The organism is Streptomyces sp. NBC_01294 (assembly GCF_035917235.1).
Taxonomy (GTDB): domain Bacteria; phylum Actinomycetota; class Actinomycetes; order Streptomycetales; family Streptomycetaceae; genus Streptomyces; species Streptomyces caledonius.
The window spans coordinates 4,307,501-4,420,211 of record NZ_CP108423.1 but is presented as its reverse complement, the minus strand read 5'-3'; the positions used below and the strand labels follow the sequence as shown (position 1 = coordinate 4,420,211).

At 71.7% G+C, this 112,711-nt stretch carries 111 protein-coding genes, 1 tRNA gene and 2 rRNA genes (2 of these 114 cut by a window edge); 52 read left to right on the top strand and 62 right to left on the bottom strand.

Translation table 11 applies throughout. The features are described from left to right. Positions 1-612, bottom strand: partial view of an extracellular solute-binding protein gene (locus tag OG534_RS20065; RefSeq protein WP_326589489.1) — the start only. The gene continues 693 nt to the left of window position 1, outside the view; only the first 612 of its 1,305 coding nucleotides appear in the window; its start codon is at positions 610-612; its stop codon lies off the left edge, out of view. Positions 613-788: 176 nt separating this feature from the next. Between OG534_RS20065 and OG534_RS20060 the strand changes: the two genes are divergently transcribed. From OG534_RS20060 to OG534_RS20045, 4 genes are all read left to right on the top strand, one after another. Further along, positions 789-1,721 carry an ROK family protein gene (locus tag OG534_RS20060; protein ID WP_326593717.1) on the top strand — a complete coding sequence of 311 codons (933 nt, stop codon included), beginning with the start codon at positions 789-791 and terminating at the stop codon, positions 1,719-1,721. Next, on the top strand, positions 1,721-2,872 hold the full coding sequence (nagA, locus tag OG534_RS20055; RefSeq protein WP_326589487.1) for an N-acetylglucosamine-6-phosphate deacetylase: 1,152 nt from the start codon (positions 1,721-1,723) through the stop codon (positions 2,870-2,872). The genes OG534_RS20060 and nagA overlap by 1 nt, the downstream gene beginning before the upstream one ends. A 111-nt stretch (positions 2,873-2,983) precedes the next feature. Further along, positions 2,984-3,904: a 1-phosphofructokinase family hexose kinase gene (locus OG534_RS20050; protein ID WP_326589485.1), complete on the top strand. Its 921-nt coding sequence runs from the start codon at positions 2,984-2,986 to the stop codon at positions 3,902-3,904. A 98-nt stretch (positions 3,905-4,002) separates the two neighbouring features. Beyond that, complete coding sequence (locus OG534_RS20045) at positions 4,003-4,497, top strand: hypothetical protein (protein ID WP_326589483.1); 495 nt, start codon at positions 4,003-4,005, stop codon at positions 4,495-4,497. 68 nt (positions 4,498-4,565) lie between these two features. Here OG534_RS20045 and OG534_RS20040 read toward each other — a convergent pair whose 3' ends face one another. Then, positions 4,566-5,594 carry a CBM35 domain-containing protein gene (locus OG534_RS20040; RefSeq protein WP_326589482.1) on the bottom strand — a complete coding sequence of 343 codons (1,029 nt, stop codon included), beginning with the start codon at positions 5,592-5,594 and terminating at the stop codon, positions 4,566-4,568. A gap of 68 nt (positions 5,595-5,662) precedes the next feature. Further along, positions 5,663-7,417 (bottom strand): diguanylate cyclase CdgB, encoded by a 1,755-nt coding sequence (cdgB, locus tag OG534_RS20035; protein WP_326589481.1) that lies wholly within the window; start codon positions 7,415-7,417, stop codon positions 5,663-5,665. Between the two features lie 304 nt (positions 7,418-7,721). Between cdgB and OG534_RS20030 the strand changes: the two genes are divergently transcribed. Continuing rightward, positions 7,722-8,315, top strand: coding sequence for a flavin reductase family protein (locus tag OG534_RS20030; protein ID WP_442807232.1), 594 nt, complete (start codon positions 7,722-7,724; stop codon positions 8,313-8,315). A 221-nt stretch (positions 8,316-8,536) separates the two neighbouring features. Here the strand turns inward: OG534_RS20030 and arfB are convergent, their stop codons facing one another. After that, entirely contained in the window at positions 8,537-8,962 is a 426-nt protein-coding gene (gene arfB, locus OG534_RS20025) for an alternative ribosome rescue aminoacyl-tRNA hydrolase ArfB (protein WP_326589479.1), read from the bottom strand. 156 nt (positions 8,963-9,118) lie between these two features. Here arfB and OG534_RS20020 point away from each other — a divergent pair, with 156 nt between their 5' ends. Together OG534_RS20020 and OG534_RS20015 are read left to right on the top strand one after the other, a co-directional pair. Then, positions 9,119-9,694: a TerD family protein gene (locus OG534_RS20020; RefSeq protein ID WP_326589478.1), complete on the top strand. Its 576-nt coding sequence runs from the start codon at positions 9,119-9,121 to the stop codon at positions 9,692-9,694. 152 nt (positions 9,695-9,846) lie between these two features. Then, positions 9,847-10,395, top strand: a complete 549-nt coding sequence (locus OG534_RS20015; RefSeq protein WP_326589476.1) for a GNAT family N-acetyltransferase — start codon at positions 9,847-9,849, stop codon at positions 10,393-10,395. 34 nt (positions 10,396-10,429) lie between these two features. Here OG534_RS20015 and OG534_RS20010 read toward each other — a convergent pair whose 3' ends face one another. Both OG534_RS20010 and OG534_RS20005 read right to left on the bottom strand, forming a co-directional pair. Continuing rightward, positions 10,430-11,842 carry a M1 family metallopeptidase gene (locus tag OG534_RS20010; RefSeq protein WP_326589474.1) on the bottom strand — a complete coding sequence of 471 codons (1,413 nt, stop codon included), beginning with the start codon at positions 11,840-11,842 and terminating at the stop codon, positions 10,430-10,432. 32 nt (positions 11,843-11,874) lie between these two features. Then, positions 11,875-12,432: a GlcG/HbpS family heme-binding protein gene (locus OG534_RS20005; RefSeq protein WP_326589473.1), complete on the bottom strand. Its 558-nt coding sequence runs from the start codon at positions 12,430-12,432 to the stop codon at positions 11,875-11,877. 391 nt (positions 12,433-12,823) lie between these two features. On the opposite strand from OG534_RS20005, the gene OG534_RS20000 reads away from it, so the two are divergent. The 3 genes from OG534_RS20000 to OG534_RS19990 all read left to right on the top strand — a co-directional run bounded on the left by OG534_RS20000 (position 12,824) and on the right by OG534_RS19990 (position 15,207). Next, a complete protein-coding gene (locus tag OG534_RS20000; RefSeq protein WP_326589471.1) occupies positions 12,824-14,011 on the top strand; it encodes a sensor histidine kinase in 1,188 nt (395 codons plus the stop codon). Further along, positions 14,008-14,640 carry a response regulator transcription factor gene (locus tag OG534_RS19995; protein WP_326589470.1) on the top strand — a complete coding sequence of 211 codons (633 nt, stop codon included), beginning with the start codon at positions 14,008-14,010 and terminating at the stop codon, positions 14,638-14,640. Before OG534_RS20000 ends, OG534_RS19995 begins: the two co-directional genes overlap by 4 nt. Positions 14,641-14,703: 63 nt before the next feature. Next, positions 14,704-15,207, top strand: a complete 504-nt coding sequence (locus OG534_RS19990) for a hypothetical protein (protein WP_326589468.1) — start codon at positions 14,704-14,706, stop codon at positions 15,205-15,207. Between the two features lie 107 nt (positions 15,208-15,314). Here OG534_RS19990 and OG534_RS19985 read toward each other — a convergent pair whose 3' ends face one another. Further along, a complete protein-coding gene (locus OG534_RS19985; protein ID WP_326589467.1) occupies positions 15,315-15,992 on the bottom strand; it encodes a pentapeptide repeat-containing protein in 678 nt (225 codons plus the stop codon). A gap of 105 nt (positions 15,993-16,097) precedes the next feature. Between OG534_RS19985 and OG534_RS19980 the strand changes: the two genes are divergently transcribed. Then, on the top strand, positions 16,098-17,090 hold the full coding sequence (locus tag OG534_RS19980; protein WP_326593716.1) for a zinc-binding dehydrogenase: 993 nt from the start codon (positions 16,098-16,100) through the stop codon (positions 17,088-17,090). 16 nt (positions 17,091-17,106) lie between these two features. On the opposite strand, the gene OG534_RS19975 is transcribed toward OG534_RS19980, so the two are convergent. Together OG534_RS19975 and OG534_RS19970 are read right to left on the bottom strand one after the other, a co-directional pair. Further along, on the bottom strand, positions 17,107-17,580 hold the full coding sequence (locus OG534_RS19975; RefSeq protein WP_326589465.1) for a GNAT family N-acetyltransferase: 474 nt from the start codon (positions 17,578-17,580) through the stop codon (positions 17,107-17,109). A 46-nt stretch (positions 17,581-17,626) separates the two neighbouring features. Beyond that, positions 17,627-18,526 (bottom strand): aminoglycoside phosphotransferase family protein, encoded by a 900-nt coding sequence (locus tag OG534_RS19970; RefSeq protein WP_326589463.1) that lies wholly within the window; start codon positions 18,524-18,526, stop codon positions 17,627-17,629. 874 nt (positions 18,527-19,400) lie between these two features. Between OG534_RS19970 and OG534_RS19965 the strand changes: the two genes are divergently transcribed. Continuing rightward, on the top strand, positions 19,401-20,783 hold the full coding sequence (locus OG534_RS19965; protein ID WP_326589461.1) for an NAD(P)/FAD-dependent oxidoreductase: 1,383 nt from the start codon (positions 19,401-19,403) through the stop codon (positions 20,781-20,783). Between the two features lie 74 nt (positions 20,784-20,857). Here the strand turns inward: OG534_RS19965 and OG534_RS19960 are convergent. From OG534_RS19960 to OG534_RS19950, 3 genes are all read right to left on the bottom strand, one after another. After that, positions 20,858-20,932, bottom strand: a tRNA-Thr gene (locus tag OG534_RS19960). A 147-nt stretch (positions 20,933-21,079) separates the two neighbouring features. Further along, positions 21,080-23,392 carry a S9 family peptidase gene (locus OG534_RS19955; protein WP_326589460.1) on the bottom strand — a complete coding sequence of 771 codons (2,313 nt, stop codon included), beginning with the start codon at positions 23,390-23,392 and terminating at the stop codon, positions 21,080-21,082. 36 nt (positions 23,393-23,428) lie between these two features. Further along, entirely contained in the window at positions 23,429-24,100 is a 672-nt protein-coding gene (locus tag OG534_RS19950; protein ID WP_326589458.1) for a DUF4097 family beta strand repeat-containing protein, read from the bottom strand. 250 nt (positions 24,101-24,350) lie between these two features. Between OG534_RS19950 and OG534_RS19945 the strand changes: the two genes are divergently transcribed. The 4 genes from OG534_RS19945 (at position 24,351) to OG534_RS19930 (ending at position 27,856) form a co-directional block, all read left to right on the top strand. Next, complete coding sequence (locus OG534_RS19945; protein WP_326589457.1) at positions 24,351-25,070, top strand: helix-turn-helix domain-containing protein; 720 nt, start codon at positions 24,351-24,353, stop codon at positions 25,068-25,070. A 180-nt stretch (positions 25,071-25,250) separates the two neighbouring features. Beyond that, the gene (locus tag OG534_RS19940) at positions 25,251-26,339 is read left to right on the top strand and encodes an ABC transporter ATP-binding protein (RefSeq protein WP_326589455.1); all 1,089 of its coding nucleotides are present in this window, start codon (positions 25,251-25,253) and stop codon (positions 26,337-26,339) included. Between the two features lie 277 nt (positions 26,340-26,616). After that, on the top strand, positions 26,617-27,033 hold the full coding sequence (locus OG534_RS19935) for a hypothetical protein (protein ID WP_326589454.1): 417 nt from the start codon (positions 26,617-26,619) through the stop codon (positions 27,031-27,033). Positions 27,034-27,061: 28 nt separating this feature from the next. After that, a complete protein-coding gene (locus OG534_RS19930) occupies positions 27,062-27,856 on the top strand; it encodes a nucleotidyltransferase family protein (RefSeq protein ID WP_326589452.1) in 795 nt (264 codons plus the stop codon). Positions 27,857-28,089: 233 nt separating this feature from the next. Here OG534_RS19930 and OG534_RS19925 read toward each other — a convergent pair whose 3' ends face one another. The 6 genes from OG534_RS19925 to OG534_RS19900 all read right to left on the bottom strand — a co-directional run bounded on the left by OG534_RS19925 (position 28,090) and on the right by OG534_RS19900 (position 34,357). Continuing rightward, the gene (locus OG534_RS19925; RefSeq protein WP_326589451.1) at positions 28,090-29,607 is read right to left on the bottom strand and encodes a DoxX family protein; all 1,518 of its coding nucleotides are present in this window, start codon (positions 29,605-29,607) and stop codon (positions 28,090-28,092) included. 165 nt (positions 29,608-29,772) lie between these two features. Further along, positions 29,773-30,744, bottom strand: a complete 972-nt coding sequence (gene rlmB / locus OG534_RS19920; protein ID WP_326589450.1) for a 23S rRNA (guanosine(2251)-2'-O)-methyltransferase RlmB — start codon at positions 30,742-30,744, stop codon at positions 29,773-29,775. Between the two features lie 95 nt (positions 30,745-30,839). After that, a complete protein-coding gene (cysS, locus tag OG534_RS19915) occupies positions 30,840-32,240 on the bottom strand; it encodes a cysteine--tRNA ligase (protein ID WP_326589448.1) in 1,401 nt (466 codons plus the stop codon). Between the two features lie 94 nt (positions 32,241-32,334). Next, positions 32,335-32,856 carry a 2-C-methyl-D-erythritol 2,4-cyclodiphosphate synthase gene (gene ispF, locus OG534_RS19910; protein WP_326589446.1) on the bottom strand — a complete coding sequence of 174 codons (522 nt, stop codon included), beginning with the start codon at positions 32,854-32,856 and terminating at the stop codon, positions 32,335-32,337. Beyond that, positions 32,846-33,592 carry a 2-C-methyl-D-erythritol 4-phosphate cytidylyltransferase gene (ispD, locus tag OG534_RS19905; RefSeq protein ID WP_326589445.1) on the bottom strand — a complete coding sequence of 249 codons (747 nt, stop codon included), beginning with the start codon at positions 33,590-33,592 and terminating at the stop codon, positions 32,846-32,848. Before ispD ends, ispF begins: the two co-directional genes overlap by 11 nt. 282 nt (positions 33,593-33,874) lie before the next feature. Next, positions 33,875-34,357, bottom strand: coding sequence for a CarD family transcriptional regulator (locus OG534_RS19900; protein WP_003953493.1), 483 nt, complete (start codon positions 34,355-34,357; stop codon positions 33,875-33,877). A gap of 615 nt (positions 34,358-34,972) precedes the next feature. Here OG534_RS19900 and OG534_RS19895 point away from each other — a divergent pair. Next, complete coding sequence (locus OG534_RS19895) at positions 34,973-35,662, top strand: DUF461 domain-containing protein (protein ID WP_326589444.1); 690 nt, start codon at positions 34,973-34,975, stop codon at positions 35,660-35,662. Between the two features lie 287 nt (positions 35,663-35,949). On the opposite strand, the gene OG534_RS19885 is transcribed toward OG534_RS19895, so the two are convergent. Together OG534_RS19885 and OG534_RS19880 are read right to left on the bottom strand one after the other, a co-directional pair. Next, complete coding sequence (locus OG534_RS19885; protein ID WP_030387286.1) at positions 35,950-36,630, bottom strand: response regulator transcription factor; 681 nt, start codon at positions 36,628-36,630, stop codon at positions 35,950-35,952. 41 nt (positions 36,631-36,671) lie between these two features. Continuing rightward, positions 36,672-37,871, bottom strand: coding sequence for a sensor histidine kinase (locus tag OG534_RS19880; RefSeq protein ID WP_326589442.1), 1,200 nt, complete (start codon positions 37,869-37,871; stop codon positions 36,672-36,674). A 217-nt stretch (positions 37,872-38,088) separates the two neighbouring features. On the opposite strand from OG534_RS19880, the gene phoU reads away from it, so the two are divergent. After that, a complete protein-coding gene (gene phoU / locus OG534_RS19875) occupies positions 38,089-38,766 on the top strand; it encodes a phosphate signaling complex protein PhoU (protein ID WP_326589441.1) in 678 nt (225 codons plus the stop codon). Positions 38,767-38,882: 116 nt separating this feature from the next. Further along, complete coding sequence (locus OG534_RS19870; RefSeq protein ID WP_199920847.1) at positions 38,883-39,032, top strand: hypothetical protein; 150 nt, start codon at positions 38,883-38,885, stop codon at positions 39,030-39,032. Positions 39,033-39,471: 439 nt separating this feature from the next. Here OG534_RS19870 and OG534_RS19865 read toward each other — a convergent pair whose 3' ends face one another. Both OG534_RS19865 and OG534_RS19860 read right to left on the bottom strand, forming a co-directional pair. Next, positions 39,472-40,050 carry a hypothetical protein gene (locus tag OG534_RS19865; protein ID WP_326589438.1) on the bottom strand — a complete coding sequence of 193 codons (579 nt, stop codon included), beginning with the start codon at positions 40,048-40,050 and terminating at the stop codon, positions 39,472-39,474. 121 nt (positions 40,051-40,171) lie between these two features. Next, the gene (locus tag OG534_RS19860) at positions 40,172-40,801 is read right to left on the bottom strand and encodes a class I SAM-dependent methyltransferase (RefSeq protein WP_326589436.1); all 630 of its coding nucleotides are present in this window, start codon (positions 40,799-40,801) and stop codon (positions 40,172-40,174) included. Positions 40,802-40,913: 112 nt separating this feature from the next. On the opposite strand from OG534_RS19860, the gene OG534_RS19855 reads away from it, so the two are divergent. Beyond that, entirely contained in the window at positions 40,914-41,309 is a 396-nt protein-coding gene (locus OG534_RS19855; RefSeq protein ID WP_326589434.1) for a hypothetical protein, read from the top strand. A gap of 147 nt (positions 41,310-41,456) precedes the next feature. Next, positions 41,457-42,059 carry a barstar family protein gene (locus OG534_RS19850; protein WP_326589432.1) on the top strand — a complete coding sequence of 201 codons (603 nt, stop codon included), beginning with the start codon at positions 41,457-41,459 and terminating at the stop codon, positions 42,057-42,059. A gap of 104 nt (positions 42,060-42,163) precedes the next feature. On the opposite strand, the gene OG534_RS19845 is transcribed toward OG534_RS19850, so the two are convergent. After that, positions 42,164-42,925, bottom strand: coding sequence for a phosphoglyceromutase (locus OG534_RS19845; protein ID WP_109780007.1), 762 nt, complete (start codon positions 42,923-42,925; stop codon positions 42,164-42,166). Positions 42,926-43,078: 153 nt separating this feature from the next. On the opposite strand from OG534_RS19845, the gene OG534_RS19840 reads away from it, so the two are divergent. After that, positions 43,079-44,425 (top strand): MDR family MFS transporter, encoded by a 1,347-nt coding sequence (locus OG534_RS19840; RefSeq protein WP_326589430.1) that lies wholly within the window; start codon positions 43,079-43,081, stop codon positions 44,423-44,425. Between the two features lie 88 nt (positions 44,426-44,513). Here the strand turns inward: OG534_RS19840 and OG534_RS19835 are convergent, their stop codons facing one another. After that, positions 44,514-44,999, bottom strand: a complete 486-nt coding sequence (locus OG534_RS19835; RefSeq protein ID WP_326589429.1) for a YbjN domain-containing protein — start codon at positions 44,997-44,999, stop codon at positions 44,514-44,516. After that, positions 44,992-46,374, bottom strand: coding sequence for a D-inositol-3-phosphate glycosyltransferase (gene mshA / locus OG534_RS19830; RefSeq protein WP_326589427.1), 1,383 nt, complete (start codon positions 46,372-46,374; stop codon positions 44,992-44,994). Before mshA ends, OG534_RS19835 begins: the two co-directional genes overlap by 8 nt. A 265-nt stretch (positions 46,375-46,639) precedes the next feature. Here mshA and OG534_RS19825 point away from each other — a divergent pair, with 265 nt between their 5' ends. From OG534_RS19825 to OG534_RS19815, 3 genes are all read left to right on the top strand, one after another. Next, positions 46,640-47,461: a class I SAM-dependent methyltransferase gene (locus OG534_RS19825; protein ID WP_326589426.1), complete on the top strand. Its 822-nt coding sequence runs from the start codon at positions 46,640-46,642 to the stop codon at positions 47,459-47,461. 209 nt (positions 47,462-47,670) lie between these two features. Continuing rightward, positions 47,671-48,783: a C40 family peptidase gene (locus OG534_RS19820; RefSeq protein ID WP_326589424.1), complete on the top strand. Its 1,113-nt coding sequence runs from the start codon at positions 47,671-47,673 to the stop codon at positions 48,781-48,783. 387 nt (positions 48,784-49,170) lie between these two features. Beyond that, positions 49,171-50,547 carry a PP2C family protein-serine/threonine phosphatase gene (locus tag OG534_RS19815; RefSeq protein WP_326589423.1) on the top strand — a complete coding sequence of 459 codons (1,377 nt, stop codon included), beginning with the start codon at positions 49,171-49,173 and terminating at the stop codon, positions 50,545-50,547. A 167-nt stretch (positions 50,548-50,714) separates the two neighbouring features. On the opposite strand, the gene OG534_RS19810 is transcribed toward OG534_RS19815, so the two are convergent. The 3 genes from OG534_RS19810 to OG534_RS19800 form a co-directional block, all read right to left on the bottom strand. Then, complete coding sequence (locus OG534_RS19810; protein WP_326589422.1) at positions 50,715-51,059, bottom strand: DUF2516 family protein; 345 nt, start codon at positions 51,057-51,059, stop codon at positions 50,715-50,717. Between the two features lie 141 nt (positions 51,060-51,200). Continuing rightward, the gene (locus OG534_RS19805; protein WP_326589421.1) at positions 51,201-51,731 is read right to left on the bottom strand and encodes a hypothetical protein; all 531 of its coding nucleotides are present in this window, start codon (positions 51,729-51,731) and stop codon (positions 51,201-51,203) included. 23 nt (positions 51,732-51,754) lie between these two features. Beyond that, positions 51,755-52,138, bottom strand: a complete 384-nt coding sequence (locus OG534_RS19800; protein ID WP_326589420.1) for a helix-turn-helix domain-containing protein — start codon at positions 52,136-52,138, stop codon at positions 51,755-51,757. A gap of 227 nt (positions 52,139-52,365) precedes the next feature. Here OG534_RS19800 and OG534_RS19795 point away from each other — a divergent pair, with 227 nt between their 5' ends. Further along, complete coding sequence (locus tag OG534_RS19795; RefSeq protein WP_442807111.1) at positions 52,366-52,875, top strand: NUDIX domain-containing protein; 510 nt, start codon at positions 52,366-52,368, stop codon at positions 52,873-52,875. 157 nt (positions 52,876-53,032) lie between these two features. Here OG534_RS19795 and OG534_RS19790 read toward each other — a convergent pair whose 3' ends face one another. Then, a complete protein-coding gene (locus OG534_RS19790; protein WP_326589419.1) occupies positions 53,033-53,380 on the bottom strand; it encodes a DoxX family protein in 348 nt (115 codons plus the stop codon). 238 nt (positions 53,381-53,618) lie between these two features. Between OG534_RS19790 and OG534_RS19785 the strand changes: the two genes are divergently transcribed. Further along, positions 53,619-53,939 carry a deoxyxylulose-5-phosphate synthase gene (locus OG534_RS19785; protein ID WP_326589418.1) on the top strand — a complete coding sequence of 107 codons (321 nt, stop codon included), beginning with the start codon at positions 53,619-53,621 and terminating at the stop codon, positions 53,937-53,939. A gap of 41 nt (positions 53,940-53,980) precedes the next feature. Here the strand turns inward: OG534_RS19785 and OG534_RS19780 are convergent, their stop codons facing one another. From OG534_RS19780 to OG534_RS19765, 4 genes are all read right to left on the bottom strand, one after another. Continuing rightward, positions 53,981-54,751, bottom strand: coding sequence for a putative protein N(5)-glutamine methyltransferase (locus OG534_RS19780; RefSeq protein WP_326593712.1), 771 nt, complete (start codon positions 54,749-54,751; stop codon positions 53,981-53,983). A 3-nt stretch (positions 54,752-54,754) separates the two neighbouring features. After that, positions 54,755-55,672 (bottom strand): sigma factor-like helix-turn-helix DNA-binding protein, encoded by a 918-nt coding sequence (locus OG534_RS19775; protein WP_326589417.1) that lies wholly within the window; start codon positions 55,670-55,672, stop codon positions 54,755-54,757. 143 nt (positions 55,673-55,815) lie between these two features. Then, positions 55,816-57,060: a GNAT family N-acetyltransferase gene (locus OG534_RS19770; protein ID WP_326589415.1), complete on the bottom strand. Its 1,245-nt coding sequence runs from the start codon at positions 57,058-57,060 to the stop codon at positions 55,816-55,818. 47 nt (positions 57,061-57,107) lie between these two features. After that, complete coding sequence (locus OG534_RS19765; RefSeq protein ID WP_326589414.1) at positions 57,108-57,683, bottom strand: RsiG family protein; 576 nt, start codon at positions 57,681-57,683, stop codon at positions 57,108-57,110. A 136-nt stretch (positions 57,684-57,819) separates the two neighbouring features. On the opposite strand from OG534_RS19765, the gene dtd reads away from it, so the two are divergent. After that, complete coding sequence (dtd, locus tag OG534_RS19760; RefSeq protein WP_326589412.1) at positions 57,820-58,245, top strand: D-aminoacyl-tRNA deacylase; 426 nt, start codon at positions 57,820-57,822, stop codon at positions 58,243-58,245. A gap of 1,613 nt (positions 58,246-59,858) precedes the next feature. On the opposite strand, the gene ygfZ is transcribed toward dtd, so the two are convergent. The 13 genes from ygfZ to OG534_RS19700 form a co-directional block, all read right to left on the bottom strand. Next, complete coding sequence (gene ygfZ, locus OG534_RS19755; protein ID WP_326589411.1) at positions 59,859-60,827, bottom strand: CAF17-like 4Fe-4S cluster assembly/insertion protein YgfZ; 969 nt, start codon at positions 60,825-60,827, stop codon at positions 59,859-59,861. A 21-nt stretch (positions 60,828-60,848) separates the two neighbouring features. Further along, positions 60,849-61,301 carry a Fur family transcriptional regulator gene (locus OG534_RS19750; RefSeq protein ID WP_326589410.1) on the bottom strand — a complete coding sequence of 151 codons (453 nt, stop codon included), beginning with the start codon at positions 61,299-61,301 and terminating at the stop codon, positions 60,849-60,851. 80 nt (positions 61,302-61,381) lie between these two features. After that, positions 61,382-61,954, bottom strand: coding sequence for an FABP family protein (locus OG534_RS19745; protein ID WP_030659031.1), 573 nt, complete (start codon positions 61,952-61,954; stop codon positions 61,382-61,384). A gap of 317 nt (positions 61,955-62,271) precedes the next feature. Continuing rightward, a complete protein-coding gene (locus OG534_RS19740; RefSeq protein ID WP_326589408.1) occupies positions 62,272-63,177 on the bottom strand; it encodes a hypothetical protein in 906 nt (301 codons plus the stop codon). Then, entirely contained in the window at positions 63,174-64,184 is a 1,011-nt protein-coding gene (locus OG534_RS19735; RefSeq protein ID WP_326589407.1) for a hypothetical protein, read from the bottom strand. The genes OG534_RS19740 and OG534_RS19735 overlap by 4 nt, the downstream gene beginning before the upstream one ends. Continuing rightward, the gene (locus OG534_RS19730; RefSeq protein ID WP_326589406.1) at positions 64,181-64,852 is read right to left on the bottom strand and encodes a hypothetical protein; all 672 of its coding nucleotides are present in this window, start codon (positions 64,850-64,852) and stop codon (positions 64,181-64,183) included. The genes OG534_RS19735 and OG534_RS19730 overlap by 4 nt, the downstream gene beginning before the upstream one ends. A gap of 285 nt (positions 64,853-65,137) precedes the next feature. Beyond that, positions 65,138-65,401 carry a DUF3099 domain-containing protein gene (locus OG534_RS19725; protein WP_326589405.1) on the bottom strand — a complete coding sequence of 88 codons (264 nt, stop codon included), beginning with the start codon at positions 65,399-65,401 and terminating at the stop codon, positions 65,138-65,140. Positions 65,402-65,533: 132 nt separating this feature from the next. Next, positions 65,534-65,824, bottom strand: a complete 291-nt coding sequence (locus OG534_RS19720) for a DUF1416 domain-containing protein (RefSeq protein WP_007265476.1) — start codon at positions 65,822-65,824, stop codon at positions 65,534-65,536. A gap of 53 nt (positions 65,825-65,877) precedes the next feature. Next, positions 65,878-66,723: a sulfurtransferase gene (locus OG534_RS19715; protein ID WP_326589404.1), complete on the bottom strand. Its 846-nt coding sequence runs from the start codon at positions 66,721-66,723 to the stop codon at positions 65,878-65,880. A 178-nt stretch (positions 66,724-66,901) separates the two neighbouring features. Then, complete coding sequence (locus OG534_RS38705) at positions 66,902-66,985, bottom strand: putative leader peptide (RefSeq protein ID WP_350206375.1); 84 nt, start codon at positions 66,983-66,985, stop codon at positions 66,902-66,904. 161 nt (positions 66,986-67,146) lie between these two features. Then, positions 67,147-67,863 carry an LmeA family phospholipid-binding protein gene (locus OG534_RS19710; protein WP_326589402.1) on the bottom strand — a complete coding sequence of 239 codons (717 nt, stop codon included), beginning with the start codon at positions 67,861-67,863 and terminating at the stop codon, positions 67,147-67,149. A 137-nt stretch (positions 67,864-68,000) separates the two neighbouring features. After that, positions 68,001-69,239, bottom strand: coding sequence for a hypothetical protein (locus tag OG534_RS19705; RefSeq protein ID WP_326593711.1), 1,239 nt, complete (start codon positions 69,237-69,239; stop codon positions 68,001-68,003). Between the two features lie 502 nt (positions 69,240-69,741). After that, complete coding sequence (locus OG534_RS19700; RefSeq protein ID WP_326589401.1) at positions 69,742-69,996, bottom strand: MoaD/ThiS family protein; 255 nt, start codon at positions 69,994-69,996, stop codon at positions 69,742-69,744. A gap of 460 nt (positions 69,997-70,456) precedes the next feature. Between OG534_RS19700 and OG534_RS19695 the strand changes: the two genes are divergently transcribed. From OG534_RS19695 to OG534_RS19675, 5 genes are all read left to right on the top strand, one after another. Beyond that, positions 70,457-71,296: a response regulator transcription factor gene (locus OG534_RS19695; protein ID WP_326589399.1), complete on the top strand. Its 840-nt coding sequence runs from the start codon at positions 70,457-70,459 to the stop codon at positions 71,294-71,296. Between the two features lie 24 nt (positions 71,297-71,320). Next, positions 71,321-72,343 (top strand): LacI family DNA-binding transcriptional regulator, encoded by a 1,023-nt coding sequence (locus OG534_RS19690; protein ID WP_326589398.1) that lies wholly within the window; start codon positions 71,321-71,323, stop codon positions 72,341-72,343. Between the two features lie 316 nt (positions 72,344-72,659). Beyond that, positions 72,660-73,808, top strand: a complete 1,149-nt coding sequence (locus tag OG534_RS19685; protein ID WP_326589396.1) for a S1C family serine protease — start codon at positions 72,660-72,662, stop codon at positions 73,806-73,808. A 75-nt stretch (positions 73,809-73,883) separates the two neighbouring features. Further along, positions 73,884-74,615, top strand: coding sequence for a response regulator transcription factor (locus tag OG534_RS19680; RefSeq protein ID WP_326589395.1), 732 nt, complete (start codon positions 73,884-73,886; stop codon positions 74,613-74,615). Next, positions 74,612-76,045, top strand: coding sequence for a sensor histidine kinase (locus tag OG534_RS19675; protein ID WP_326589394.1), 1,434 nt, complete (start codon positions 74,612-74,614; stop codon positions 76,043-76,045). Before OG534_RS19680 ends, OG534_RS19675 begins: the two co-directional genes overlap by 4 nt. Here the strand turns inward: OG534_RS19675 and OG534_RS19670 are convergent. Then, positions 76,025-76,900 carry a phosphatidylinositol-specific phospholipase C gene (locus OG534_RS19670; RefSeq protein WP_326589393.1) on the bottom strand — a complete coding sequence of 292 codons (876 nt, stop codon included), beginning with the start codon at positions 76,898-76,900 and terminating at the stop codon, positions 76,025-76,027. The genes OG534_RS19675 and OG534_RS19670 overlap by 21 nt on opposite strands. A 77-nt stretch (positions 76,901-76,977) precedes the next feature. After that, positions 76,978-77,547 carry a TetR/AcrR family transcriptional regulator gene (locus OG534_RS19665; RefSeq protein WP_326589392.1) on the bottom strand — a complete coding sequence of 190 codons (570 nt, stop codon included), beginning with the start codon at positions 77,545-77,547 and terminating at the stop codon, positions 76,978-76,980. Positions 77,548-77,666: 119 nt separating this feature from the next. On the opposite strand from OG534_RS19665, the gene OG534_RS19660 reads away from it, so the two are divergent. Next, entirely contained in the window at positions 77,667-78,455 is a 789-nt protein-coding gene (locus OG534_RS19660; protein ID WP_326589391.1) for an alpha/beta fold hydrolase, read from the top strand. Between the two features lie 98 nt (positions 78,456-78,553). Here the strand turns inward: OG534_RS19660 and OG534_RS19655 are convergent, their stop codons facing one another. After that, positions 78,554-80,371 (bottom strand): bifunctional metallophosphatase/5'-nucleotidase, encoded by a 1,818-nt coding sequence (locus OG534_RS19655; RefSeq protein ID WP_326589390.1) that lies wholly within the window; start codon positions 80,369-80,371, stop codon positions 78,554-78,556. A 170-nt stretch (positions 80,372-80,541) separates the two neighbouring features. On the opposite strand from OG534_RS19655, the gene mshD reads away from it, so the two are divergent. The 7 genes from mshD (at position 80,542) to pstB (ending at position 89,538) form a co-directional block, all read left to right on the top strand. Then, positions 80,542-81,468 (top strand): mycothiol synthase, encoded by a 927-nt coding sequence (gene mshD / locus OG534_RS19650; protein WP_326589389.1) that lies wholly within the window; start codon positions 80,542-80,544, stop codon positions 81,466-81,468. Between the two features lie 375 nt (positions 81,469-81,843). Continuing rightward, entirely contained in the window at positions 81,844-84,210 is a 2,367-nt protein-coding gene (locus OG534_RS19645) for an RNA degradosome polyphosphate kinase (RefSeq protein ID WP_326589387.1), read from the top strand. After that, positions 84,191-85,147 carry a CHAD domain-containing protein gene (locus tag OG534_RS19640; protein WP_326589386.1) on the top strand — a complete coding sequence of 319 codons (957 nt, stop codon included), beginning with the start codon at positions 84,191-84,193 and terminating at the stop codon, positions 85,145-85,147. Before OG534_RS19645 ends, OG534_RS19640 begins: the two co-directional genes overlap by 20 nt. 245 nt (positions 85,148-85,392) lie before the next feature. Further along, positions 85,393-86,529 carry a phosphate ABC transporter substrate-binding protein PstS gene (gene pstS, locus OG534_RS19635; RefSeq protein ID WP_326589385.1) on the top strand — a complete coding sequence of 379 codons (1,137 nt, stop codon included), beginning with the start codon at positions 85,393-85,395 and terminating at the stop codon, positions 86,527-86,529. Positions 86,530-86,658: 129 nt separating this feature from the next. Beyond that, positions 86,659-87,651, top strand: a complete 993-nt coding sequence (gene pstC / locus OG534_RS19630) for a phosphate ABC transporter permease subunit PstC (protein WP_326589384.1) — start codon at positions 86,659-86,661, stop codon at positions 87,649-87,651. Then, positions 87,651-88,733 carry a phosphate ABC transporter permease PstA gene (gene pstA / locus OG534_RS19625; RefSeq protein ID WP_326589383.1) on the top strand — a complete coding sequence of 361 codons (1,083 nt, stop codon included), beginning with the start codon at positions 87,651-87,653 and terminating at the stop codon, positions 88,731-88,733. Before pstC ends, pstA begins: the two co-directional genes overlap by 1 nt. A gap of 28 nt (positions 88,734-88,761) precedes the next feature. Continuing rightward, positions 88,762-89,538: a phosphate ABC transporter ATP-binding protein PstB gene (pstB, locus tag OG534_RS19620; RefSeq protein ID WP_030387241.1), complete on the top strand. Its 777-nt coding sequence runs from the start codon at positions 88,762-88,764 to the stop codon at positions 89,536-89,538. A 256-nt stretch (positions 89,539-89,794) separates the two neighbouring features. Here the strand turns inward: pstB and OG534_RS19615 are convergent, their stop codons facing one another. Next, positions 89,795-90,793 carry an inorganic phosphate transporter gene (locus tag OG534_RS19615; protein ID WP_326589380.1) on the bottom strand — a complete coding sequence of 333 codons (999 nt, stop codon included), beginning with the start codon at positions 90,791-90,793 and terminating at the stop codon, positions 89,795-89,797. A 5-nt stretch (positions 90,794-90,798) separates the two neighbouring features. Beyond that, positions 90,799-91,419 (bottom strand): DUF47 domain-containing protein, encoded by a 621-nt coding sequence (locus OG534_RS19610; RefSeq protein ID WP_243631357.1) that lies wholly within the window; start codon positions 91,417-91,419, stop codon positions 90,799-90,801. Between the two features lie 196 nt (positions 91,420-91,615). Between OG534_RS19610 and OG534_RS19605 the strand changes: the two genes are divergently transcribed. Next, on the top strand, positions 91,616-91,930 hold the full coding sequence (locus tag OG534_RS19605) for a metal-sensitive transcriptional regulator (protein WP_030009310.1): 315 nt from the start codon (positions 91,616-91,618) through the stop codon (positions 91,928-91,930). Positions 91,931-92,166: 236 nt separating this feature from the next. Here the strand turns inward: OG534_RS19605 and OG534_RS19600 are convergent, their stop codons facing one another. After that, positions 92,167-92,322, bottom strand: a complete 156-nt coding sequence (locus tag OG534_RS19600) for a hypothetical protein (RefSeq protein ID WP_326594052.1) — start codon at positions 92,320-92,322, stop codon at positions 92,167-92,169. A gap of 196 nt (positions 92,323-92,518) precedes the next feature. Beyond that, positions 92,519-93,367, bottom strand: coding sequence for a hypothetical protein (locus OG534_RS19595; protein WP_326589375.1), 849 nt, complete (start codon positions 93,365-93,367; stop codon positions 92,519-92,521). A 132-nt stretch (positions 93,368-93,499) separates the two neighbouring features. Here OG534_RS19595 and OG534_RS19590 point away from each other — a divergent pair, with 132 nt between their 5' ends. Then, a complete protein-coding gene (locus tag OG534_RS19590; RefSeq protein WP_326589373.1) occupies positions 93,500-93,715 on the top strand; it encodes a hypothetical protein in 216 nt (71 codons plus the stop codon). 68 nt (positions 93,716-93,783) lie between these two features. Next, a complete protein-coding gene (locus tag OG534_RS19585) occupies positions 93,784-94,008 on the top strand; it encodes a hypothetical protein (RefSeq protein WP_326589372.1) in 225 nt (74 codons plus the stop codon). A gap of 156 nt (positions 94,009-94,164) precedes the next feature. Here OG534_RS19585 and OG534_RS19580 read toward each other — a convergent pair whose 3' ends face one another. The 5 genes from OG534_RS19580 to OG534_RS19560 form a co-directional block, all read right to left on the bottom strand. Beyond that, complete coding sequence (locus OG534_RS19580) at positions 94,165-94,893, bottom strand: phosphatase PAP2 family protein (RefSeq protein WP_326589370.1); 729 nt, start codon at positions 94,891-94,893, stop codon at positions 94,165-94,167. Between the two features lie 191 nt (positions 94,894-95,084). Next, positions 95,085-96,110 carry a C40 family peptidase gene (locus tag OG534_RS19575; RefSeq protein WP_326593709.1) on the bottom strand — a complete coding sequence of 342 codons (1,026 nt, stop codon included), beginning with the start codon at positions 96,108-96,110 and terminating at the stop codon, positions 95,085-95,087. 76 nt (positions 96,111-96,186) lie between these two features. Continuing rightward, positions 96,187-97,887, bottom strand: a complete 1,701-nt coding sequence (locus OG534_RS19570; protein ID WP_326589368.1) for a serine/threonine-protein kinase — start codon at positions 97,885-97,887, stop codon at positions 96,187-96,189. A 103-nt stretch (positions 97,888-97,990) separates the two neighbouring features. Continuing rightward, the gene (locus tag OG534_RS19565; RefSeq protein ID WP_326589367.1) at positions 97,991-98,782 is read right to left on the bottom strand and encodes a thioesterase family protein; all 792 of its coding nucleotides are present in this window, start codon (positions 98,780-98,782) and stop codon (positions 97,991-97,993) included. A gap of 51 nt (positions 98,783-98,833) precedes the next feature. After that, entirely contained in the window at positions 98,834-99,442 is a 609-nt protein-coding gene (locus OG534_RS19560) for a LysE family translocator (protein WP_326589365.1), read from the bottom strand. Between the two features lie 135 nt (positions 99,443-99,577). Between OG534_RS19560 and OG534_RS19555 the strand changes: the two genes are divergently transcribed. Further along, entirely contained in the window at positions 99,578-100,402 is an 825-nt protein-coding gene (locus OG534_RS19555; RefSeq protein WP_326593708.1) for a pentapeptide repeat-containing protein, read from the top strand. 150 nt (positions 100,403-100,552) lie between these two features. Here the strand turns inward: OG534_RS19555 and OG534_RS19550 are convergent, their stop codons facing one another. Beyond that, on the bottom strand, positions 100,553-101,704 hold the full coding sequence (locus OG534_RS19550; protein ID WP_326589364.1) for an alpha/beta fold hydrolase: 1,152 nt from the start codon (positions 101,702-101,704) through the stop codon (positions 100,553-100,555). A 398-nt stretch (positions 101,705-102,102) separates the two neighbouring features. On the opposite strand from OG534_RS19550, the gene OG534_RS19545 reads away from it, so the two are divergent. The 6 genes from OG534_RS19545 (at position 102,103) to OG534_RS19520 (ending at position 109,210) form a co-directional block, all read left to right on the top strand. Then, positions 102,103-102,411, top strand: coding sequence for a hypothetical protein (locus OG534_RS19545; protein WP_008742356.1), 309 nt, complete (start codon positions 102,103-102,105; stop codon positions 102,409-102,411). A gap of 97 nt (positions 102,412-102,508) precedes the next feature. Further along, complete coding sequence (locus OG534_RS19540; protein ID WP_326589363.1) at positions 102,509-103,336, top strand: hypothetical protein; 828 nt, start codon at positions 102,509-102,511, stop codon at positions 103,334-103,336. Next, entirely contained in the window at positions 103,326-104,648 is a 1,323-nt protein-coding gene (locus tag OG534_RS19535) for a hypothetical protein (RefSeq protein WP_326589362.1), read from the top strand. The genes OG534_RS19540 and OG534_RS19535 overlap by 11 nt, the downstream gene beginning before the upstream one ends. After that, positions 104,645-106,207: an SCO6880 family protein gene (locus OG534_RS19530; RefSeq protein WP_326589361.1), complete on the top strand. Its 1,563-nt coding sequence runs from the start codon at positions 104,645-104,647 to the stop codon at positions 106,205-106,207. The genes OG534_RS19535 and OG534_RS19530 overlap by 4 nt, the downstream gene beginning before the upstream one ends. A gap of 19 nt (positions 106,208-106,226) precedes the next feature. Further along, complete coding sequence (locus tag OG534_RS19525; RefSeq protein WP_326589359.1) at positions 106,227-107,645, top strand: ATP-binding protein; 1,419 nt, start codon at positions 106,227-106,229, stop codon at positions 107,643-107,645. A gap of 2 nt (positions 107,646-107,647) precedes the next feature. Continuing rightward, positions 107,648-109,210, top strand: a complete 1,563-nt coding sequence (locus OG534_RS19520) for a type VI secretion protein (RefSeq protein ID WP_326589357.1) — start codon at positions 107,648-107,650, stop codon at positions 109,208-109,210. Here the strand turns inward: OG534_RS19520 and OG534_RS19515 are convergent. Continuing rightward, the gene (locus tag OG534_RS19515) at positions 109,207-109,758 is read right to left on the bottom strand and encodes a GNAT family N-acetyltransferase (protein ID WP_326593706.1); all 552 of its coding nucleotides are present in this window, start codon (positions 109,756-109,758) and stop codon (positions 109,207-109,209) included. The two genes, OG534_RS19520 and OG534_RS19515, sit on opposite strands and share 4 nt — an antisense overlap. Before the next feature lie 46 nt (positions 109,759-109,804). Between OG534_RS19515 and OG534_RS19510 the strand changes: the two genes are divergently transcribed. Then, entirely contained in the window at positions 109,805-110,635 is an 831-nt protein-coding gene (locus OG534_RS19510; protein WP_326589356.1) for a DUF3626 domain-containing protein, read from the top strand. A 60-nt stretch (positions 110,636-110,695) separates the two neighbouring features. Here OG534_RS19510 and rrf read toward each other — a convergent pair. Then, a 5S ribosomal RNA gene (gene rrf, locus OG534_RS19505) occupies positions 110,696-110,812 on the bottom strand. A 76-nt stretch (positions 110,813-110,888) separates the two neighbouring features. Then, positions 110,889-112,711, bottom strand: a 23S ribosomal RNA gene (locus tag OG534_RS19500); it runs 1,301 nt beyond the window's last position.

The following is a 112,711-nucleotide window of genomic DNA, read 5'->3' as shown; positions in this document are numbered from 1 at the left end:
CAGCGCGAGGGGGGTGGGCACGCCCGCGGCCTTGAGCTTCTTCGCCGCGGCCTCCAGCTCCGCCCAGCTCTTCGGCTGCCAGCTGCCGGCCTTGGCGTCCTTCGCGAGCACGCCCGCGTCGGTCAGCAGCTTCTCGTTGTAGAAGAGCAGCCGGGTGCTGGCCACGAAGGGCAGCCCGAACTGGACCTGCTTGACCTTGCCCGCGTCGGCGAGCGGCCCGAGGAAGTCGGCCTCGGTCTTCACGGAGAGCAGCTCCGCCGCGGAGTGCAGCTTGCCGGCGGCCGCGTAGTCGGCGTAGGCGCCGATCTGCGCGATGTCGGGGGCCTTGCCGGCCTTGACCATCTCGGCGACCTTGGCGTCGACCTCGGACCAGGAGTAGACGCTGACCTCGACGTCGATGCCCGGGTTGGCCTGCTCGAAGGTGGCGGCGAGGTCCTCCCAGTAGGCGGCCGAGGAGTTCTGCGGATTGTCCCCGTAGTCGGCCGCCACGACCCGCAGGGTCACCTCGTTGTTCCCGGTGAGTCCGCCGACGGCTCCGCAGCCCGTCAACGTCACGCCGGTCAGACACAGCGCGGCGCCGGACGCGGCCAGCCTCAGGTAACGACCCTTCACAGTTCTCGATCCACCCCATGTTGTACGTACGATCCACGTAAGGTCTACACCACTTTGGCGGCTCGTCCACATCGAGCTCCCGACCAGGGCCCCGAATTTGTATGGCCACTCAACAATCCCCCTCAATGGACTAGACCTTTCCCCGCCGAGCACGCGAGACTGTCTCTGTGAAACCCGTGAAACACGTCATCGCCCTCGATGTGGGCGGCACCGGGATGAAGGCCGCCCTCGTCGCCCACGACGGCACCCTGCTCCACGAAGCGCGCCGCGCCACCGGCCGCGAGCGGGGCCCCGAGGCCGTCGTCGAGACGATCCTGGACTTCGCCGCCGAGCTGCTCGACACCGGTCGGGACCGGTTCGGGCGGGCCGCCTCGGCCGCCGGGGTCGCCGTCCCCGGCATCGTCGACGCCGACCACGGGATCGCCGTCTACGCGGCGAACCTGGGCTGGCGCGACGTACCGATGCGCGCCCTGCTCAGCAGCCGTCTCGGCGGCATCCCGGTGGCCCTCGGCCACGACGTGCGCACGGGCGGACTCGCCGAGGGCCGCATCGGCGCCGGCCGGGGCGCCGACCGCTTCCTCTTCGTCCCCCTGGGCACCGGCATCGCCGGCGCCATCGGCATCGTCGGCCGCATCGAGGCCGGCGCCCACGGCTACGCGGGCGAGATCGGGCACATCGTGGTGCGCCCGGGCGGCCCCGCCTGCGGCTGCGGCCAGAGCGGCTGCCTGGAGACCCTCGCCTCCGCCTCCGCCGTCAGCCGCGCCTGGGCGGCCGCCTCCGGCGACCCCGAGGCCGACGCGGCGGACTGCGCCAAGGCCGTCGCATCCGGCGACACGCGCGCCCGGGAGGTCTGGCTGGCCGCCGTCGGCGCCCTGGCCGACGGGCTGGTCACCGCGATCACCCTGCTGGACCCGCACACGCTGATCATCGGTGGCGGCCTGGCGGAGGCGGGGGAAACCTTGTTCACACCACTACGGGCGGCCGTGGAGGAACGCGTGACGTTCCAGCGGCTCCCCCACATCGTGCCGGCGGCCCTCGGGGACACCGCCGGATGCCTGGGCGCAGGGCTGCTCGCCTGGGACCTACTCGCCACGGAGGTACCTGCCTGATGTCCGGAAGCGCACACAGCACCGTTCTCTCCGGCGCCAGGGTGGTGCTGCCCACCGGAACCGTGGCGGGCGGCCGGGTCATCGTCGAAGGCGACCGCATCGCCGGCAGCGCCCACGAGGGCTCCCGGATCGTCGACCTGTCCGGGCACTGGATCGTCCCGGGCTTCGTCGACATGCACAACCACGGCGGCGGCGGCGCCTCGTTCACCTCCGGCACCGCCGAGGACGTCCTCAAGGGCGTGCGCACCCACCGCGAACACGGCACCACCACCCTGGTCGCCTCCACGGTCACCGGGGACCTGGCCGAACTGGCCCGGCGCGCGGGGCTGCTCGCCGAACTCACGCAGCAGGGCGAGATCGCCGGCATCCACTTCGAGGGGCCGTTCATCAACCCCTGCCGCAAGGGCGCGCACAAGGAGGACCTGCTCCGCGACCCCGACCCGGCCGAGGTCCGCAAGCTGATCGACGCCGCCCACGGCGCCGCCCGCATGTTCACCCTCGCCACCGAACTCCCGGGCGGCCTGGGCTCCGTACGGCTGCTGGCCGAGCACGGGGTCATCGCCGCGATCGGGCACACGGACGCCACGTACGAGCAGACGCGCGCCGCCATCGACGCGGGAGCGACCGTCGCCACCCACCTCTTCAACGCGATGCCCGGCCTCGCGCACCGCGAACCCGGCCCGATCGCCGCGCTGCTGGAGGACGAGCGGATCACCGTCGAGCTCATCAACGACGGCACCCACCTGCACCCGGCGGCCCTGGAACTGGCCTTCCACCACGCGGGCGCGCACCGCGTCGCGCTGATCACCGACGCGATGGACGCGGCCGGCTTCGGCGACGGGACCTACCACCTCGGCCCGCTGGAGGTCGAGGTCAAGCAGGGCGTGGCCCGGCTCGTCGAGGGCGGCTCCATCGCCGGCTCGACGCTGACCCTGGACACCGCGTTCAAGCGCTCGGTGACCCTCGACCGGCTGCCGGTGGAGTCCGTGGTCCAGGCGATCTCCGCCAACCCGGCCAAGCTGATCGGCCTGTACGACGAGATCGGCTCGCTGGAGCCCGGCAAGTACGCGGACCTCGTCGTCCTGGACGCCGGATTCGACGTCAAGGGCGTCATGCGGCGCGGCGAATGGATCGTCAGCCCCCTCGACTGAGGGCGGATCTGACGGCCAAGCGGCGGTGCGCACGGAGGCGGTCGACCCCGGTACTGGGCCGACCGCCCGGTCTTTGGCATGATCCCGGCAGCAACAGACCCGGGAGTGCCCATGATCCTGACCGTGACGCTCAACACCGCACTCGACGTCACGTACCGCGTGCCGCGACTGCTTCCGCACGCCTCGCACCGGGTCACCGCCGTCACCGAACGCGCCGGCGGCAAGGGGATCAACGTCGCCCGCGTGCTGGCCGCGCTCGGCCACGAGGTGACGGCGACCGGCTTCGCGGGCGGCCCGGTCGGCGCCGTCGTCCGCGGACTGCTGGCGCGGTCCCCGGGGGTGGTGGACGCCCTGGTCCCCTGCGCGGGCACCACGCGCCGCACCGTGGCCGTGACCGACGACGCCTCCGGCGACACCACCCAGTTCAACGAGCCGGGTCCGCTGATCACGCCCGCGGAGTGGTCGCAGTTCCTCGCCCGGTACGAGGAACTCGCGCGCGCCGCCCGGGCCGTGGCCCTGTGCGGCAGCCTCCCGCCGGGCGTGCCGGTGGGCGCGTACGCGGTGCTCGTCCGGACGGCCCGCGCGGCCGGGGTCCCGGTCCTGCTGGACACCAGCGGCGAGGCCCTGCGCCGCGGGGTCGCCGCCCGCCCCGAGATCATCAAGCCGAACGCCGCCGAACTGGCCGAGCTCACCGGCTCCCGCGACCCGCACCCCGCCACCCGCGACGCCCGCCGCCGGGGCGCCCACGCGGTGGTCACCTCACTCGGCCCGGACGGCCTGCTGGCCGCCACCCCCGAGGGCACCTGGCAGGCGGCCCCGCCCCGCAAGCTGTCCGGCAACCCGACCGGAGCCGGCGACTCCGCGGTCGCGGGCCTGCTGTCGGCCCTGGCGGAGGGCCTGGACTGGCCCGCCCGCCTCACCCGCGCGGTCGCCCTGTCGGCGGCCACGGTCCTCGCCCCGGTGGCGGGCGAATTCGACCCCGCCCTCTACGAGGAGCTGCGGCTCGGCGTCTGCGTCACCGCCGGAAACTGAGAGCTGACCGTCCGTCAACGTTCAGTAGAGGCAGGAGCACTGACGAATCATCGGGTGCACGAGCACGGACAAGGGCGATCTAAGATCAACAAGCTCAATTGATCTTCGAACTTACGGGGCTGTTCCACGTGAACCGATTCGTCCGCAACCTGCTCGCCACCACCACCGGAGTCGTGGCCATCTCCGCCCTCGCCGCGGTCCCCGCCCAGGCCCAGACCATCTCCGGGGGCTCCTGCGGCGCGGGCTACTACCAGCAGGACGCCTACCCGCTCGGCGACCACGCGGGTGCCACCGGCGCCGGCGTGATGTTCCTGTACTACAACAAGTCCACCGGCAAGAACTGCGCCATCCTGCGCCGCGACTCCCAGTTCGCCGTATCCGACGGCATGGGCATCTCCATCACCACCAGCAACGGCAAGTCCGACGTCGACGGCCAGCGCGCCTACACCCAGTACGCGGGCCCCGTCTACGTCTCCGCCGCCGGCCAGTGCGTCAAGCTCTCCGGCCACATCACGGGCGCCTGGCTGGGGAACGACTCCAGCTACCTCGAGAAGACCCACAAGGAGACCACCGGCTGGGTCCACTGCGGCTGACCGCCGCCGGGAACGCAAAGAGGCCCGGCCCTGCCGCGTGTGCGGTGGGGCCGGGCCTCTTCGCGTGATCAGCGCCTGACGTGCCCGCGCGCCATGCCGAGCTGGTCGAAGACCGCCTCGCACTGGTTGCCGGGCTCGCACGAGATCTTCATCGTGTTGGTGCCCTTCTTGAGGGTGACGAACGCGAACGTGCGGGTCCAGCCCTTGTCCCAGGCGCCCGCCTCGGCCTTGGAGAAGTTCGCCAGGTTCAAGGACTGCGTCGGGTTCTGCCCGTTGACCGTGAGGGTCGCCTTCGCGTCCTTGCCGGGCACCCCGTAGTTCACGAAGAGCGTGTACTCCCCGGCCTCCGGCATGTCCACGGTCCAGGTGAGCGCCGCACCGGGCTGGTTGAAGCCGCCGACGTACTGGCCGCCCGAGCTCTTCGAACCCGGCACCGTGTTCTCCAGCCGGGCGCCACCGGTCAGCACCATGCCCGCACCGGCCGCCTCGCCCTTGGGCAGCGGGGCCTCGGAGGGCTTGGGCGAGCCGCTCGGGGGCGCGGCCGAGGGGTTCTGCGGGGCCGCCGACTGCTGGCCGCCGTCCGCGTTGCCCTTGCCCTTGTCGTCGTCCTTCTTGGAGAAGGCCATGGCCGCGCCGATGCCGATCACGACCGCGCCGACCACCGCGACCGCCGCGATGATCAGGCTCCTGCGGCTGGAGCCGCCGCCACCGCCGTGGCCGCCGGGCTGCGCGCTCATCGCGGAGTGGGACTGCGGCTGCTGCGGAACGCCGTAGCCGCCCGCCTGGAGGGCTTCCGGGGCCTGGTACTGGGGGTACGGGGGCTGCTGCGCAGGGCTCTGCTGGTGCGGGACGGGTCCGCGCTGGCCGCCGTTGCGCCGGTCGCCGACCGTCCGCACCTGGTGGTGCGAGGTACGGGGGACACCGGGCTGTGCTCCGTGGTGACCGCCGCCCGACGTCCCGGGATAGCCGTATCCACCGCCCGACGAGGGCGGGGTGGCTCCGGCCGCCTGGCCGTCCTCGTAGAGGTAGCCGAACGGATCGTCGTCCTCGGGCTTGTTCGCCCCACCGTGCGGGCCGTTGTTCGCGGGCGTCGTCATCGCAGGTCACTCCTTTCGACCCCCGGGAGCCTACCCCGAACACGTGCACCCAGGGGTGACGGACCGCCTCAGCCGGCCCGGCGGTGCGCCTTGGAGCGGGACCTCTTCTCGATGTACATCCGCTGGTCGGCGGAACGCAGCACCTCGTCCGCCGACATCCCGCAGCTGGCCCAGCCGATGCCGAAACTGGCCCCGACACGGACCGCACGGCCGTCCACCCGGATCGGCGGGATGATCGCGTTGCGCAGCCGCACCGCGAGATCGGCGGCGTCCGCGGCGCCCAGGCCGTCGGCGAGGACGACGAATTCATCACCACCCAGCCGAGCGACGGTGTCACCGTCCCTGACGCCCGTCGTCAGCCTCCGGGCGACCTCGATCAGGACCGCGTCGCCCGTGTGGTGCCCGAACCGGTCGTTGATCGACTTGAAGCCGTCGAGGTCACAGAAGAGCACCGCGAGCCCCTTCGTCCCGTCGTCGACCTCGGTCGAGGGCGCCACCGTGTGCACGTGGTGGTCGTACGGTCCGTCCGTCGGGGCCGCCGGCGCCCCGGAGTAGTCGAAGGGGTCGGGTCCGGTGAAGCGGTCCGGCCCGTCGGCTTGAAAGCCGTGCTCACCGCCACCACCGGCACCGGCACCGGCCGCCTCCACCCGCACCTCGTACCCGTCGTGCCCCACGTGCCCCGTGTGCGCGTCGCGCCCCTCGAAGGCCGCGTCCAGCGCCTCGATCGCGGTCGCCCGTACGGACTGCGGTCTGCGGCACAGCCGCGCACCGAGCCGGGACCGCAGCTCGGCGCTGTTGGGCAGGCCGGTCAGCGAGTCGTGGCTGGCCCGGTGGGCGAGCTGGAGCTCGTGCCGCTTGCGCTCCTCGATGTCCTCGACGTGCGTGAGCAGGAACCGGGGTCCGTCGGCGGCGTCGGCGACCACCGAGTTGCGCAGCGAGACCCATACATACGTGCCGTCGCGCCGGCCGAGGCGCAGCTCGGCGCGGCCGCCCTCGGCGGAGGTGCGCAGCAGGGTGCCGATGTCCTCGGGGTGGACCAGGTCGGAGAAGGAGTAGCGGCGCAGTACCGAGGCCGGCCGGCCGAGCAGCCGGCACAGCGCGTCGTTGGTCCGCAGCAGCCGGCCGTGCTGGTCCCCGCCCATCTCGGCGATGGCCATGCCGCTGGGCGCGTACTCGAAGGCCTGGCGGAAGGACTCCTCGCTGGCGCGCAGCGCCTGCTGTTCGCGTTCCAGCCTCACGAGGGCCCGCTGCATGTTCGCCCGCAGCCTCGCATTGCTGATCGCAATCGCCGCCTGGAAGGCGTACATCTGGAGCGCTTCGCGGCCCCACGCGCCGGGCCGGCGCCCATTGCGCGGTCTGTCCACCGAAATGACACCCAGAAGTTCCCCGCCGGACGCATACATCGGCGCATAGAGCCGGTCCTCGGGGTGCCACTCGTCCTCGAACCGCGGATCGGGGCCGTCGGTGTGCCACTGGGGGACGTCGTCCTCCATGAGGACCCAGCCCTCGGTGTGCGGGATGAACCGCAGCCCGTCCCAGTTCTCACCCATCGTCAGACGGCGGTCCCAGGAGGCGCGGGAGCCGACGCGACCGGTGATGAGAGCCTCTGCGGCGGGGTCGCCGGCGAAGGCGGCGACGACGAGATCACCGTCCGGGCGAACGAGGTTGACACAGGCGAGTTCGTAGCCGAGGCCCACGACGATGCCGTCCACGACGGTCTGCAGAGTGTCCGCCAGGCTCCGGGCCGTATTGAGCTCGGCCACCACCCGGTGCAGCTGCCGCAGGGTCGCAAGACGGACGTACGGCTCCGACTCGGTCTCCATTGCTCGCTCTCCCCGAGACCTCGACAGCAACTCCAGGTTTGTCATCGGCGTTTCGTTGCGGTGTCCCGTCCACTGAATCACAGTGAGCTGTGCGGCAGGTACACAGGGTCAACAAATCTTGCTCTCTGTGACTCAAGTCACATGAGATGAACAATGGTGCGCGGTGGGGCTCGTGCCGACTGGGAGCGCTCCCTCACATTCCCGAGAGCAAACGATACGCCCGGGCCTAGGCCAAGGGGCGGGGACGCGACTCGGACCAGGGCCCGATGTGTGTCGCGGAGGGCGAGATTAGCGTTTCAGCGTGCTGAAGACGACCCCGGTACCGACACCTGTACCGACACCCGTACCGACCCCCGCGCCCGCCCCGCTCCGGGGGAGCCCCCATGCTGAGGGAGTGAGCAATGACGAGTTCCGGGCCGCGATGGCCCGGCTGACGGCGGGCGTGTGCCTGATCACGGCACACGAGGCGGCGGACGGCGCGCGCGGCGAGGACGTCGGCATGACGGCGACCGCCTTCATGTCCGTCTCCCTGGACCCGCCCCTGGTCCTGGTGAGCCTGCGCGAGGGATCCCGGATGGACGACCTGCTCGCGGAGCAGCCGCTGTGGGCGGTCTCGGTCCTCGCCGACCACCAGCTCCAGGTCGCGGGCCGCTTCGCGATGAAGGGCCGCATCAGCGACCGGCTCCTCTTCGCGGACCTGCCGTACGTCCGCGGCGAAGCCTCGGGCGCGCCGCTGCTGACGGGCGCCCTGGCCACCCTGGAATGCCGCACGGAAAACCGCGTCGAGGCGGGCGACCACACCCTGGTCATCGGCCACGTCCTGACGGCAGCCCTCCCCTCCCCGGACTCCCCTCCCCTGACCTACTTCCGCGGCCGCTACCGCCACCTGGGCCAGTAGCCCCAATCCAGCCTCGCCGGCACATCCAGCCCCGCCGGGCCAAATCCAGCCTCGCCGGGCACATCCAGCCTCGCCGGCACATCCAGCCCCGCCCGGCACATCCAGCCTCGCCGGGCACATCCAGCCCCGCCGGCGTTTGAGGCGATCTTTCAGCCTCGCCGGCGTTTGAGGCGCGGGGTCCGGGGCGGAGCCCCGTTCCTTCCAGCCACGGCGGGCCGCACTTACCAGTCCCGCGCGGTGCGCCCCCGCTTCGTCTCCGCCCGCGCCTTCTTCTCCCGCAGCCGCCGCTCATTGATCCCGCGCGGAATCTTCGTCGCCCGCCTCTGCTTCGGCGGCGGCGCAGTCGCCTCCGCCAGCAGCGAAGCCATCCGGACCAGCGCCATCTCCCGATTGCGGAACTGCGAGCGGTGCTCGGAGGCCCGTACGGTCACCACCCCGTCCACCAGGCGGGACGCCAACCGCTCCAGCGCCCGCTCCTTCCAGACATCGGGCAGCGCCTTCGTGGCGGCCAGGTCGAACATCAGCTCCACGCGCGAGTCCGAGGTGTTCACGTGCTGCCCGCCCGGCCCGGAGGAACGCGAGAAGCGCCAGGCGAGCTCGCCCTCGGGGAGCACGACCGAACCGCGGATGACATAGGGACCAGGCATGCCCCTATGATCCCGCCCCCGCCCCACCCCCGTCACCGCATTTACCGTCATCCACATTTCACGACGGGAACTCGACAGGCCTATCGCCGCGTTATGAGGGTCAGCGGTAGTTTGACCGCCTGTACGTGCATGTTGGATGAGGAAAGGGACAATCCCATGGCTGTCAGCCTGTCCAAGGGCGGCAACGTCTCGCTCACGAAGGAGGCCCCCGGCCTCACTGCCGTCACGGTCGGCCTCGGCTGGGACGTTCGTACGACGACCGGCGTCGACTTCGACCTCGACGCCTCGGCGATCGCGGTCAACCCGACGGGCAAGGTCGTCTCCGACGGCCACTTCGTCTTCTTCAACAACAAGTCCACCCCGGACCAGACCATCGTCCACACCGGTGACAACCGCACCGGCGAGGGCGCGGGCGACGACGAGGCCATCAACGTCAACCTCGCCGGCCTGCCGGCCGACGTGGACAAGATCGTCTTCCCGGTCTCCATCTACGACGCCGAGACCCGCAGCCAGAACTTCGGCCAGGTCCGCAACGCGTACATCCGCGTCGTGAACCAGGCCGGCGGCGCCGAGATCGCCCGCTACGACCTCTCCGAGGACGCGGCGACCGAGACCGCCATGGTCTTCGGCGAGCTCTACCGCAGCGGCGCCGAGTGGAAGTTCCGCGCGGTCGGCCAGGGCTACGCCTCGGGCCTCACCGGCATCGCGCAGGACTTCGGCGTCAACGTCTGAGTCCAGCCGTTCCACCTGCTCCACCCGCTCCACCGGCTCCATCGGCTCCATCGGCTCCATCGGCTCCATTCGGTCCGGCACTGAGCGGACACCAACGCTGGTGAAGCCCCCTCCCGGCCGTCCGGGGAGGGGGCTTCGCTACCGTTCGGCAGGTGATCATCCAACCGCTCGTCCCGGTGGACGGCGCCCTGCCCGGCCCCGTCCTCACCGAGATCGCCGCCCTCTACTCGACGAACCACGCGTTCTTCGAACTCAGCGGCGACTTCCCCGACCCGGACCGCATCACGGTCGAACAGGTCGCCGCCGCCCTCGCCGACGAGCTCGCCCATGACGGCGCCGAGGTCCTCCTCGCCCGTTCCGCGGGCCGCCTCGTCGGTCTCGCCGCCACCCTGGCCCACACGCCCGCCCCGGACCCGGGCGAGCCGGCCGCCGAGCCCACCCCGGATCCGGACCCGTGGATCGGCCTGCTGCTCATCGACGCCACCGCGCACCGCGAGGGATACGGCCGCGCCGTGGCCACCCTGGTCGAGGACCGGTTCCGCGCCGCCGGACGCAGCGGCGTGCAGATCGCCGTACTGGACAACAACCCCAAGGCCCTCGCCTTCTGGCAGTCCCGGGGGTACGTCGCGGTGCGCCGGGCCGAGGACCGCGAACGGGGCCGCGACTGCACGGTGCTGCGCAAGCCGCTCGAAACCCCGTAGCGGCGTACCCCGTAGCGCCAGGACGGCATGATGCCTACTTCGGCCGGGCCTTCCCGTACAGCCAGACGTCCCAGACCTTCTTCAGGTCGTGGCCCGTCTGCTCCTGCGCGTAGGCCGTGAAGTCGGCCGTGCTCGCGTTCCCGTACCGGTGGTCGGCGGCCCAGCCGCGCAGCAGGGCGAAGAACTTCTCGTCGCCCACCTCCTGCCGGATCCGGTGCAGGACCATCGCGCCGCGGTAGTACACCGGGTTCCCGGAGATGTGCTCGGGGCCGGGCGGAGAGGCCGGCGGGAAGGCGTCCCAGTCGGAGTCGGCGGCCAGGTCGACGTCCGTGTCGCCGGCCAGGAAGGCCTCGAAGCGCTCCTGCGCCGTGGGCCCGTCGTGGTCCTCGTCCCACAGCCACTCGGCGTACGTCGCGAAGCCCTCGTTGAGCCACATGTCCTTCCAGGACTTCGGCGACACCGAATTGCCGAACCACTGGTGGGCGAGCTCGTGCAGCAGGAGGCCCTCCTCCACCGGCGCACCGGGGAAGACGGGCTTGGTCTGGGTCTCCAGCGCGTACCCGAGGGTCTCGGCGGGCAGCACGATCGCGCCCGCCGTGCCGAAGGGGTACGCGCCGAACCGGCCGCTGCCCCACTCCACCATCTCCGGCAGCCGCGCGAGTTCACCCGCGCTCGCGACCGCCTGCTCCGGTGTCACGGCGTTGTAGAGCGCGATCCCCGAGGCCGTCCGCCCGGTCGTCACCTTGTACGGGCCGACGACGGCCGTGGCCAGATAGCTCGCCATCGGCTCCCGGCTCTGCCACGCGAACTCGGTCCGCCCGTCCGCGCCTTCGGTACGGGAGCGCAACTCGCCGTTCGACACGGCCTCGTAGCCGTGCGGAACGGTGAGGGTGATGTCGTACGTGGCCTTGTCGCTGGGGTGGTGGTTGCCGGGGAACCAGGTCATCGAACCGACCGGCTCACCGACGGCGACCGCGCCGCCCTCGGTGGTGATCCAGCCCTCCTTGGAGCCGTCCGCGTCCACGAGGGCCTTCGGCTTCCCGCCGTACTCGACCTCCGTACGGAAGACCTCGCCCTTCTTCAGGTCCTCGGCCGGGCGCACCGTCAGCTCGTTGCCCGTCCGGTTGTACCGGGCGCCCTCGCCCTGGACGCTCACGCTCTCGACCTTCAGGCCGCTCAGGTCGAGGTTGAAGGAGCTGAGCCCCTGTTCGGCGCGGGCGGTGATGACGGCCTTGCCGTGCAGCTCCCCGTCGGCGGGGTCGTAGTCCAGGTCCAGTGCGTAGTGCTCGACCTGGTAGCCGCCGTTGCCGGCCTTCGGGAAGTACGGATCGCGCAGCCCCGACGCACCCGGCCGCCCCTGCACCGTCTCCCCCGTACACGCCGTGGTGAGGGCGAGCAGGGCGGCGACGGCAGGGGCGGCGAGGCGGGAGAGTGCGCGGTGTTCCACGCACTCGATCCTAGGCTGGCTGCCCGGTCGGGCTACCTGTTGAGCGCGTCGACACCGGCCTTGGCGAACTTCTCGTCCAGCTCGCCGCTCGGGGCGCCGGCCACGCCGATGCCCGCGACGGGGGCGCCGTTGACCTGCACCGGGGTGCCGCCGCCGAGGAAGAGGGTGCCGGGGATGTCCTTCAGGTTCGGGGTCTGGGCGAGGCGGCCCACGAGCACCGAGGTCGGCGCGTTCCAGGACACGGCGGTGAAGGCCTTGCGCTCCGCCGACTCGTAGGACTGCGGGCCGGCGCCGTCGCCGCGCAGGGTGACGATGGTGTTGCCGTTGCGGTCGACGACCGCGACCGTCACCCGCTGGTTCTCGGCCTGGGCGGCCTGGAGCGCGGCCTGGGCGGCGCGGGTGGCGGCGTCGACGGTGAGGTGCGTCGTCGTGGTGAAGTTCTTGTCGCTCGGCCCGTCCTTCTTCGCGGCGACGGCGGCCGGGGCTGCCTCGGCGGCGGGGGTCGCGCTGGCGCTCACGGCACCGAAGGCTCCGGCGCCCAGGGCGACGGCGAGGGCGGTACCGGTGAGAACGCGGGTACGGGTGTTCATCTCTGCTCCTGAGAACGGTGACACGGTGACGGCATCGGTTGGGGTTCGGTCCGGGCCGGTCGGACCGGCTCCTTCACTGCTCCAAGCCTCTCCCCGAAGCCCCCGCCACCCCGTCCCCGTACCGGCTCCCGCCACCCACCGCACCGGTTGACCCGGGGGTCAACCGATCGGTCGATGCGCACCGCCTCCGCCGAGGTATTTCCTGGTCACGGCCCCCTCCTCTTTCAGCCCCGCCGGCCCTCTTTCAGCCCCGCCGGCGTTTGAGGCGCGGGGTCCGGGGCAGCGCCCCGCGCTTTTCAGCCCCGCCGGCCCTCTTTCAGCCCCGCCGGCGTTTGAGGCGCGGGGCCCGGGCCGGAGCCCCGGCAGCGGCGCCGCAGCCGACAATGGACGCATGCCCCCGACCGAGGAGCACCCAGTGACACCCGCCCCGCCGCGCGACGACACCCGCACCTTGGCGACCGTCGCCCACACCGCGTTCTTCCTCCTCCTCGGCGCCTCCCTGTTCCGCTTCCTCCTGCGCCACCCCGGCGAACCCCGCACCCCGTGGATCATCGCCCTCAGCATCACCCTGGCCCTGCTCTACGTACTCGGCCCCGCCCTCGGCGCCGCCCCCACCCTGCGCCGCCTCCTCTGGCTCGGCCTGGTCATCACCACCTGGGTGGTCCTGGTCGTCCTCGCGCCGAGCTTCGCCTGGTGCGCCGTACCGCTTTTCTTCACCGCCCTGCGCACCCTCCCCCCGCGCGCCGCGATCGTCCTGGTGGCCCTCCTCACGACCCTCGTGGTGATCGCCCAGCTGCAGCTGGCCAAGTCCTTCGACCCCAACCTCCTCCTGGCCCCGCCCGCCGTCGCCGCCCTCGCCACCGCCGTCTTCGTCCACATGGAGCGCCAGGCCCAGGCCCAGCGGACGCTGATCGACGACCTGATCCGGACCCGCCGGGAACTGGCCGCCACCGAGCGCCGCGAAGGCACCCTCGCGGAACGGCAGCGGCTGTCCATGGAGATCCACGACACCCTCGCCCAGAACCTGTCCAGCCAGCAGATGCTGCTGCAGGCCGCCGACCGCACCTGGGACACCGACCCGGCCACCGCCCGCGCGCACGTCCGTACCGCCACCGGCATCGCCGCGCACGGCCTCGCCGAGGCCCGCCGGCTCGTCCACGACCTGGCCCCGCCCGAGCTCGCGGACGGCGCCGGCCTCGCCGACGCCCTGCGCTCCCTGGAGGCCGGCCCGCACACCGAGGTCCGCTTCCACCTCGAAGGGACCCCGGCCCCGCTCCCGGACCGCGTCCAGTCCGCCCTGCTGCGCATAGCCCAGGGCGCGCTGGCCAACGTCCGCGAACACTCCGGCGCCCGTACGGCCGCACTCACCCTCAGCTTCCTGGGCGACCAGGTCGTCCTCGACATCGCCGACGACGGCCACGGCTTCGCCGAGCCCCGCACCGACGCCGCCGAACGCGGGCACGGCCTGCCCGCGATGCGGGCCCGCGTCCGCCAGCTCGGCGGCACCCTGACGATCGAATCCACGCCGGGCGAGGGCACCGTCCTCTCCGCGGCCATCCCCCTGGAGCCGGCCCCATGACGACGATCCTGCTCTGCGACGACCACGTGGTGGTCCGCGCCGGACTCCTGGCGCTCCTCGGCAGCGAACCGGACATCGAGGTCGTCGGCGAGGCGGGCAGCGGCGAGGAGGCGGTCGCCCTGGCCGCCAAGCTCCGCCCCGACGTGGTCCTCATGGACCTCCAGCTCGGCGAGGGCATCGACGGCGTCGAGGCCACCCGCCGCATCACGGCGCTCCCGCAGCCCCCGCAGCCTCCGCACGTCCTGGTCCTCACCACCTACGACACCGACGCGGACATCACCCGGGCGATCGGCGCGGGCGCCACCGGCTACCTCCTCAAGGCCGAACGCCCCGAGGAGCTCTTCGCCGCCATCCACTCCGCCGCCCAGGGCCGCACCACCCTCTCGGCGCCGGTCGCCAGCCGTGTGATGGCCCACATGCGCGGCACCCGCCCCACCCTGACCGACCGCGAACTGGACATCCTCGGCCAGCTGGCACGCGGCCTCGGCAACCGCGACATCGCCCGCGCCCTGTTCATCAGCGAAGCCACGGTCAAGACCCACCTGGGCCGCATCTACGACAAACTCGGCGTCGACACCCGCGCGGGCGCCGTCTCGGTGGCGAAGGAACAGCGACTCCTGCCCTCCTGACGTCGCTGCGCCCGCCTCCGTCCGGGGTCGGGACGCCCCGGGACCCGTGACACCATCGGGTACGTGCTCGACATCGGCTACTCCCTCTCCCGTCGCTTCCCCGACCCCCCGCAGACCGACTACCGCTCGGCGGACGTCCGCTCCCTGCGCCACGACCTGTTCTGCGGGGACGTCTACCTCGCCGACACCAATGCGGACCGGGAAGTGTCCACAGCCTGGGGATGGGTACCGGTACTGGACTTCGCCTGGGCCCTGTGCGACATCGTCGAGCAGCTCGACCAGGACCCCCGCGGCAACCGCTCCGCCCACCGGCAGCACGCCGAACTCGACTTCACCGAGTCCACGGACCGGATGCTCTTCGAGCGCCGCTTCGGCTGGGTCGATGTCGAGGCCGACTGGATGCCCGCGGAAGAGGCCCCGCTGACCTTCAGCCACCGCCTGCTGCGCCGCGAGGCCCGCGACTTCCTGCACGACCTGATCGCGGACCTCATCGACATGCACGACGGCCTGGCCGACAACCCCGCCATCTGGACCCTCCAGTCCCGCTTCCCCCGCGTCCCCGCCTAACCCAACCCAGCCGATCCAGCCTCGCCGGCGTTTGAGGCGCGGGGTCCGGGGCGGAGCCCCGTTCTTTCAGCCCCGCCGGCGTTTGAGGCGCACGGGCACCGCCCTGGCTACGGCACCACCCGCACCCCCAGCTGGGAAGCCATCGCCGGGGCGAGCTCGAACAGCTGCCCCGCACTGATCACCGCCCCGGCCAACGCGTCCACCCCCCGCGCGATCCCCAGCTCCACCGCGCCCCGCAGATCCACATCCACCATCCGCACGCCGCTGAAGTCCACCCCCCGCAGCACGCAGTCCCGGAACTCCACCCGCTCCAGCACCGCGCCCCCGAAGTCCGGCTCCACCAGCACGCACCCCTCGAAGACCACGTCCTTGAGCCGCGCCGTCCGCAGGTTCAGGTAGTCGATCTTGCCCCCGCGCACCACCACCCGCTCCAGGACCGCCCCATGGAGCTGCACCCCGCCCAGCCGGGCGTCCACCAGCTCCACGTCCCGCAGCGACGCCCCCGACAGGTCGGTCCCCACCCCCCGGACCCCGTCCAGCACCGAGTCCAGGAACCGCGCCTTCGCCAGCCCCGCCTCGTCCAGCACGCAGCGCCGCACCGCGCAGTCCATGAACCGGGACCCGACCCCCTCCTGCCCCGCCAGGTCCAGATCCGCGAACTCCAGCCCGTCGTAGTCCCCGTCCGGCTCCAGCCCGCCCCCTTCCCAGACCGCCAGCTCCGGCAGCCGCAGCTCCGGCCTCCGCGCCGCCTTCACCGTCTGCTGTTGCTGCCCTTTTCGCACCATGCCCCCATCGTGACCGACGCCACTGACACCGCCCGCCCTTGACCTCAACCGAACTCGAGGTCGCAACCTGGCCCCATGCCCACCGACACCGAGAACACCACCGGCATGAACGCCGTCCGCCTCCACGCCTTCGGCCCCGCCGAGAACCTCTCCTACGAGCGCATCCCGGCCCCCACCCCCGCCCCCGGCCAGGTCCGCATCGCCGTGGCCGCCGCCGGCGTGCACCTCCTCGACACCGACCTGCGCCAGGGCATCCAGGGCCCCGCCCCCGCCCTCCCGGACCTGCCCACCGTCCCCGGCCGCGAGGTCGCAGGCACCGTCGACGCCCTCGGCCCCGGCACCGACCCCGCCTGGCTCGGCCGACGCGTCGTCGTCCACCTCGGCTTCGCCCCCGGCGGCTACGCCGAGTACGCCGTCGCCGACGCCGACCGCCTGCACCCCGTACCGCCCGGCCTGGACCCCGCCGAGGCCGTCGCCATGATCGGCACCGGCCGCACCACCCTCGGGATCCTCCAGTTCGCCGACCTCGGCCCGGACTCCGTCGCCCTGGTCCCCGCCGCCGCGGGCGGCATCGGCACCCTGCTCGTCCAGTACGCCGTGAACGCCGGCGCCACCGTCATCGCCCTCGCCGGCGGCCCCGCCAAGACCGCCCGCGCCGCCGCCAACGGCGCCCACCTCGCCCTCGACTACACCGACCCCGCCTGGCCCGACGCCGTACGCGCCCAGTACCCCGGCGGCGCCACCGTCCTCTTCGACTCCGTCGGCGGCGCCGCCGCCCGCACCGCCCTCGGCCTGCTCGCCCCCGGCGCCCGGCACCTCGTCTTCGGCTGGTCCGGCGGCCCGCTCGACCTCACCGACGCCGAACGCGCCGACCTCGCCGCCCGCGGCATCACCACCCGCGGCGTCCTCGGCCCCGCCATGCTCCAGCAGGTCGGCGCCGCCGACCCGCTGCGCGTCCTGGAGACCCGCGCCCTCGCCGAAGCAGCCGCCGGCCGACTGCGCCCGGCCCTGATCCGCTACCCGCTCGCCGAAGCCGCCGCCGCCCACCGCGCCCTGGAGACCCGCGCCACCACCGGCAAGGTCGTCCTGGAACCCTGACCGCCCGCCCCACCCCTTACGAAGCCCCCAGCTCCGCCAGCGCCCCGTCCGTCAGCCGGTACACCGACCACTCCTCCTGCGGCCGCGCGCCCACGGCCTCGTAGAAATCGATCGACGGCGTGTTCCAGCGCAGGACCGACCACTCCAGCCGCTCGTAGCCCCGCTCCACGCACGTCCGCGCCAACTCCCGCAGCAGCGCCTTCCCGTAGCCGCCCCCGCGCGCGCCCGGACGTACGTACAGGTCCTCCAGATAGATCCCGTGCTCCCCGCGCCACGTCGAGAAGGAGAGGAACCACACCGAGAAGCCGACCACCTCCCCGTCGTCCGTCTCCGCGATGTGCGCGAACACCGCCGGCCGCGCCCCGAACAGCGCCTCCCGCAACTGCTCCTCGGTGGCCCGTGCCTCGTCCGGCACCTTCTCGTACTCGGCGAGCTCACGGACCATCGCGTGGATGACAGGGACATCGGTGACTTCAGCGCTACGGATCATCCCCGCAGCCTAGGGCCCCTCCTGGCGTTGAGCCGGGGCCCGCACCTCACCGCCCCAACAGCAGCTCCCCGACCGCCAACTGCTCCTCGTCCAGCCCCTCTTCCCCGTCCTCCACGTCCCACAGACAGTTCTGCAGCACCCTCCCCAACGTCCAGGCCCGCGCCCGCTCCCGGTCCACTCCCACCACCTCCGTCAGCAGGTCGAAGCGCCACCGCACGTCCTCCTCCCGGAAGTTGTTGATGATCGCCGGCATCAGCTCGAAGCCCGGATCGCCCGCCAGCGGCTTCGGATCGATCGCCAGCCACGGCTCCCGGTCCCCCGCCAGCACGTTGCCGTAGTGCAGGTCCCAGTGCAGCAGCCGGTCCCCCGGCTCCCCCGCGACCTCCGCCACCGCCGCCGCGCAGTCCCGCAGCATCCGCCGGTCCCGCTCGTCGACCAGCTGCGCCAACGCCCGCGGCACCTCCACCAGCATCCCGGCGGCCATCTCCCCCAGCCCGCGCAGCCCGGCCGGCGCCTCCACCGCCGTCAGCCGCGCCAGCAGCTCCCCCACCACCTGCACCGCCTGCCGAGCGTCCCGCCGCGCGAGCACCGACAGGTCCCGCTCCTCGTCCAGCCGCTCCAGCAGCAGCGTGCCGGTCGGCGCGTCGTGCTCCAGGAGCCGTACGCAGCCGTCCCCGCCCCACGCGCGCAGCGCGACCGGCTCCCCCACGGACTCCTCGTCCACCGACACGAGCTTCAGCACGGCCGCGCTCCCGTCGGCCCGCTCCACCGGCAGCACCAGCGCCGTCACCCCGTGCATCACCGCCCCGGTACGCCGCAGCTCCCACCGCTCCAGGAAACGCGCCGCCCGCGCCGGCAGCTCCGCGATGAACTCCCGTCCCGCGTCGCCGTTGTAACCGATCTGCGCCCGGACGAGCTCATCCGGAATCTCCCTGATGTCGACCATGCCCCGACGCTAGCTGCCCTGCGGGCGGCTCGGCGCTGTCTCCTCGGCTCACGCCGTGCCGGGCGCTGCCCGGACCCGCGCCTCAAACGCCGGCGGGGCTGAGTGGTGCGGGTTGCCCTGCGGGGTGCTCAGCGGTGTACGGCTGGCCTAGCCCTGGGGTGGGTCGGGGCCCCGCACGAGGATCTCCTCGGCTCGCGCGGTGCCCCTGCGGGGGCTTGGCGGTGTTACGGCCCGGGCCGAATCCCTGCGGGGCTTGGCGGTGTGTGGGGGTGGGTCGGGGCCCCGCACGAGGATCTCCTCGGCTCGCGCACTTGGCAGTGGCTGCGCCCTGCGGCCTGGGTTGCGCGCTCGTCCTGCGGGGACCCTCCTGCGTGTCCCCGCCCCACCGGCCGGCTTCGGCAGTGCGGGGGAAGTTCCTTCGCGTGACTGGGGCGGAGGGGAGTGGGGACGTGCCGGGGTGTCCCCGCAGGACGAGCGCGCAACCCAGGCCGATGGCCGGGACCTGCCCGCAGGCGCGAGCCGAGGAGACACCCCGGCACGGCCCCACGGACCGACCTGCACCGACAGACCCGCACCATCCAGCCCCGCCGGCGATTGAGGCGCGGGTCCGGGCAGCACCCGGAAGCTCAGCGCAGGCAAATTCAGCCTCGCCGGCGTTTGAGGCGCGGGTCCGGGCAGCGCCCGGCACACGGCGCGAGCCGAGCAGACACCGCCGAGCCACCCGCAGGGAAACGGCAGAGCCCGGCACGGCGCGAGCCGAGGAGACACCGCCGAGCCGCCCGCAGGGCAACCGGCATCCGGCCGCCCCTCCCGCCCCAAAGCGCGACATCCCGTCCCTGGACACCCCCGCGGAACGAGGTGTAGCAACTCCCCCATGACGATCAACGGCGGCATTTCCTTCTGGTACGCGACCGACCACAGCCCCGCACCCACCCCACCCCGCGCGCCCCTCACCGCCCACGCCACGGCCGACGTCGTCATCGTCGGCGGCGGCTACACCGGCCTGTGGACCGCCTATTACCTGAAGCAGGCCGCCCCCGACCTCCGCGTCACCGTCCTGGAACAGAAGTTCTGCGGCTACGGCGCCTCCGGCCGCAACGGCGGCTGGCTCTACAACGGCATCGCCGGCCGCGACCGCTACGCCGCACTCCACGGCCACCAGGCCGCCCTGCGCCTCCAGCACGCCATGAACGAGACGGTCACCGAGGTCATCGACGTCGCCGCCAAGGAGGGCATCGACGCCGACATCCACCGCGGCGGCGTCCTCGAAGTCGCCCGCACCCCCGCCCAGCTCAGCCGCCTCAAGGCCTTCCACGCCGCCGAACTGGCCTTCGGCGAGAGCGACCGCGAGCTCTACGACGCCTCCGCCACCCGCACCCGCATCGACATCGCCGACGCCGTCGGCGCCGGCTGGAGCCCGCACGGCGCCCGCATCCACCCCCTCAAACTCGTCAAGGGCCTGGCCGCGGCCTGCGAACGCCTGGGCGTGGTGATCCACGAATCCACCCCGGTCACCGAGATCTCCACCGGGAAGGCGGTCACCCCGTACGGGACCGTCCGCGCCCCCCACGTCCTGCGCTGCACCGAAGGCTTCACCGCCGCCCTCAAGGGCCAGAAGCGCTCGTGGCTCCCCATGAACTCGTCCATGATCGTGACCGCCCCGCTCCCCGCCGGGACCTGGGCGCAGCTGGGCTGGACGGGCCGGGAGGTCCTGGGCGACATGGCCCACGCGTACATGTACGCCCAGCGCACCGCCGACGACCGCATCGCGATCGGCGGACGCGGCGTCCCGTACCGCTTCGGCTCGCGCACCGACAACGACGGCCGCACGCAGCCGGCCACCATCGACTCCCTGCGCGACCTCCTCTTCTCCTTCTTCCCGCAGCTCACGGGTACGGAGATCACGCACGCCTGGTCGGGCGTCCTCGGCGTCCCCCGCGACTGGTGCGCCACCGTCACCCTGGACCGCACCACGGGCCTGGGCTGGGCGGGCGGCTACGTCGGCTCGGGCGTCGCCACCGCCAACCTCGCCGCCCGCACCCTGCGCGACCTGGTCCTCGGCGAATCCACCGACCTGACCACGCTGCCCTGGGTCAACCACCGCGTCCGCCGCTGGGAGCCGGAACCCTTCCGCTGGCTCGGCGTGCAGGCCCTCTACGCCGCCTACCGCGAGGCGGACCGCCACGAAACGGCCACCCACCGCCCGACGACAACGCCCCTGGCCCGCCTGGCCGACCGCATCTCGGGCCGCCACTGACCCCGGACGACCCCGGACACCCTCGGACGACGGAAGGCCCCGGGTGATCACCCGGGGCCTTCCCCATCCGCACGGGCCCCCTGTCGGATTCGAACCGACGACCTACGCATTACAAGTGCGTTGCTCTGGCCGGACTGAGCTAAGGAGGCACGACACCACCCGCAAACCCACTGCGCGCGAAGCCGCCATCACTCTACACAGCACCCGATTCCCCGAGCCATCACGTTGAATCCGCACCCGTGACCACCCACGCACGCGTTCGCCGTGCGGACCGGTGTGCCGGCGGGCCGGACCGCTCAGGCGAGCAGCTCCCCGAGCAGCTCGGGACCGACGGCGATGGGCGCGGGACGGTAGCCGGGCGGCCGCACGCCCATCAGCTCGCGCACCAGGAAGTCCCAGCAGCGCCCCCGGACGTAGGCCAGGCAGTCGATGAACGTGTGCTCGGCCCCGGGCACGATGAGCAGCTCGAAGTCCTTGTCGGCGGCGATGAGCCGGTCGGCCAGCCGCAGCGTGTGCTCCGGGTGGACCTGGTCGTCCATGGCGCCGTGGACGAGCAGCAGCCTGCCCTCCAACCGGTCCGCGAGGTCCACGTTCGAGGTACGGGCCCAGGCCTCGGGGTTGTCCGCGCCGTCGTAGGTCTCCACGAAGCCCGGGTTGAAGCAGCGGGCGTCGTGCGACCCGGAGAGGGCGACCGCGGCTTTGTACACCGCGGGGAAGTCCAGCATCGCCCGCGCCGCGGCGAACCCGCCTCCGGAGTGGCCGAAGGCGCCCACCCGGTCCAGGTCCATCCACGGCCGGGTCACGGCCAGCTGCCGCAGCGCCGCGACGTGGTCGGCCAGGCAGCCCGCGTCGGCCAGGTTGCCGTAGGAGGCGTCGTGGAAGGCCTTGTCCCGGCCCGGGGTGCCGCGTCCGTCCAGGGCCACCACCACGAAGCCCAGCGCGGCGAGCGGTTCGGCGTCGAGACCCATGCCGCCGGGGTCGAAGCCCGGGGCGACCCGGGTGAGCTGCGGGCCGGGGTAGAGGTTGTCCACGACCGGGTAGCGCCGGGCGGGGTCGAACCCGCGCGGCCGGTACAGCACTCCGTGGATGTCGGTCACCCCGTCGGCCGCCTTGACGCGGAACCGTTCCGGCGGCGTCCAGCCGGTGGCGGTGAGCTTGCCGATGTCGGCGCGCTCCAGCTCGACCAGCACCCGCCCGTCCCAGCCGCGGACGCGGGTCACCGGCGGGGTGTCGACGGTGGACGCGGAATCGATGAAGTACTCCTGGCCGAGCTCACCGACCTGACCGACCTGACCGTCCGGCACGGGCGGCAGGGTGACGACGTGGTCCAGCTCGTCGTCCGTGACCCTGGCGAAGCCGGAGCCGTCCAGGCCGACCCGGCACACCGTGCGCCGGTACGGATCCCCGTCGACCAGCCCGGAGGCGGTGAAGTACACGACCCGCTCGGCCTCGTCGACGCGCAGGATCCGCCGCACCGCCCACGCTCCGGAGGTGACCTGCCCGAGCAGCGCGCCGGTGCGCAGGTCGTACCGGTACAGGTGGCCCCAGCCGTCGCGCTGCGAGTACCACAGCACCTCGCCGGCCAGCACCTTCACGATCGGCGGCTCGTACGCCCACTGGTTGGGCTCGACACGGGTGGCGCCGGTCTCGCTGAGCACGGTGGTGACCTCGCCGGTCACCGGGTCCAGCCGGTGCAGGGTGAGCGTGTGCAGGTCGCGGGGCCGGTCGAGGTAGTACACCGCCGAGCCGTCCGGGGCCCACCACGCCCACTGGGCCGTGACCGGCGACAACACCGGCATGAGCAGCGGCTCGGCCCGGGCGCGGACCACCGTGCCCTCGGCGAGGTCGAGCACGACCAGCTCGGCCTGCGGCATGATCGCGTCCCCGGCGTAGGCGTAGCGCTGGGTGTGCAGGAGGGGCGCGCCGCCGTCGGCGGGCCCGGCCTCCACGAGGTGGGTCTGGCGGACGCCGCGTTCATCGGTCCGGTGCGCCAGGACCTTCGTCGAGTCGGGCGACCAGGCCACCGCGGGCGGCAGGTGCGGCAGGCCGATCTTGCGCAGCAGGGTCGTGTTGCTCGTGCAGTCCGGGCCGGAGCCGTATCCGTGGTCGGGCTCGCCGTCGGTGGTCAGCGCCCACGCGTGGCCGTCGGACAGCGAGCGCGCCCACAGGTCGTGTCCCTGCCGGAACACCGCGGTCTTCCCGTCGGGTGACGGCACCTCCAGGGGGTTGCCCGGTGGTGTGAACTCGGCCCGCTCGCAGGTGTAGTCGTCCAGGCGGCACCGCCAGTGCTCGCCGAACGCGTCGAACTCCACGGCGTTCGCGGCCGGTTCGATCGCCATGAACGGCAGGGCCCCGGGGTCGACCTGTTGCCCGGATGCGGTGGCCAGCGCGGCGGCGAGCAGGGGGTGGTCGAAGGCCGGCTCGCGGGTGCCCGCCGCCGGGTCGACCAGCACGAACCGCCGTCCGGCGCCGTCGCTCACGGCGTACCAGAACCGGGCGCCCCCGTCGGTCCACTGCGGCCTGACCTTGTCGCCGATGACGAGCTCGCCGGGGCGGGCGGGGCGGCGGAGGAGCTGCTCCGCGGCCTGGTAGTCCTGAGTGGTGCTCATTGCTCGTGTCCTTCCCCCGTATCGGTTTCGGGTGGGTCAGAGGCTGCGGGCGGTGATGTCGCCGTAGGCGGTGGTTGCGTGGATGTCGAGGCCGGCGGTGGGGCCGTCGGTGTTGGTGAGGGTGTTGTGGATCCGGCCGTAGCTGGTGCCGGCGTCGAGGGTGGCGGAGATTCCGCGGGCGGCGCCGATGGTGACGTTGCCGGCTTCGGTGTGCAGGGTGACCGTGCCGTGGACGGCTTCGGTGATGTGGAGGTCGCCCTTCTGGGTGCTGATGTCGGCGGGTCCGCCGAGTCGGCCGACGCAGATGTCGCCGGCGTGGAGGGTGAGGCGGGCGCTCGCGGTCTCGTCGAGCTTGACGGTGCCCTGCGCGCCGTCGAAGGTGACGTCTCCGAGCCGTCCGACGCCCCGGAACTCGGCGCTGGCCGTCTTCGCGTCGATACGGGAGCCGGCGGGCAGCTGGACGGTGACCTCGACGGATCCGGAGTTGCCGAGGATCCGGTTCTTCGCCGGCGCGGCCTCGATCCGCAGGACGCCCTCGCCGTAGGCGACGGTGGTCTGTTCCGCCGCCTTCACGTCGCGGCCGTTCGAGGCGTTCGCGGGCAGGACCTCGACCGTGGTGTCGGCACGGTCGGCCGCGATGAACCGGATGCGTCCCGCGGGGATGTCCAGGACGGTGGCGATCGGGGCCGGGGTGTCGAACGTCTGCATGATGTGCTCCTTGGACTCGTCGTTTCCGATGACGCAAACGCTACGTTGCGTTCAAGGATCCATCAACACATTCGTTGCGCGCAATCGCCATTTACGCAGGTCAATGCAGAAAAATCGTTGCGATAGTCATGCCAGGTAACGCAACAACAGCGAACGGATCGTTGCAATGAATTGAGGGTGAACGCTATGCTGGCCACGCCACGGAGCAATGGGCACGAGGCACGAAATACGCAGCACGAAGGAGACCGTGATGCCGGGAGGCAGGCTCACCCAGCAGGAACGTCAGCAGATCGCGTCGGGAGTGGCCGACGGTCTCGCCTACGCGGAGATCGCCAGGGGTCTCGACCGTCCGACCTCGACGGTCACGCGTGAGGTGATGCGCAACGGCGGCCCCGCCGCCTACCGCGCCGACCTGGCCCACCGCGCCACCGAGCACCGCACCCACCGGCGCAAGCAGACCGCACCCCGGGCAGCGGGCGCACCCCCGCAGGCCGACGGCCGCGACGCCGACGCGGTCCGCGACTACGAGGAGACGTTCACGACCGTCCTGGTGGCTTCGGGCGTGCCCCGGATGATGGCCCGCGTGCTGGCCTGCCTCACGCTCACCGACACCGGCACCCTCACCGCGTCCGACCTCGTCCAGCGCCTCCAGGTCAGCCCGGCCTCCATCTCCAAGGCCATCGCCTTCCTCGAAGGCCAGGGCCTCGTCCGCCGGGAACGCGACGAACGCCGCCGCGAGCGCTACGTCGTCGACGAGGAGGTCTGGTACCAGTCGATGATGGCCAGCGCCCGCGCCACCGCCCAGCTCGTCGAGACCGCACGCCAGGGCGTCGGCGTCCTCGGTCCCGACACCCCGGCCGCCATCCGCCTGGAGAACATCGCCCGCTTCGTCGACTTCGTCTCCGAGAGCATCGTCCGCGCCGCGGAGCAGGCCCGTGAGATCCTCCACACGAAACCGGGAACTTCCTGAGGCGCCGGGGCCACGGGCACCATGGGGACAGGTCGCGCCGACAATCCGGTCCTCATGGGTACTGACAGAAGCCGTTCCGGAAGGTAGCGTCGGGCGGAGTCCATTCTGTGGACTAGACCCATTTCTTCCTTCCACTCGGATCGTCCGGCACGTTCCTGCCGGTAGAAGGGATCCATCACCATGGCTTCTGTCACTTTCGACAAGGCGACCCGGCTGTACCCCGGCGGCGACAAGCCCGCCGTGGACCAGCTCGAGCTCGAGATCGAGGACGGCGAGTTCCTCGTCCTCGTCGGCCCGTCCGGCTGCGGCAAGTCCACCTCGCTGCGCATGCTCGCCGGCCTGGAGGACGTCAACGGCGGCGCCATCCGCATCGGTGACCGCGACGTCACGCACCTGCCGCCCAAGGACCGGGACATCGCGATGGTGTTCCAGAACTACGCGCTCTACCCGCACATGTCCGTCGCGGACAACATGGGCTTCGCGCTCAAGATCGCCGGCGAGGACAAGGCCACCATCCGCAAGAAGGTGGAGGACGCGGCGAAGATGCTCGACCTCACCCAGTACCTCGACCGGAAGCCGAAGGCGCTCTCCGGCGGTCAGCGCCAGCGCGTCGCCATGGGCCGCGCCATCGTGCGCAAGCCGCAGGTGTTCCTCATGGACGAGCCGCTGTCGAACCTGGACGCCAAGCTCCGCGTCTCCACCCGTACCCAGATCGCGGCGCTCCAGCGCGACCTGGGCATCACCACCGTCTACGTCACCCACGACCAGGTCGAGGCCATGACGATGGGCGACCGCGTGGCCGTGCTGAAGGACGGGCTGCTGCAGCAGGTCGACTCCCCGCGCAACATGTACGACCGCCCCGCGAACCTCTTCGTCGCCGGCTTCATCGGCTCCCCGGCCATGAACCTGGTCGAGGTCCCGATCACCGACGGCGGCGTGAAGTTCGGCGACAGCGTGGTCCCGGTGTCGCGCGCGGCGCTGTCCGCCGCGGCCGACGCGGGCGACCGCACCGTCACGGTCGGCGTCCGCCCGGAGCACTTCGACATCGCCGAGAGCGGCGGCCTGACCGTCGTCGTGAACGTCGTCGAGGAACTCGGCGCCGACGGCTACGTCTACGGCTCCACCGCGGCCGCCGAGGGCGCGCAGGACCTCGTGGTGCGCGTGGGCGGCCGCCAGGTGCCGGAGAAGGGCTCCAGCCTGCACGTGGTGCCGCGGGCGGACGAGATCCACGTGTTCTCGACCTCCTCCGGCGAGCGGCTGTCCAGCTGACGGGTCCGCAGGATTCACAGGGTTGAAGGGGCGTCCCGTCAAGGGGCGCCCCTTCGCCGTCCGTTGGGCCCGGCCCACCTCCGGTCCGCCTCCGGCCTGCCTCCGGTCCGCCTCCGGTCCGCGCTCTCCGCGGTCCCGCGCGCCCCGGCGGGAACCCCGGCAGACCGGCCCATTCAGACCCGCGCGTCAACCCGTAATTCGAAAAGCCACGTCGAACCATCCCTCGACAGGGTGACTAAATGTCGCCAAATCTTCACCGAGCGCTACTCTCGCCCTCGTGACCCACACTGCCCGCCGTATCGGCCGTTCCCTCGCCCTGGTCCTGCCCGTCGTCATGGTCCTGTCCGGGACCCTCGCGGTCACCATGGTCCCCTGGGCGGACACCTCGTCCTCCCAGATCCTGACCGCGTCCGCCGAGGGCGTCTCCGTCCCGGCGAAGCCGGCCGCCGCCGCGCACGAAGTGCTGCGCGACCAGCTCGTCGGCAAGATCCAGCAGGGCCAGGAGCCGGGTGACGTCCTCACCCAGCTCCAGGCGGAGGTGGACAAGCGGCCGTCGCTGGCCGGGCACTGCGTGGGGATCGCCCGGGCACTGGGCCGCGCCGCGGTCGACGCCTACGGCCCGACGAAGGCCCAGTCCTTCGCCCGTCCCGTGTGCGACACCGCGTACGCGTCCGGCGTCGCCTCCATGGGCTGAGGCGCGCCGCGTCCCTACGCTGGCCGCCATGACCGACGACCACCGATCCGCCCCTCCCACCCCCTCCGCCCCTTCGGCCCGTTCCGTCCCTTCCGCAGCCGCGTTCCCCGCCGCCCCCACCCAGGCCGTCGTCCTGGCGGGTGGCCAGGGTTCGCGGCTGCGTCCGTACACGGACGACCGTCCGAAGCCCATGGTCGAGATCCCGGGGACGGGGCTGCCGATCATCGGGCACCAACTGGCCTGGCTGGCCGAGGAGGGCGTCACGGACGCCGTGGTCTCCTGCGGCCATCTCGCGGAGGTGCTCCAGGAGTGGCTGGCCGGGGCCCGGTTGCCGCTGCGCGTGACCACGGTGGTCGAGGACGAGCCGCTGGGCCGGGGCGGCGGCCTCAAGTACGCCGCCCGGCACCTCCCGCACCCCGACCGGGCCTGGTACGCGACCAACGGTGACGTCTGGACGCGTTTCTCGCTGCGCGAGATGGCCGCCTTCCACGCGGAGCGCGGTGCGGTCGCGACGCTCGCGCTGGCCCGGCCGCGGATTCCGTGGGGGGTCGTGGAGACCAACGAGTTCGGGCAGGTACTGGACTTCATCGAGGCCCCGCAGTCGCCGTATCCGGTCAACGCCGGGGTGTACGTCTTCGGGCCCGAATTCGCCGCGCTGCTCCCGGACTTCGGGGACCACGAGCGCACCACCTTCCCGCGGCTCGCGCGCGAGCGGCGCCTGGCGGGCTTCCCGCTGCCCCAGGGGGCCTACTGGCGGGCGATCGACACCGCGAAGGACCTCACCGAGGCGGCACGGGAGTTGGCGGCGCAGAGGGGCCCCTAGGGGGCGTCTCGGCCCTCCCCGGGTCGCACGTCACCCACCACAGGCACGTATCGGCCCCCGGAGCCGCGCCCACACCCCGCCCGTACGGTGCTCCGCGCGCCCAAGCCCGAAGCCCGAAGCCCGAGCCACGTGACGCCGGGCCCCCGCGGTGCGCGCCCGCCCCGCACACGCGGAAGGGCCCGGCGCGCTGGTGCGCGCCGGGCCCCCGTGTGCTCGGTCCCTGTCGGTGGAGGTCAGCCGATGATCCCGCCGATCAGGCCGGGCTGCTTCGTCGGGGTCCCGCCGCTCGTGCTGCCCGAGGTGGACGGCGCCTTCGGGGAGGTGGACTGCCGCGGCGTGCTCCGCGGGGTCTGCTGCTTGCCGGTGGTGCCCCGCGTCGCGGCGGGCGACTCGGAGCCGGTGCGCGCGGACTCGCGGGTGGGGCCGCCCGACGCACCCTTCCCGGACTTCGCGGCGGGCTCGGAGGCGGAGGCCGTGGGCGACGGCGCCTTGCTCGGCTGTTGCTGTTGCTGCTGCTGCGTGGGCTGCTGCCTGGCCGGTGTCCGCGGCAGCGGCCGGCCCGGCAGGTAGTTGCTGGGGGCCTCGCCCGGCCCGGGGACGGTGACGACGGTGGTGGAGCGGACGGCGCCGCCGAGGAGCGAGCCGACGAGCAGGGTGAGCCCGCAGATGACGCTGGCCATGACGGCCCCGCGGCGCAGCACGCGCCGCCGCAGACGCCAGATCTCGGAGCGCGGCCCGAGGGTGCGCCAGGCCTCGCCGGCGAGGCGTCCGTCGAGGGAGTAGACGGGGGCGCCCGCGATGATCAGCGGGCTCCAGGCGGCGAGGTAGATGATGTCGGGGGCGTCGTAGGCGGGGACGGTCTTCCAGCCCACCGTCATCAGCAGTGCGGCGGACAGCAGCGCCCCGAAGCAGGCGGCGAACCGCTGCCACAGGCCGAAGACCGTCAGCACGCCCACGATGACCTGGAGGAAGGCCACGCTCAGGCCGGCGCCGACCGGGTGCGCGAGGGCGAAGTCGCGCAGCGGCTCGGCGAGCGCCCAGGGGCTGAGGGTGTGCAGCCAGGTGACCATGGAGCCGCGTTCGCCGCCGTCGAAGTAGACGGGGTCGCACAGCTTGCCCATGCCTGCGTAGATGGAGATGAAGCCGAGGAAGACGCGCAGCGGGAGCAGCACGACGCCGAGGTTCATCCGGCGGCCGGGGTAGTAGGAGGCCTGTCCGCGGGTGTCGGCGCCGGCCCGCCGGGAGTCCGGGCCGGAGCCGGAGCCGTGCGGCTCCCCGTACGGGAGGTCCCGTACGGCGGCCAGCGGGCGCGTCCCGGCCGGGTTCCCGTACGTGCGCTGGCCGATGACGGTCGGCGTGGCCAGGGTGTCCTCGGCGAGGTCGTGGGCCAGGTCGATGCGCGGGATGACCTGGGTGGCGCCGCCGTCGTCGTACTCGTCGTGGCCGCGCCCGGACTCGCGTACGGCCTGGAGCAGTCCGCCCATGGCCGCGGCGTCGCCGGCGTCGGACTTTCCGCTCCAGACCACGGGGGCGCGGCGGCGGGTGGCCCCGGCGGCCGCCACCACGGCGGCGCCCAGGACGGGTGCGCGGCCGGGGGCCTTCGCGGGCTTGGAACGCGCGCTCGGGCTCGGTGCGAGCCGCACGCGGAAGCTGGCGTGGTTGACGATGACCTGTGCGGGGTCGCACGGCACCTTGACCATGCTCAGCGCGGGCTGGTCGTCGAACCCTGACGTTCTGGTGTCCACACTCATCTAACCGAGTGATCAGTGTTTAGGACACTGCCTTGACGCCAGGGATGTGTCCATGACCCGTCAAGATCAAGCCACCCCGCCCGAAACGGGCGGGGTGACACGCTCACGGGTCACTTTCCGTGAGCCAAGTGGATCAAGGGGCCAGGGGATCGGGCGGCCAGGGGATCAGGCGCGGCCGCGGTCGGCGCGGCGGCGGGCCGCCTCGTAGAGCACGACGCCCGCGGCGACACCGGCGTTGAGGGACTCGGCGCCGCCCGGCATGGGGATGCGCACGAGGTAGTCGCAGTTCTCGCCGACGAGGCGGCCGAGGCCCTTGCCCTCCGAGCCGACGACGATGACGACCGGGCCGGCGAGCGCGTCCAGGTCGTTGACCGTGTGCGTGCCCTCGGCGGCGAGGCCGACGATGGTGATGCCGGCCTTCTTGTAGTCCTGGAGGGCGCGGGTCAGGTTGGTGACGCGGGAGACCGGGGTGCGGGCGGCGGTGCCGGCCGAGGACTTCCAGGCACCGGCGGTCATGCCGGCGGCGCGGCGCTCGGGGATGACCACGCCGTGGCCGCCGAAGGCGGAGACGGAACGGACGATCGCACCGAGGTTGCGCGGGTCGGTGACGCCGTCGAGGGCGACGATCAGCGGGTCGTCGCCGCTGTCGTACGCGGCGGCCGTGAGGTCCTCCGGGTGCGCGTACTCGTACGGCGGGACCTGGAGCACCATGCCCTGGTGGTTGAGCCCGTTGGTCATGCGGTCGAGCTCGGGGCGCGGGGCTTCCATCAGGTTGATGTTGCCGCGCTCGGCCGCGAGCTGGAGGGCCTCGCGCACGCGCTCGTCGTTGTCGATGAACTGCTGGACGTAGAGGGTGGTGGCGGGGACGCCGTCGCGCAGCGCCTCGAAGACCGGGTTGCGGCCGACGACCATCTCGCTGGTGCCCTTGGGGCCGCCGCGGCGGGGGGCCGGGCGACGCTTGGCGGCCTGGCGGGCCATGGCGTTGCTGATGCGGTTCGCCTTGTGCTTCTTGCGGTCCTCGGCCTTGGGCGTGGGGCCCTTGCCTTCCAGGCCCTTGCGCCGCTGGCCACCGCTGCCGACCGTCGCGCCCTTCTTGTTGGACGTGCGGCGGTTCCTGCGCTGGCTGTTCCCGGCCATGACTTCTACCTGTTTTCGTTGATGCTGCGATATGTACGTATGAAGAGTGTGCCGCCCGGGACGCCGGGCAGCACACCAAGCTCAGCTGCCTGGGCTCAGCGGGGGCCGAGCGTCCAGCGCGGACCCGTCGGGCTGTCCTCGATGACCAGCCCGGACTGCTGGAGCTGGTCGCGGATGGCGTCGGCGGTCGCCCAGTCCTTGCGGGCCCGGGCGGACTCGCGCTGTTCCAGGACGAGTCGCACGAGGGTGTCGACGGCGCCGTGGAGGTCTTCGCCCCGGTCCGCCTCGCCGGCCCAGTGGGGGTCGAGCGGGTCCAGGCCGAGGACGGCCAGCATGGCCCGCACCTCGGACAGGCGCGCGATGGCCTCGTCCTTGTCGTCGGCGGCGAGCGCGCTGTTGCCCTGGCGGACGGTGGTGTGGACGATGGCGAGCGCCTGCGGGACGCCCAGGTCGTCGTCCATGGCCTCGGCGAAGGCGGGCGGCACCTCGGCCGCGGCCTCGACGGGGCCGCCGGCCTTCTCGATGACGCGCTGGTAGAAGCCCTCGATCCGGGCGAAGGCCGACTCGGCCTCGCGCAGGGCCTCCTCGCTGTACTCGATCATCGACCGGTAGTGCGGGGTGCCGAGGTAGTAGCGCAGGACGATCGGGCGCCACTGCTTGACCATCTCGGAGACGAGGACCGAGTTGCCCAGCGACTTGGACATCTTCTCGCCGGACATGGTGACCCAGGCGTTGTGGACCCAGTAGTTCGCGAACGCGTCGCCGAAGGCCTTGGCCTGGGCGATCTCGTTCTCGTGGTGCGGGAAGATCAGGTCGAGCCCGCCGCCGTGGATGTCGAAGGCCTCGCCGAGGTACTTGTGCGCCATCGCGGAGCATTCGAGGTGCCAGCCGGGGCGGCCGCGGCCCCAGGGGGTCTCCCAGGAGGGCTCGCCGGGCTTGACGGACTTCCACATGGCGAAGTCGCGGGCGTCGCGCTTGCCGGTCTCGCCGATGCTCTCCGGCTGGCGGATGTTGTCGAGCTCCTGGCGGGACAGCGAGAGGTAGCCGGGGAACGACTTCACGTCGAAGTAGACGTTGCCCTCGGACTCGTAGGCGTGGCCGCGCTCGATGAGGCCGCGCATCATCTCGACCATCTCGGTGACGTGGCCGGTGGCACGGGGCTCGTAGGTGGGCGGGAGGCAGCCGAGGGCGCTGTAGCCGTCGTTGAAGGCGCGCTCGTTCTCGTAGCCGATGGACCACCACGGGCGGCGCTGCTCGGCGGACTTCGCGATGATCTTGTCGTCGATGTCCGTGACGTTGCGGATGAAGGTGACGTCGTACCCGCGGTACTCGAACCAGCGGCGCATCATGTCGAAGTTGAGGCCCGACCGGATGTGCCCGATGTGCGGGGCGGCCTGCACGGTGGCACCGCAGAGGTAGATCGAGACACAGCCCGCGGTGAGCGGGGTGAAGTCGCGGATCTGCCGGGCGCTGGTGTCGTACAGGCGAATAGTCACGGCATCCAGGGTAGTGCGCCTGTAGCAGTGCCCCGCGACCCTTTGGGCACGCGGGGCGGCTTTGTTGTCGAAGATGTGCCGTCGCTACGGGTATTCAGGTCCGGTTCGTCCGGTACACGAGGGCTGTGGCGATCGCGGCGAGCCCTTCGGCCCGGCCGGTGAGGCCCAGTCCGTCGGTGGTGGTGCCGGACACGGAGACGGGGGCGCCCGCGGCGGCCGCGAGCGCCTTCTGTGCCTCTTCGCGCCGCTTGCCGATCTTCGGACGTACGCCGATCACCTGGATGGCGATGTTGCCGATCTCGAAGCCCTCGGCGCGGACGATGCGGGCGGCCTCCGCCAGGAGGGTGACGCCGGCGGCGCCGGACCACTCGGGGCGGGAGGTGCCGAAGTGCGCGCCGAGGTCGCCGACGCCGGCGGCGGAGAAGAGGGCGTCGCAGGCGGCGTGCGCGGCGACGTCGCCGTCGGAGTGCCCGGCGAGGCCGTCCTCGCCCTCCCACAGCAGGCCGGCGCACCACAGCTCGCGGCCGGTCTCGAAGGCGTGCACGTCGGTGCCGATGCCGACGAGCGGGATCAGCGGGGCCTGCGACGGCTCCGGACTCTGCGGACTAGAACCCATCGGTGGCCCTCCTGCGGGCGAGTACGGCCTCTGCGAGGACCAGGTCGAGCGGGCGGGTGACCTTGAAGGCCTCTTCGTGGCCCGGGATCACCAGGACGGGGACACCGAGCCGTTCCACCATTCCGGCGTCGTCGGTGGCTCCCTCGCCGTCGACGGCGATCGCGGCGTGGGCGCGCAGGAGGGTGGCGAGGTCGAAGCCCTGCGGGGTCTGCACGGCGCGCAGCCGGGCCCGTTCGGGCGTGGCGACGACCTGCTCGGGCTCGCCGGGCTTGCCGGGCTCGACCTCCTTGACGGTGTCGGCCAGGGGCAGCGCGGGCACCACGGCGCCGGCTCCGTCGCGTACGGCCTCGACGACGGCGTCCACCGTGTCCACGGGGACCAGCGGGCGGGCCGCGTCGTGGATGAGCACGGAGGTGACGTCCTGCGGCAGCGCGTCCAGGCCGGCGCGTACGGACTCCTGGCGGGTCTCCCCGCCGGGGACGACCAGGACCTCGGTGCGCTCGGGCAGTGCGTGCTCGCCCAGCAGGAGCCGCACTTCGGCGGCTTCGGCGGGCGGGGCGACGACGACCACGAGCGAGACCGCGCGGGAGCGGGCCATCGCGCGGACGGCGTGGACGAGCATGGGGGTGCCGCCGAGGGCCCGCAGGGCCTTGGGGGCGCCGGGGCCGAGGCGTACCCCGCGGCCGGCGGCCGGGATCACCGCGGCGGTCCGGTGGGGGCGCGTTACGTCAGACATCAGTAGCTCCGAGCCAGGTTTGTGACTTCGGCCGACATGGGTATGGCCTGAGGGGTGCCGGGTGCGACGCCCTCGCCCCTTCCGTGACGACCGGTCGAGCAGGCTGCCCGGGCCCGGCACACCATGGGGAGGGTGCCAGTGACGTAGTGACCGCAAAGGTACGGACAAGGGTACGGATACAGACATGCCGCAGCGCCCGGCAACAGGTCCCTCGTGGAGGAGAGACCTTGTCATCGGGCACCGCGGCAAGCTGTGCACGCAAATGGTGCACGGGGCCTCGCGTCAGGACGCGAGCACCTCGTCGAGGAGGGCCTCGGCCTTGTCCTCGTTCGTGTTTTCAGCGAGCGCGAGCTCGCTCACCAAGATCTGGCGCGCCTTCGCGAGCATGCGCTTCTCACCCGCGGAAAGCCCGCGCTCACGCTCACGACGCCACAGGTCACGCACCACTTCGGCGACCTTGATGACATCGCCAGAAGCGAGCTTCTCCAGATTTGCCTTGTAGCGCCGGGACCAGTTCGTCGGCTCTTCTGCATACGGTGCACGAAGCACCTCGAAGACCCGGTCCAGCCCGTCCTGGCCGACTACGTCGCGAACGCCGACGAACTCCGCATTGTCCGCAGGCACACGAACCGTCAGGTCGCCCTGGGCGACCTTGAGCACCAAGTAGGTCTTGTCCACGCCTTTGATCTGACGAGTCTCAATGGCCTCGATCAGCGCGGCCCCGTGATGGGGATAGACCACGGTGTCGCCAACCTTGAACGTCATGTGACAGGTACCCCTTCCGTGGCTATCCAGGGTAACACGAGAACTGACTGTTATGAATGGCGTTTTCGCAGGTCAGGGCACATCTCGGGGCTTGACAACAGCGACAGGAACGTGCTGCGGAGGGCTTCCGGAAGGGGGTATTCGCAGGTCGGGGGCGCTGCACGGACCAGGCGAAAGGGCCACGCTACACCTGCCCGGCACCCCCACCAGAGTGACGTACGTCCCGTTTTGCCGGTTTCGGAGTCGGGAAACCGAACTACTCCGTCCGACTGGCGGCCGCCCCCACGGAGCGGGTTCCGGCCCAATCCCCGAATTGATCACGAAGTGCCGTTCGAGGGAATCCGGAAATTGATCAACGGGCGTCCGGCGCACGATATGCGAGCGGCACATGATCGGCGAGGTGAACACCGCGAGGGACGCCGAGGTGAACGGCGAGCGGAATGCAAGATCGCGGGACGCCCTCAGGGTGGTGGCCCGGCTGCGGAGGGTCGGGTGCGGGGGCGGGGCGGCGGCTCGGTAACCTAAGCGCGCTGACACACCCTTAGAGCGGCTTCACCTCGGCCGTTCCGAGCGCCCACCCTCCCCATTCCGTTCGTCCAAGGAGTTGCCGCCGCCGTGAGCCGCAGCCTTCGACGCGGCGCCCTCGCCGCCTCTGCCGTCGTGTTCTCGATCGCCTCGCTGGCCGCGTGCGCTGCGGGCAACGACGCGCAGACCCTCCAGATCAAGCCGGACAACGCCGCCGCCGCCAAGGGCGACATCGAGGTCCAGAACGCACTGGTGATCACCCAGGGCCAGAAGGGCGAGAAGGGCCCCGCGGTCGTCTCGGCGACGGTCTTCAACAACGGCACCAAGGCGGAGACGCTGGACGCCATCACCCTCCCGGGTGGCAAGGGCAAGGTCGCGCTGAAGCCCGCCGAAGGCGCCGGCAAGATCACCGTGCCGGCCCTCGGCTACGTGGTGATCGGCGGCAAGGGCAACGCCTCCGCCGTGATCGAGGACGGCTCCGCGGCCGCCAGGGACGGCGAAGTGCAGGACGTCGTCTTCCAGCTGAGCAGCACGGGCGGCGTCGAGCTGCAGGCCTTCGTGGTCCCGAACACCGGCGCCTGGGCGCCGTTCGGCCCGACCGCGGCCCCGGCCGCCGGCCCCGCCGCCTCCGGCAGCCCCTCGGGCACGCCGTCCGGCTCCCCGTCCGGCTCCCCGTCGGGCGCGGCCACCGGGTCCCCCTCGGGCAGCCCGTCCGGGTCCCCCTCGGGCAGCACCGCCGGCAAGCCGTCGGGCTCTCCGTCGCACGGCGCGGGCCACTGACGCAGCCGCCGGCGCAGCGCCGACGCGTACGCATACGGGAAGGGCCCCCATCCGCACCAGCGGCTGGGGGCCCTTCCCGTATGCGTACGCGGGGACGTCCTTCGGTTTACGGCTCGAACTTGTAGCCGAGGCCGCGCACCGTGACCAGGTAGCGCGGCGCGCCCGGGTCCGGCTCGAGCCCCGTCCCACGTGCGCCCCTCGCACGGTCAGGCCCCGGGGGGCCTCACCGGCTTCGGCGCGCTGTGCCGGCCTCCGGCCGACCGTGGTGCCGCGGGAACGTCTTCGGTTTACGGCTCGAACTTGTAGCCGAGGCCGCGCACCGTGACCAGGTAGCGCGGCGCGCCCGGGTCCGGCTCGATCTTGGCGCGCAGGCGCTTGACGTGGACGTCCAGCGTCTTGGTGTCGCCGACGTAGTCCGCGCCCCAGACCCGGTCGATCAGCTGCATGCGGGTCAGTACGCGTCCCGCGTTGCGCAGCAGCATCTCCAGCAGGTCGAACTCCTTCAGCGGGAGGTCCACCTTGCCGCCGGCGACGGTGACCACGTGGCGGTCGACGTCCATCCGGACGGGACCCGCCTCCAGGGCCGCCGGAGTGACCTCCTCCGGCTCGCCGCGGCGGCGCAGGACCGCGCGGATGCGGGCGACCAGCTCGCGCGAGGAGAAGGGCTTGGTGACGTAGTCGTCTGCTCCTATCTCCAGCCCGACGACCTTGTCGATCTCGCTGTCCTTGGCGGTCACCATGATCACGGGAACGTTGGAACGGCCGCGCAGCTGCCGGCACACCTCGGTACCGGGCAGGCCGGGAAGCATCAGGTCGAGGAGGACGAGGTCGGCGCCGTTGCGCTCGAACTCGTCCAGCCCGTCGGGCCCGGTCGCGGCGATGGCGACCTCGAAGCCCTCTTTGCGGAGCATGTAGGACAGGGCGTCGCTGAAGGATTCCTCATCCTCGACGACGAGCACTCGGGTCACGGAAGGACCTCCGGGGCAGGAATGGCTGGAGCGGTTCTGGTTCAGGCAGGGGTCGGGTGGGTGCGGGGGGCCGTCGCCGGGGCCGGCGCGGCTGCTTCGGGGAGTCGCAGGGTGAACGTGGAACCCTGGCCCTCCGAGCTCCATACCGACACCTCCCCGCCGTGCGAGGCCGCCACGTGCTTCACGATCGCAAGGCCGAGGCCCGTTCCTCCCGTGGCACGGGAGCGGGCCGGGTCCACGCGGTAGAAGCGCTCGAAGATGCGCTCGCGGTCCTTTTCCGGGATGCCGATGCCCTGGTCGGTCACGGCGATCTCGATCAAGTCTCCCCCAGGTGCCGTCACCCTGCGCCCGGCTATGCCGACGCGGGTACGGGCGGGGCTGTAGTTGACGGCGTTCTCGACCAGGTTTCCGAGAGCGGCCGCGAGCTGTCCGCGGTTGCCCCAGACGCGCAGGTCAGCGGTGCCGCCCGAGGCCATGGTGATCTGCTTCGAGGACGCCGTGTGGCGGCATCGGTCGAGGGCCTCGGCGACCAGCGTGTCCACGCGTACGGGCTCGGCGTCCTCCAGCGGGTCGTCGTTCTGTACCCGGGAGAGGTCGATGAGCTCCTGCACGAGGTTGATCAGCCGGGTCGACTCGATCTGCATGCGGCCGGCGAAGCGGCTGACCGCCTCGGGGTCGTCCGCGGCGTCCATGACGGCCTCGGACAGCAGGGAGATCGCCCCGACCGGGGTCTTCAGCTCGTGCGACACGTTGGCCACGAAGTCTCGGCGTACGGCCTCGATGCGGCGCGCCTCGGTGAGGTCCTCGACCAGGAGGAGCACCAGGCGGGAGCCGAGCGGGGCGACGCGCGCCGAGACGGCGAGGGCCTCGCCGCGGCCGGTGCCGCGCCGGGGCAGGTCCAGCTCGACCTGGCGTATCTCCCCGTCGCGACGGGTGTCGCGGGCCATGTGCAGCATGGGTTCGACGGCGAGTTTGCCGCCGCGGACCAGGCCGAGGGCGTACGCCGCCGAGCTGGCCTTGACCACCGCGTCTCCCTCGTCCAGTACGACGGCGGAGGAGCGCAGCACGGAGAGGACGGTGTCCACGCCGGGCGGGAGCACCGCATTGATGTCGGGGCGCATGGAGCTCCGGGTGGGGCGGGCTTGGTCGCGCTCGCTCCAGCGGAACGCCAGCATTGCGATGACGCCGGTGCAAAGACCGGCGATCGCTGCAGCTGCGGCGACCGCCGCGTTCACGTCCATGGATCCAGGTTAAGCAGGCCCGACAACACTTCCACAGCCGTTCGGGTGGCACCTCGAACAGTCGTCGCCCAGAGTTCACCCTGGCGACGGGGTTGATTCACTTGTGGTGCCGGAGTCGGACGCGTTTGCGGCTCACCGTGTCAACGTGGGGCCGATGGCCGCCCCGGCCCGCCCCCGGGCAGTACCGCAGTAGTAGGTCGAGAGAGGGACACGAGACATGCGCGACGCGTACCACGAGGAACTGGACTCGATCGGAGAGAGCCTGGTCGAGATGGCCCGGCTCGTCGGTTCCGCGATCGGGCGGGCCACGACGTCCATGCTCGACGCCGACCTGAAGCTCGCCGAGAGCGTCATCGCCGCCGACCAGAAGGTCGACGACCTGCAGCACGACCTGGAGGCCCGCGCCATCGCCCTGCTGGCCCGCCAGCAGCCGGTCGCCACCGACCTGCGCATCGTCGTGACCTCGCTGCGGATGAGCGCCGACCTGGAGCGCAGCGGCGACCTGGCCCAGCACGTGGCGAAGCTCGCCCGGCTGCGCTTCCCGGACACGGCCGTGCCGCGGGACCTGCACGCCACCATCCTGGAGATGGGTCAGCTGGCGCAGCGCCTGATGGCGAAGGCCGCCGAGGTCATCATCACGAAGGACGTCGACCTCGCCCTCCAGCTGGAGACGGACGACGACGAGATGGACCAGCTGCACCGCACGCTGTTCCAGCACCTGATGGATGACCGCTGGAAGCACGGCATCGAGACGGCCGTGGACGTGACGCTGCTGGGCCGCTACTACGAGCGCTTCGCCGACCACGCGGTGTCGGTGGCCAAGCGCGTGGTCTACCTGGTGACGGGTGAGCACGCGGACGACCTCCAGCAGCCGACCCAGGTCGAGGGCGTCTGACAGCCGGGGGGCGCCGAGCCCCAATGCGCCGTTGACGCGCCGGTGCCGCTGGGCATGAATGAGGCAGAGGGCGGTCCGACGTACGAAGTCCCGTATGCCGCCTACGAGGAGGAACCATGCCCGATTCCCCCGTCCCCATCACCCCGGAGCAGGAGCAGCCGTCGCGGCCGGAGCCGCTGCGGCTCCCGCTGCTCGCGGCCTGCGGCTGCGGCTCCGGCTGCGGCTGCGGCTGCCAGTCCGGCGCCCCCTGCCAGTGCGGCGGCTGACGGCCGCCGTCACCGGCCCTGCGCACGTGAGAGGCCCCCTGCCCGCGGGAGATCCGCGCAGGCAGGGGGCCCTTCACGGTCCGGGGACTTTCAAGGTCCGGGGACTTTCACAGTCCGGGACCCTTCACGGTCCGGGACCCTTCACAGTCCGGGACCCTTCACAGTCCGGGACCCTTCACGGTCCGGGACCCCCTTCACAGTCCGGGCCCCTCCACAGTCCGGGGCCCTCCACAGTCCGGCCTACCAGAACACGACGAGGTAGCCCGGACCGCCCGGAAGACCGGGGAATCCGTCGGCGCCCGGAGTGAGGCCGCCGGGGCCGCCGATCACGCCGTCACCGCCGGCGCCGCTGTTCGGCGGGGTCGGCGCGACGATGCCGTCGACCGCGCCGCCCCCTCCCTGCCCGCGGCGCCGCCCGCACCGTTCTCACCCGTGCGGTTCACCGCGTCGAGGCTGTTACACAGGGCGGTCCCTCCGCTGCCGCCCGTACCCGGTACGCCGACCGTGGTGGTGCCCCGCCACCGCCGCCGCCCCCGATACCGCCGCCCGCGACGAGCTGGACGCCGTTGGGGGAGGCCAGGGTCGTCGAGCTGCCGGATCCGGCGGTGCCGCCGGTGGTTCCGGGGTTGTCGACGGCGGGGCCGCCGGTCCCGGGGGTGCCCGGGGTTCCGCCGGTGCCCACGTCGACCGTGTAGATCTGGCCGGGCTGGACCCTGAGGACGCACCAGGTGAACCCGCCGGCGCCGCCGCCACTGCTTCCTCCGGGGCCGTTCCCCTCACCGGCGGCGGCTCCGCCTCCTCCTCCGCCGCCTCCGCCGCCGCCCCAGGCCTGGACGTGCACCGAGGTGACGCCCGCGGGAGGCGTGAAGGACCCGTCCGCGGCGAACTCCCGCAGGCCGTGGATCACGGTGGGCGCCACGGGCGGCTTCGGCTTCGGCTTCGGCTTCGGCCCGCCGCCCCCGCCGCCGTACGCCTGGGCGGAGACGGCCGGGGTGAGCAGCTGGCCGGAGAACGCCATCACCGCGGCGAGGGAGGCGAGGAGCGCTACTTGGCCCGCGCAGGTGAGGAGTTGGGCCGGGCGGGCGACCGCACACGTCCGCCTGCCGCGGGCGGCCCAGACGGGACTTTGACGACACGGCCTAAGGGCGGCGGGCCAGCACGTGGGCGTCGAGGAAGCCCCGCTCGGAGGCCGGATCGTGGAGCAGCCGGGCGAACGGGACGAGCCCGGCCCCGGCCAGCAGCTCGGCGAACCGATCCGCCGGCCAGCTGTAGGCGGGCGACACCTTGTGGTCGAAGCGGACCGGCTCCGGTCCGTCGGTCGCGAAGAACGAGACCAGGAGCAGGCCTCCCGGCGCCAGGACGCGCACCTGCTCGGCGAGCAGCGCGGGCAGGTGCCCGGGCGGGGTGTGGATCATCGAGTAGTGGGCCAGTACGCCGCCGAGCGCGCGGTCCTCGACCGGCAGGGCCTCCATCCGCGCCTCCTCGAACCGCAGCGCCGGATGGGCCCGCCGGGCGTGGTCGACCATGCCCGGCGAGAGGTCGACCCCGAAGGCGTCCAGCCCGAGCTCGTTCAGCATGGCCGTCAGATGCCCGGGCCCGCACCCGACGTCGGCTGCCCGCAGGTTCCCCGTCCCGCGCACCAGCTCGGCGAAGGTGGCGACCATGGCCCGCGAGAACGGATGCGTCTCCAGCCGATCGGCGAACATCGAGGCGTACAGCTCGACGACCCCGTCGTAGGCCGCCCTGGTCTCGGCCTGATGCTCCACCACGGGATGGAAGCTAACATCCGCGCCCGTTCGCAGCGGCTCATGACCGCGAGACGGGCCCACGGCCGAGTACGGTATCTTGAACGCGTTCAAGTCATCGGGCCGGGGGCGGATCATGCAGGCTGCTGCGCGAGACAGCGTTCATCCATGGCAGTTCGGCCTCGTGGTGCTCGCCGCGGTCACCCCCCTGGTCCCGCTGATCGCGTGGTCGGGCCAGGGCTACTTCACTCTCACTCCGGCCCTCGTGACCGCCGGGGTGGTTGCCATCCCGCTGCTGCTGCACGCCCGGCCGTCGGGCTTCGGGTGGTCCATCGGACTCGTCTCGGCCCTGGTGCTGCCGTGGTCCTTCGTCGGCGCCATGGCCGGGATGTTCCTCTTCATCCCTTCGGTGCTACAACTCCTGCTGGCCGCAGGGGCGGACCCGCGCCAACGGCCGACAGCGGCCAAGCTGATGGCCGGCGCCGGCCTCCTGCTGTCGGCGACCGTGCTGGCGCTCTTCCTGAGCGAATGAACGGCCCCGGTCCTCTGCGGCCGCGATGCACGTGACGAAAGACGAGACCACCGGCCCGTGGACCGACGTCGCCCGAGGCCGGTGCCGGCCTGCCGACGGCGACCGGGGGTCCCGGAAATCCGGCCGGGTGGGGTGCGAACATGCCGCATGAGCAGCTTCCTCCCCACCCTCACCGAACGCCGGTCGCCCTGGGTCACCTTCACCTCCTCGGCCGACCCCTGGGTGGCCGCGGCCGAGGCCGAGCTGCGGGCCGGGGGCGGAATCGTCCTGCGCCTGGACGGCGAGGAGCTGCACGAGAAGGGCTGTCTGTACCGGGCGTTCGCCCGTGAACTGGGGTTCCCCGGATACTTCGGGCACAACTGGGACGCCATGGTGGACTGTCTCGGCGACTGGCACGGGCCCGGGCACGGCAAGCAGGACATCGCGGTGCTGATCGACGGCGCGGACCCGCTGCTGGGCGCGGAGTTCCTCGGCGATCTCGTGTGGACCCTGTGCACGGGCGCCTGGCGGGCCAACTTCATGGTCGACTCCGACGGTGAGCCCCACTCGTACGGCTCACCCTTCGCCCTCCACTTCGTCTTCCTGCTCGACCGCGTCGCACCCGCCGACTTCGCCGAGGCCGCCGTCAACGACGAGGACGTGGCCGCAGCCGTGGTGGACGGGCGGCTGGTACTCACCCTGACCGCTGAGGACACGTGGGGCGGTGACCCCGTCTGGCCTCCGGCCGGATACGGCTCCCGCACGGCCTGAGCGGATGCGGTGCCCGCGCTGAGGGCCCCAGTGGGCCCGGCCCGGAGCAGACGAAAGCCCCTGACCTGCGTCATGTGTGCAGGTCAGGGGCTTGATCGTGCTGCTTACTTCTTCTTGCCCTGGTTCTTGACGGCCTCGATGGCGGCCGCGGCAGCGTCCGGGTCGAGGTAGGTGCCGCCCGGGTTCAGGGGCTTGAAGTCGGCGTCCAGCTCGTAGACGAGCGGGATGCCGGTCGGGATGTTCAGGCCCGTGATGTCGGCGTCGGAGATGCCGTCGAGGTGCTTGACCAGGCCGCGCAGGGAGTTGCCGTGGGCGGCGACCAGGACCGTGCGGCCGGCCAGCAGGTCCGGGACGATGCCGTCGTACCAGTACGGCAGCATGCGCTCGACGACGTCCTTGAGGCACTCGGTGCGCGGACGCAGCTCGTTCGGGATCGAGGCGTAGCGCGGGTCCTCGGACTGCGAGAACTCCGTACCGTCCTCGAGGACCGGCGGCGGGGTGTCGTACGAGCGGCGCCACAGCATGAACTGCTCCTCGCCGAACTCGGCGAGGGTCTGCGCCTTGTCCTTGCCCTGGAGCGCACCGTAGTGGCGCTCGTTCAGGCGCCAGGAGCGGTGCACCGGGATCCAGTGGCGGTCCGCGGCCTCGAGCGCGAGCTGCGCGGTGCGGATGGCGCGCTTCTGGAGGGAGGTGTGCAGAACGTCGGGCAGCAGGCCGGCGTCCTTCAGCAGCTCACCGCCGCGGACCGCCTCCTTCTCGCCCTTCTCGGTGAGGTTGACGTCCACCCAGCCGGTGAACAGGTTCTTCGCGTTCCAGTCGCTCTCGCCGTGGCGGAGGAGGATCAGCTTGTACGGTGCGTCGGCCATGCGGACGAGCCTAATGGACGCGCGGGCGCGCTCGCGCGCGGTGCCGGGTCCGGCCCGATTGACGGCGCGCGTCAATCGAGTGGCGCCGGAGAGCGCCCCGATCGTAATGTGCATCGCGCCAGAGTGATGCTTACACCGCCGGGGGGATCCCTTATGTCCGCTGCCAGTCTGAGACGGGCCGCCCGGGAGAGCGTCTCGGGTCTGCCCCGCGCGTTCTGGTGGCTCTGGACGAGCACGCTGGTGAACCGGCTCGGGGCCTTCGTCGCCACGTTCATGACCTTGTACCTGACCCTGGAGCGCGGCTATTCGGCCTCCTTCGCGGGGCTCGTGGTCGCCCTCCACGGGCTCGGCGGGGTGATCTCCTCGCTCGTCGCGGGCGTGATGACCGACCGGCTGGGGCGGCGGCCCACCCTGCTGGCGGCCCAGGCGTCGACGGCATTCTCGGTGGCGCTGCTGGGCTTCATGGAGCATCCGGCGGCGATCGCGGCGGTCGCGCTGCTGGTCGGCATGACCTCGAACGCGTCGCGCCCCGCGGTCGCGGCGATGATGGCGGACATCGTCCGCCCGGAGGACCGCGTACGGGCCTTCGCGCTCAACTACTGGGCCATCAACCTGGGCTTCGGCGTCAGCGCGATGGCGGCGGGGCTGATCGCGGAGTACAGCTACCTGGCGGGCTTCCTCGGCGAGGCGGCGCTGACGCTGACCTGCGCGGTGCTGGTGTTCGTCAAGCTGCCCGAGTCGAGGCCCGGGCCGCTGCCCGGGTCGCGGCCCGGGTCCCGGCAGGCGGGCGCGCCGGCTGCGACGGGCAAGGGCGCGGCGGCGGGGACGGGGGCCGAGCCGGCGATCGGGCTCGGGACCGTGCTGCGGGACGGGCACTTCATGGGCGTGGTCGGGCTGTCGTTCCTGATCTCGCTGATCTTCACGCAGGGATCGGTCGGCCTGCCGGTCGCGATGGGCGCCGCCGGCTTCTCGCCGGGGGACTACGGGCTGGTCATCGCCGTCAACGGCCTGCTGATCGTGCTGCTGCAGATCCCGGTCACGGCGTTCATCGAGCACCGCGACCCGCAGAAGCTGCTGGTGGTCTCCGCGCTGCTGGCGGGGTACGGCTTCGCGCTGACGGCCTTCGCCGGGTCGCTGTGGGCGTACGCGCTGACGGTGTGCGTGTGGACGCTGGCCGAGATCGTGAACTCGCCAACCCAGATGGGCCTGGTCGCGCGGCTCTCGCCGGTGCACGGGCGCGGGCGCTACCAGGGGATGTACTCGATGTCCTGGGCGGTGGCCTCACTGGTGGCGCCGCTGATGGCGGGCTTCGTGATCGACCGGTACGGGGCGGCCTGGCTGTGGGGGGCCACCGGGGTGCTCGGCACGGTGGCGGGGGCCGGCTACTGGCTGCTGATGCGGACGCTTCCCGAGGGTGGCGTGGTCGAGGTGGCCGAGGCCGCGGACGGCGGCGCTTCCGCACCGGTGGCCAAGCCGCTGCCGGCCGCCGCCGAGGGGTGACCAGCGGCCGGTGGCGAACCTGCGGCGCCGTTGCGGGGGCGCCGCCCCCGGACCCCCGCGCCTCAAACGCCGGCGGGGCTGGACCCGGCTACGACGGCTGCGTCAGGTGCTTGAAGGCGTCGAGGTTGAAGGTCGGCTCGCCGCGGGAGACGCGCCATTCGTACTCGCGGCGGATCGCGCTCGCGAAGCCCAGTTCCAGCAGGGTGTTGAAGGAGCCGTCCGCCGCCTCCAGGACCGTGCCGAGGAGCCGGTCCAGCTCCTCCGGGCTGACGACCGACAGCGGGAGCCTGGCCGTCAGGTAGATGTCACCGAGGCGGTCCACCGCGTACGCCATGCCGAACAGCTTGAGGTTGCGCTCCAGCAGCCAGCGGTGGACGCCCGCCTCGTTCTCGTCGGGGTGCCGGATCACGAAGGCGTTGACCGACAGCGAATGCCGGCCGACCCGGAGCGAGCAGGTGGTGCTGAGCTTGCGGCTGCCGGGGAGCTGGACGACGTAGGAGCCCGGCTCGGGGCTCTCCCAGCTCAGCTCGGCGCCGGTGAGCGCGCTTTCGATGATCTCGGCGGTGTCAGCCATGGTGGGAGCGTACGCGACGGCGGTGATCGTGCATGGCTGCCGTGTAGACGTCGGCCGTGCCGCTCGCCGCGGTGTCCCAGCCGAAGAACTGCGCGTGCCGCGCCGCCTCGGCCCCCATCCGGTCCGCGAGCCCGGTGTCGTCGACGAAGCGCCGCAGCTGCCGCGCGTAGTCCGCCGGGTCGTGCCCGGGTACGAGGATCCCCGTGGTCCCGTCGTTGACGGCGACGGGCAGCCCGCCGACCTCGGCGGCCAGCACCGGCGTGCCGGCGGCCTGGGCCTCGATCGCGACGAGCCCGAAGGACTCGCTGTACGAGGGCATGACCAGCACGGACGCCGCCCGGAACCAGTCGGCGAGCCCGTCCTGCGCGACCGGCGGGTGGAAGTGCACGAGGTCGGCGATGCCGAGCGTCGCGGCGAGCTTCTGCAGGCCCTCCGGCTTGGCCAGGCCGCTGCCGCTGGGGCCGCCGACGACGGGGACGAACAGGCGCCGGCGCAGCGAGGGGTCCTGGTCGACGAGGACCGCGACGGCGCGCAGCAGGATGTCGGGGGCCTTCAGCGGCTGGATCCGCCCGGCGAACAGCGGGATGACGGCGTCGGCCGGCAGGCCGAGGCGGGCGCGGGCGGCGGCGCGGCCGTCGCCGACCGTGAAGCGTTCGAGGTTCACGCCGGGGTGGACGACGGCCACCTTGGCGGGGTCCGCGTCGTAGTGCCGGACGAGCTCGTCGGCCTCCTCGGCGGTGTTCGCGATGAGCCGGTCGGCGGCGGCGACGATCTGGGTCTCGCCGATGACGCGGGCGGCGGGCTCGGGCGTGTCGCCCTCGGCCAGCGACGCGTTCTTGACCTTGGCCATGGTGTGCATGGCGTGGACGAGCGGCACGCCCCAGCGTTCGGCGGCGAGCCAGCCCACGTGGCCGGAGAGCCAGTAGTGGGAGTGGACGAGGTCGTAGTAGCCGGGCCGGTGGCCGGCCCAGGCCTGCATCACGCCGTGGGTGAAGGCGCACAGCTGGGCCGGGAGCTCCTCCTTGGCGAGGCCTTCGTAGGGGCCCGCGTCCACGTGCCGTACGAGGACCCCGGGGGCCAGCTCGACCACGGGCGGCAGCCCGCCGGTGGTGGCCCGGGTAAAGATCTCGACCTCGATGTTGATGGCCGCGAGCCGCTTGGCCAGCTCCACGATGTAGACGTTCATCCCGCCCGCGTCGCCGGTGCCGGGCTGGTGCAGCGGTGAGGTGTGCACGCTGAGCATGGCGACGCGGCGCGGCTTGCGGTGGTGGCCGACGGCCGGCAGACGCAGCCGGGGCGGCTCGTGGCGGGCGGCACGGGCGGCGGCGCGGCGGCTGCTGAGACTGCCGCCGAGGCGGGACACGTACTGGCTCAAGGGAGCAGTTCCTCTCGGCTAGGACGGCGCGCACAACGCTCGGACGTCATGACGGACGACATGACGCACGACATGACGCACGACATGACGGACGGCATGACGGACGGCATCACGGCGGGGGCGCGGGAGGCGCCCTGCAAGGAGTGCAACCCGGATGGCCGTCCCCCGCATTCCGGGGTCTCCGGTTTTCCTGCAGGTTTCCTCGTATTTCTCGGGCCGCCACCGGATTTTCCCCGTGCGCGTGCCCTCCGCTTACCCTCGGCTCATGGCTTCCCGCAGTACCCCGTCCCCCAGCCGCGCCCCCGGCCGCCCTGTGGGCTCGGTGACCCGCGGGACGACCAATCCGAACCGGTTGCGCCGGATGGACCGCTGGATCGCCGCCACGCACGGGGCCGTACTGCGGCGCGCGGAGGCGCCGGTCGCGGTGGACCTCGGCTACGGGGCCGCGCCCTGGACGGCGGTCGAGCTGCTGGCGCGGCTGCGGGAGGCGGCGCCGCGGGTACGGGTGGTCGGCATCGAGATCGAGCCCGCGCGGGTCGCGGGCGCGAAGCCGTACGAACGCGACGGGCTGAGCTTCCGGCACGGCGGCTTCGAGGTGCCGCTGGAGGGCGGGGTCCGGCCGACGCTGATCCGCGCGGCGAACGTGCTGCGCCAGTACGACGAGGAGCAGGTCGCGGCGGTCTGGGCGCGGCTGTGCTCGCGGCTGGCCCCGGACGGGCTGCTCGTGGAGGGGACCTGCGACGAGATCGGGCGGCGGCACGTGTGGGTGGCGCTGGGGCCGGAGGGACCGCGCACGGTGACGTTCGCGACCCGGCTGGGCTCCCTGGAGCGCCCTTCGGACCTGGCGGAGCGGCTGCCGAAGGCGCTGATCCACCGGAACGTGCCGGGCGAGCCGGTGCACGCGTTCCTGCGCGACTTCGACCGGGCGTGGGCGGCGGCGGCTCCGTACGCCTCGTACGGGGCGCGGCAGCGCTGGATCCGCGCGGCGCGGGCCCTGTCCGGCGATTGGCCGCTGGCGGACGGGCCGGGGCGGTGGCGGCAGGGGGAACTGACGCTGCGCTGGGAGGCGTTGCGCCCGGTGGGGTGAACGGGTGCGGCGGGGAACCGGTGGCTGCGGCGGCCCGTTGAATCGTGAGGGGCGGGCCGTGGGCCTCCGTTGGGGCGGACAAGATCCGAATGCCATCCACAAGGGTGTCGGAATTCACCGACTCGTGGCACCATCCCCGATGGCAGTGGGAAGTTACTGATGAATAGTCAGATCTGATACGGGGTCTGGCTCGGGTGCCTGGGGGGACCATGGGGGCCGTAAGGCGACGACGAGGCGCAAGCTCGCTCGTACTGTTGTGCGCGATGGCGATACTGACGGCGCCGGGCCTCGCGACGGGCATGGCGCACGCGGCTCCGGCAGCACCGGCGGTTCCGGCAGCACCCGCCGCGCCCGCGGCTCCGGCCGCGCCGCTGCCCGAACCGGGGGCCAAGTCCCTGGAGCAGGTCCGCAAGGACATCGAGGAGCTCTACCGGCAGGCGGGCACCGCCACGGACGCCTACAACCTCGCCGAGGCCGAGACCAAGGCCCAGTCGGAGAAGATCGTCGAGATCGCCAACCTCGTCGTCGCCGGCAAGGAGCGGATCGCCACGCTGAAGAGCCGCGCGGGCGCCGCCGCCCGTGCCCAGTACCGCGCGGGCGGGATGCCGGCGGGCGCGCGGCTGGCGCTGAGCGACGATCCGAACGAGTTCCTCGACGGGGCGGGCCGGCTGCGCCAGGGCGAGAAGGCCACTTCGGGCCTGATCTCCGAACTGGACCGCACCCAGGCCGACTTGCAGCGCTACGCCGAGGAGGCGGGCGAGCGCTGGAAGACGCTGGAGGCCAACCGGGTCAAGCAGGAGGAGTCCAAGAAGCAGATCGAGGAGAAGATCAAGACGGCGGAGGGGCTGGAGAGCAAGCTGGAGGCCGAGGAGAAGGCCCGGCTGATCCAGCTGGAGCAGGAAGCCCAGTACAAGGCGCAGACGGCGTGGCTGTCGACGGGCGCGATGAAGGACGTCAACGGCAAGGCGACGGACGCGGGCAAGCGGGCCGTGCACTTCGCCACCGCGCAGATCGGCAAGCCGTACATCTGGGGCGCCGAGGGGCCTGACTCGTTCGACTGCTCCGGGCTGACCTCGCAGGCCTGGCTGGCGGCCGGCCGGGGCATCCCGCGCACCTCGCAGGAGCAGCTGCGGCTGCTGCCGAAGGTCGCGGTCAAGGACATGCGTCCGGGCGACCTGATCATCTACTTCGACGACGCGAGCCACGTCGGGATGTACGTCGGCGACGGCGCGATGGTCCACGCCCCGCGGCCCGGACGCAACGTGACGATGGCGGGCGCGGGCTCGATGCCGATCAAGGCGGTGGTCCGCCCCGACGCGTAGCCCCTGCGGGGTTGCTCGGCAGGACGGGGCGCGGCCCCACCACCCTCGGGCTCCGCCCCGGACCCCGCGCCTCAAGCGCCGGCGAGGCTTGATCATCCAGCCCGTCCGGCGTTTGAGGGCCGAGGTCCGGGGCGGAGCCACTGTTCTTTCGGGCCCGGCGGCATTCCAGGTGCGCGCAGGCAACCGGGCGGGCGCCCCGGACGTCTCGCCAGGCGGGACGGAACGCGGCCCCGCCGTGACCTTTGTCATCAGTGAGGCCGATTTTCCCCCGCGATAACGGCATATGACGGAGGCCCCGTCCCGGAACGGCATTCCGTTCGCCGGGCCGGGACCGCTAGGGTCTGCCGGACGAGCGCACCCTCGGGGGGAGGGAAGGAACCGGAGACGATGCCCGTACCCGTACCGCGGCAGAGGGACACCCCGGCCACGGAGAGCGGTCAGGCCGTTCTGCAGACCGCCGCCCCGGCCGCAGTCGCCGTCGGCGCCCTGCAGGCGACCCCTCAGTCGACCCCTCACCCCACCGCCCAGGCCGCCCCGCACGCGACCCCGCTGACCCTCCTGGTCATCGAGGACGACCCCGCCGGCGGCCTCACCGTCCCCGAGATCCTCGACACCGACGGCCACCGCATCCGGCTCCGCACCGCCCGCAACCTCACCGAGGCCGAGCGGCTGCTCACGCCCGACGTGAACTGCATCCTCCTCGACCTGGCCCTCCCGGACACCGGCGCCCGTACGCCGGGAGCCGCGACCGTGACCGGCGCCGCGACCACTGCCGCGGCCACCGCCACGGACCGGCTGGCCGTCCTGCGCCAGGTGCTGCGCATCGCCCCGCGCCACGCCGTCCTCGTCCTCACCGGCGAGGACGACGTCGAGCGCGCCGCCGAGGCCGTCCGGGTCGGCGCCCAGGACTACCTCTTCCGGGACGAGCTGGACGGCCGCCTGCTGAGCCGCGCCATCCGCTACGCCGTGGAGAGAAAGCGGGCGGACATCGCCCAGTACAAACTTGCAGAATCGAAACTGCGCGCCCAGGAGAACGCCCGCCTGGAACGCGGCCTGCTCCCCACGCCGCTCCTGGAAGGCTCCGACCTCCGCTTCGCCGCCCGCTACCGCCCCGGCCGCAGCCGCGCCCTCCTCGGCGGTGACTTCTACGACACCGTGCGCACCCCCGACGGCACCGTCCACGCGATGATCGGCGACGTCTGCGGCCACGGCCCCGACGAGGCCGCCCTCGGCGTCGAGCTCCGCATCGCCTGGCGCGCCCTGACCCTGGCCGGCCTGTGCGGTGACGACCTGCTGGCCACCCTCCAGGAGGTGCTGGAGGTGGAGCGCCCCTGCGAGGAGATCTTCGCGACGCTGTGCACCGTCGACATCGCCCCGGACGGCCGCCGCGCGGGCCTGTGCCTGGCCGGCCATCCGGCCCCGCTGATCTCCCGGCCGGGCCGCCCCGCGCGGCTCCTCCCGTACGAGAACAGCGGCCCGGCCCTGGGCCTGCTGCCGCGGGCCCGCTGGCCGCGCCGCCAGGTCGAGCTCGGCGGCAGCTGGAGCCTGATGATGTACACCGACGGCCTGATCGAGGGCAGGATCGGCGAGGGCAAGGAGCGGCTGGGCCAGGACGGCATGGTGGAGATGATCAACCGCCACCTGGACCGCGGGCTGAGCGGCGAGGGCCTGCTGGAGGCCGCCGTGACGGAGGCCCGCCGCCTCAACGGAGGCGAGCTCACCGACGACGTGGCCGTGGTCCTGCTCTCCCGCGCCGAGGGCTGAGCCCCGGACGGAAGCCGGCAGCCGGGAACGAGGAACCGGGAACGGGACTGGGCCGGGGACTGCGCCACGAGACCGTGAGTCGGCACGGGCGTACGGACGGGCCGGGGAATTGCCCGGGCCGAGTCAGGCGGGGTCGGGCCGGGCCGCCAGCAGACCGGTAGGTCGGGCTACCGCCCGCCGTTGTAGGGCCCGTACGGCCCGTCGCTGCTGCTGCCGCCGCGCCGGCCGCCACCGCCACCGCCCGAGACCTGCTTGAGCGCCGGGCGCACGTCGACGAAGAACACGATGGTCGCGACCAGGCCGGCGATCTGCAGGAACAGCATCGGCAGGAAGAAGTCCACGACCACGGTGATGCCGAGGATGACCAGCCAGAAGGTCTTGGTCTGCTTCTCGGCCGCCCGGTACGCGTCCTCCCGGGCCACCACCGCGAACGCCAAGGCCACGACCGCGAGCACGAGCATGGCGAGCCCGAGCAACGGGATCACCCCTCGATCGAACCCGTCCATCAACATCGCTTCGACCGCCTTCTCATGCTTCGCTTCGCACTTCCGATGCCGCCTGCCTCCACGCTACCGGCACAGGCGTCCCGATGAACCACAACGGGCCGGGCACCTGAAGGGTGCCCGGCCCGCCGTCGCTCATGCGGTCGCGGTTCAGCTCGCGTCGTCCGCCGTGGCCGGGGTCTTCTTGGCCGTGCTCTTGCGCGCGGTGGCCTTCTTGGCGACGGGCTTCTCCTCGTCGGCGCCCACGGCCGCCGACTCCGCCGCCGGCTCGGGCTCGACGACCACGGCGATGTCGACGATCTCCTCGGAGACCTCGCCGCGCCAGGCCCGCACGGCCTGCTCGCCGTGCTCGGCGACCTTGTCGTACGTCTCCTTGGCGCGCACCGCGTACTCCGCGGCCACACCGACACCGCGCAGCGCCAGGTCCTGGGCGGTCTCGCCGAGCTTCTTGGCGTCGATCGCGCCGAGCACCTCGGCGAACTTGGCGGAGACCGCCTCCTGCACGGCCTTCGGGTCCGTGTTCTTCACGGCCTCGATGCGCGCGGGGGCCTCGGCGCGCAGCTGGTCGATCAGGTCGGGAACCTTCTTGGCCTGCTGCACGGCGAGGTCGGCCGTGCCGGCGGCGAAGTAGAGGGGGGTCGGGTCGGTGAGGGTCTTCTTCAGGTCATCGGCGATGGCCATGTGCTGGTCCTCCCGGATCAACTTCAGTTCGTCTTCGACGGCATCTCGTCGGCGGGCGCGTCGAGCGCGTTCTCCTTGCGGAACGACTCGTAGATCTGGAGCAGCACCTGCTTCTGCCGCTCGTTTATGGACGGGTCGGCGAGGATGACGGCTCGCGTCTCCACCTCGTCCGGGTCCCGCTCATCCAGGATTCCGGCCTGCACGTACAGCGTCTCCGCGGAGATCCGCAGCGCCTTGGCCAGCTGCTGCAGGATGTCCGCGCTCGGCTTGCGCAGCCCACGCTCGATCTGGCTCAGGTACGGATTCGACACCCCCGCAGCCTCGGCCAACTGCCGCAGCGAAAGCTGGGCCTGCCGACGCTGCTCACGGAGGTACTCGCCGAGATTTCCGACGTTGAGCGATGCCATGCCGCGATCCTGCCGCACCCTGCTAACTTTTGCAAGCGAACTGCTTGCAACAGCTCCCGCTAGGGGTGAGCGGGATATCCGATGGCTGAGGGCGTCGCTGCGAGGGCAGACTCGGGCCTCATAGAGACGGTGATCGCTCAGCGGGTGGGTGAGCAGGTGCTCTCGGGACGCCCTCCGCGGGGCGCCGGGAAGCGGCGTTGTCGGTGGGCTCTGCCAGGGTGTGCGTCGTGGATGAACTGGTGGAGCGTGTCGACGATCAAGATCGTGTGCTGGGGGTAGTGGTCAGTCGCCGGCAGGCCGTCCGCGAGGGTTGGCTGCACCGGGTCGCTGTGACGGTGTGCCGTGATGAGCGTGGGCGGATCCTCGTCCACCGCCGGTCGGAGCTGTTGTGGCGCTTCCCCGGGCTCTACGAGGTCGTGGTCGGTGGTGCCGTGGATGTTGGTGAGTCCTATGAGCAGGCTGCTTCGCGGGAGCTGGCTGAAGAGCTGGGTATTCGTGTGCTGCCGCGCTTGCTGTTCACGTTCCTCAACCGCAGCGGTTTGAGCCCTCACTGGCTCGGCGTGCACGAAGTCGTAGTGTCGGATGTGGATGCCGTGGTCCCCGATCCCGATGAGGTCGCCTGGCACAGCTGGCTGACCGAGCTGGAGCTGCGGTCGGCCCTGCTGGAGTGGTGCTTCACCCCAGACAGTCACGAAGCCATCAGCCGGTATCTCACGTTCCGGACCGCGCAATCCTGACCTTGCCAGCCTTTGCTTGCTGGTGGCGACGATCTGCTGGATCGATGCCGCGGACCTGTGACGTCCGCCGCCGAGCTGCTGCGAGGAGGTCTGCGGTCAGCGCCCCTGGATGGCCCGTGCGCGGCGACGGGGGCGGCGGGGCGGTCTCGTGCCGGGCTCAGCCGCTGAAGCCCAGCGCCAGGGCGACGACCGCGGGGGCCGCGTAGATGACCGGGAACGCGACGTGGGCGTAGGACTTCGCGCGCAGCACCGTGATCACGGCACCGGTGAAGTACAGGGCGATCCCGATCGCCGCGGCGACGCCGATGGCCGGTACGAAGACACCGGCCACCAGGCCCGCAGCCCCGGCCGCCTTGGCGAGCCCGAGCCAGTTCCACCAGGCACGCGGAACCCCGTACTCCACCATCGGCTCCACGACCCACTTGGCCTTGAAGAAGACCGAGGCGGCCGAGAAACCGACCATGAACGCGCCGACCAGGGCGAAAACAACGGCGGTGGTGGACATGTGAGCTCCCCTCGGGCGGGCGCCGGTGCGGATGCGCTCCGGTCGGGTCTCCCGCCTGCTTCACTCCTCTGACCCGCCGCGGAACGCGGATGTGACAGCCGGAGGAGACTTTCGAAGAGATTCCTGAGGGAGATTCCTGAGGGAGGTTCCTGAGGAGGATTGCCTTCCGCCCGCGCGCCCGCGCCTCACCGCCGAAATTCCTTGGCGGTGCGGCGGTCGGCCAGCGGAGACTGGCCGCATGCCGCACCGTTCCGCCTACGTGTGCCTCTCCTGCCGGCTCTCCTTCAAGCACTCCGAGTACCGCGCGTACCAGTGCCCGCGGTGCCGCAGGACGCTGCTCCTCGCCGGGGACTCCTTCGAGGCGCCGCCGCGCCGGGACCGGGACGCCTGGCGGGTCGTCTCCGTACTGCTCCACGCCGGGCTCGGCTTCCGTCAGCGCTGCTGCGGATGCGGACCCGGGTACCGGCCGCGGACGCTGCGGGAGGTGCGCGAGGGCCTGGCGTACGCGCGGCGCCGCGGGGTGCCGGTCGCGCGGGCACTCGCCACGCCGTCGCCGTAGCCCCGGCGGGCGGGGCCCGGCGGGCGGCCCCGGCGCGGCGCTCAGGCCGTGCCGATCACCACCGTCGCGTACAGCTCCTCCGAGGTGACCGCCCGGGCCGCGAGGCCCGCCGAGGTCAGGGCGGAGGCCGTCGACGGGGACTGGCGGGCGCTCGTCTCGATCAGCAGGTGACCCCCCGGCGCCAGCCAGGGCAGGGCGCCCGCCGCGACCCTGCGGTGGATGTCCAGGCCGTCGGCGCCGCCGTCCAGGGAGACCAGCGGCTCGTGGTCCCGCGCCTCCGACGGCATGAGGCCGATCTCCTCCGTCGGCACGTACGGGGCGTTGACCACCAGCAGGTTCACCCGGCCCCGCAGCGACGACGGGAGCGCACCGTACAGGTCGCCCTCCCACACCCGGCCGCCGTACGGGACCACGTTGCGCCGCGCGTACGCCAGCGCCGCCGGGTCGATGTCCGCCACGTGCAGCTCCACCCCGCCCGGGAGCCGCGCCGCCACCGCCGCGCCCAGCGCGCCGACACCGCAGCACAGGTCCAGCACCACCGCGCCGGGCCGGGCCAGCGCCACCGCCTCCTGCACCAGGAACTCGGTGCGCCGACGCGGTACGAACGCCCCCGCGCCGACCTCCACGCGCAGCCCGCAGAACTCCGCCCAGCCCACCACGTGCTCCAGCGGCTCGCCGCCCACCCGGCGGGCCAGCAGCGCCGCCAGGTGGGCACCGTCCCGGGCCGCCCCGGTCAGGAGCTCCGCCTCCTCCTCCGCGAAGACGCAGCCGGCCGCGCGCAGCGATTCCACAAGTGACGTCAAATACCTCAGTCCTCAGTTGTCCAAGACGATCACGTCGATGCGTTCCAGCCGGTCCGGATCCGCGAGGACGTCCATGGCGACGATACGGTCGCCGCCGACCGCGAAGCCCGTGACGGCGACGGCCTTGCCGCCCGGCGGGATCGTGACGACGCCCGGCGCGCCGTCGATCAGCGCGGGCCGCCCGTACGGTGCGAGCCGCTGGAAGACGAGTGCCTGACGGGCCACCGCCCCGGCGCCCAGCGCCATTTCGGCCCGGTCCACGTGCAGCACGACGTCCGGGTCGAAGACCGCGACCAGATCCTCGAAGCTGCCGTCGCGGACCGCGGCGAGGAAGGCCCCGACGATCTCCCGCTGCCGCCGCCCCTTCTCGGCGAACGGCGAAAGTTCCGATCCCGGATCCGACCCCGACCCCGACCCCCACTCCGGCTCCGGCGCCCCGCCCCGCACCCGCCGCCGCGCGCGGCTCGCCAACTGCCGCGCACCGGCCGGAGTCCGCTCCACGATGGGTGCGATCTCGTCGAACGGCAGCCCGAACAGGTCGTGCAGGACGAACGACAGCCGCTCCGCGGGCGCCAGTTGCTCCAGTACGGCGAACAGCGCGAGCCCGACCGAGTCCGCGAGCAGCAGCCCCTCCTGCTCCGCCGCCGCCGGCCCGTGTGACCGGCCCGGCGACGGCTCCGCGGACCCGCCCGGGGCATTGCGGGCGCGCAGCCGCTCCACGCAGACCCGGGCGACGACCGTGGTCAGCCACCCGCCCATGTCGTACGCCGACGCCGCACCCCCGTCCGCACGGCAGCCGAGGCGCGAGCCCGCCTCCTCGATCGCGTCCTGCGCCTCGGGCAGCGAGCCCAGCATCCGCTCGGCCACCGCCCGCAGCTGCCCGCGCCGTTCCTCGAACCGCGCCGCAAGGTACGCGCCGTCACCGTTCATGCAGGGCTCCCCTCGTCCGTTCTTCCGCGTCCGTCACCACGCTGACCGACCGCGGCCCGCGCATGTGACCGGACCCGGACCCGGAACCGGAACCGGAACCGGAACGGCGGCGGGAGCAGCAACAGGAACGGCGACGGGACGGATCAGAAGATGTCCGGGCACCAGGGACGGCGCGCGGTCCGGAACACCGCGTCCGCCAGCGCGACCGCCCCCGGCCGCTCCTCCACCACCCGACCGAGCGCGGCCAGCCGCACCGCGGACGCGTCGCCGAGGTACAGGGAGCCCAGCGCGGACGCGTCCAGCCGCAGGTCGGCCGCCTCCTCGGTCCGCTCGCAGGTGCCGGCGCCCGCGTCCAGCCGGTAGCGGCCGGCCGCCGGACCCGCGTCGTCCGCGACCTCCAGGACGAGCACCCCGGGCACCTCGTACGTCCGCGCGCCCAGCGCCCGTACGACGTCCAGCACCCGCACCCACAGGAAGTCCGCGGAGGTGACGATCCGGGCCGACCGCGGGTCGGGCAGCAGCTGCGGGACGAGGTCGTCGGGGGCGCGGTAGCCGGTGCGGACCTTCACCACCCAGTCGATGGAGCACAGGAACTGCCACAGCGCCCGCTCCGCCTGCGGGGTGAGCCCCAGCAGGCCCCAGACCTGCACGGTGTTCTGCGGGACCTTCCCGTCCGCCCAGTTGTCGTCGGACCGGTACGCGACCAGTCCCGCCACCTCACCGGCCTCCGTGCGGTACACCGCGAAGAACTTCTCCCGGTACGGGCGGTGCGAGACCTCCTCCCGGCCGGTCAGCACGTTCCACCAGCGCTCGTCCCGGTTCACCATGCCGTGCGTGCGCGCCCGCAGCCGCTCGTGCAGCTCCGGGCCGACCCGCCGCACCTCGGCCTCGTCCACCAGATCGATCCGCCCGCCGTCCACGGGACCCGCCAGCCGCCGGTCCAGTCCGGTGCGCGGTACGTCGATCTCCCATTCGGACAGGAAGGTCGCGGGCCCGAAGCCGTACCGCCCGTAGATCGGGTACTCGGCGGCGACCAGCGTCGAGAGCACGTCGCCGCGCGCCCGGGCGGCGGCGAACTCGGCGGCCATCATCCGGGTCAGCAGGCCCTGGCGGCGGTGGGTGGGCAGCACGCCCACGTTGGAGATCGCGGTGGAGCCGACGACCGCCCCGCCGGGCACGGTCAGCTCCTGCGCGAAGGAGCGGAAGGTGGCCACGCAACGGCCGGTGTCGGAGTCGAACGCGCCCTGGATCCGGGAGAGGTCGTTGTACTTGGCCTTCTGGGCCACGTCGGAGTCGGTCACAGGCGCCGCGGTCAGGAAACCGGTGTTCATGGCCCGTAGCCAGTCGGGGAGTTCGGATTCGGCGATCGGCCGGACGTCAGCAGTCATAGCCGCCCACGCTAATCGCCCGACCGGCGCCCGGTCGCCCCAATTACCTACGCCAGCAGGTCGTCCACCTGCGCCTCGCCCTCCCGGTACCGCCGGGTGATCTCCGCACTGCACTCGTCCACCGTGCGCTGCAGCTGCTGCCGCTGCCGCGAGACCTGCTGCTCGTACCGCACCAGGCGCCCCATCCCGTCGTGCAGTTCGCCGTCCGTGCGCGCGCCCAGGTCCGAGAGCTCCACATCGGACAGCATCTCCGCCGCCAGCAGCCGGTACTGCTCGCTGTGCGGGGTGCCGAGCGTGACGTGCCGGGCGGAGGCGCTGCGGCTGGAGGGCGCGTCGGCGAGGATCACCGAGAGCCGGTCCACCACCGGCGCCTCGGGGTCGGTCCGCCGGGCGAGTTCGGCTCGCAGGATGTCGATGCGGCCCTGGAGCAGTCTGCGCACATAGCTCAGATCGGCCTCGTCGCGCTGCGCGTCCCGGCGCAGCGCCCGCAGCTCCGGCAGCCCGAGCGCGGTGGTCGCGGTCGTCGCCCCCTGCGTCTCGGCCGTGCGCTGCGCGGGCGGTCGTACCGCGGCAGCTGCGACGGAAGCGGGTGATGCAGGTACGGAGGTACCAGAAGTATTCATACGAACGAGTCCGTCCCCTCGACCGGTGCGGCGCACCCGCACCGCCTGCGTGCATGGTGCCACTCTCCGTGGCCCCCGTGCAGTCCCACTCCACCCGATCGGCCCCGGACGGGTGCACGGCTGGTACACAGGTGGTATGCGAGCAGTGGTGCAGAGGGTGGACGGCGCGAGCGTCGTCGTGGGTGGCGAGACCGTCGGAGAGATCGTCGGCGAAGGGCTGTGCGTGCTGGTGGGGGTGACCCACGACGACACGCCGGAGAAGGCCGCGGTGCTGGCGCGCAAGCTGTGGTCCGTGCGGATCCTGGAGGGCGAGAAGTCCTGCAGCGACAACGGCGCACCGCTGCTGGTGATCTCGCAGTTCACGCTCTACGGCGACGCCCGCAAGGGCCGGCGTCCCACGTGGAACGCGGCGGCGCCCGGCCCGGTGGCCGAGCCGCTGGTCGACGAGGTGGTCGCGCAGCTGCGGGCGCTGGGTGCGACGGTGGCGACGGGCCGGTTCGGGGCGGACATGCGGGTCTCGCTGACCAACCACGGTCCGTTCACCATCGTCATCGACGTCTAGCGGCTCCGCTCCCCCGTCCTGTCCCCGTCCCCTGTTGCTCCGCGCGCGGGACGTGTCGTCGCGCCGCCGGTGCCGTCGGCGCGGCGACGGGGTCGCGTGGGGCAGCGTGGGCGCATGGCTTCCGGAACGCGTGCTCTCGCCGTGGTGGCCGGCCTCTTCACGGCGGTGCAGTTGCTGCTCGTGGTCCCCGGGTCCGGTATCGGGTGGGACGAGGCCGTCTACGCCAGCCAGGTCAGCCCGTACGTGCCGGCCGCCTTCTTCAGCGCCCCGCGCGCCCGCGGCATCACCTTCCTGGCCGCCCCCGCCGCCGCGCTCGGCCAGGACCCGGTCAACCTGCGGGTGTGGTTCGCACTGCTCTCCGGGGGTGCGCTCTTCGGGTCGTTCCGGGTCTGGCTGACGATCCTGCGGCCCGCGGTCGTGGTGATGGCGGCCGGGCTGTTCGCGAGCCTGTGGATCACCCTGCTCTACGGCTCGCAGGCCATGCCCAACCTGTGGGTGGCCTACGGGGCCGTCGTGGCGGTCGCCTGCTTCCTGCTGCCGCCCTCGCGCCGCGCGCACGCGGGCCTCGCCGCCGCCCTGGCGCTGGTCGCCCTCATGCGCCCCTCCGACGCGCTCTGGCTGGCCCTGCCCCTCGCGGTGGCCGCTCTCGCCGCCCGCGCCCCGGTCCGGCTGGTTCCGCTCGCCGCGGGGGTCGGGCTGGGCGCGCTGCCGTGGGTGGTGGAGGCGTACCTGCGCTACGGCGGGCTCGCGGCCCGGCTGCACCGGGCCGGGGAGATCCAGGGCGGCTTCGGCGGGCAGTTCGCGTTCGGCGCCCAGCTGCGGGCCCTGTCCGGCCGTACGCTGTGCCGCCCGTGCAGCGACGTGGCGTGGGGGCGGCCCGAGCTGGCCCTGTGGTGGTTCGCGCTGCCGGTGGCCGTCGCGGCCGGGATCGCCGTCGCGCGCGGCCGCCGCCGGCCGCTGGTGCTGGCCACCGCGGCGGCCGTGTCCGTCTCCGTGCCGTACCTGTTCCTCATCGGATACGCGGCGCCCCGCTTCCTGCTGCCGGCGTACGCGCTGCTCGCGCTGCCCGCGGCGCAGGCCCTCGTACACGCGGCCCGGACCTGGCGCCGGCCCGCCGTGGCCGTCCTCGCCGTCGCCCTGGCCGGGCACCTGGCCGTCCAGTACGCGGTGCTCCACCGGGCGGCGGACCGCTACCGGGACCTGCGCACGGCGTACGCGCGCACCGCCGCGGAGCTGCACCGCCGCGGCGTCCACCCGCCCTGCACGGTCAGCGGCCACGAGGCGGTCCGCGTGGCCTACGCGCTCGGCTGCTCCTCGCGGCAGGTCGGCGGCCACGACGGCAGCATCGACGCCGCCGGGCTCCGGGCGATGGCCTGCGGCCGGCCGGTGGTGCTGCTGACGGCCGGCGGCGCACCGCCTCCGGCGTTCGCCCGCGCGCGCGTGGCGCCCCCACGGCCTGAGCCCGCTCCCGGGAACCCGCACCCTGCACGCCCTCCTGCCCCCGGCCTGCACCGACGAAGGCGGCCCGGGCGGCCGGGGCCATCAGGGCCATCAGGGCCATCAGGGCGCGACCCTGCCGTCCCGGCCGTGATCCGCCGGGACGGGCGGCGGCCTCAAGGCGCTACGACGACCTCCTGCGCGGCGGCCGTCGTCCCGGCCAGCAGCGGCGCGTCGACCGGCACGTTCCGCTTGACCAGCGCGAGGGCGATCGGGCCCAGCTCGTGGTGGCGGACGGCGGTGGTCACGAAGCCCAGCTGGCGGCCCTCCTCCCCGTCCGCGGCGAGCCGCACCGGGGCGCCGTGCGCCGGGAGCAGCACCTCCGAGCCGTCCAGGTGCAGGAAGACCAGGCGGCGCGGGGGCTTGCCCAGGTTGTGGACGCGGGCCACCGTCTCCTGGCCGCGGTAGCAGCCCTTCTGCAGGTGCACGGCGGTGCCGATCCAGCCCAGCTCGTGCGGGATGGTGCGGTGGTCGGTCTCCAGGCCGAGCCGCGGCAGGTGCGCCTCGACGCGCAGGGCCTCGTAGGCGAGGAGGCCGGCGGCCGGGCCGTGCGAGGCGGCGAAGGACTCCAGCTCGGCGCGGGGCAGGAAGACGTCGCGGCCGTGCGCGGTCTCCCGTACGACGTGCTCCTTGGCGACCTCGGCGATGGAGCCGGCCGGCAGGTGCACCACCGCGAACTCCTCGGTGCGGTCGGCGACTTCGACGCGGTAGAAGAACTTCATCGACTCCAGGTAGGCGATCAGCTCCCCCTGGGTGCCGGGCTCCACGTGCGCCCAGGTGGTCTCGCCGTCGTCGACGAGGTAGAGCGCGTGTTCGATGTGGCCGTTCGCGGAGAGGATCAGCGCCTCGGTGGCCTGGCCGGCCGGCAGCTCGGTGAGGTGCTGGGTGAGCAGGAGGTGCAGCCAGCTGAGCCGCTCGGGCCCGGAGACGGTGACGACTCCGCGGTGCGAGAGGTCGACGAAGCCGCGCCCGTCGGCGAGCGTGCGCTGTTCGCCGTACAGCTCGCCGTAGTGGGCGGCGACGCCCTCGTCGCGGCCTTCGGCCTGCACGGCGCCGGGGAGATGGAGCAAGGGGCTGCTGGTCATGGGACCAAGCGTACGACCCGGCTACGCCTGACCGGCACGCTGTTTCGCCGCACACTTGCGGCACAGCCCGAAGATCGCGAAGTGCTTCATGTCGGTCTCGAAGCCGAAAGTGCCGCGGAGCTTCGCCGTGAACTCGGCGGCGACGTCCACGTCCGCCTCGATCACGTCGGCGCAGTCGCGGCACACCAGGTGCATGTGGTGGTGCCGGTCGGCGAGGTGGTAGGTCGGGGCCCCGTGCCCGAGGTGGGCGTGCGAGACGAGGCCGAGCTCCTCCAGGAGCTCCAGCGTCCGGTAGACGGTGGAGATGTTGACCCCGGAGGCGGTCTTGCGCACCTGGGCGAGGATCTCGTCCGGGGTGGCGTGCTCCAGGGTGTCGACCGCTTCCAGCACGAGCTGGCGCTGCGGGGTCAGCCGGTAGCCGCGCTGCCGCAGATCGGCCTTCCAGTCGGTGCCTTCGCTGCTCTCGGTGCTCACCACCCGGCCAGTGTAAGCGCGCGAAGGGGACCGCGGGTCGGCCCCGCGGTCCCCTTCTGCACAGCCTGTGGACGGATCGGTCAGCGGAAGAAGGCGATGCCGTCGTCCGGCATGTCCGGGAGGTTGCGCGCCATCTCCGCGACCTCCTCGGGCGTGACGACCTTCTTGAGCTGGGCCGACATGTACGGACGCAGCTCGACGTCCGGGGTGGCCTTCTCGCCGACCCACATGAGGTCGCTCTTCACGTATCCGTAGAGCCGCTTGCCGCCGCTGTACGGCCCGGAGGCCGCGGTGCGGGCGACCGCGTCGGTGACCAGGTCGATCTGGGGCTTCTGGTCGGCGAGCTCGCCGTACCAGACCTCGACGACGCCCTGGTCGCGGACCATGACGATCTCGACCTTGCGGTCCTTGTCGATGCGCCAGTAACCCGACTCGGACTCCAGCGGGCGCACCTTGTTGCCCTCGGCGTCGAGGACCCACGTGTGGGAGGTGTACTCCAGGAAGTCCCGGCCGTCGTGGCTGAAGACGACCTCCTGGCCGAAGTTGCACTTCTCCTCGCCGGGGAAGTCAAAGACTCCCGCACCCTCCCAGTTGCCGAGGAGGAAGGCGAGGGGGACGAGGCCCGGGTTCAGGTCGGACGGGATCTGGATCATGAATGGATGCTCAGGCGATCTGTGGGAGGGGTTCCGGGGCGGTCTGCTGGGCGCTGGCTCAGCGCTGACCCTGGTACAGCTTCTTGACGGCCAGGCCGGTGAAGGCCATGACGCCGACGCAGACCAGGACCAGCAGGGAGGTGAAGACTGCCTCAAGCACGGGGTGCTCCTCGGAATCGTTTCGGGGCTGTACGGGGCCGGTCCCCAAGCCTACTGGCCCGGGGACCGGCGCACTGTGCGAGGTGGGCCGTACCGGTCGCCCCGGCGGCCGGCCGGGGCCGGGCCACCGGGTCGGGCCTCGGGGCCCGACCCGGTGGTCAGCTCAGGAGCTGGCCCTGCAGCAGCACGGTCTGGTGGAAGGGGACGGGGGCCACCTCGCCCTTGCGGGTCTGGACGACCATGCCCAGGACGTCACCCGCCTGGAGGCAGCCGAGCTTGGTCTGCTCGTCGCCGAGGACGGGCGGGACCTCCTGGTACACGATGACCTCGCGCTCGCCGATCACGCCCGACCCCGGGAATCCCATCGGGAGGCTGCTGGCCTGCGTGTTCTTGGTCTTGTTCCAGACGTCGTCCAGGTCCAGGGCCGAGACGCCGTCCAGCGGGGCGTTGAACGTGCAGCCCTTGAAGGCGTCCACGAAGCCCGACGCGTGGAAGCGCAGCAGGTACACGTGGGTACGCGTGCCGTCCGCCATGGTCCAGCCGCGGCCGGTGATCTGGCGCAGCCCGTCCCATTCGAGCTGCTGCTTCAGCTTCTCGCGGGCCTCGGGGGTGTACTCCTCCAGGAAGGCGTCGACCGACACCACCCCGCCCTTGTCCACCTTGAACGCGTCGTCGGTCTTCGCGCCCTCGGGGGCGGGCAGGAGCAGGCCGGAGAGCACCGCGTAGTGCGTCTCGTCCTTGTTGTCCGGGCCCTGGGGAAGGGGGGCGCCCGCGGGCAGCGCGGGCTTGGAGAGCACCGGGAACGTCCAGCGGCCGTCGCTCTCGGTGGACAGGCCGGGGATGTCGGTGCGCTCGGGCCGGGTGATCCCGTACGCGACGCCCGCGCCGACGACGGCGAAGACGGCGACGGCGGCGGTCCACCGCAGGGCGGCGAACAGTCGGCGCCGGTCCTTGGGCGGGGCCTCCGGGGCCGCCCAAGGACCGGGCGCCGGCGCGTCCTCGACCGCCGCCCCGGCCGCGGCCGGGGCCTCGGGGGTCGCGTCGATGGTGTTCTGCTCGCTCACGCGGACTCTCCGGGGGACTTGAGGTGGTTCAGCTGTTCCTTGAACAGGGCCGCTGCGTCATTGGGCAGGAAGTCCCCGGACCCGTACACCCGGAAGCTCACCAGCACGTCGCCCTGGACGGCCAGGCAGTCGAGGGCGTCGATCTTCTCGTCCTTCTCCCGGACGAGGGGGCTCAGCATGCACTTGGCGTCCGGGAAGCCGTCCACCTTGGGCGCCTTCCCGTCGGCGTCGACGAGCGAGAGGATCTTCTTGGCGAACTCGCCGAACTGGGCGAGCTGCTGGGGATCCGCCTGCATGAGCTGGATCTCGACCACCGACGCACCGGCGCCGTGGCGCGTGGTGTAGCTGCGTCCGGCCACTCCCTTGAGCTTCAGGCCGGCGAGGGCCTTGTCGCGCTCCGCGCGCTCGCTGCCGGAGAGACCCGTGCGGTCCTCCTTGGCGATCTGCAGCGCCCGCTCGCCCGAGATGAAGTAGTTGTTGCCCTCGGCGTCGATGTCGGGGCCGAGCCAGTAGTTCTTGGGGAGCGGCAGCAGCTTGCCCTGGAGTTCGTTGGCCGGTACGGACGGCACCTCGCCCGGCTCGGCGAGGGGTGCGTCCGCGGCCAGCCAGTAGCGGGTGGGCGCGGTCCGGTCGGCATCGCCGAGTGCGGCCGCGGCCCACAGGCCGCCGCCCGCGAGGACGACGGCGCCCACGGCGGCCGCCACCAGCCGGACGGTCCTGCGGTTCGCCTTGCGCGCGGGCGCGGCCTCTTGGAGGGGCACGGCCACGACGGCCTCCGGCGCCACGGCCTCGGGCGCGACCGGCTCCGGCACCACGGCCTCGGGCGCGACGGCCGGGGCCACGACGGCCTCGGGCGCGACCGGCTCCGCCGCCACGGGCTCCGGCGCGACCGGCTCCGGCGCCACGGCCTCGGGCGCGACGGGCTCTGGTGCGGACTGCTCCGCGGGCACGGCCGGCTCGGGCGCGCTGTCCTCGACGGCGTCGGTCACGTTCTGCCGCTCGCTCACAGCCGCTCCATCTGTCGCTTGGCCAGCTCGGCGACGACGTTCTCGTCGACCTTGCCGCGGTTGTTCGTGTACTGGAGGTGCATGACGATGTCGCCGCGGCGGACGATCGCGGTGCCCATGCGGATCGGGTGGTAGCCGGGCTCCTCGTCGGCTTTGGAGTCGATCCACAGCTGGCCGAAGTCCTCGGGAACGCCGGGAACCTCCCGGCCGTTGTTGCCCGCGTACTTCTTCGTCGGCATGTACTGGTTCACACCCGACTGGAAGCCTTCGGCCCCGCTGCGGTCCCGGAACTGGAGCAGTGTGATCTCGACGAAGTCCCGGTCGCCCACGGACCAGTGAACGGCGGCGATCCGCCTGACGTCGTCGGCGATGAGGCCGCCGACCCCACCGGACGGGTGCTCGAAGTGACCGATGGAGAACTCGTCCGGAGACTGCGGGCCCGAGAAGACGTTCTGGGCGCCGCCGGGGACCTCCACCAGCTTCTTGACGAGGTCCTCGTCCGCCTTGTGCCAGCGGTTCGCGTTGATCGAGCGCAGGGTCGTCGTGTCATTGATCGCCAGCGGCTTCGGGCCCTTGACGTCCTGCTGGGCCAGCGGCGCCAGGGGCGTGGGCTCGCGGTGGTACTGGACGGCGTAGCCGGTGACCGTCCCGGCGAGCACGCCGAGCACGGCCGCGCCCGCGATCAGGATCGTCGTACGGCCGCGGCCCCGGCGGGGCCGCGGGGCCGGAGCGACCGGTGCACCCGGGGCGTCCGAGGATTCCGGAGCATCCGGAACATGCAGATCTGCCCCGGCCTCCCCCTCTTTCCGCTGCTCAGGGATGGTCTGTTCATGTTCCAAGAGGGCCCCCGCAGGACTGGAGGCGCAGGTTCGGTTACCCGCGCGTACCCATGACCCGCCCCCGGGTGGAGCAGTTGTATGAATGCTTATTACATTCTTATCTCGCAGCGCGTTTCACTCGTCATGGCGCCGCTTTCCGTCCAGTTCGTCCCACCACTCGTCGGACTTCGGGTCACCCGAGGGGTCGTCCCACCAGCGGTCGTCCGGGCCGCGCCGGTTGGCGATCATCGCGGCGACCGGCGGGATGACCATGGCGACCACGCACATGGCCACCGCCGCCTCCACCGACAGCAGGCGCACGAAGGACCAGGCGGAGATGAAAAGGACCAGGCATCCGCCCATGAGCAGGAAGTAGGCGCGTCGGCGCCGGGCGTACATGCTTCCAGCGTAGAGCGGGGTCCCGCCGGCACAAGGCGGACGGCACGAAGGGCCGCACCCCGTTCCAGTGGCGTCCAACCCCCGGGGGTGCGGCCCTTCGGCCGATCAATCAGGCGATCACACGTGCGGTGCTCAGACCGCGATCGCCACGTCCGTCACGCCGCCGGCCTCGGCGACCACGACGGCGCGGTCCGCCTGGGCACCCGGGACGAGCGCCCGCAGCGTCCAGGAGCCGGTGGCGGCGTAGAAGCGGAACTGGCCGGTCGCCGAGGTCGGGACCTCGGCGGTGAACTCGCCGGTCGAGTCCAGCAGCCGCACGTAACCGCTGATGGGCTCGCCGTCCTTGGTCACCTGACCCTGGATCGCGGTCTCACCGGGCTTGAGCGTCGCGAGGTCGGGCCCGCCGATCTGTGCTCCACACATGTTCTCTGTCCTGTCCTAGAGAGGTCGTTCTACGGGGCGTCGCGTGCCCGGGATTACTTGTTGGCGCCGAGCTCGATCGGCACGCCGACGAGCGAGCCGTACTCGGTCCACGAGCCGTCGTAGTTCTTGACGTTCTCCTGGCCCAGGAGCTCGTGCAGGACGAACCACGTGAGCGCGGAGCGCTCACCGATGCGGCAGTAGGCGATGGTGTCCTTCGCCAGGTCGACCTGCTCCGCCTCGTAGAGGGCGGTCAGCTCATCATCCGACTTGAAGGTGCCGTCGTCGTTGGCGTTCTTCGACCACGGGATGTTGCGGGCGCTCGGCACGTGGCCGGGGCGCTGCGACTGCTCCTGCGGAAGGTGCGCCGGGGCGAGCAGCTTGCCCGAGAACTCGTCGGGCGAGCGGACGTCGACCAGGTTCAGGGAGCCGATCGCGGCCACGACGTCGTCGCGGAAGGCGCGGATCGAGGTGTCCTGGGCCTTGGCCTTGTACTCGGTGGCCGGGCGGTTCGGGACGTCCTTGCCGTCGACCAGGTCGCGGGAGTCGAGCTCCCACTTCTTGCGGCCGCCGTCGAGGAGCTTCACGTCCTGGTGGCCGTAGAGCTTGAAGTACCAGTAGGCGTAGGAAGCGAACCAGTTGTTGTTGCCGCCGTAGAGGACGACCGTGTCGTCGTTGGAGATGCCCTTGGCGGAGAGGAGCTTCTCGAAGCCCTCCTGGTCCACGAAGTCACGGCGGACCGGGTCCTGGAGGTCGGTCTTCCAGTCGATCCGGACGGCGTTGGTGATGTGGTTCTTGTCGTACGCGGACGTGTCCTCGTCCACCTCGACGATGACGACATTGGCGTCGTTCAGGTGGGCCTCGACCCAGTCGGCGTCTACGAGGACGTCGCTGCGGCTCATGGTGTTCTCCTCCGGGGCAGTGTGCGGCGGGGCTGTGCTGGTGGCGCGATGGCTGCGTGCCTGCAGGTGCGCTCGAGGTCCTGCGCGGGGAGGCGTCAGGGGCTCAGGAGGCGGGTGCGGTCACGCGGGAAGGGCCGTGGGGCCGTCGTCCGGCTGATGGAGCGGATGCGCTCACAGGTCACATGGATCGACAGAGCATGGCGGCGACGCGACACAGGTCAACTGCCCGTCGCTTCGTGAGGTCCGCCTGCTGATGCTTCATAGCCATGGATCGTAGGGACGAATCAGCCGCCCTGTCACCGGTGTGTCATATGTCGAGACAGGATCGTCCGAATGCTGGTATGCGAATGCCCCGGACGGCCCTCGCGACCGCCCCGGGACCCGCCGCGCGGCCCGTCCTTCTGCGGATCGGACCCCGCCGTCTCACGATCCGGCCACCACCACGTTCGAGCCGCCCAGCGTGAGGTGCACACCGGCTTCGTCCGAGGTCAGGGCCGAGAGGTGGAGCCCGGCCGGCAGGCCGCTCTCCAGATTGCGGTCGAAGTCCGTCTTCTTGCGGATCAGCTTCTCGACGCCGGGTATCCCCTCGCCCGGCACCTCGTCGGCGCGCACCCGGACGATCTTGCCGCCCTTCCCGTCCTTCGCGTCCTCCAGAGTGACGGTCGACACCACGCTGCGCGTCAGGGTCTTGCCGAGGACGTCCACCGCCGCGGTGACCTTCACCTTGCCGGGCGCCCCGCCGTAGGAGAGGGTCGCGCCCGTCTGCGAGGCCGCGGTCAGGTCCGCGTACGTGATGAGCCCGGTGCCCTCGGCGCGCTCGGCGGTGCCGCCGCTGTAGTCGCCGTCGAGCTTCACGCCGTGGAAGCTCGCGTCGAGCTCCGAGAGCCGCGTCTTGCGGCCCTCGGCGGTGACCTCGACGCCCCGCAGTTTCAGGTCGATCCGGTCCAGGTCGTGGCTGAGCGCCTGGGTCAGGAAGGGGAATCCGCGGATCTCCACCTCCGAGGTGCCGGCCAGGCCCTGCCGGGCCTGTATCCGGTCGGCCAGCCGGTTCTCGACGTAGCCGACCGCCCAGCGGTCCAGGCCCGCGAACAGGGCGCCCAGCACCACTCCGATGATCACGATGACGCGCAGAGCACGCACGTGCCCCTCCCCCTACTAGTTGGTACGTGCGTTCTAGTGGACCATGTCGGGCCGTCAGGAAGCCGTCAGCGCCCGCCCCATGACATCCGCGTCCGTCCCATGGCGTCCGCGCGCCCGTGCCATGGCGTGCGCGCCGGTCAGCCCACCACCCGGCCGATCAGGTACACGGCGGGAGCGGCGACCGCGAGCGGCAGCGCGACACCGGCCGTCATGTGCACGAACTTCGACGGGTAGTCATACGCCGCCACGCGCAGCCCGATCAGCGCGCACACGCCGGCGACCAGGCCGAGCAGCGCCCCGCCCACCCCGACGGAGGTCAGCCCGCCGACCGCGATGCCCGCACCGGCCGCCGCGGCCAGCGAGACGCCGACCGAGGGAGCGGTGGGCAGCGGCAGCGCGCGGGCGAAGACGGCGACCGCGACGGCGGCCGCGCCGACCGTGACGGCCGCGGAATCGGCCGCCAGGTAGCCGGCGCAGACGATGGCGAGGGCGGCCGAAGCCACCGAGGCCATCAGCCCGTACATCCGCTCGTCGGGGTCGGCGTGGCTCCGCAGCTGGAGCACGAGGGTGAGCAGCACCCAGGCGCCGAGGGTGCCGACGATCGCGCCGGGACCGTGCGTGGAGTCCACCGCGAGCACGGCCACGTCGGCGACCACGGCTCCGGCGAAGGCGAGGGCGATGCCCTGGCGGGCCGGCCACATGCCGTTGAGGCGGAACCAGCCGGCCGCGGTGAGCCCCTGCAGGGCGATCAGCGGCACGAGCAGCGCGAACTGCCCGAGGACGGCGGCCGCGGCGAGCAGCAGGCCGAGGACGGCGGTCAGTATGGCCGACTGCGGGCCGGGGTCGATGATCGGCGACCGGCCTTCGGCACGGGCCTGGGCCGGGTCGACGGCGCGCAGGGTGTTCCCGGCGAGGGTGGGCGGGGACCAGGCGGTGGCCTCCGGCGCTTCGGCGGCGGCCGGGGCCACGGGGGCTTCGGGGGCGGCCGGTGCGGCCGGTGCGGCTGCCTGCGGCGGGAGGTACGCGGTCTGCTCGGCGGCGGCCTCCTGCCCGGGGCCGGGCACCGGCGGCAGGTAGGCCGTCTCGGCGGCCGGGGCGGACTGCCCGGCGGGGCCGGGGTAGGGCGGCAGGTACGCCGTCTCTGCGGCCGCGGCGGGCATCGCCCCGCCCTGGCCGCCCTGGGACCAGTCCTGGACGGGAGCCGGAGCCGGAGCCGGTGCCTGGACCTCGTCGCGGAACCAGCCCTCCGGGGCGGCCGGCTGCTGCGCCGGACCGGGGTACGGCGGCAGGTAGGCGGTCTCCTCGGCCGGAGCCGACTGCTGGGCGGGGCCCGGGTAGGGCGGCAGGTACGCCGTCTCCGCGGCAGCGGCGGGCATCCCCGCGCCCGGGACGCCCTGGGACCAGTCCTGGACGGGAGCCGGAGCGGGAGCGGGTGCGGGTGCGGGAGCCGGTGCCTGGACCTCGTCCCGGAACCAGCCCTCGGGCGCCACGGCCTGCTGCGCGGGGCCCGGTGCCGGCGGCAGGTACCCGGCCTCCTCGACCGGCGCCGGGTAGGAGTACGGCGCGTAGGGCTCGGCGGGCACCTGGCCGGAGCCGTCGGGCCAGGGCACACCCGTACCACCGGCCGGAGCCGGGGCGGGGACCTCGTCGCGGTACCAGCCCTCGGGCGCCACCGCCTGCCCCGGCACCGCGCCCAGCGGCCGCTGTAGCGGCATGTGGCTGGTGTCCCAGGTGTCGGACTGCCAGGTCTGGGTCCCGTACGGATCCTGCTGTTCCGGCCGGCCCTGCTGCTCCTGCTGCTGCTGTTCCTGTTGCTGCGCGTAGTACTGCTGACGCTGCAGTCGCTGCTGTTCCTCGGGGGTACTCATGGGCTCCCGCTCACCCGCCCGCGAACGGCGGGAGCACCTCGACGGTGCCCCCCTCGGTCAGCAGGACGGCATCGTGCGGGCGCTTGCCCACAGGCTCGTCGTTCACGAGGAAGGAGCAGCGCAGCAGGACCCGGGTCAGCTCCCCGGGGTGGCGTTCCCGCACGGCGTCGAGCGCCTCGGCCAGGGTGCGCGCCGAGTACGGCTCCTCCGCCCTCTTGGCCGCGGCCTTGGCCGCCGCCCAGTAGCGGATGGTTCCGGTTGCCACTGCAGCTCCTATCGTCGGCTCTCTACCGTCGGCCTCCATGATGGCCCCTCCCACCGCTCACCCCGGCGTGCCTCGACGCGCCGGGTGTGCGCCCGCTCGGTCCGCCCGTCCCGCTCGGCGGCCCGCCGATCCGGTGAAAACGGGGCATACGCAGGGCAGGAGCGTGGTACGAACCACAGAAGAGGAAACGGAAGAGCCTCGGCCGCGAAAGCGCGGGTGGGCTATTCTGCTTGGCGAGAGGATCCGGGCAACGTTGCCCCCGGGTCCTTTTGTGCTTTCAGCGCGTTGAACGAACCGAGAACAGTGGTACCCATGCGGGCCCCAGGGCGCGGGGATCGCAAGGGCACCAGGCAAGCCGTACGAAGCAGTACCGCGCACGTCCTCGACGGGACCGAGGAGGAACCGACGTGATGGACCAGCGATCCGTGCACCACCGCCCGAACCGGGCAGGTGGCCGGTCATGAGCTCACTCCTGCTGCTCACCAACGCCCTGCAGCCCTCCACCGAGGTGCTGCCCGCGCTCGGCCTGCTGCTGCACAACGTCCGGGTGGCGCCGGCCGAGGGCCCGGCCCTCGTGGACACCCCGGGTGCCGACGTCATCCTCGTGGACGGGCGCCGCGACCTGCCCCAGGTGCGGTCGCTGTGCCAGCTGCTCCGCTCCACCGGACCCGGCTGTCCGCTGATCCTCGTCGTCACCGAGGGCGGCCTGGCGGCCGTCACCGCCGACTGGGGCATCGACGACGTCCTCCTGGACACCGCCGGCCCCGCCGAGGTCGAGGCGCGGCTGCGGCTCGCCACGGGCCGTCAGCAGCTGGGCTCGGACGATTCCCCGATGGAGATCCGCAACGGCGATCTCTCGGTGGACGAGGCCACGTACTCCGCGAAGCTCAAGGGGCGGGTGCTGGACCTCACCTTCAAGGAGTTCGAGCTGCTCAAGTACCTCGCGCAGCACCCGGGCCGGGTCTTCACCCGCGCCCAGCTGCTGCAGGAGGTCTGGGGCTACGACTACTTCGGCGGCACCCGGACGGTCGACGTCCACGTACGGCGGCTGCGCGCCAAGCTCGGCCCCGAGCACGAGTCGCTGATCGGCACGGTCCGCAACGTCGGCTACCGCTTCGTCACGCCGGAGAAGGTCGAGCGGGCCGCGGCGGCGGCGGAGGCCAAGGCCCAGGCGGAGGCCCAGGCCCAGGCGGCGGCCCAGGCCTCCGCGCAGACTGCCGCGCAGGAGGCCGCCGCCGTCACCCGATCGGCGGAAGAGACTGTGAGCATCCACTCCGCAGGACGGCCTGCCCAGAGGTAAGTCACCCCGCGTAGACTGCCGCGCGTGGCCAAGGTGACGCGGGATGACGTGGCGCGACTTGCGGGTACCTCTACCGCCGTCGTGAGCTACGTCATCAACAACGGACCCCGGCCGGTTGCCCCGGCCACGCGCGAGCGTGTCCTCGCCGCGATCAAGGATCTGGGCTACCGCCCGGACCGGGTCGCCCAGGCGATGGCGTCGCGGCGCACCGACCTCATAGGCATGATCGTCCCGGACGCCCGTCAGCCGTTCTTCGCGGAGATGGCGCACGCGGTCGAACAGGCCGCCGCCGAGCGCGGGAAGATGGTGCTGGTCGGCAACTCCGACTACCGCACCGAGCGCGAGGTCCACTACCTGCGGGCCTTCCTCGGGATGCGGGTCTCCGGCCTGATCCTGGTCAGCCAGGGCATGAGCGAGCAGGCGGCCAGCGAGATCGAGGCCTGGGACGCCCGTGTGGTGCTGCTGCACGAGCGCCCGGAGGCGATCGACGACGTCGCCGTCGTCACGGACGACATCGGCGGCGCCCAGCTCGCCACCCGGCACCTGCTGGAGCACGGGCACGAGTACGTGGCCTGCCTCGGCGGCGTGGAGACCACCCCGGAGGTGGGCGACCCGGTCGCCGACCACGTCGAGGGCTGGCGGCGGGCCATGCTGGAATCCGGCCGCTCGATCGAGGGACGGCTCTTCCAGGCCCCGTACAACCGCTACGACGCGTACCGGGTGGCCCTGGAGGTCCTGTCGGGGCCGGACCGTCCGCCGGCCATCTTCTGCGCCACGGACGACCAGGCGATCGGGCTGCTGCGCGCGGCGCGGGAGCTGCGGATCGACGTGCCCGGGGAACTGGCCGTGGCGGGCTTCGACGACGTCAAGGAAGCGGCCCTGACGGACCCGCCCCTGACGACCATCGCCTCGGACCGTCCGGCGATGGCCCGCGCGGCGGTGGACCTCGTCCTGGACGACTCCCTCCGGGTGGTCGGCTCCCGTCGCGAGCGCCTGAAGCAGTTCCCGTCGGCGCTGGTGATCCGGCGCTCCTGCGGCTGCTGCTGACGCCGGCGCGGGCCCGCAGCCGGGTGGGGGCCGAGCCCCGACCCTGCCTGCGGCCCGCCGTTCCGGGGGCTCCGCCCCAGACCCCGCGCCTCAATCGCCGGCGAGGCTGAAAGATCCGGGGCTCCGGCCCGCGGGTTTCGCCACTGCGCCGCAGGCAAATTCAGCCCCTCCAGCGTTTGAGGAGCGGGGTCTGGGGCCGGCCCCCGAACGCGGCGCGGCAGCCGCAATACGGCCTTACACCGGGCATACGAGGTTCTGTCGGGCTTCTCAGGCCAGGCTCAGGAAGCTCTCATGATCGGCCATCAGAGTCGTGGTCATGACCGACAGCTTCCGCCGCGACGGCGAGTACCCCCAGGACCGCCCCACCCCGGCCGGGGCGTACCCCCCGCCGCCCGTGTACCCGCCCGCCGCCCCCGGCTGGCACGAGGCCCACCAGCCCCCGGTCATCCGCGGCGAGACGGTCCCCGCAGGCGAAGCCGTCGGAGGCAACGGCGGCGGCCACGGCCGGCCCGCCCACGCCGCCAATCCCGCCCCCCGCGCCAAGCGCCCCGCCACCCTGCTGATCGCCGTCGCACTCGCCGCGGCCCTGGTCGGCGGCGGCACGGCGGCCGCCGTCCAGCAGCTGATGGACCGGCAGACCGGCGGCGCCGGCGGCGTCAACGGCACCAACGTCTCGCAGTCCTACACCGGCACCGTCACGGGCGTCGCCGAACAGGTCAGCCCCTCGGTCGTCCGCATCGACACGCGCACCGCGTCCGGCCAGGGCACCGGCTCCGGCATCGTCATCACCGCCGACGGCGAGATCGTCACCAACAACCACGTCGTCAGCGGCGCCGCCGAGATCCAGGTGACGATGAGCGACGGCAAGACGTACAAGGCCACCCTCGTCGGCACCGACCCCGACAAGGACCTGGCCCTGATCAAGCTCCAGGGCGCCACCGGCCTCAAGCCCGCCAAGCTCGGCGACTCCGGCGGCGTCAAGGTCGGCGACCAGGTCGTCGCCATCGGCTCCCCCGACGGCCTCACCGGCACCGTCACCAGCGGCATCGTCTCCGCGCTGAACCGCGAGGTGAAGGTCCCGAAGTCGGAGCAGCGGTCCCCGCAGAACCGGCAGCAGGACGACGGCGGCTGGCCCTTCTCCTTCGGCGGCCGGCAGTTCAACGGGGACACCGGCTCGGACACCACCTCGTACAAGGCCCTCCAGACCGACGCCTCCCTCAACCCCGGCAACTCCGGCGGCGCCCTGGTCAACATGAACGGCGAGATCGTGGGCATGCCCTCCGCGATCTACTCCCCCTCCTCCAGCAGCGCCACGGCCGGCAGCGTCGGCCTCGGCTTCGCCATCCCGGTCAACACGATCAAGGCCGACCTGGACTCCCTGCGCAAGGGCGGCCCCGGCGGGACGGGTTCCGCCGGAACCGATGGCAGCGGATCCGCCGCCGACGGCTTCGGCACCTCCTTCTAGCCCGCCCGTGCGAGGCTGGAGGCGCCGCCGTACGCCGCATGCCACGGCCGACCACCACTCCTGGGAGACCCATCCATGAATCCCGCCGAAGGCGAAGCGCGGATCCTCGTCGTCGACGACGAGCCGGCCGTACGCGAGGCCCTGCGCCGCAGCCTCGCCTTCGAGGGGTACGCCGTACAGACCGCCGTCGACGGGCTCGACGCCCTCGACCGGGCGGCCTCGTACTCCCCCGACCTGATCGTCCTGGACATCCAGATGCCCCGGATGGACGGGCTGACGGCGGCCCGCCGGCTGCGCGGCGCCGGCAGCGTCACCCCGATCCTGATGCTCACCGCCCGCGACACCGTCGGCGACCGCGTCACCGGCCTCGACGCGGGCGCCGACGACTACCTCGTCAAGCCGTTCGAGCTCGACGAGCTCTTCGCGCGCGTCCGCGCCCTGCTGCGCCGCAGTGCGTACGCCGCCCCGCGGACCGGCGGCGAGAGCCACGAGGACGCCCTGACCTTCGGCGACCTGCGCATGGACCTGGCCACCCGCGAGGTCACCCGGGCCGGGCGCCCGGTGGAGCTGACCCGTACCGAGTTCACGCTGCTGGAGATGTTCCTCGCGCACCCGCGCCAGGTCCTGACCCGCGAGCAGATCCTCAAGACCGTCTGGGGCTTCGACTTCGAGCCCAGCTCCAACTCCCTGGACGTGTACGTGATGTACCTGCGCCGCAAGACCGAGGCGGGGGGCGAGCCCCGCCTCGTCCACACCGTGCGCGGGGTGGGCTACGTCCTGCGCGCCGGCGAGAGCGGGCCCGAGTGAGCCCGGTCGCCCGGTTCCGCGCGCTGCCGCTGCGCTCCCGGCTGGCCCTGCTGGTCACGGTGGCGGTGGCCCTCGCCGTGGCGGCCGTGGCCGCCGTGTCATGGGTGATGGTGCGCACCCAACTGCGCGAACAGTTGGACAGCTCGCTGCGCGCCACCGACGCGGCCGCCCAGGCCAATCAGGTATACGCCAAGCTGCGCTGTGTCCCGGACCCTGCCCTTCCGGACCAGTCGGCCAACAACCTCAGCGCCCAGGTGCAGATCGTGCTGCCGGACGGCGGTCACTGCTGGGTCGACGGCAACAACACCCTGAAGGTCACCGCCACCGACCTGGAGGTCGCCCAGCGCCGGCGCGGCCCCGTCCTCTACGACACGACCACCACCAACGGCATCCCCGTCCGCGTCTACACCCAGCCCGCCCACGTGGGCACCCAGCCCGCCGCGCTGTCCGTCGCCAAGCCGCTCGCCGACGTCGACAAGCCCCTGTCCACCCTGGCCTGGGTACTGCTCCTGGTCTGCGGGATCGGAGTCGTCGGCGCCGGCGCGGCCGGCCTGTGGGTGGCCCGCACGGGGCTGCAGCCCGTGGACGAACTGACCGACGCCGTCGAGCACATCGCCCGGACCGAGGACCTGACCGTGCGGATCCCCGACGAGGGCGACGACGAGATCGCCCGCCTGTCGCGGTCCTTCAACTCGATGACGGCGGCCCTCGCCTCCTCCCAGGAGCGGCAGGCCCAGCTGATCGCGGACGCCGGCCACGAGCTGCGCACCCCGCTGACCTCGCTGCGCACCAACATCGAGCTCCTCGCGCGCAGCGAGGACACCGGCCGGGCGATCCCGCCCGACGACCGGCGGGAGCTGCTGGCCTCGGTCAAGGCGCAGATGACGGAGCTGGCCTCGCTGATCGGCGATCTGCAGGAGCTGTCCCGGCCGGACGCGGCCTCCCCGGGCCCGCTCGGGGTGGTCGCCCTGCACGAGATCGCCGGGGCCGCGCTGTCCCGGGCCCGGCTGCGCGGTCCCGAGCTGACCTTCGACTCGGACTTGCGGCCCTGGTACGTCCGGGGCGAGGCGGCCGCACTGGAGCGGGCGGTGGTCAACGTCCTGGACAACGCGGTGAAGTTCAGCCCGCCGGGCGGCGCGATCGAGGTGACGCTGCGGGCGGGCCAGCTGACCGTACGGGACCACGGGCCGGGCATCCCGGCCGAGGACCTGCCGCACGTCTTCGAGCGGTTCTGGCGGTCCCCGTCGGCCCGTGCGCTGCCCGGCAGCGGGCTGGGCCTGTCGATCGTGGCCCGTACGGCGGCTCGGGCGGGCGGGAGCGCCGAGCTGCGGGCGGCGGCGGACGGCGGTGCGGGCACGGAGGCGGTGCTGCGCATCCCCGGCGCGCCCACGCCGCCGCCCTCCGATCCGTCAGTTGTGCCGGATCAGTGAGGCGACCAGGCCGGAGCGGGTGTTCGGGAAGTCCATCGGGACGATGCCGAGCCCGGTCCGGCCGGCCATCTCGCCGCCGTCGACGAAGCCGTGCGCCTGCGGGTTGAGACGGTCGGAGTTCCAGCGCGGCGGCATGTAGGCCGAGGTGCTGACGTGGTTCACGAAGAGCTTGCCGGGCTGCTGGACGGCCTTGCGGAAGTGGTTCTCGATCTTGCCGCGCTTGGCGAAGGGCTCGGCGTTCCAGTCGTCCTGGATGTCGAAGACGTTGCCGTCGCCGTAGCGCAGGCCCGGCAGGCCGCCGTTGTCGGCGAGCAGGACCACCTTGCCGCGGGCCTGCCCGAGCGCGGGCAGGGCGTCGGCGATCCGGAACAGCGGGCGCCAGCCGCGGCGGTCGAGGTAGTCGTCGAAGACGGCGCGGAAGGTGGCGTCGCCGTCCGTGGAGTACTCCTGCTTGACGCGCATCAGGACGGTCTCGGAGGGGTGCGCGGCGAGGAAGTTCGCACAGGCGACGAGGACGTCCCCGAACATCAGGTTCTGGTAGAAGGACCCGTGGTGGATCGCGAACGATCCCCCGGTGACGCGGCAGCGGACGTCGAGGAAGCGGATCCCGGAGTCGAGCTGTTCGGCGATCGAGGTGTTCTGGCAGGCGACGTAGAGCCCGCCGTGCCGGGCGCCGGAGTCGTGCGTGCCGGGGATGGTCATCCGCTGCAGGGCGGTGGAGTCGCCGAGGCCGGCCATCCAGTCCTGGGTGCCGAGGGCGGCGGCCGAGGCCGTCCCCGCGGTGCCCAGCCCCAGCGCCGTGCCCGTCGCCAGCGCTCCGATCAGAAACGCCCGCCGGTCCATGCCGATGCCCATGCCCGCCCCTTCGCCGACCCGGTGATGGGACGGGAGTATGGCGTGAACACCTCACCTTTACTACCCACTGGTAGGGCTCAGCTTTCGAGCAACTCCACCATCGAGCGCAGGCCTTGGGCGATCTCCCGGCCGTTCGGCGCGCTCTCCGGGTCGGTCAGGCACTGCACCATCACCCCGCTCAGCAGCGCGATGTGCAACGACCCGACGGCCCGTACGTCCTCCTCGGCGACCGCGTCCTCCGGCACCCCGCGCAGCTGTGCGGCCACCATGCGCCGGGACCGGCGCTGCCCCTCGGCCAGGATCGCGAGCAGCTCGGGCGAGGACTGCGCGTGCACGAAGGCCTCGACGTTGGCGGTCCAGAGCCAGCGCATGTCGGCGAAGTCCTGGATCTTGCGGTCCCACGTGTCGGCGTACCGCTCCTCGGCGGTGTCGCCCTGCCCGGCGAGCCGGCCGGACCCGGCGGCCCACTCGTCCAGGGCGGCGAAGAGCGCCTGATTGAGCAGCACCTCCCGGGACCCGAAGTGGTAGCCGATCGCGGCCATGCTCACCTGCGCCGCCGAGGCGATGTCGCGCACGGTGGTGCGCAGGTAGCCCTTCTCCTCCAGGCAGCGGCGGGCTCCGGCCAGCAGGTCCTCGCGATTTCCCATGCCGGGATGGTAGCCGCGCCCCTGTTTGGGCAAGCGCCCTATACGGATGTATTGCACGCTTGCCCAAACCCTGGCAGGCTTCACCCATCGGAAGACCGAGGAACGAACGGGAGACCGCGATGCTGCGCCACGAGCTGAAGATCGACGACCGCACCCTGTCCTACGTGGACTCCGGCGGCACCGGCCGCCCGCTGCTCGCGCTGCACGGCGGCCTGTCCGAGGGCCTCGCCTTCGCCGGACTCGCCGCGCACCTCGGCGACGCCTGGCGGGTCATCGCCCCCGACCAGCGCGGCCACGGCAGCTCCGACCGGGCCGCCGACTACCACCGGGCCGGCTACGTCGCCGACACCGTCGCCCTCCTCGACCACCTGGGACTCGACGCCCCCGTGGCGCTCCTCGGGTACTCCCTCGGCGGGCTCAACGCCTACCACCTGGCCGCGGCCCACCCCGAGCGGATCTCCGCGCTCATCGGCATCGACGCCACCGTCGAGATCCAGCCCACCACCGAGGGGCCACTCTTCGACTTCCTGCACGGCATGCGGTACACCGCCCCCACCCGCGAGGAACTCCTCGACGCCGCCGGGCCGGTGGGCGCGCAGTTCGTCGAGCAGGCCCTGCGCCCGCTCCCCTCCGGCGAGGGCTGGCGGCTGCCGTTCCACCCGCAGGACATGCTCGACTCCATCGAGGCCTGCCGGGGCGACCACTGGGAGGCCTGGCTCGCGAGCACCTGCCCGGCCGTACTGATCCACGGGATCCACAGCCAGGCCCTGCGCCAGGACACCGCCGACGCGATGGTCGCGCGCCGCCCCAAGACCTCGTACACACCCCTGAACGGCGACCACTTCGTGCCCTTCACGGACCCCCGGGGCGTCAACGAGGCCGTCGGGACGTTCCTCGCGGCACTCTGAAGCGGCCGTCCCGTCACGCGGGTGCGGGGCGAACGCCTGAAAGGGGCGGCGGGCCGGTCGGCCCGCCGCCCCCTTCCGGGCGGTGCTGTACGCGCGTGTTACTTGATGACGGTGATCCGGTCCGCCGCCGGCGGCACGATCGGGTTCGCCGCCGAGGAGTTCTTCGTCAGGTAGGCGTTGAAGCAGTCCAGGTCGGACGCGCCCACCAGCTTGTTCTTGTGCTCCTTCAGGACGGTGAAGCCGTCACCGCCGCCCGCGAGGAACTCGTTCATCGCGACGCGGTAGGTCTTGGCGGGGTCGATCGCCGCGCCGTTCAGCTTCACCGAGTCCACGACGATGCGGTCCGCGCCCGTCTTGGTCATGTCCAGGGTGTACGTGAAGCCCTTCGACACCTGCAGGATCTTGGGGCTCACCCCGTTGACCGGGCCGCTGACCTGCTGCTGGAGCGCGGTGATCAGCTGCGCGCCGGTCAGGTCCACGATGTTCATCATGTTGTTGAACGGCTGGACCGTGAAGGACTCGCCGTACGTCACCACGCCGTCGCCCTCGGCCCCCGACGCCTTGTAGGCGAGGTCCGAGCGGATGCCGCCCGGGTTCATGATGGCCAGCTGCGCGCCGCCCTTGTCAGCCGGGGACAGCGCCTCCAGCTGCGCGTCGGCGATCAGGTCGCCGAGCGGCTTCTCGGGCTCCGCCGAGCCGCGGCCCGGGATGTCGGCCGCGATGAAGCCCTGCGGACGGTTGGCGATCGGGGCCGCCAGCTCGTTCCAGCGCTGGATCAGCTCGGTCATGTCCGCGGCCTTGGGCTGGTCCCGGTGGACGACCTTGTTGACCGGCTTCGGCGAGGCGATCGGCGTACGGACGATGTCCTTGGTCTGCCGGTCGTAGGTGAGCGTGGTGTCCGTGTACAGGCGGCCGATGGAGGCGGCCGAGGTCACCGTGCGCGGGTTGCCCGCCGGGTCCGGGATGTTGCAGGCGTAGGCCTGGTGCGTGTGGCCGGTGACCAGCGCGTCGACCTTGGCGTCCACGTTCTTGGCGATGTCCACGATCGCGCCTGAGATGCCGGCGCCGGCGCCCGGGACGTTGCAGTCGTAGTTGTACGCGCCGTTGGCGGGCAGACCGCCCTCGTGGATCAGCGCGACGATCGACTTCACGCCCTGCTTGTTCAGCTCGGCGGCGTACTTGTTGATCGTCTCGATCTCGTCGTTGAACTTGAGGCCCTTGACGCCCTCGGCGGTCACGACGTCCGGAGTGCCCTCCAGGGTGACGCCGATGAAGCCGATCTTCACGTCGCCCTTCTTCCACACGTACGTGGGCGACATCAGGGGGCGCTTGGTCTTCTCGTCCGTGACGTTCGCGGCGAGGTACTGGAACTCGGAGCCCGTGAACTCCTTGCCGTACTCGAAGCAGCCCTCGACCGGGTGGCAGCCGCCGTACGCCATGCGGCGCAGCTCGGCCTTGCCCTCGTCGAACTCGTGGTTGCCGACGCTGCTGACGTCCAGGTCGAGCTTGTTCAGCGCCTCGATGGTCGGCTCGTCGTGGAAGAGCCCGGACAGCATCGGGCTGCCGCCGATCATGTCGCCGGCGGCGGCGGTGACGGAGTACTCGTGGCCCTTGCGGGCCTCGCGCAGGCTGGTCGCGAGGTACTCGACCCCGCCCGCGGGTATGGCCTTGGTGGTGCCGTCCGCCTGACGTTCGGTCACGGTGCCGGAGGAGCCCTGCGGGGGCTCCAGGGTGCCGTGGAAGTCGTTGAACGACAGCATCTGCACATCGACGGTCCGGCTCTTGGCCGCACCGCCACCACTCGCGGCGCCGGCCGGCAGTGCGGCGGCGACCATGGCCCCGGCCCCGGCCGTGACGGCGAGGGCGGCGAAGGTCAACCGGCGGGTTCGGCGGTGCCGTTGTGGCGTCGCTGACATTTAGTCCCCTTTGTGGACAGCGATACTGCTTGGGAGGTCCGCCGAAGCCTATGGTCAACGCGCGTAGCTCTACCAGGGGGTAACGGGTATCGCGTTGGTTACGCGCAGAAGACGGACCGACCCCGCGCCCGCACTCCGTCCGGCGCCCGCGGCGGTCGTAGGCTCGTGTCATGACTGACGCAGCAGCGGCCCTGGAGCCCGGACGGCAGATTCAGACCCTCGACGAGCTGACGGAGGAACAGGCCGGCGCCGTACTCGACCTGATCGAGGACGCGGCGCGCACCGACGGCACCACCGCCGTGTCCGAGCAGGGACGGCTCCAGCTGCGCGGCGGGCCGCGCGAGGGGATCTCGCACTTCCTGCTGACCGAGGGCGGCCGGCTCGCCGGATACGGGCAGCTGGAGGACACCGACCCGGTGGAGGCCCCGGCCGCCGAGCTGGTCGTCCACCCGGCCCTGCGCGGGCGCGGCCACGGGCGGGCGATGGGCATGGCCCTGCTGGCGGCCTCCGGCAAGCGGCTGCGGGTATGGGCCCACGGCGGCAAGTCGGCCGCCCGGCACCTCGCGCAGGTGCTCGGCCTGACCCTGTTCCGCGAGCTGCGCCAGTTGCGCCGGCCGCTGGCCGAGGGCGCCCCGCTGCCGGAACCGGTGCTTCCGGCCGGCGTGACCGTACGGACCTTCATGCCCGGCTCGGACGACGAGGCCTGGCTCGCGGCGAACGCGGCCGCCTTCGCCCACCACCCCGAGCAGGGCTCCCTGACCCAGCGGGACCTCAACGACCGGATCGCACAGCCGTGGTTCGACGCGAAGGGCTTCTTCCTCGCGGAGCGCGACGGGGAGATCGTCGGCTTCCACTGGACGAAGGTCCACGCGGCGGAGCAGCTGGGCGAGGTCTACGTGGTCGGCGTCCGCCCGGGCGCACAGGGCGGCGGCCTCGGCAAGGCCCTCACGGCGATCGGCCTGCGCCACCTGTCGGCGCAGGGTCTGCCGACGGCGATGCTCTACGTGGACGCCGACAACCCGGCGGCCCTCTCGGTCTACGAGGGCCTCGGCTTCACCACCCACGAGGTGGACCTGATGTACCGCACGGAAAGCTGACCCGAGGCCGCGCCCACCCCCTGGGGCTCCGCCCCAGACCCCGCGCCTCAAACGCCGGCGAGGCTGGATTTCCCAGCCCCCGCCGGCCACCTCCAGCCCCACCGGCCACCTCCAGCCCCGCCGGCGTTTGAGGCGATCTTTCAGCCCCGCCGGCGCTTGAGGCGCGGGGGCCGGGGGCAGCGCCCCCGCACCGGCGCGGCACCAGCCCCCGCACGCGCCCCCACGACTCGTGCACCAGCCGGAGCCGGGAAGCCACGCGCCATTAACCAGGCATTCAGAAGCGCTTGCGACTCTCCCCCAATGCAGCCCCGACTCCGACTGACGGCCGACACGTCCGACGCGCCTGTCCTGCCGCGTGCGCGGAAGAATGGAGTCATGAGCCAGCAGCCCAGCGCAGGTCCCACCGAGGTCCCCGCCCAGCACCCGTCTCACACGCCCGCCGCCGGCCCGGCCACCGGCAAAGGCAGCGGCACCGGCAAAGGCACCGGCAAAGCCGGCGGCAAGGCCGGCGGCAGCGACACCGCCCCGCCCGCCCCCAAGGCGCCCGGCCCGGTCAACGCCGTCACCGGAGCCCACGCCCGCATAGGCTCCATCTCCGCGCACCGCCCGCACGTCGACCTCGAGCCCGACATCGACGCCGACCTGGACGCGTACGACGACAAGGACGGCGGTGAGCTGCCCCCGGGCCGCTTCCTGGACCGGGAGCGCAGCTGGCTCGCCTTCAACGAGCGGGTGCTGGAGCTCGCCGAGGACCCGACGACCCCGCTGCTGGAGCGCGCCAACTTCCTGGCGATCTTCGCGAGCAACCTCGACGAGTTCTTCATGGTGCGCGTGGCAGGCCTCAAACGGCGTATCGCGACGGGTGTCGCCACCCGTTCGGCCTCGGGCCTGCAGCCCCGCGAGGTGCTGGACCTCATCTGGACGCGTTCGCGCGAGCTCATGGCCCGCCACGCCGCCTGCTTCCAGCAGGACATCTCCCCGGCCCTCGCCGAGGAGGGCGTCCACCTGATCCGCTGGCCGGACCTCACCGAGAAGGAGCAGGCCCGCCTCTTCACGCTGTTCCGCAACCAGATCTTCCCGGTGCTGACCCCGCTGGCCGTGGACCCCGCGCACCCGTTCCCGTACATCTCCGGGCTCTCGCTCAACCTGGCCGTGGTCGTGCGCAACCCCGTCAGCGGCCACCGCCACTTCGCCCGGGTCAAGGTCCCGCCGCTCCTCTCCCGCTTCCTGGAGGCCTCCCCGCAGCGCTACGTCCCGCTGGAGGACGTCATCGCCGCGCACCTGGAGGAGCTGTTCCCGGGCATGGAGGTGCTCGCGCACCACATGTTCCGCGTGACCCGCAACGAGGACCTGGAGGTGGAGGAGGACGACGCCGAGAACCTCCTCCAGGCCCTGGAGAAGGAGCTCATGCGGCGCCGCTTCGGCCCGCCCGTGCGCCTGGAGGTCGAGGAGTCCATCGACCCCGGCGTCCTGGACCTCCTCGTGCAGGAGCTGAACGTCAACGCCTCCGAGGTGTACCCGCTGCCCGGGCCCCTCGACCTGACCGCCCTCTTCGGCATCGCCTCGCTGGACCGGCCCGAGCTGAAGTACCCGAAGTTCATCGCCGGCACCCACCGGGACCTCGCCGAGGTCGAGTCCGCGTCCGCGCCCGACATCTTCGCCGCCCTGCGCGAGCGGGACGTCCTGCTGCACCACCCGTACGACTCCTTCTCCACCTCGGTGCAGGCCTTCCTGGAGCAGGCCGCCGCCGACCCGGACGTCCTCGCGATCAAGCAGACCCTCTACCGCACCTCCGGCGACTCCCCGATCGTGGACGCCCTGATCGACGCCGCCGACTCCGGCAAGCAGGTCCTCGTACTCGTCGAGATCAAGGCCCGCTTCGACGAGCAGGCCAACATCAAGTGGGCGCGCAAGCTGGAGGAGTCCGGCTGCCACGTCGTCTACGGGCTCGTCGGCCTCAAGACCCACTGCAAGCTGTCGCTCGTCGTCCGCCAGGAGGGCGACCAGCTGCGCCGCTACTCGCACGTGGGCACCGGCAACTACCACCCGAAGACCGCCCGGCTCTACGAGGACCTCGGCCTGCTCACGGCCGACCCTCAGGTCGGCGCGGACCTCTCCGACCTCTTCAACCGGCTGTCCGGCTACTCGCGCCGCGAGACCTACCGCCGGCTGATGGTCGCGCCCCGCTCGCTGCGCGACGGACTGATCGCACGGATCGACAAGGAGGCCGCCCACCACAAGGCCGGCCGCCCCGCGTACGTGCGCCTGAAGATGAACTCGATCGTCGACGAGGCCCTCATCGACTCGCTCTACCGGGCCGCCCAGGCGGGTGTGCCCGTCGACATCTGGGTGCGCGGCATCTGCGCCGTGCGCCCCGGAGTCCCCGGGCTCTCGGAGAACATCCGGGTCCGCTCGGTCCTCGGCCGCTTCCTCGAACACTCCCGGGTCTTCGCCTTCGGCAACGGCGGCGAGCCCGAGGTGTGGATCGGCAGCGCCGACATGATGCACCGCAATCTCGACCGCCGTATCGAGGCACTGGTCAGGGTCGCCGACCCGGCCCACCGCGCGGCACTGGACCTGATGCTGGAAACCGGCATGTCCGATGCCACCTCCTCCTGGCACCTGGGCCCGGACGGCGAGTGGACCCGGCACAGCACGGACGCGGAAGGCCAGCCGCTGCGGCACGTACAGGAGACGCTCATAGACGCCCGGAGGCGCCGGCGTGGCTCAGCCAAACCATGACCCGATTACGGCGACGGCGGACGCGGGTGACGTGCTCGGCACGTACCTGCGTGCCCAGGCCACCGCTTTCCTCCGCGGGCTGCGCCTGCACGAGGAGAGCGGGGCCGATGCCGCCGAAGGAAGCGACGCGGCGCGCAGCCTGCGGGGGGCTGCGCGCCGCATCAGCGGATCCCTGGCCACCTTCCGGGTGGTGACCGAGTCCTCCTGGGCCGACGGGCTGCGCACCGAGCTGGTGTGGCTGTCCTCGACGCTGGCCGACGAGCACGCGTACGCCGCCCGGCTGGCCCGGCTGATGGACGCGCTGCACCGGCTGTCGGGCTCCCCGGAGCTCCCGGCGCCCCGCGGCTCGGCCGGCGCGCTGACGGTGGGCTCGGCGCGGGCGGGCGCCCTGCTGGAGCGCCAGCTGACCCTGGCCCGGACCCGCGCGCATTCGGCCACGCTCCAGGCCCTCGGCTCGTCCCGTTTCCACGCGGTGGCGGACGCGGTGGCGGTGCTGGCCTCGGAGGTCCCGCTGGACGTGGTCGCGGCCCGGGGGCGGGTGGAGGAGGTCCTGGTCCCGCTGGCAGCTGTGGCCGAAACCCGCCTGTCGGCGGCGGTCACGGCGCTGCCGCCGATCGACTGCACCCACCCGTACAACGCGGACCACGACGGGCTCTGGCACGAGGTACGCCGCCTGCTGCGGGTCCACCGGTACGCGCGGGAGGCGCTGGGCGAGGACGTGACCCGGCCGGCCGCCGCGGGAGAGGCCCTGGACCGCCACCGCGACGCGGCCGAGGCGGCGGGCGCCTCGGCGACGGCGGCCCGCACCCCGCGCATCGCCCCGGCGACGGCGTACGCCCTCGGCGTCCTGCACGCCGACCAGCGCCACGAGGTCGAGGCGGCCCGGCTCGATTTCCGGCGCCTCTGGCTCCCGGAGCCCGCGGTCACACCGTGGTAACGGCCGGATAACGGATGATGGCGGGTGTGTGCGAACCGCCGGGATCGCACCGGGTCGTCCGCCACGGTTCACCGTCCGTTCACTCGGGCCGGTCGGCTGCTTCACCTGTTCTGCCTAATTTCAGTGATGCACGGAGCGGGTCGCTCGGGAATAGAGCAGCTCAGCCGGGCAAACCGACGTAGTCCTCTTCGCACGCCGCCCCGATGCAGAAAGCGGCCGGCGGCTTCTGGAAGGAACACCCGAAAGTGAAGCTTCAGCGCAAGAACATGCTTCGTGCCTCCGCCCTCGGGGCGCTTGTCGTGTCCGGCGCCCTGGTCCTCACGGCGTGCGGCTCGGACGACAACACCAAGGCCGCCGACGGAACGGCGAAGCCCTCCGCGGCCGCCGCGGGCGACATCAAGTGCGAAGGCGCCAAGGGCAAGCTCCTGGCGTCCGGCTCGTCCGCCCAGAAGAACGCGGTCGACCTGTGGGTGAAGAACTTCATGGCCGCCTGCTCCGGCGTCGAGGTGAACTACAAGTCCTCCTCCTCCGGTGAGGGCATCGTCGCCTTCAACCAGGGCACCGTCGGTTTCGCCGGCTCGGACTCGGCGCTGAAGCCCGAGCAGGTCGAGGAGTCGAAGAAGCAGTGCACCGGCGGCCAGGGCATCGACCTGCCCATGGTCGGTGGCCCGATCGCCCTCGGCTTCAACGTCGCCGGCGTGGACAAGCTGAACCTCGACGCCGCCACGATCGCCAACATCTTCAACGACAAGATCAAGAAGTGGGACGACGAGGCGATCAAGAAGCTGAACCCCGGCGTCACGCTTCCCTCCACCGCCATCCAGCACTTCCACCGCTCCGAGGACTCGGGCACCACCGAGAACCTCACCAAGTACCTCAAGGCCGCCGCGCCCGACGCCTGGCCGCACGAGGCCGCGAAGAAGTGGGCCGCCCCGGGCGGTCTCGGCGCCTCCGGCTCCTCGGGTGTCGCCACCCAGGTCAAGCAGGTCGACGGCTCGATCGGTTACTTCGAGCTCTCCTACGCCACCTCGCAGAGCATCAAGACCGTCGACCTGAACACGGGCGCCGCCGCCCCGGTCAAGGCCACCGGTGAGAACGCCTCCAAGGCCATCGCCGCCGCCAAGATCTCCGGCACCGGCTCCGACCTGGCGCTGAAGCTCGACTACACGACCAAGGCCGAGGGCGCCTACCCGATCACCCTGGTCACGTACGAGGTCGTCTGCGACAAGGGCAACAAGGCCGAGACCCTCCCGACGGTGAAGGCCTTCCTGAACTACACCGCCTCGGACGCGGGCCAGAAGGTCCTCCTCGAGAACGGCTACGCGCCGATCCCGGCCGAGATCAACGCCAAGGTCCGCGAAGTCATCGCCTCGCTGGGCTGATCCTGACCCCGAGGTGTCGGATCGCCCCCGTCCGGGCATCCGACACCTCGGGACCCTCCCCCTCCACCCGGGGGGACATCCGGTGCACCGCCGCCAGGGGGCCTGCCCCCCACACAGACCGGAAAGACCATGGCTTCCACCACACCCACCCAGATAGACACGGCTCCGCCAGGCATCCCCAAGAGCGGAACTTCCACCGGCCGCGCCGGTGACAAGATCTTCGCGGGGCTCTCCAAGGGCTCCGGCATCCTGCTCCTGGTGATCATGGCGTCGATCGCCGTCTTCCTCACCTACCGGGCGACGCTCGCCCTGTCGAAGAACGAGGGCAACTTCCTCACGACCTTCGACTGGAACGCGTCGGCCAACCCCCCCGTCTTCGGCATCGCCGTCCTGCTCTTCGGCACCGTCGTCAGCTCGATCATCGCGATGGTCATCGCGGTTCCGATCGCCGTCGGCATCGCCCTCTTCATCTCGCACTACGCGCCGCGGAAGCTGGCCGCGCCCCTCGCCTACGTGGTCGACCTGCTGGCCGCCGTGCCGTCGATCATCTACGGCATCTGGGGCGCCCTCTTCCTCGTCCCGCACCTGAACGGGCTGAACCTCTGGCTCGACGAGTACCTCGGCTGGACCTACGTCTTCGACAAGACCCAGGTCAGCGTCGCCCGTTCGCTGTTCACCGTCGGCATCCTGCTCGCGATCATGATCCTGCCGATCGTGACCAGCGTCAGCCGCGAGGTCTTCCTCCAGGTACCGCGCATGAACGAGGAGGCCGCCCTGGCCCTCGGCGCGACCCGCTGGGAGGTCATCCGGATGTCGGTGCTGCCCTTCGGCCGCTCCGGCATCATCTCCGCCTCGATGCTCGGCCTCGGCCGCGCACTCGGCGAGACCATGGCCGTCGCGACCGTCCTCTCCCCGAGCTTCCTGATCTCGCTGCACATCCTCGACCCGGGCGGCGGCACGTTCGCGCAGAACATCGCCGCGAAGTTCGACGAGGCCAACGAGTTCGGCCGGGACGCGCTGATCGCCTCCGGTCTGGTCCTCTTCCTGCTCACCCTGCTGGTCAACGGTGCAGCTCGTCTGATCATCGCTCGCCGCAAGGACTTCTCGGGGGCGAACGCCTGATGAGCCACGCACTCCAGGACCAGCGGCCCACCCGGGCCCGCAAGTCCGCCGCTCCCGACAGCCTCACCCGAGGCGGCCTGCCCCGCTGGGCCCCGGCCGGCATCACGGTCGTCTCGATCGCCCTCGGCTGCGGCATCGGCCTCGCCTTCGGCCTCCACAGCAAGGTCCAGTGGGGCCTGATCGCGGCCCTGCTGTTCGTCGGCATCACGTACACCGCCAGCGCGGTGGTCGAGAACCGCCGCCAGGCCAAGGACCGCGTCGCGACCTCCGTGATGTGGGTCTGCTTCGTCCTCGCCGTCATCCCGCTGCTCTCGCTGATGTGGACCACGATCAGCCGGGGCATCAAGGTCCTCAACGGCGCCTTCCTGACCCACTCCATGAACGGTGTCACCAGCTTCGAGGCGGGCGGCGGCGTCTACCACGCACTGCTCGGCACCCTGGAGCAGGTCGCCCTCGCCACGCTGATCGCCGCGCCCGTCGGTCTGCTGACCGCCGTCTACCTGGTCGAGTACGGCCGGGGCTCGCTGGCCAAGGCCGTCACCTTCTTCGTCGACGTCATGACCGGCATCCCCTCCATCGTCGCGGGCCTGTTCATCCTGACGACCTGGAACCTGCTGCTCGGCTTCGGCCCCTCCGGCTTCGCCGGCGCGATGGCCCTGTCGATCCTGATGATGCCCGTCGTGGTCCGCTCCACCGAGGAGATGCTCAAGCTCGTCCCGAACGAGCTGCGCGAGGCCGCCCTGGCGCTCGGTGTGCCGAAGTGGCGCATGATCCTCAAGGTCGTGCTCCCGACCGCCATCGGCGGCATCTCCACCGGTCTGATGCTGGCCGTCGCCCGCATCGCCGGTGAGACCGCGCCGATCATGCTGCTGGTCTTCGGCTCCCAGCTGATCAACGGCAACCCTTTCGAAGGCGCCCAGTCCTCGCTCCCCCTCTACATCTGGGAGCAGTACCGGGTCGGCAGTGAAGCCTCCTACGACCGGGCATGGGCCGCAGCGCTCGTCCTGATCGCCTTCGTCATGATCCTCAATCTGGTGGCCCGCGGCATCGCCCGCTGGAAGGCCCCGAAGACCGGTCGCTGACGCGACCAATGAAAGCGAAGTGACCCTCATGGCGAAGCGAATCGACGTCAGCGGACTGTCCGCCTTCTACGGCACCCACAAGGCCATCGACGACATCTCGATGACCGTTGAACCCCGCTCCGTGACCGCCTTCATCGGCCCCTCCGGCTGCGGCAAGTCCACCTTCCTGCGCACCCTCAACCGCATGCACGAGGTCACCCCCGGCGGCCGCGTCGAGGGCAAGGTGCTCCTGGACGACGAGAACCTGTACGGCGCCGGCGTCGACCCGGTCGCGGTCCGCCGCACCGTCGGCATGGTCTTCCAGCGCCCGAACCCCTTCCCCACCATGTCGATCTTCGACAACGTGGCGGCGGGCCTGCGGCTCAACGGCAGCTTCAAGAAGTCCGAGCTGACCGACATCGTCGAGAAGTCCCTCCAGGGCGCCAACCTCTGGAACGAGGTCAAGGACCGCCTGAACAAGCCCGGCTCCGGCCTCTCCGGCGGCCAGCAGCAGCGCCTGTGCATCGCCCGCGCCATCGCGGTCGAGCCGCAGGTCCTGCTGATGGACGAGCCCTGCTCGGCCCTGGACCCGATCTCCACCCTGGCGATCGAGGACCTGATCGGCGAGCTCAAGGAACGCTTCACGATCGTCATCGTGACGCACAACATGCAGCAGGCGGCCCGCGTCTCTGACCGCACCGCCTTCTTCAACCTCTCGGCCGTCGGCCAGCCCGGCAAGCTCATCGAGCTCGACGACACGGACCGGATCTTCTCGAACCCGTCCGTGCAGGCGACCGAGGACTACATCTCGGGTCGCTTCGGCTAGACCGGGATGCGTGACGTCCTGCGGTGCTGCATGGCGGTGCCACCGCAGGCGAAAGAAAGAAAGAGGGCCGGCTCCCCCTGGGTGGGGGGAGCCGGCCCGCTTTCGTACGCCTGCCGCCTGAGCCTGCTACGCCACTGGCCGAAGGCCAGGTTCACGATCCAGAAGCTGACCGCGGCGACCAGGGCCGCAGCCGGCATCGTGATGCTGCATCACCCGGGAGACGACCCCCGGACCCCCGGCACGAAGCCGGATCCCGCTAGCCGAAGGCCAGGTTCACGATCCAGAAGCTGACCGCGGCGACGAGGGCGGCGGCCGGCATCGTGATGAACCAGCCGAGGACGATGTTCTTGGCCACGCCCCAGCGGACCGCGTTCACACGCTTCGTCGCGCCCACGCCCATGATCGCCGAGGTGATCACGTGGGTGGTGGAGATCGGCGCGTGGAAGAGGAACGCGGAGCCGAACATGATCGACGCACCGGTGGTCTCCGCCGCGAAGCCCTGCGGCGGGTCCAGCTCGATGATCTTGCGGCCGAGCGTGCGCATGATGCGCCAGCCACCCGCGTACGTACCCAGCGACAGCATCACCGCGCACACGACCTTGACCCAGATCGGGATCGCTTCGTCGGCGGTCTGCACGTCGGCGATGACCAGGGCCAGCACGACGATGCCCATCGTCTTCTGCGCGTCCTGGAGACCGTGGCCGAGCGCCATGGCGGCCGCCGAAACGGTCTGCGCGATACGGAAGCCGTGCTTCGCCTTGTGCGGGTTGGAGCGGCGGAACATCCACAGGATGGCCACCATCACCAGGTAACCGACGACCAGGCCGACCACCGGCGAGACGAACATCGGGATGACGACCTTGTCGACCACGCCCGACCAGATCACCTCCGTACCACCGGCCAGCGCCGCACCCACCATGCCGCCGAACAGCGCGTGCGAGGAGGACGAGGGCAGGCCGAAGTACCAGGTGACCAGGTTCCAGACGATCGCGCCGACCAGCGCCGCGAAGAGGATCCACATGCCCGTCTTGCCGTGGGGCGTCTCGATCAGCCCCTGACTGACCGTCTTGGCCACGCCACTGCCGAGGAAGGCGCCGGCGAGGTTCATCACCGCGGCCATCGCCAGCGCCGCGCGCGGGGTCAGCGCCCGCGTCGAGACGGATGTGGCGATCGCGTTCGCGGAGTCGTGAAAACCATTCGTATACGTAAAGCCGAGCGCGACACCGATGGTCACGACCAGAGCGAAGGTGTCCACGAGGTTCAGGACTCCTTGACCGCGATGGTCTCCACCGTGTTCGCAACGTGCTCGAACGCGTCGGCCGCCTCTTCGAGCACGTCGACGATCTGCTTGAGCTTCAGCACCTCGATGGCGTCGTACTTGCCGTTGAAGAGCTGGGCGAGGAGCTTGCGGTGGATCTGGTCGGCCTGGTTCTCAAGTCGGTTGACCTCGATCCAGTACTCGGTGAGGTTGTCCATCGTCCGCAGGTGCGGCATGGCCTCGGCGGTCAGCTCGGCCGCGCGCGCCAGCACCTCGATCTGCTGCTCGACCCCCTTGGGGAGCTCCTCCACGTTGTAGAGGACGACGAGGTCGACGGCCTCCTCCATGAAGTCCATGATGTCGTCGAGCGACGAGGCGAGCTTGTAGATGTCCTCGCGGTCGAACGGCGTGATGAAGGAGGAGTTCAGCTGGTGGAAGATCGCATGCGTGGCGTCGTCCCCCGCGTGCTCCGCTGCCCGCATCCGCTCCGCGATCTCGGCCCGGGCGGAGGAGTCCGCTCCGAGCAGTTCCATCAGGAGCTTGGAGCCCGTGACGATGTTGTCCGCGGATGCGGCGAACATGTCGTAGAAGCTCGTCTCCCTGGGGGTCAGACGAAATCGCACGTGAGGTCCTCGGGGTGCATTGGATTCGGTCAGGCTGATGCTAGGCGCATCCCCCTGCCACGGCTAACCGGCCGTTCCCCAGTGTCCTCCATCAGGCAGAGTGAGGACGACGGACCCCTGCCGCTTCGGCCAGGGCCCAGTACCCTATACCCATGAGGGGTATATATCCCCTTCGTTCCGGACCACGGGAGAACGCATGACGACCATCGAGGCGGAAGGCTCCGGAGCCGTCCACGGCTACCACCACCAGAAGGACGAGCACCTCAAGCGGCTGCGCCGGATCGAGGGCCAGATCCGCGGCCTGCAGCGGCTCGTCGACGAGGACGTCTACTGCATCGACATACTCACCCAGGTCTCGGCGAGCACGAAGGCCCTCCAGTCCTTCGCGCTCCAACTGCTGGAGGAACACCTGCGCCACTGCGTTGCCGACGCCGCCGTCAAGGGCGGCACCGAAATCGACGCCAAGGTAGAAGAAGCCACCAAGGCCATCGCCCGCCTCCTCCGCACCTGACGCCGGGCCCATCAGCCTCGCCAGGCACATCCAGCCCCACTGGGCACATCCAGCCTCGACGGGCACATCCAGCTTCGACGGGCACATTCAGCGTCGCCGCCCCAATCCAGCCTCGCCGGCGTTTGAGGCGCGGGGTCCGGGGCGGAGCCCCGAGTCCTTCAGCCCCGCCGGCGTTTGAGGCGCGGGGTCCGGGGCGGAGCCCCGAGTCCTTCAGCCCCGTCGGCGCTTGAGGCGCGTCACCCCGCCCAGATCCCCATCAGGACCTCGTCGATCCGATCCTGACTCAGCCGCTCCTCGACCGCCGCCGACGCCGCAATGATCAGCTCACCACACAGCTCGATCTCGGCGAGCGCCACATGATCCTGCACCGTCGTACCGCCTGCGGGAGTCACGCGTGTCACCTCAATCTGCCGTCTTCGGTCATCGGTCGTCGGTCGCGGGCCATCGGCCACACGGCATCGGCCGCGAGCCGCCGGTGCTCGGCTCCCCAGCGTAGGGACGGCACGGCACCCGGCACATGACACGGATGGACCATTTCCGGATACCCGGCCATGGCCCGATCGCGCCGCCCGTCCCCGTCCCACACCACTACTCGGCGATCTTCCCGGCGTAAATGTCCCCGCTTGCGGGCAATACGACGGTCACCGGCGTCCCGAACCCATACAACAGCGTCGTCGACGAGACATCGATCAGGCCATTGTTGACGTACGTGAAGCGGTGCCTGACCTTCCGCAGCCGCCCCTCCTCGTCCAGGTAGGCGTCGAACGGCACCGTGTCCTTGCTGAACCCTTTCGCCGCCGCCTCCAGCGCCCCCCGCACCTCCGGCGACGCCTTCTCCGCGGCCCGCCCGATATCGGTGGTCCCGCGGTAGTGCCGCACCTTCGCGCCCGCCACCTCGGTCTCCCCCACGTACGTCACCTCCTGCGCGCCCCGCAGCAGCTCGGCCGCGACCAGCGGATCGGTCGCGCCGCCCGTGACCAGGTTCCCGTCGGCGAGGGTCGTCGTGTCGACGCGCACCCACTTGTCGGCCGGGACGCCGGCGCCGCGGTTCTTCATGTAGAGGGCTCCCGGCACGAGCAGCTCGGTGATGGGCCGGTGCTCGTCCTCGCCCTTCACATCGGCCGGGAGCATCACCAGGAGCTGCCCCATCCGGTTCTTGAAGTCGACTCCGCCCTCGCCGCGGATCGTGACCCGGGTCCCGCCCGTGGCCATCTCCATGGCCGTACGGGCCCGGGCGCTGCCGGTCTTCACCAGTGCGTCGGCGGCGCCGCGGACCACCGCCGCCGCCGCGTCCGCCGGAGGCCGGCCGTCACTGCCGCCACCGCCGCCGCCACCGCCCGCGCACCCGCCCATCGCCGTGACCGCCAGGGCGACGCCGGCGGCGAGCACCGCCTCACCCGCACGTCCGCGCCGCCGCCTGTGCTGGTGCACCACCATCGCCTGCCAACCCCCAACGCATGACCGCTGCTTGCCTGAGGCCCACACCCGCTCCGCTTAACGAGGTCCGGGGTTTCCCGTCACGGGGGCGCACCTTCCCCGCGCGCTGCCAGCCCCGGGTACCGTGGAGACGTGGAAACCCACATCGACGCGACCCTGCTTCCTCCGCTTGGCTCCGTCCCGCTCCCGCGGCCGCAGTCCCAGCCCCAGCCACCGACCGGCCACACCACGTCCACCGCGGAGCGCGGATCGTTCTGCCTGGCCGTCTGCACCTGCGGCTGGAGCGGCCCGGCCCGCCGCTCCCGCGACCTGGCCCGCAAGGACGCAGCCCGCCACACAACGGCCTGAAGACACCCCTCTAGCCCGTTCAGACGGCCCGGCTGGCCGCGGCGCGCCGGGGCGGATGCCCTTGACTCATGCCAGGATCCGCAGCCCGCCTCACCGCCCTCCTCTGGGCCCTGCTCGTCGCGTTCGCCCCCGCCGCGGCGGCCGCGGCCATGGCCGGCCCCGTGGGCTCGGCGGACGGCCCGGCCGACGTGGCCCTGGCCATCGGGCTCACCGCGGCCGCGGTCGCGGCCACCGGATGGTGGCTGCGCTCCCGCTACCGCCGCGACACCGACGCCGACGGCGGGGACCGGTGACGCCCCGGCCCCGCCCACCCGCGGTCCGGGCGTGCTTCGGGGCTTCGGGGCTGTGCCTGCTGGCGGCCGCGCTGCTCGCCGTATGGGAGTCGTACGCGCAGACTTGAGCCGGTACCCGGACGCGTACCAGTACCCGTACCCGAGTCCGTACGTCCGTCAGGCGGCGAGGTCGCTCTCGTGCGGGCACTGCCCCGCGGTCGGGGTCTGCGCCTGCGGGAGGCCGACCGGCCGGGGCCGCGCCCGGTCCTTGGAGCGTACGAGCCACCCGACGCGCGGGGAGCCGGCCACCGCCCGCACCACCGGGGTCAGCAGCGCCATCGCGAGCGGCGCGAGCACGAGGACCATGGCGGTGCCGAGCGCGAGGCCGCCGATCACGTCGGTCGGGTAGTGGACGCCCGTGTAGACGCGGCAGAAGCCCTCGGCGAGGGCCAGGCCGATCCCGAGGTAGCCGAGCCTGCGGTTCGCGACGAACAGGCCGACGCCCAGGGCCATCGCGACGGTGGTGTGGCCGCTGACGAAGGAGAAGGCGCTGTTCCCGATCTCCGGGCCGATGCCGGGATCGAGCACCTGCAGGCCCTCGTGCTGCTTGAACGGCCGTGGCCGTCCGACGAATTCACGCAGCGGCACGTTCACGAGCAGGGCCAGCCCGGCGGCCAGCGGCGCCCACACCAGCGCGGCGAAGGACTCGACGGCCGCGGCCTCGTCCTGGCGGCGGGCTCCGCGCCAGCACCACAGGACCAGGAACACCAGGGCCAGCAGGATCCCGTACTCACCGGCCAGGCTCACGGTCTGGTCCAGCCACCACGGGGCTTGCCGGGCAGCTCTGTTGATCTCGTACAGCAGGCTGACATCCACGTTCGGCCCACCTGTTGTGAGTCCAGCCATGGTGACGCGGCCCCTTGCCCTTGCCGTGGTTCCCCTGCGGGCGCACCCCGGTGTGCGCCCCTTGGCCCCCCACTTGATCAACCCCCGCTTTCATGGAACGCCCGTTCTGACGCCTGCGTTCCACTCTCCACGGAATGATCACTCCAACGTTATCGAAGAGTGACCCGTCGTCGCAGCTCAGGGCCTTGGCTTCACGGAGAGTTGCCAGGGCGCCCGACCTGCCCCGCCCGCTCCGGAAGGGCCTCCGCACCATCCTTGGTCACACGTGTCGCACCGAAGTAGTCGGGAGTGTCGATCTTGTCGAAGCGGATGACCGCGCCGGTGAACGGGGCGTTGATCATGTATCCACCGCCGACGTACAGCCCGACGTGCCGGATCTCGCGAGAGTTCGTCAGATCGTCGGAGAAGAACACCAGATCACCGGGCAGCAGTTCATCGCGCGAGGGGTGCGACCCGGCGTTGTACTGGTCGTTGGCCACGCGCGGCAGCTGGATCCCCACCGTCTCGTACGCGGCCTTGGTCAGCCCGGAGCAGTCGAACCGCCCGTTCTGGTCGGGCGTCCCGTTGCCACCCCACAGGTACGGCGTACCGAGCTGCTTCTGCGCGAAGTAGATCGCACCGGCGGCCTGTTGCGAGGGCGCCACCCGCCCGACGGGCCGCGCGAAGCTCTTCGCCAGAGTGGTGATCGTCTTTACATACCCCTGCGTCTCCTTGTACGGCGGAACGCCCCCGTACTTGATGACCGCGTAGGCACCGGCGTTGTAGGCGGCCAGCATGTTCGACGTCGCGTCACCGGGCACGCTCGCCACGTCCTTGGACAGTTCACAGTCGTACGAAGCCGCGGAGGGGATCGCATCGTTCGGGTCCCAGATGTCCCGGTCCCCGTCCCCGTCCCCGTCGATGCCGTGGCCCGCCCAAGTGCCGGGGATGAACTGCGCGATGCCACGCGCGTCCGCCGGGCTGACGGCCGTCGGGTTCCAGCCGCTCTCGGAGTACAGCTGGGCAGCGAGCAACGCCGGGTTGATGGCCGGGCAGAGATTGCCCCACTTCTCCACCAACGCCTGGTACTTCCCGGGCACGGCCCCCTTCGCAAGGCCCACCGCACTGCCCCCGGCCCGCGCTCCGGACCCCACGAGGCCCGCCGCGGCCGAGTACGTACCCACGACGAGGAGCATCACGAAAGTCAGACACAGCCCGATCCCGATCCCGCCGGCCATCCAGAATCTGCGCACCCGTCAACCCTCCCCCATCCCCGTCACTTCAACGTGCGATTCGGCCGTGTCGCATGTCCTACTACCCCACTTGGAAGCCGGAACAGGCAATGCTCGCGTACTTCGTAGGGTCATCCTCGACGTGGTAGAAGACCACCGTCCAGTCCCCGGGATCGTTGGCTAGGGGCGCGGCGGGCCAGGTCCGGCCCGCGGCGTGCAGGGTGAAGTCGTCCGGATACGTCAGCGTCACGTCTCCGCCCGAACGCCAGTGGGTGTAGATGTCGACGGGCTTGCTGGTGTAACCGACGGACCGGTTGTCCATGGGAAAGGGCGTACCGGTGTCCGGATCGAGGTCGTGCGGTGACTTGACGGCCACGGACACGTAGTACGCATCCGGTTTGGACTGCGACATCTCCGCGTACTTGATCCGCATCTTGATGGTCGCGGACTTCGCCGGCGCCCCATCAGGACCGGTGGTGGACACCACGGACTGGAAGTCGGCGCCCGGCGGCTTCTTTTCTGCGGGCTGGTTGCACTGGCCGACCCCGTGGGCCGCCTGTACCGGATTGGAGGACGCCGTCCACAAGTAGCGCGAGACCTGATTGTCCTCGATGTACTCGGCCGGCGGCTTGGCGACCCCGGCCGGTCCTCCGCCGCCGGCTCCGCCCGTTGACGCGCCGGCCCCGGGCGTCTGCCCGCCCTCCGCCGCGGGCGGCGCGCCCGTGACACCGCCCTTCCCTGCCGCGTCCCCGGCCGCGCCGGCTCTCCCGTCGAGGGGGATCAGCTTCCAGGCCGCCAGCGAGAGCGCCGCCACGACGGCCACCCCCGCGGCGCCGGTCCAGGCCCCGCGCCGCCGGCCGGCCCGCTGCGGGGGCTGCGTGGGGACGTAGACATACCCCGGCCCCTGCGTGCGCATCTCGTGCAGCGGAACGGCCTCGCCCAGCGCCTCCAGCCCCACGTACACGGGGTCGTCGACCAGCGCGTCCCGCACCCCGCACCGCCGGATGACCTCGGCCGGGTCCGGCCGGGCCGCCGGGTCCTTCGCCACGCAGGCCTCGATCAGCGCCGCGAGCCCCGGCTCCACCCCGGCGACGTCGACCGGCTCGTGCACCGCGCGGTAGCTCACCGTCGCCGCCACGCCCGTGCCGAACGGCGGCCGCCCCGTCGCCGCGTACGCCAGCGTCGCCCCGAGCGCGAACACGTCCGCCGCTGCGCCCGCCCCGTCGCCCACCAGCACCTCGGGCGCGGTGTAGCCGGGCGTCCCCGGCGCCTGACCGTCCTGCGTCAGCTCGGTCGCGCCGACCCCGCGCGCGATGCCGAAGTCGATGAGCTGCGGGCCCTGCGCGCCCAGGATCACGTTCTGCGGCTTGAGGTCCCGGTGCGTGACCCCGTACGCGTGCACGCTCGCCAGCCCCTCCGCGAGCGCCGCGAACAGCCGCCGGCAGGTCTCGGCGGGCAGCGCCCCGCGCCGGCCCACCGCATGACCGAGGGTGGGACCCGCCACGTACTCGGTCGCCAGCCAGTACGGAGCCGACTCCAGCGAGGCGTCGATCAGGTTCGCCGTGTACGCCGACCGCACCGCACGCACCGTCGCGGCCTCCCGGCGGAAGCGCGCCAGCGCCTCCGGGTGACCGGTGATCTCGTCGCGGATCACCTTGACGGCCACCAGGCGCCCGCCGGGGGAGCGCCCAAGGTACACCTGCCCCATGCCGCCGGCTCCCAGCCGGGTGAGCAGCGCGTGGGCGCCTATGTGAGTCGGGTCGATCTCTCTGAGCGGCTCCATCCGTACGAGCCTGCCACATCCATCTCCCGCCCCGGGAAAGGGGGTTGGCCCGCCTCCTCCGTGCGCCGCGCGGCCGCCGCTACCAGGGACCGCGCGGCCGCGGCTACCGGGGCGCGACGAAGAGGCTCTGCGCGCTCCGCCCGATCGGCCCCTTCTCGTCGTGCAGCAGCGCGTCCGCGAGTCCGATCCCGGCGGCGTCCACGCTCGTACGGGCCTCCACGCACGCCCACTCGCCCACCGGGTGGCGGTGGAGGTGAACGGTCAGGTCACCGTTGATGAAGACGTAGCGCCCGAAGTCCATCACCGCGCTGATGCCGTTGCCCGAGTCGGCGGCGATCAGCACCCGGTCCAGCGGCCGGATGTCCTCCCCGGCGACGAGCGGCACCTTCATCCGCATCCAGCAGGTGCCGGGACCCGGCTCGACGAAGGCCCCCTCGGTGAACCGGGTCTCCATAGCCGAGTGGTAGCCGGTCTCCCACGGCACCGGGAAGAACGGCGTCACCTCCACCTCCCCCGGCGTCGGCAGCTGCGGGCCCGGCGCCACGGCCGGCACGGACTCCTCGTCGACACGGATCCGCAGGGCCCTCGCCAGCATCACCGGCGCGGCGCCCGCCGGGGCGAGGGCAGCCTCGACGACCTCGGTGCTGCGCCCGGCCCGGAGCACACTGGTGGTGATCTCCAGCTCGCCGATCGGGACCGGGCGCAGGATCTCGTACGTGATCCGGGCGATCCGCATGTCCGTGCGCGCACCCGGCCGCTCCTCGACGGCCCGCCCGAGCAGCGCGGCCGGCGGCCCGGCGTGCTGCGAGCCCGGGTCCCACGGCCCGCGCGTGTTCTCGGTGGCGGCGAACCGCCCGGCATCCAGTCGTTCGAAGAATCCCTCGCCAGCGCCCATGCCTTGCACGCTACCGAGAGGTAACCAGCGGCACCAGCCCCGCATCGCCGCTCAACGGGCGAACCCCAGACCCACCCCCAGCCCCACCAGCACCGACCCGATGGCCCGGTTCAGCGTCTTCTGCGCCTTCAGCATCCGGTCGCGCAGCCGGGAGACGGAGAAGAACAGCGCCACCGCCGCGAACCAGCCCAGGTGCGCCGCCGACATGAACAGCCCGTAGCCCGCCTGCTGCCACAGCGGCGTGTCCGGGTTGACCACCTGCGTGAAGGTCGACACCACGAACAGCGTCGTCTTCGGGTTGAGCACATTGGTCAGGAACCCCGACCGCATCGCCCCCAGCCGGGTCAGCTGCGGCTTCGACTCCAGGTCCACGGTCACCTCGGCCCGCGCCCGGAAGGTCCGTATCCCGATCCACACCAGATAGGCCGCACCCGCCAGCTTGATCACGGTGAACAGCGTGGTGGAGGAGGCGATCAGCAGACCGACCCCGAGCATCGTGTACGAGACGTGCACCAGGACGCCGGCCGCGACCCCGGCGGCCGCGAACAGCCCGGTGGGCCGCCCGTAGAGATAGCTGTTGCGCACCACCATGGCGAAGTCCGCACCCGGACTGATCACGGCGAGCAGGGTAATGACGGCGACTGCGATCACTTCTGTCATACGGCGATGCTCACCATGTCCCCCTCCCGGATCAACCCCTGCCGGGAAATACGACTCCCCCCTCCAACCGGTAACAATGGACACGTGCCGAGTACCCCTGCCACCCCCAATGCCCCCACCGCCCCCGCCGCGAACCTGCCCGACCTGCCCGTCCTGCCCGTCCTGCCCGTCCTGCAGGCCGACTGCGCGAACTGCTTCGCGCTCTGCTGCGTGGCCCTCCCCTTCGCCAAGTCCAGCGACTTCGCCGTGAACAAGCCCGCCGGAACCCCCTGCAAGAACCTCCAGCAGGACTTCCGCTGCGGCATCCACACCCGGCTGCGCGACAAGGGCTTCCAGGGCTGCACCGTCTTCGACTGCTTCGGCGCGGGCCAGCAGGTCTCCCAGGTCACCTTCGGCGGCCGCGACTGGCGCACCCACCCCGGCACGGCCCGCACGATGTACGACGTCTTCCCGGTGATGCGACAGCTGCACGAGCTGCTCTTCTACGTCAGCCAGGCCCTGACCCTCCCGGACGCCGCCCCGGTCCACGCGGACCTGCGCCACGCGCTCGCGGAAACGGAACAATGGACGCGCGCCGACGAACAGGCCCTCGGGAATCTCGACGTCACCGCGCTCCGCCAGAACATCAACACCCTGCTCCTGAAGACCAGCGAGCTCGTACGGGCCAAGGTGCCGGGCCGCAAGAAGAACCACCGCGGCGCCGACCTGATGGGCGCACGCCTCTCCGGCGCGAACCTGCGCGGCGCGAACCTCCGCGGCGCCTACCTCATCGCCGCAGACCTCACCCGCGCCGACCTCCGCACGGCCGACCTGATCGGCGCGGACTTCCGCGACGCCAACCTCCGCGGCGCAGACCTCCGCAACGCCATCTTCCTCACCCAGCCCCAACTGAACGCAGCCCAGGGCAACCCCACCACCCAAATCCCCCCCACCCTCACCCACCCCACCCACTGGACCTAACACCCTCATCCAGCCGGCCTGGCAAATCCAGCCCCGCCGGCCACTTCCAGCCTCGCCGGCCACTTCCAGCCTCGCCGGCGTTTGAGGCGCGGGGGTCCGGGGGCAGCGCCCCCGGCAACGGCGCCGCACCCGCCCGCCCAACCCCTAAGGTCAGACCCGCGCCAAAAACCCCCGCACGGCGGCAAAAAACCCCTCCGCATCCCCCACCCGCACCGCATGCCCCGCCGGCAACTCCACCAACCGCACCCCCGCCCTCCGCACCGTCATCTCCCGCGCATGCTCCGCCGACAGCACCCCGCTCCGATCCCCCCGCACCAACAGCGTCGGCCTCCGCACCCGCAGCCAGTCCCCCCAGTGGTCCCCGTTCAGCCCCCGCTGGGACTCCACCATGTCCTCCACCTCGAACACGGGCCCCCACCCGTCCGCGTACTCCCGCACCGACCCCTCCAGATGCGGCGCCGCACTCCCCAACCCCGCCAGGAACCTGGCCCGGGTCGCCGCCCGCCTCGGCCACTCCCGCGCGAAGGACAGGTCGCCGTCGACCACCGCCCCGATGTCCTCGACCACCACCGCCCGCACCAGTTCCGGCCGCCTCGCCGCGAGCTGGTACGCGTTCACCCCGCCCAGCGAGTGCCCCAGTACCACCGCAGGCCCCAGCCCCACGTGCTCCAGCACGGCTGCCGCGTCCGCGACGTACCCGTCCCGCGTGTACTCCCCCGCCCGGTCGGACTCCCCGTGCCCGCGCTGGTCCAGGGCGATCACCCGCCACGCCGGACCCACCTCCCGGGCCAGCCCCTCGAAGGCCGCCCCGTCCTGGAAGTGCCCGTGCAGCGCGAGGAGCGGCGCCCCCGACCCCCCGAAGTCCGTATAGGCGAGCCGACGCCCGTCCTGCGTCACCAGCCGCCCCGGCAACGGCCCCAGCTTCTCGATGACCCGCTGCCGCAGCAGCTGGTACTCCTCCCAGCGCCTGCGCAGCCGCCCGCCCGGCCGCTCCACGACCCGCCCGGGGGTGACCGTCTCACCCCGCCGGAACTGCTCCCGCGTCAGATCGACGCGGATGCCGCCGGGCAGCAGGTTCCACCAGTGGCAGCCCTCCGGCCGGCCGTCGTGGAACACCTCGCCCAGCACCAGCTCCCCGCCCACGAGGTCCTGTACGACCAGGGCGGTGATGTCACATTGCCCCCACGCCGGGTTCTCGGGAGTCCACGGCACCCTGCTGATGTTGGCCGGCTCGCTGGTCTCGGCCGACCATCCCGCCCGGATGGCCGCCTCGAGGTCCGCGAGAGTCCATGGAGTCGTCATGTTCTCCAGCCTGCCGCACCCCTCTGACAGCGCCCGGCGCCAAACCCCGCCCACTCCGCGTACGACTGACGGATCATCGGTCAGATGTCGGCGGGCTGGCCCAACGACACGCGACCGCACTGCTCCGAACGGCGGCCCCTCACCCCACCCCCCGTACGCCGAGACGACAATCATTGCCCGGCGTCACCCCCCGTGATACACAGAGTGACCGCACGTTCTTGCGCATACACACCGCACCTGCCCAGGTCAGAGCGCGGAGGCGGAGCGCGGGCCGCGAGATCGGGTAAAGAGAGCCGTCAAGTCGACGACGGCAGCGGTTTCATCAGCGAAGATAGTGCGTGACCCCTGCCGTCGGGCAGAGGGCGACCGGAACTACCCATACAGGGGCGGTGAGTTACATGATCCTGGCAGCCGAAAAGGGCGACATCACCACCATCATCGGCGGAATCGCCCCGAACTGGGGGCCTTTCGGCAGTCTCGGCAATGAAGCGAAGGTCATGATCGAGGTGGTCATGGCCGTGGCGATCCTCCTCTGCCTCGGCATCGCCATCTGGGGCGCGGCCAAACAGCGCATCGGCGCGACCGCCCTGCGCGACACGTTCAGCGCGGAACAGGGCAAGGGCCTGATCGTGGCCGGCCTCACGGGCGTCTTCATCATCGGCTCCCTCGGCACCCTCTTCACGATCGTCTACGGAATGGCCGTCTAGCCGGGCCACTGCGGCCGTACCTGATGAGGACTCACCACACCGCACCTACGCGGGAACCAGCACTACCGTCGTACGACGCGGAGGGGGCCGACACGGAATGAGCAACGACGACCAGTACGGCGGCGGCCACGGCGAGGTCGGCGGCACGGGCCAGACCCGCACCCGCCTCCCGGACTCCCCATCCGACCCGTACGGCCCCACCCGCCGCCCCCCGCGCACCGCCCGCAGCCTGGTCACGGTGGTCGGCGTGGTGGTCCTCCTCATCGCCGCCATCGCCTTCGCGAACCAGTCCCCGGACACCCCGGCGACCGAGGCCTCGGACACCCCCCCGACTGCCTCCTCCACCGCGCCGACCGGCACCACCCCGGTGACGGAGAAGAACGGCGGCGTACCCTCCGGCTTCGCCCAGGACCAGCAGGGCGCCCAGTCAGCCGCGGCCAACTACGCCGTGGCCTTGGGTTCTGACGGCATGTTCAACTCGGCAAGACGCCGCGCCATCGTCGACGCGATCGCGGAGGAAGGCAGCCGGACGAAACTCCAGTCCGGGTTCGACGCCGACTATTCGGCCGGACTGCTCGCGCAGATCGGGCTCACGAAGGACGGTCTGGCACCCGCGGGCTCCACCTTCGTCAACCGGACCGTTCCGGCCGGGACCAAGGTGAAGAACTTCGCCGGCGGGTCCGCCTCGGTCGACGTGTGGTGCATCGGCATGTTCGGCCTGACCGGCGAGAAGTCCACCCGTCCCGTCACCAACGGCTGGTTCACGATCTCGATGACGCTCAAGTGGAACGGCTCCGACTGGAAGGTCGTCGACACCTCACAGAAGGACGGCCCCACACCGGTCAGCGGCGACATTCCCGTGTCCACCTCCGACGAGATCGGCAGCGCGGTCACCGAATTCGGAGGGTTCACGTATGCCCGGTAACCACCGGCTCCCGCTCCGAAGGATCGGCGCCGCCACCGTGGTCCTCCAGACCGCCGTCGTTCTGTTCGCGGCGCGCGCGACGGCCGCGCCGACCCCGAGCCCTACCCCCACTCCGAGCACGAGCCAGGACCCCTGCTCGCTCATCGCCGGCCCCGCGAGGGAGTACTGCGAGCGCGGCGAATCCGGCGGCGGAGCCCCCCGCACGGGCCTGGCGCCCAGCGACCCGGCCGACGCCCTCAACCCCCTCGCCTCCCTCGCCCGCGGCTGCGCGGACGCCGCCGCCTGGATCGTCACCAAGCTCAGCGAAGCGGTCAAGGGCCCGGCAGAAGTCGACTTCACCAACCCGACCTTCCTCAAGCAGTACTCCGTCGTCTTCGCCGCCTCCACCATCCTCACCCTCGTCCTCTGGCTCTTCGCCGTCGCCAAGCGCGCCGTCCGCGGCGTCCCCCTGACCACCGCCATGTCCGAAGCCATCGGCTTCCTATGGCTCACGGTCCTCGCCTCCGCCTTCACCCCCCTCATCCTCTACACCGTCGTCTCCGCCACCGACGGCGTCACCGAGGTCATCGCCTCCGCCACCGGCGGCCAGACGGACGTCTTCTTCGGCTCGTTCTCCGAAGCCCTCAAGAAGGGCGACGACATCGGCGGCGGCCCGATCATGCTGATCGTCGTCTCGCTCGTCACCGTCCTCGCCGCCGGCGTGCTCTACCTGGAGCTCTTCATCCGGGCCGCCCTCCTCTACGTCGGCGCCCTCCTCGGCGTCGTCGTCTACTCGGGGCTCGTCGACCGCAACCTCTGGGGCCACGTCCGCCGCTGGGCCGGCATCATGATCGCCGTCATCCTCGTGAAGCCGGTCATCGTCATCGTCCTCGGCCTCGCCGGGGCCCTGACCGGCGAAAAGGGCCCGAACGCCTTCTCCGCCGTCGTCACCGGCCTCGCCATCATCCTGCTGGCGATCTTCGCCTCCGCGATGATCTACCGCTTCGTCCCCGGCTTCGGCGACGAGATCGCCTCCGCCCGCTCCAACCGCAGCAAGGCCACCGACGGCGCCCAGGCCGCCGCCGTCATCAGCTCCCCGGCCTCCCTCGTCTCGCAGGGCATCAAGACCCACAGCAGCCGCGGCGCCCACCGCGGAGGCGACGGCGGCGGCAACAGCGCGCCCCGCCCCGCCAACCCCCTCTCCGGAGGCGTGGCCGCCCACAGCAGCCGCCCCACCTCCGGCGGCGGAGCCGGCGGCGGATCTGTCCCCTCCGCCGCACCCGCACCCCGCACGAGTTCGAGTACGAGGAACACAGGAGGTGACGGGCGTTGACGACCCAGTCCCACCAGCTGCACCCGGTCGCGCCCCGCCGCACGTATCTCATCGGCCGGGCCCGGCCGAACGCGATCGTCGGCAAGAACCGCGAGACCGGCGAGATCGCCCTGATCATCGCCGGGGCGTTCTTCGGCATGATGAGCGGACTGCTCGTCCCCGACCTCACGCTGCGCATCGTCAGCCTCGCCGGCTTCCCCATGATCGCGCTCGCCGCCGTCTACGTCCCCTACAAGGGCCGCACCTTCTACCGCTGGTTCGAGATCAGCCGCAGCTACAAGCGGACCCTGCGGCGCGGCACGACGTTCCGCTCGGGCGCCATGGAAGCCGGCATCCGCGGCTCCGACGGCCGCGAGGTCGAGGTCGGCCCGCCCCCCGGCATCGGCCGGATCAACTGGCTCGCCGCCCCCTTCGGCCCCGACGAGATCGCCGTCCTCCTCCACGCCGACCGCCGCACCGTCACCGCCGCCATCGAGATCGAGGGCCCCGGCGTCGGCCTGCGCGACAGCGAGGACCAGGAGGCCCTCGTCGACCGCTTCGGCACCCTCCTCAAGCACGTGGCCAACGGCGACGGCTTCGTCACCCGCCTCCAGATGCTCGCCCGCACCCTCCCGGCCGACCCCGACGCGCACGCCAAGGACGTGGCCCAGCGCGGCGACACCCAGGCCCCCGGCTGGCTGCGCGAGTCCTACGACCAGCTCCAGTCGATGGTGTCCACCTCCTCCGAGCAGCACCGCGCGTACCTCGTCGCCTGCATGCACTACACGCGCGAACTCGCCGCCGAGGCCCACACCATCGCCCGCGCCTCCACCCCCCACAAGGGCCGCAAGCTCGACCGCGACGCCGGCCTCGCCATCGTCATGGCCCGCGAGCTCACCGACATCTGCGCCCGCCTCGCCGAAGCCGACATCCGCGTCCGCCAGCCGCTGGGCCAGGGCCGCCTCTCCTCCCTCGTGCACTCCATGTACGACCCGGACCACCCCATCGACCACATCCAGGCCATGACCAAGCGCAACGCCTGGCCGGCCGAGCTCGACGCGGTCGAACCCACCTTCCTCCAGGCCAAGACCCGCGAGTCCTCCACCCGCGCGCCCTGGTGCCACGCCACCGCCTGGGTCAAGGAGTGGCCGATGACGCCCGTGGGCGTCAACTTCCTCGCCCCCCTCCTCGTCCACACCCCGGACGTCATCCGGACCGTCGCCGTCACCATGGACCTGGAGCCCACCGAGGTGGCCATCGAGCGGATGCTCACCGAGAAGACCAACGACGAGGCGGACGCCTCCCGCGCCGCCAAGATGAACCGGACCGTCGACCCCCGCGACATCGCCGCCCACGGCCGGCTCGACCAAAGAGGTGAAGATCTCGCGAGCGGTGCGGCGGGAGTCAACCTGGTCGGGTACATCACGGTGTCCTCGCGTTCGCCGGAAGCCCTCGCCCGCGACAAGCGGACGATCCGCGCCTCGGCCGGCAAGTCCTACCTGAAGCTGGAATGGTGCGACCGCGAGCACCACCGCGCCTTCGTCAACACCCTGCCGTTCGCCACCGGCATCCGACGTTAGCTGGAGGGAAGTGCCGCCCATGCGAGATCCCATGACCGCGCTGACGGACGCCTTCACCAGCTTCCTCTTCGGCAAAGTCGAAACCACGCGCCTGCCCGTCCGCACCTCGACCGGGCAGGCGCAAGCCGTCTACCTGCCCACCGCGGCTCCCGGACTCGGCGACTCCGGCGTCATCATCGGCCGCGAGGTCTACAGCGGCAAGGGCTACATCTACGACCCCTTCCAGCTGTACGGACAGCAGCTCCCGGCCCCCCACTGGCTGGTCCTCGGCGAATCCGGAAACGGCAAGTCCGCCCTGGAGAAGACGTACGTCCTGCGCCAGCTCCGCTTCAAGGACCGCCAGGTCGTCGTCCTCGACGCCCAGGGCGAGGACGGCGTCGGCGAGTGGAACCTGATCGCCCAGCAGCTGGGGATAACCCCCATCCGCCTGGATCCGATCGCCGCCAACGACGACGGCATCCGCCTCAACCCGCTCGACCCGGCGATCACCACGACCGGGCAGCTCGCGCTGCTGCGCACCATCATCGAAGTCGCCATGGGCCACGGCCTCGACGAGCGCGCCGGCTTCGCCCTCAAGGTCGCCCACGCCTACGTCGTCGACACCATCCGCGACCGCCAGCCGGTCCTCACCGACATCGTCGAGCAGCTGCGCCACCCCGAGGCCGAGTCCGCGGAGGCCATGAACGTCGACATAGACGATGTCCGGGCCTGGGGCCTCGACGTGGCCTTGGTCATCGACCGCCTCGTCGACGGCGACCTGCGCGGCATGTTCGACGGCCCGACGACCGTCGGCATCGACCTCGACGCCCCGCTGATCGTCTTCGACCTCTCCCACATCGACCGCAACTCCATCGCGATGCCGATCCTCATGGCGATCGTCGGCGTCTGGCTGGAGCACACCTGGATCAGGCCCGACCGCAAGAAGCGGATCTTCCTCGTCGAAGAGGCCTGGCACATCATCAACAGCCCCTTCGTCGCCCAGCTGTTCCAGCGCCTGCTGAAGTTCGGCCGCCGCCTCGGCCTGTCCTTCGTCGCCGTCGTCCACCACCTCTCCGACGTCGTCGACGGCGCGGCCGCGCGCGAAGCCGCGGCCATCCTCAAGATGGCCTCCACCCGCACCATCTACGCCCAGAAGGCCGACGAGGCCCGCGCCACCGGCCGCGTCCTCGGCCTGCCCCGCTGGGCCGTCGAGATCATCCCGACCCTCACCCCCGGCATCGCGGTCTGGGACGTCAACGGCAACGTCCAGGTGGTCAAACACCTGATCACCGAAGCCGAACGCCCCCTGGTCTTCACGGACCGCGCCATGACCGAGTCCTCCGCCCCCATCCGACTCTCCGACGACATGCTCGCCGCCGAACTCGAGGCGGAGGAACGCGCCTTGTCCATCGAACGCAACCGCGGCAACGGCCCGGGCTCCGCCACCACGGTGGCCTGACCATGCACGACGCACGACGTACGGAGCCCCCAGCGCGCGGCGGCGTCCCGGACGGCCTGCTGGTCGGCCTCCTGGCCTTCCTCCTCGGCCTCGCCGTCCTCGTCTGGTCGGCCACCGGCCTGGCGGCCGTCTTCTCCAAGGGCGCCTGGCCCGACACCGTCACCTTCACCCGGACACCGGAGGCCGTCCGCGCCCTGATAGCGCAGCCGCACGACCTCCCGGCGGCCTGGCCCGACACCGACCCGGCGGCCCTCTCGGGCTGGGGCCTGTTCTGGGGCCTGTTCGTCAGCCAGCTCCTGGTGCTGTTCGTCCTGACCGTCTTCGCCATCGGCGTGATCGCCCGTACGAAGTCCCGCCGCGCCCTGGCCAAACAGGCCGCCCTGGACCCCGTACCGTACGAGCCCCCGCCCGTACCGGCGCCCGCACCCCAGCCCGCGCCCGTAGCGGCGCCGGCCCATCCAGCCCCGTCAGCGGCGGCGCCGGTCCCGGCAACGGCCCCGGCCCATCCAGCCCCGCCGGCGTTTGAGGCGCGGGGGTCTGGGGGCGGCGCCCCCAGCATCCACAGCAGCCCCCGCGACGAGGCGTACCGCTACGGCTTCGGCTACGCACCCCAGCCGGCAGCCGCCGCCACCCTCCCGCCCGCCCCTACGCTGGCGAACGGCATCACCTACGGCGGCCCCAACGACCGCCTGCGCGCCGCGGCCCAACGCATCGGCGAGACGGAGGGGGCCGCACTGATCGTGACCTCCTCGCCCACCCTCTGGGCCGAGACCAAGGACGCCCGCGCCAAACTCGGCCCGGTCCTCCTCTACGACCCCTCCCACCTGTGCGACACCCCGGCCCGCATGCACTGGAACCCGGCCGAGGGCTGCGCCGAGCGCGACACCGCCGCCGCCCGCGCGATCGCCCTGCTGGCTCCCGTACGCCCCCAGGCCCGGATGGACGCGGCGGTGGCCGACACCGCGGAAACGCTCCTGCGCAGCTGGCTCCAGGCGGTGGCGCTGGACGACCGCCCCTTCAAGCAACTGCACCGCTGGACCCAGGGCAACAGCGCCCAGGACCCGGTCCGCATCCTGCGCACCCACCCCCGGGCCGCCCCCGGCGCGGCCGGCGAGCTGGAGAGCGCCCTCACCGCCCACCCGGAACGGCGCGAACTCGCCCAGAACCTGACGGCCCGCGCCCTGTCCTGCCTGACCTCGATCCACATCCGCGAGGCCTGCAATCCCAACCGAACGGATTCGCTCACCCTGGCTTCGTTCCTGGGCGAAGGGGGCAGCCTCTACCTGGTGGGTGAACCTCTCGAAGATCCCCGCACCCACCCGGGTGCGATGCCCTTGCTGACCGCACTCGCCTCTCACGTGGTCGAGCACGGCCGCCGCATGGCCGCACGGTCATCCCACGGTCGGCTCGACCCACCACTCTCCCTGGTGCTGGACGACGTGGCCGCCGTGGCCCCGATCCCCCAGCTCCCGGAACTCCTGACCGAGGAGACCCTGCCCCTCCTCGCCCTGTGCCGCAGCCGCGAACAGGCCCGCTCCCGCTGGCCCGACGCGGACCTGCCCTAAGGCCTCGGGACCACGAACTCCAGCTCCTTGGCGGACGGATCGCTCTCCAGCGGCACCCGCACACCACTGTCCTGGAACCCGATGCGCCGGTAGAAGGCCTGAGCCCGCTCGTTCCGCTCGTGCACATAGAGGCGTACGCGTTCCAGCGCGGGATCCTCCAGCGACCAGGCCCACTCCAGCCCGGCCCGGAACAGCTCTTCGGCCAGCCCGGTGCCCCGCAGGCCCTCGCGGACGAAGACGCCGACGACGTGCCCCTGGGGCGTCTCGATCGCCCGGTCCAGGAAATCGGTGGTGCCGAGCTCCTCGACGAGCACGGTCGCGGAGCCGTTCCACACCCCGTCGGGCCCGACGGCCACGAACTGCCGCGCGGCCCGCCCCGAAGCGGCGCCGGCGGTTCGCTCCTGCCAGAAGCTGTCGGGACGCGCCTCGGCGAGCTCGGCGGTGTCGAGGAAGGCAATGGGCGCCGCAGCATCGTGGAGCGAGGCGATCCGCAGCTCCTTGACCTGCTCCCACTCGTCACCGCGAACCGGACGTATCACATGCTGGATCTCGCTCATGATCGGATCCTAACCACCGGGCAGGCACACTTCATCCATGAATCCACACGTCAAAGCCCTCCACCACGTCACGTCGCGCTCCGCCGGCCCGCCCATGGACCCGAGCCTCACCGTGACCCTGAACTTCCACCCCGACCGCTGGTCCGGCGACCGCCCGATCCTCACCGCCCTGGCCAAGGACGGCTTGTACCGCTCCCAGTTCGTCACGGGCACCGGCAACGGCGGTCTCACCGCCCACCCGGGCGGCGCACGCTGGGAGTGGGAGAGCCGCATATTCGGCGGCGCCTACGACGACGCCCCACCCGAAGCCCGCCCGGTCTACGGCGCCTTGAACTTCCGCCACCACCCGGCCGGCGCCGCCCCGCGCTTCGGCTCGGCCCACTTCCGCCTCACCCCGGAAGCCCTCCCCCGGACCACCTTCTGCTACCCGGACAGCTACCTCGAACCCGAATCCTTCGGCGTCGCGGCACGCATGTCCCTGATCGCCCTGGCCGAGGCCGACGACCAGGACGCCCTGGACGACTACATCGAGGCCCAGGTCCACACCCCCGTCCTGCTCGAACGCGACGTCGCCGCCCTCGTACTGGACCCCAGCTACCGGGACACGGAGGTCGAGGCCGCAGCCGCCGAGCTCCCCTGCCCGACCGAATGGCACCCGGGCTACCGGCTCACCGTCACCGAACTCCGCCGGCACCCCGAATACCGCGGCCAGGAGTACGTCGACCTGGGCGCGGAAATCGCCGAAGCAGGCCTGCTGACACCCCGCATCCTCGGCGAGGCGGCCCGCACGGGCCGATATGACGAACAGGCCCTCAAGCGCGTCTGGCACTACCTGGCCCGCTTCGGAGGCCGGCTGAATCTCCGGTGAACGCAGAAAAGCCCCGCACCGGACCCCGAAGGGTCTGGTGCGGGGCTTCCCGCAATGATTGTTCGGCGGCGTCCTACTCTCCCACAGGGTCCCCCCTGCAGTACCATCGGCGCTGAAAGGCTTAGCTTCCGGGTTCGGAATGTAACCGGGCGTTTCCCTAACGCTATGACCACCGAAACACTATGAAATTTGAACGCTGGCATGAACACAGCTGTTCGTTATTTCAGAACTAACACAGTGGACGCGAGCAACTGAGGACAAGCCCTCGGCCTATTAGTACCAGTCAGCTTCACCCGTTACCGGGCTTCCACATCTGGCCTATCAACCCAGTCGTCTACTGGGAGCCTTACCCTCTCAAGGAGGTGGGAATACTCATCTTGAAGCAGGCTTCCCGCTTAGATGCTTTCAGCGGTTATCCCTCCCGAACGTAGCCAACCAGCCATGCCCTTGGCAGGACAACTGGCACACCAGAGGTTCGTCCGTCCCGGTCCTCTCGTACTAGGGACAGCCCTTCTCAATATTCCTACGCGCACAGCGGATAGGGACCGAACTGTCTCACGACGTTCTAAACCCAGCTCGCGTACCGCTTTAATGGGCGAACAGCCCAACCCTTGGGACCGACTCCAGCCCCAGGATGCGACGAGCCGACATCGAGGTGCCAAACCATCCCGTCGATATGGACTCTTGGGGAAGATCAGCCTGTTATCCCCGGGGTACCTTTTATCCGTTGAGCGACGGCGCTTCCACAAGCCACCGCCGGATCACTAGTCCCGACTTTCGTCCCTGCTCGACCCGTCGGTCTCACAGTCAAGCTCCCTTGTGCACTTACACTCAACACCTGATTGCCAACCAGGCTGAGGGAACCTTTGGGCGCCTCCGTTACTCTTTGGGAGGCAACCGCCCCAGTTAAACTACCCATCAGACACTGTCCCTGATCCGGATCACGGACCGAGGTTAGACATCCAGCACGACCAGAGTGGTATTTCAACGACGACTCCACCCCAACTGGCGTTGGGGTTTCAAAGTCTCCCACCTATCCTACACAAGCCGAACCGAACACCAATATCAAACTATAGTAAAGGTCCCGGGGTCTTTCCGTCCTGCTGCGCGAAACGAGCATCTTTACTCGTAGTGCAATTTCACCGGGCCTATGGTTGAGACAGTCGAGAAGTCGTTACGCCATTCGTGCAGGTCGGAACTTACCCGACAAGGAATTTCGCTACCTTAGGATGGTTATAGTTACCACCGCCGTTTACTGGCGCTTAAGTTCTCAGCTTCGCACGCCCGAAAGCGCACTAACCGGTCCCCTTAACGTTCCAGCACCGGGCAGGCGTCAGTCCGTATACATCGCCTTACGGCTTCGCACGGACCTGTGTTTTTAGTAAACAGTCGCTTCTCGCTGGTCTCTGCGGCCACCCCCAGCTCACGGAGTAAATCCGATCACCAGTGATGGCCCCCCTTCTCCCGAAGTTACGGGGGCATTTTGCCGAGTTCCTTAACCATAGTTCACCCGAACGCCTCGGTATTCTCTACCTGACCACCTGAGTCGGTTTAGGGTACGGGCCGCCATGAAACTCGCTAGAGGCTTTTCTCGACAGCATAGGATCATCCACTTCACCACAATCGGCTCGGCATCAGGTCTCAGCCTTATATGAGGGACGGATTTGCCTACCCCTCGGCCTACACCCTTACCCCGGGACAACCACCGCCCGGGCTGGACTACCTTCCTGCGTCACCCCATCGCTTACCTACTACCACCTTGGATCGGCGGCTCCACCACTTTCCCTTGCCCGAAGGCTCCGGAACGGCTTCACGGCCTTAGCATTAGAGGATTCGATATTGGGCGTTTCAAAGCGGGTACCGGAATATCAACCGGTTGTCCATCGACTACGCCTGTCGGCCTCGCCTTAGGTCCCGACTTACCCTGGGCAGATCAGCTTGACCCAGGAACCCTTAGTCAATCGGCGCACACGTTTCTCACGTGTGTATCGCTACTCATGCCTGCATTCTCACTCGTGAACCGTCCACAACTAGCTTCCGCTGCTGCTTCACCCGGCACACGACGCTCCCCTACCC

Coding starts and splice junctions, on each gene's coding strand:
- nagA (WP_326589487.1), top strand. CDS start 1,721: ATGTCCGGAAGCGCACACAGCACCGTTCTCTCCGGCGCCAGGGTGGTG.
- OG534_RS20050 (WP_326589485.1), top strand. CDS start 2,984: ATGATCCTGACCGTGACGCTCAACACCGCACTCGACGTCACGTACCGC.
- OG534_RS20040 (WP_326589482.1), bottom strand. CDS start 5,594: ATGACGACGCCCGCGAACAACGGCCCGCACGGTGGGGCGAACAAGCCC.
- cdgB (WP_326589481.1), bottom strand. CDS start 7,417: ATGGAGACCGAGTCGGAGCCGTACGTCCGTCTTGCGACCCTGCGGCAG.
- arfB (WP_326589479.1), bottom strand. CDS start 8,962: ATGCCTGGTCCCTATGTCATCCGCGGTTCGGTCGTGCTCCCCGAGGGC.
- OG534_RS20020 (WP_326589478.1), top strand. CDS start 9,119: ATGGCTGTCAGCCTGTCCAAGGGCGGCAACGTCTCGCTCACGAAGGAG.
- OG534_RS20005 (WP_326589473.1), bottom strand. CDS start 12,432: ATGAACACCCGTACCCGCGTTCTCACCGGTACCGCCCTCGCCGTCGCC.
- OG534_RS20000 (WP_326589471.1), top strand. CDS start 12,824: ATGCCCCCGACCGAGGAGCACCCAGTGACACCCGCCCCGCCGCGCGAC.
- OG534_RS19995 (WP_326589470.1), top strand. CDS start 14,008: ATGACGACGATCCTGCTCTGCGACGACCACGTGGTGGTCCGCGCCGGA.
- OG534_RS19985 (WP_326589467.1), bottom strand. CDS start 15,992: ATGGTGCGAAAAGGGCAGCAACAGCAGACGGTGAAGGCGGCGCGGAGG.
- OG534_RS19980 (WP_326593716.1), top strand. CDS start 16,098: ATGAACGCCGTCCGCCTCCACGCCTTCGGCCCCGCCGAGAACCTCTCC.
- OG534_RS19975 (WP_326589465.1), bottom strand. CDS start 17,580: ATGATCCGTAGCGCTGAAGTCACCGATGTCCCTGTCATCCACGCGATG.
- OG534_RS19970 (WP_326589463.1), bottom strand. CDS start 18,526: ATGGTCGACATCAGGGAGATTCCGGATGAGCTCGTCCGGGCGCAGATC.
- OG534_RS19965 (WP_326589461.1), top strand. CDS start 19,401: ATGACGATCAACGGCGGCATTTCCTTCTGGTACGCGACCGACCACAGC.
- OG534_RS19955 (WP_326589460.1), bottom strand. CDS start 23,392: ATGAGCACCACTCAGGACTACCAGGCCGCGGAGCAGCTCCTCCGCCGC.
- OG534_RS19950 (WP_326589458.1), bottom strand. CDS start 24,100: ATGCAGACGTTCGACACCCCGGCCCCGATCGCCACCGTCCTGGACATC.
- OG534_RS19945 (WP_326589457.1), top strand. CDS start 24,351: ATGCCGGGAGGCAGGCTCACCCAGCAGGAACGTCAGCAGATCGCGTCG.
- OG534_RS19940 (WP_326589455.1), top strand. CDS start 25,251: ATGGCTTCTGTCACTTTCGACAAGGCGACCCGGCTGTACCCCGGCGGC.
- OG534_RS19930 (WP_326589452.1), top strand. CDS start 27,062: ATGACCGACGACCACCGATCCGCCCCTCCCACCCCCTCCGCCCCTTCG.
- OG534_RS19925 (WP_326589451.1), bottom strand. CDS start 29,607: ATGAGTGTGGACACCAGAACGTCAGGGTTCGACGACCAGCCCGCGCTG.
- rlmB (WP_326589450.1), bottom strand. CDS start 30,744: ATGGCCGGGAACAGCCAGCGCAGGAACCGCCGCACGTCCAACAAGAAG.
- ispF (WP_326589446.1), bottom strand. CDS start 32,856: ATGGGTTCTAGTCCGCAGAGTCCGGAGCCGTCGCAGGCCCCGCTGATC.
- ispD (WP_326589445.1), bottom strand. CDS start 33,592: ATGTCTGACGTAACGCGCCCCCACCGGACCGCCGCGGTGATCCCGGCC.
- OG534_RS19900 (WP_003953493.1), bottom strand. CDS start 34,357: ATGACGTTCAAGGTTGGCGACACCGTGGTCTATCCCCATCACGGGGCC.
- OG534_RS19880 (WP_326589442.1), bottom strand. CDS start 37,871: ATGGACGTGAACGCGGCGGTCGCCGCAGCTGCAGCGATCGCCGGTCTT.
- phoU (WP_326589441.1), top strand. CDS start 38,089: ATGCGCGACGCGTACCACGAGGAACTGGACTCGATCGGAGAGAGCCTG.
- OG534_RS19870 (WP_199920847.1), top strand. CDS start 38,883: ATGCCCGATTCCCCCGTCCCCATCACCCCGGAGCAGGAGCAGCCGTCG.
- OG534_RS19865 (WP_326589438.1), bottom strand. CDS start 40,050: ATGGCGTTCTCCGGCCAGCTGCTCACCCCGGCCGTCTCCGCCCAGGCG.
- OG534_RS19855 (WP_326589434.1), top strand. CDS start 40,914: ATGCAGGCTGCTGCGCGAGACAGCGTTCATCCATGGCAGTTCGGCCTC.
- OG534_RS19850 (WP_326589432.1), top strand. CDS start 41,457: ATGAGCAGCTTCCTCCCCACCCTCACCGAACGCCGGTCGCCCTGGGTC.
- OG534_RS19845 (WP_109780007.1), bottom strand. CDS start 42,925: ATGGCCGACGCACCGTACAAGCTGATCCTCCTCCGCCACGGCGAGAGC.
- OG534_RS19840 (WP_326589430.1), top strand. CDS start 43,079: ATGTCCGCTGCCAGTCTGAGACGGGCCGCCCGGGAGAGCGTCTCGGGT.
- OG534_RS19835 (WP_326589429.1), bottom strand. CDS start 44,999: ATGGCTGACACCGCCGAGATCATCGAAAGCGCGCTCACCGGCGCCGAG.
- OG534_RS19825 (WP_326589426.1), top strand. CDS start 46,640: ATGGCTTCCCGCAGTACCCCGTCCCCCAGCCGCGCCCCCGGCCGCCCT.
- OG534_RS19820 (WP_326589424.1), top strand. CDS start 47,671: ATGGGGGCCGTAAGGCGACGACGAGGCGCAAGCTCGCTCGTACTGTTG.
- OG534_RS19815 (WP_326589423.1), top strand. CDS start 49,171: ATGCCCGTACCCGTACCGCGGCAGAGGGACACCCCGGCCACGGAGAGC.
- OG534_RS19810 (WP_326589422.1), bottom strand. CDS start 51,059: ATGTTGATGGACGGGTTCGATCGAGGGGTGATCCCGTTGCTCGGGCTC.
- OG534_RS19805 (WP_326589421.1), bottom strand. CDS start 51,731: ATGGCCATCGCCGATGACCTGAAGAAGACCCTCACCGACCCGACCCCC.
- OG534_RS19800 (WP_326589420.1), bottom strand. CDS start 52,138: ATGGCATCGCTCAACGTCGGAAATCTCGGCGAGTACCTCCGTGAGCAG.
- OG534_RS19790 (WP_326589419.1), bottom strand. CDS start 53,380: ATGTCCACCACCGCCGTTGTTTTCGCCCTGGTCGGCGCGTTCATGGTC.
- OG534_RS19785 (WP_326589418.1), top strand. CDS start 53,619: ATGCCGCACCGTTCCGCCTACGTGTGCCTCTCCTGCCGGCTCTCCTTC.
- OG534_RS19775 (WP_326589417.1), bottom strand. CDS start 55,672: ATGAACGGTGACGGCGCGTACCTTGCGGCGCGGTTCGAGGAACGGCGC.
- OG534_RS19770 (WP_326589415.1), bottom strand. CDS start 57,060: ATGACTGCTGACGTCCGGCCGATCGCCGAATCCGAACTCCCCGACTGG.
- OG534_RS19765 (WP_326589414.1), bottom strand. CDS start 57,683: ATGAATACTTCTGGTACCTCCGTACCTGCATCACCCGCTTCCGTCGCA.
- dtd (WP_326589412.1), top strand. CDS start 57,820: ATGCGAGCAGTGGTGCAGAGGGTGGACGGCGCGAGCGTCGTCGTGGGT.
- ygfZ (WP_326589411.1), bottom strand. CDS start 60,827: ATGACCAGCAGCCCCTTGCTCCATCTCCCCGGCGCCGTGCAGGCCGAA.
- OG534_RS19745 (WP_030659031.1), bottom strand. CDS start 61,954: ATGATCCAGATCCCGTCCGACCTGAACCCGGGCCTCGTCCCCCTCGCC.
- OG534_RS19725 (WP_326589405.1), bottom strand. CDS start 65,401: ATGTACGCCCGGCGCCGACGCGCCTACTTCCTGCTCATGGGCGGATGC.
- OG534_RS19720 (WP_007265476.1), bottom strand. CDS start 65,824: ATGTGTGGAGCACAGATCGGCGGGCCCGACCTCGCGACGCTCAAGCCC.
- OG534_RS19715 (WP_326589404.1), bottom strand. CDS start 66,723: ATGAGCCGCAGCGACGTCCTCGTAGACGCCGACTGGGTCGAGGCCCAC.
- OG534_RS38705 (WP_350206375.1), bottom strand. CDS start 66,985: ATGAAGCATCAGCAGGCGGACCTCACGAAGCGACGGGCAGTTGACCTG.
- OG534_RS19705 (WP_326593711.1), bottom strand. CDS start 69,239: ATGCCCGCCGCTGCCGCGGAGACGGCGTACCTGCCGCCCTACCCGGGC.
- OG534_RS19695 (WP_326589399.1), top strand. CDS start 70,457: ATGAGCTCACTCCTGCTGCTCACCAACGCCCTGCAGCCCTCCACCGAG.
- OG534_RS19685 (WP_326589396.1), top strand. CDS start 72,660: ATGACCGACAGCTTCCGCCGCGACGGCGAGTACCCCCAGGACCGCCCC.
- OG534_RS19680 (WP_326589395.1), top strand. CDS start 73,884: ATGAATCCCGCCGAAGGCGAAGCGCGGATCCTCGTCGTCGACGACGAG.
- OG534_RS19670 (WP_326589393.1), bottom strand. CDS start 76,900: ATGGGCATCGGCATGGACCGGCGGGCGTTTCTGATCGGAGCGCTGGCG.
- OG534_RS19665 (WP_326589392.1), bottom strand. CDS start 77,547: ATGGGAAATCGCGAGGACCTGCTGGCCGGAGCCCGCCGCTGCCTGGAG.
- OG534_RS19660 (WP_326589391.1), top strand. CDS start 77,667: ATGCTGCGCCACGAGCTGAAGATCGACGACCGCACCCTGTCCTACGTG.
- OG534_RS19655 (WP_326589390.1), bottom strand. CDS start 80,371: ATGTCAGCGACGCCACAACGGCACCGCCGAACCCGCCGGTTGACCTTC.
- mshD (WP_326589389.1), top strand. CDS start 80,542: ATGACTGACGCAGCAGCGGCCCTGGAGCCCGGACGGCAGATTCAGACC.
- OG534_RS19645 (WP_326589387.1), top strand. CDS start 81,844: ATGAGCCAGCAGCCCAGCGCAGGTCCCACCGAGGTCCCCGCCCAGCAC.
- pstC (WP_326589384.1), top strand. CDS start 86,659: ATGGCTTCCACCACACCCACCCAGATAGACACGGCTCCGCCAGGCATC.
- pstA (WP_326589383.1), top strand. CDS start 87,651: ATGAGCCACGCACTCCAGGACCAGCGGCCCACCCGGGCCCGCAAGTCC.
- pstB (WP_030387241.1), top strand. CDS start 88,762: ATGGCGAAGCGAATCGACGTCAGCGGACTGTCCGCCTTCTACGGCACC.
- OG534_RS19605 (WP_030009310.1), top strand. CDS start 91,616: ATGACGACCATCGAGGCGGAAGGCTCCGGAGCCGTCCACGGCTACCAC.
- OG534_RS19595 (WP_326589375.1), bottom strand. CDS start 93,367: ATGGTGGTGCACCAGCACAGGCGGCGGCGCGGACGTGCGGGTGAGGCG.
- OG534_RS19585 (WP_326589372.1), top strand. CDS start 93,784: ATGCCAGGATCCGCAGCCCGCCTCACCGCCCTCCTCTGGGCCCTGCTC.
- OG534_RS19580 (WP_326589370.1), bottom strand. CDS start 94,893: ATGGCTGGACTCACAACAGGTGGGCCGAACGTGGATGTCAGCCTGCTG.
- OG534_RS19575 (WP_326593709.1), bottom strand. CDS start 96,110: ATGGCCGGCGGGATCGGGATCGGGCTGTGTCTGACTTTCGTGATGCTC.
- OG534_RS19570 (WP_326589368.1), bottom strand. CDS start 97,887: ATGGAGCCGCTCAGAGAGATCGACCCGACTCACATAGGCGCCCACGCG.
- OG534_RS19565 (WP_326589367.1), bottom strand. CDS start 98,782: ATGGGCGCTGGCGAGGGATTCTTCGAACGACTGGATGCCGGGCGGTTC.
- OG534_RS19560 (WP_326589365.1), bottom strand. CDS start 99,442: ATGACAGAAGTGATCGCAGTCGCCGTCATTACCCTGCTCGCCGTGATC.
- OG534_RS19550 (WP_326589364.1), bottom strand. CDS start 101,704: ATGACGACTCCATGGACTCTCGCGGACCTCGAGGCGGCCATCCGGGCG.
- OG534_RS19545 (WP_008742356.1), top strand. CDS start 102,103: ATGATCCTGGCAGCCGAAAAGGGCGACATCACCACCATCATCGGCGGA.
- OG534_RS19540 (WP_326589363.1), top strand. CDS start 102,509: ATGAGCAACGACGACCAGTACGGCGGCGGCCACGGCGAGGTCGGCGGC.
- OG534_RS19535 (WP_326589362.1), top strand. CDS start 103,326: ATGCCCGGTAACCACCGGCTCCCGCTCCGAAGGATCGGCGCCGCCACC.
- OG534_RS19525 (WP_326589359.1), top strand. CDS start 106,227: ATGCGAGATCCCATGACCGCGCTGACGGACGCCTTCACCAGCTTCCTC.
- OG534_RS19520 (WP_326589357.1), top strand. CDS start 107,648: ATGCACGACGCACGACGTACGGAGCCCCCAGCGCGCGGCGGCGTCCCG.
- OG534_RS19510 (WP_326589356.1), top strand. CDS start 109,805: ATGAATCCACACGTCAAAGCCCTCCACCACGTCACGTCGCGCTCCGCC.